The sequence below is a fragment of the Bacillus sp. 2B09 genome (assembly GCF_003946835.1).
In the GTDB taxonomy this organism is placed as follows: domain Bacteria; phylum Bacillota; class Bacilli; order Bacillales; family Bacillaceae; genus Bacillus; species Bacillus altitudinis.
Genome location: NZ_RPSG01000005.1, coordinates 115,344 through 230,686 on the forward strand (window position 1 = coordinate 115,344; position 115,343 = coordinate 230,686).

The following is a 115,343-nucleotide window of genomic DNA, read 5'->3' on the forward strand; positions in this document are numbered from 1 at the left end:
ACGCATTCAATTTATTGTAGAAGATTCTGGTGCTTCTATCGTTTTAACAGAAGAATCGTTTGTTCAGCGATATTCATCCATTGCGGAAAAAATGATTGTCCAGCAGCATATGGAATTAGAAGATCGTCCGCTGCCTGAGCTGATCGATCAGACGACATCACAGGATTTGGCTTATCTCATTTATACATCGGGTACGACTGGAAAGCCGAAGGGAGTGATGATCGAGCATCTTCAGCTGCATCATTTGGTTCATGCCCTGCATCACGAAGTGTATGAGGGGGCAAATCAGCTTCAAGTGGCGCTTCTTGCCCCATTCCATTTCGATGCATCTGTTAAACAAATCTTTGCTGCTCTTTTATTTGGACATACGCTTCATATTGTGCCAAGAGAAACGACACGAAACGGTGTACAGCTAGCGGCTTATTACAAAGAACATCAAATTAAGGCAACAGATGGAACGCCAGCACATGTGCAGCTTTTACTTGCAGCGGATTTGGATGGGCTTGCACTGACTCATATGCTGATTGGGGGAGAAGCACTCCCTGCGAAAGCAGCGCAGGCGCTGATTGAAGCTGTGCGTGTCAGCCAGCCGGATTTTGCCTTGTGGAATGTGTATGGTCCGACAGAAACGTGTGTGGATGCGGCGGTTCACCGTCTAGATATCGGTGAGCTGCAGAAGTCACCAGAACAGCGCTATGTGTCAATTGGAAAGCCACTGGGCCATCACCGAATTTATATTTTAAATGAACATGAACAACTACAGGTGCAGGGAGCTGTGGGAGAACTATGCATTGCGGGAATAGGAGTTGGACGGGGCTATGTGAATCAGCCTGAATTGACGGAGAAGGCATTCAGACCAGATCCATTTTTTCCTGAAGACCGGATGTATCGCACAGGTGATGTAGTGAGATGGCTTCCAGACGGCACAATTGATTACCTTGGAAGAATAGATGACCAAGTGAAAATAAGAGGTTACCGCATCGAAACAGGTGAAATTGAGGCAGTCATGGAGCAGGTAGACGGAGTCGAACAGGCTGTCGTCCTTGTCGTGGATGAACCGGACGGTGGAAAGGCTTTAAGTGCTTACTATCAAGCACGACAAGAATTTCTTTCCGTGGACACCCTGCAAGCCGCTATCAAACATCAGCTACCAGCTTATATGATGCCGCTTTATTTCAAGCAGCTTGAGGCATTTCCACTGACAGTTAGCGGAAAAGTCGACCGGCGTGCGCTTGCTGCATTAAAAGGAGATAAGGCTGTCAGTGCTGTTTATGTAGCGCCTAGAAACGATGTAGAAACGAAGCTTGTTCGTTTGTGGGAAGACGTTCTTCATCAAGAGAACATAGGTGTGTACGACTCATTCTTTGACATAGGCGGGCATTCACTCAAAGCGATGAAAGTTCTTACACTCGTTCAGCGGGCTTTTCAAGTGGAGGTCCCTTTATCTGTTTTATTTGAACAGCAAACGATTGCAGCACTTGCTGTTTATATTGATCAAGCGGAAAAGTCTTCACAAGTGGTCATACCGAAAGCACCGACTGCCGCCGATTATCCACTGTCACCAGCGCAGCAGCGTGTTTATATGGTGACTCAGCTGGAGCAGAGCATCGCCTATCATATGCCTGCCGTTGTGAAATTAAGAGGAACGCTGCAACGAGAGAAGTTGGAGGGAGCTTTTGAAAAACTGATCGCACGTCATGATATGCTGCGCACTTCTTTTCATACAGTCAAAGGAGTCCCTCGTCAGCGGATAGCTTCATCCGTTCCATTTCAAATAGAACAGGTGACAGGCAGCACGATGGAAGAGAACATGCGTCAATTTGTCCGACCTTTTCATCTTGAGCAGGCTCCGCTTTTGCGTGTTGGGCTACAGTCTTTACATGACCAGGAGCATCTTCTCTATTTCGATATGCATCATCTGATTTCAGATGGTCTTTCAATTGATTTGATGCTGCGTGAGTTGTCTGACGCATATGAGGGATTAGTGAAAGCGCCATTGAAGCTTCAATATCAAGATTATGCTGTTTGGCAAGAACAACAGGCAGAGCAAGGCGGTCAAATCGATGAAGCTTTCTGGCTGAAAGAATTTTCAGGAGATATCCCTGCTTTGCAGCTGCTAACTGATTATCAGCGTCCGGCTGTCCAGTCTTTCGCTGGAGACCGCATTCTCAGAAACATCGATGAGACGTTAACAGGCCGTTTGCAGGAGCTTGCAGCGAATCATCATACGACGCTGTATACCGTGTTGCTTTCTGCTTACTATACATTGCTTGCGAAATACACAGGTCAAAAGGAGTTTGTAGTGGGGACGCCAACAGCAGGCCGGGTGCATGCAGATTTGAATGACATGATCGGCATGTTTGTCCAAACACTTGCTTTACGTTCAGAGGTAGATCCGAACGGTTCAATGACGCAGTTGATTGAGCAAGTAAAGGAAAAGACGATGAGGGCGTTTGAGCATCAGCAATATCCATTCGAGCGGCTGCTTGAAAAGCTAAATGTGCAAAGAGATTTTAGCCGCCATCCATTATTTGATACGGTCTTTACTCTAACGCCAGATCATTCAACAGCCCAGCATATTGGAGAGATGAAAGTCGAAGTCGAGGAAACCAATTTCCATATTGCAAAGTTTGATCTCACACTTCAAGCGATGGAGTCAAGTCATGGTCTTTCCTTTGTTCTCGATTACAGTACGGCGTTATTTAAACGAAGTACTGCCGAGCAGATGCTCAAGCATTATGTTTATCTTCTGGAGCAGATGGTCGAAATGCCGGAGCAAGCGATTCAATCATACCGCTTACTGTCTGAACAAGAAGCAGCGGCTCAATTGAAGATGTGGAACCCGTTACCTACGCCATATCCTGTGGAAGAAACCATTGTGACGCAATTTGAATCGCAAGTACAGCAGCATGGTCATCAGCCTGCTTTGCAATATAAAGATGAGGTTCTTTCTTATCAAGAGCTGAATCGCAGAGTGAACCAGCTGGCTCATTATTTACGTGAACATGGTTTTGAAAAAGGGATGACAGCGGCTTTATTCTTTGAACGTTCCAATGAGATGGTGTTGTCGGTTTTAGCTGTGCTAAAGGCTGGCGGTGTCTATGTGCCAATCGATCCTGACTTCCCTGATGAGCGCATCAAGCACTTTTTGACAGATAGTGGTGCACAGTTTGTCCTGACCCATCAGGTGCTGCGTCATCGCTCTGTGCTTACTGCGTTTGAAGGGAAAATCATAGAAACAGAAGATCGAGCCGTTGATCAGCAGTCAGAGAGCAATCCAGTTGTATGTGTTTCGCCTTTGGACTTGGCGAATTTAACCTATACATCTGGTACGACAGGCAAACCTAAAGGGAACATGGTGACGCACCGGAACATTTTGAGAACAGTGAAGCAGTCGAATTATCTCACCATTCATCATGAAGACACGGTGATGAGCATTTCAAACTATGTATTTGACGCATTTATGTTTGATGTGTTTGGCGCTTTATTGAACGGAGCGAAACTCATTGTTTTGCCAAAGGATCACATTTTAAATATGAATGAGCTTTCTGGCGCGATTGAGAAGGAAAAAGTCAGTATTTTAATGATCACGACCGCTCTATTTCACTTACTGATTGATATGAAAAAAGGCAGCCTGAAAAACGTCAGAAAAGTGCTGTTTGGCGGGGAACGTGCTTCTGTGCCGCATGTTGTGGCAGCCCTTGAAACGGTTGGAGAAGACAAACTTATTCATATGTATGGACCTTCTGAAAGCACGATTTTCACAACGTATTATCCGGTGAATCACATTGAAGAACAAGCACTATCGATTCCGATCGGAAAGCCGGTGAGTCAAACGGCTGTTTATATTGTCGATGAGTTTGGACATGTGCAACCGCCGGGAGTAGCTGGAGAGCTTTGTGTCGCAGGTGACGGACTGGTCAAGGGGTATTATCGCCAGCCAGAGTTAACGAGCGAAAAGTTTGTTGAAAATCCTTTCCGACCTGGTGAAGTCATGTACAAAACGGGCGATCTCGCACGATGGCTGTCAAATGGAGATATTGAATTCATTGGGCGAATAGATCATCAAGTCAAGATTCGAGGTCAGCGTATCGAGCTTGGCGAAATTGAACACCAGCTATTGCAGCATCCGCAAGTGAAGGAAGCTGTTGTCATTGCGATATCAAATGATACATTGTGTGCATATTTCACAGCAGAAGGTGCTGTTTCACTGTCGGATTTACGTGAGCAAGCAGGACGAGAACTCCCTGTTTATATGATGCCAGCTTTCTTCATGCAATTAGACGAGCTGCCACTAACGGGGAATGGCAAGGTAGACAGACGGGCATTACCGGTACCTGATGTAAGTGAGCAGGCGGCAAATGAATACGTCCCACCTCAATCAGATACAGAGCGTATATTGGCACATATTTGGCAGGAAGTTCTTGAAGTGCCGAAAATCGGCAGACATGATCATTTCTTTGAATGCGGAGGTCATTCACTGCGCGGCATGAAAATGTTGAACAGGCTCTATGAAGAGATGCATGTGGAATGTACGTTGAAAACATTATTTGAATCACCCACTTTAGAGGCGTTTGCCCATGCGGTGGATCAAACAGATCGAACTGAAATCAGACGAGTGGAAAAAGCGGAAGAAGCGGCTGTTTATCCTGTGACATCTGCTCAGAAAAGATTATTTGTTCTGCAAAAAATGACAGATGCCGAGCAGAGCTATCATATGCCAGCTGCTTTAAAGCTTGAAGGTGTATTTGATGAAAAACGATTTAAAAAAGCCATTGACCAGCTTGTTCATCGCCATGAAGCATTCCGTACGAGTTTTGACTTCGTTCAGGGTGAACCTGTTCAACGAATTGAAACGAATGTTTCTGTGAACATTGAAAACATCGAAGGGGAAGGCCGAGACATTCAGCAATTAATGAATGATTTTATTCGTCCATTTGATGTAGAAAAAGCGCCGCTGCTCAGAGTGGGGCTTGTGTCTGAATCGGAGAGTGTTCATTATCTGTTGATTGATATGCACCACATCATTTCAGATGGTGCGTCTGTCGGTATTTTAATTGATGAGCTATCGATCTTGTATCGAGGAGACGAACTTGATGAATTGCCTATTCAATATAAGGATTATGCGGTCTGGTCAAACAGTGAAGAATCTCTTGTACAAAAAGAGGCTGAAGCGGCGTTTTGGTTGGAACAATTACAAGGAGAACTGCCTGTTTTGGCGTTGCCTGAGGATCTTCCGAGACCAAAGGTTCAGACGTTTGAAGGGGGCCGCGTCGAATTCTCTATAGACGGTGCGCTTAAAGCGCAATTGGATGAGCTGGTTAGATCACTCAACGGTACAACGTATACAGTGCTGCTTGCTTGCTACAGTACGCTTTTAAGCAAGCTTTCGAGACAAGAAGACATCATGATCGGTTCTCCAGTGGTGGGCAGAACCCATCCTGATATTCAATCAGTCATCGGCATGTTTGTGAATACGCTGGCACTCAGAACAAAACCAGAAGGACACCAGACATTTTCTCAATTTGCGTCAACAGTTCATGAGCTTGTGTTAGCGGCAAATGAACATCAACTTTACCCATTTGAAGAACTGGTGGACCAAGTACAAACGGTTCGCGACACAAGCCGCCATCCAATCTTTGATGTGGTGTTCTCGATGGAAAATGCAGATATTCGTGACTTGTCGATGGATGGACTTGATATCATTCCCCAGCCGTTCAATGAGAACATAGCAAAATTTGACTTAACCTTAACTGGAAACGAAACTGACGAGCAAATCGAGCTTGTGTTTGATTTTAATTCTTCTATCTTTGAACGGTCGTCGATTGAGAAGTGGAAGGAGTATTTCCTTTACTTGATCGAACAAATGGTGTCAGCACCAGATCAATTATTAGATCAGATGCAATTATTATCACCAGAGCAGCAGCAAAAACTGCTTGATGAATGGTCCGGACCTATCCTAGATGTCCCGACGGATCAAACGGTTCATGCATTGATTGAGGCGAAGTCACAGGAAGTACCTCATCAAAAAGCCGCATCCTTCTGCGGCACAAGCTGGACGTATGAAGAACTGAACAACCGGGCGAATACAGTCGCCGCAAGACTCATTTCCACCGGCACAAAACCGGGAGACCGCATCGGCATTCTCACGCGTCCATCGCTCGAGATGACAGCCGCTGTTCTCGGTGTGCTCAAGGCAGGTGCGGCATTCGTGCCAATTGATGCCGATTATCCAGCGCAGCGCATTGCCTACATGTTGGAAGATGGCAGGGCAGAGGTCCTTCTGATTCAGAAAGGGCTCACTGCACCACCTTCTTTCACAGGTCATACCCTCTCAATAGAAGAGGCGGTAGAAGGAGAAGCGCACGAGATTCAGGTTCCTATCAAACCAACGGATCTCGCCTATATGATTTACACATCTGGAACGACTGGACAGCCGAAGGGTGTCATGGTCGAGCACCAGTCCCTTGTCAATCTCGCCTACTGGCACAATGATGCCTTCCAGGTGACGAAACAAGACCGAACCGCCAAATATGCCGGCTTTGGCTTTGATGCCTCCATTTGGGAGATGTTCCCGACGTGGATCGCCGGCGCAGAGCTCCATATCATCGACGAAGCGATTCGCCTCGATATGATCAAGCTCAATTCGTATTTTAATCACGAAGGCATCACCATTGCGTTCCTGCCAACACAGCTATGTGAGCAGTTTATGTCGATGGACAATCATTCTCTCCGTTACTTACTGACAGGCGGGGACAAGCTGAAACAGGTGAAGCCCGTTCCATACAAACTCGTCAATAACTACGGCCCAACAGAAAATACGGTCGTGGCGACAAGCGGGATCATTGATCCAGATCAAGGCACGCTTCCTATCGGAACAGCGATTGCCAATACTCGTTTTTACATTATGGGTTCGTTATATGACCTCTCGCCGCAAGGCGTACCGGGTGAGCTCGTGATTGCGGGGAAAGGACTGGCAAGAGGCTACTGGAATCTCCCAGAGGAAACGGACAAACGGTTTGTCCCAGATCCATTTTATCCAGGAGAGCGCATGTACCGTACAGGTGACTTGGTGAAATGGACAGAGGATGGCGAGCTGATCTACCTCGGTAGAAAAGACCATCAAGTGAACATCCGCGGATTCCGTATTGAGCTGTCAGAAATTGAAGCGCAGCTCCTTGCGCTGGGTTCAGTCCAAGAAGCCGTCGTGACAACGGTTAAAGACGCAAGTGATCAAGACGCTCTTGTCGCTTACGTCATCACAGATGAAGAAACGGGCACTTTGAAAGAAAGCTTAAAGCGCACCTTGCCTGAATATATGGTGCCATCATGGATCATCAAGCTAGACCAACTGCCGATGACGGCAAATGGAAAAGTGGATCTCAAAGCACTGCCAGCACCTGATATGGAAGCGAATCAAACAGCATACGAAGCGCCAAGAGATGAAGTGGAAGCACTGCTTTGCGGCATTTGGGAAGATGTGCTTGGCGTCAGCCAAGTCGGTATTCACGACCATTTCTTCTTCCTTGGCGGAGATTCGATTAAAGGCATCCAAATGGCAAGCAGACTCACGCAAGAGGGCTGGAAGCTCGATATGAAACTGCTTTTCCAATATCCAACGATTGCGGAGCTTCGCCCATATATCGAAGAAGCGGACCTTCTCACAGCCGATCAATCACCTGTGGAAGGAGAGGTCATTTTAACACCAATTCAGCGCTGGTTCTTTGAACGGAACTTCAGCAGCCAGCATCATTGGAATCAGTCCGTTATGCTCCATGCGGCAAATGGTTTGGATGAAGCGCTTGTCAAGCAAGTGCTCGAGCAGATGATGACCCATCATGATGCTTTGCGATTGGTTTATCCGATAGAAGAAGGACGCATCATCCAGCGTCATCGTGGAGTAGACGAAAACGATGTAGCGGTGGACGTGATAGAAGTACAAGGAGAACGATCACAGCAAATCGAGCACGTAGAAAAGCTGGCAAATGAAGTGCAGGCGAGTATTTCTTTAACAGAGGGACCATTAGTCAAACCTGCGATTTTCCGTACGGATCATGGAGATCACTTATTGCTTGTTGTACATCATCTTGTCATTGATGGTGTGTCATGGCGTATTTTCCTTGAAGACTTCATGGCTCTTTATGAGCAGGCGAAGCGTGGGGAGAAGCTGACACTTCCTGAAAAAACACATTCATTCCAAGCATATGCCCAGAAGTTGACGGAATACGCGGTGTCAGATGAGCTGCTGGCAGAAAGGGACTATTGGAAAAAGGTACTTGGGCATTTAACTGCACCTCTGCAAAAGGATCATGTTACAGAGGATCAAAGAATGCTGCATACAAAAACCATTCGCTTTACGCTGTCTGAGGAAGAAACACGCAGCCTACTGACAGAAGTACATGAGGCGTACCATACGGAAATCAATGACATTTTGCTAACCGCTTTAGGATTGACCCTGAAAGAGTGGACAGGAGAAGACAGACACTTTATTCACCTTGAAGGACATGGAAGGGAAGACATCCTTCCGGCGGTCAATGTGTCGCGGACCATCGGCTGGTTTACGAGCATGTATCCTGTGCTGCTTGATTTGTCGCATGCGGAGGATCTTTCGTATCAAATCAAGCTTTTGAAAGAAGAGCTCAGACACATTCCGAACAAGGGAATCGGCTATGGCGTTTTAAAATACTTAACGCCTGACAAAATGAAGGACGGTATCGCATTTGATGTCACGCCAGATATCAGCTTTAACTATCTTGGTCAGTTTGATGAACAGATTGGCGGGGGTGAACTAAGTCGATCCACTTGGCAGGCAGGTCAATCATTAAGTCCAGAATCAGAGAAACCTCATGCATTAGATATTGTTGGTTTCGTAGAACAGGGCATGTTCCATATGACGATGTCATATCACCAGCTTGAATTCGAAGAGCAAACGATGGAACAGTTTAAGGACCTTTTAAAAAAGAACGTGAAGGCACTCATCTCACATTGTGTATCACAAGATGAAGCGCAAATTACACCTAGTGATGTAGGAGACGATGACCTGACCATGGATGAACTTGAAAAGCTAATGGATATATTTTAAGCAAACGAAGAGGTGGACTATGAGCAAACAGAAGATTCAAAAGGTATATCCTTTAACACCAATGCAAGAAGGCATGTTATATCATGCCATGCTAGACCCTAATTCGTCCTCTTATTTCACACAGCTAGAGCTTGGAATAAGAGGGGAGTTTGATCTCGATCTTTTTGAAAAAAGTCTCAATGAGCTCATCGGCACATATGACATTCTCCGTACAGCCTTTGTCTATCAGCAATTACAGAAGCCTCGTCAGGTTGTACTGGCAGAGCGCAATCTAGATGTGTATAGAAAGAATCTATCTCACCTGAATCATCAGGAACAGCAAAAGGTACTAGATCAATATAAAAAGCAAGTGAGAAAGCAAGGCTTCCATTTAACGAATGATTTGTTATTGAAGGTCGCTGTTTTTCAACTGAATGAAACAAACTGGCATCTCATTTGGAGCAACCATCACATCATCATGGATGGTTGGTCCATGGGAGTTTTGATGAAAAAATTGTTTCATTACTACGAATCTTATCGGAACGGCAAAACGCCGGATCGCTCACAAGGAAAACCTTATGCAGATTATATCCAGTGGCTTGGCAAGCAAAATCAACAAGCAGCGGAAGGCTATTGGAAGGATCGCTTAGACGGTGCGATTCAGCATCAAGGGCTTTTGCAGCAAAAAGAAGCGAACGGACAATATGACCATCAGGAATGGACGTTCACATGGGATGCTGAAATGGTCAGCAGCATTCAAGAGATCGCAAGGAATTGCCAAGTGACAGCACCAAATCTATTCCAGGCTGTTTGGTCGGTTCTTTTAGGCACTTACCATGCGGCACATGATGTCACTTTCGGAACAGTCGTGTCTGGCAGGCCGCCAAGTGTGGCTGGTATTGAACAGATGGCAGGGCTTTTTATCAATACAATACCGGTCAGGGTAGAAATGAATCACGAAGACACCTTCAAACAGCTGTTTCAAAAAGTTCAGCAGCATGCGCTGGAAGCGGAAAACTATGATTTTATGCCGCTTTATGACATTCAGCAACAGGCAGCTGCAGGAGGACAACTCTTCGATCACTTGGTCGGGTTTGAGAACTATCCTTTAGATCAAGAGCTATCTGGTGACACCATGTCGGAACGTCTAGGGTTTTCCATTGATGTAAAAGACGGATTTGAACAAACGAATTTCGATCTAAATGTCCTTGTATATCCAGGTGAAACATGGACATTGAAAATCAAATACAATGCGGTGGCTTTTGAAGAAGAGGTCATTGAAAAAATATCGAAACACCTGACCAACCTCATGAAGCAGATCATCGAAAATCCGGAAGTTCGCCTTCATGACGTGACGTGTATCACTGAAGAAGAAAAACAGCAGATTGAAGCATGGAACAAGACAGAACGAGATTATCCAAAGCATCTGTCTATTCCTGAGCTTCTGAAAGAACGCATTCAAACGCAGCCAGACCATCTGGCGTTAGTCGAAGGAGAGCGGGCATTCACCTATGAAGAACTCGGCCAAGAAATCCATCGTGTTGCGGGACATTTGATTGATAGCGGAGTGAAACAAGAAGATGCCGTCGCAGTGTATATGAATCGATCTGCTGAAGCAGTGATCGCCATTTTAGCGGTTCTTCAAGCAGGGGCTGCTTATGTACCAATTGATCCAGCCCAGCCAGAGGATAGAATCCGCTTTATGCTTGAAGACAGCGGCGCATCCGTTTTGCTCTATGCGGACAGCCAGCCGCCAGTTCATGAAAGCATCCAAGCCGTTCATGTGTCGGACATATCGAATCATTCCAACGGACCATTCGAAGTCGAGACCTCTCCTTCGCAATTGGCGTATATCATGTACACGTCGGGGTCAACCGGCCAGCCAAAAGGTGTTCAAATTGAGCATCAACATATTGTCAGATTGGCATGTTCACAGGAGACACTGGGCTTGAACAAGTCGGATCGTATGGCACATACAGGAGCAGTCAGCTTTGATGCCATTACTTTTGAAATTTTCACCACACTGCTGAACGGTGCAACGCTTTATCCTGTTGACCGTGACACGTTATTGGACATCAACCGGTTTGAACGCTTTATCCAAACGAATCAAATCTCGGCGCTCTTTTTAACGACAGGTTTGTTTAATCAACTCGCTCAGCAGCGACCGCATATGTTTAAAGGATTGTCCAAATTGATCACAGGCGGTGATGTGATCAATGTGAAAAGTGCAGAGCTTGTGAAGAAACATCATCCATCACTTGTTTTACTGAATGCGTATGGCCCCACAGAAAACACCACCATCTCGACCATTTATGAGGTGAGAGGGGATGAAACGGGCACGATTCCAATTGGTCAGCCGATCAATCATTCGTCCGCTTACATTTTAGATGACAATCAAAGACTTCAGCCAATTGGCGCGCCAGGAGAGCTGTATGTTGGCGGAGACGGTGTCTCAAGAGGATATCTCCATCGTCCAGAATTAACAAAGCAAGCATTTATCGCTGATCCTTTCAAGGCAGAAGGGCGTTTGTATCGAACAGGAGATTTGGCTAGGTACGGTTCAAATGGTCAAATCGAATTCCTCGGACGGACAGATGATCAAGTGAAAATCCGTGGTTTCCGTATTGAGCTCGGTGAAATTGAAACGATTCTTCAACAAGAGACGGGGATCGATGATGCGGTTGTGCTCGTCCATGAGTCTCCTTCAGATGAAAAAGAAATGACCGCTTACTATACGGGAACGATCACGGAAGAAGAAGTGCGGGCTCTATTTAATCAAGCACTGCCAGCATATATGGTACCTCATCACGTCATGAAGCTAGATGCTTTTCCGCTTACCGCAAACGGAAAGGTCGATCGAAAAGCTTTACCAACGCCTGACGAAGCTGATCGTGAAGAAATCAGGATCATTCCACCTGAAACCGAGACGGAAAAGGCGCTTGCTCAAATTTGGGAGGAACTGCTTGGAAAAGCGGTGGGAATAGATGAGCATTTCTTCATGACTGGCGGACATTCACTCAAAGCAATGATGATGTCAGCCAAAATCCAAGAAGTGTTCCAAAAGGAAGTTCCGATTCAAGTGATATTCGAAAAGCCAACGGTTCGATCGCTTGCGTCATACATTGACCAGGACGGTCAAGAAGAACAAGGACATCCGATCTTACCCGCAGCGAAGGCGGAGGACTACCCAGTGTCACCAGCTCAGCGGCGCTTATACATTTTACAAACACTTGAACCTAAGAGTACGAACTATCATATTCCGATCGTCTTAACGCTTGAGGGTACGCTCGATCATCAGCGGCTCACCTCAGCATTTGATGAGTTGATTCAAACGCATGAAATCTTAAGAACGAGTTTTCATATGAAAGGCGAGAACATCGTCCAAAGGGTACATGAACGAGCGGCATTTGACCTCCCTGTCCATAATGTAAAGGAAGAAGAGGCCGAGGCATTTCTTGCTGAACGTCAGGCGCCGTTTGATTTGACAGCCGCTCCCCTCCTACGGGCACAGCTGCTCAAAGTGAGTCATGATCGTCATCTATTAGTTCTGGAAGCACATCACCTGATTACAGATGGCAGCTCCATGAAGACGTTCATTCAGGATTTGGCGAAAGCCTATGATGGAGAGGCACTTGCAGAAAGAGCCATTCATTATAAAGACTACGCTGTCTGGCAGTTAAGTGAAGAAGAAACAGAGAAACAGCGTTTGCATGAAGCGTATTGGCTGAAGCAATTCGAAGGAGATGTACCGGTTTTAGATTTGCCGACAGACTACCCGCGTCCAGTGGAACGTGATTTTTCTGGAGAACGGGTGATGTTTGGCTGTGATCAAGCGACAACTCAGCGTATTCATGAGCTGCTCAAGAAAACAGATACGACGCTGTACATGTTCTTGTTATCTGCATTTCAAGTGCTGCTCGCATCCTACAGCGGACAGGAAGATATCATTGTCGGATCTCCTGTTGCGGGGCGAACACATCCAGATATTCAGGACATGCCAGGGATGTTCATCAATACCATTGCGATGCGCGGAAAACCGGAACAAACAAAGTCATTTTTACAGCTGCTTGAAGAAATAAAAGAAACGAGTGTAGATGCTTTTGCACATCAAAGCTATCCGCTCGAAGAGTTAATCGCGCGTCTACCGCTTGATCGTGATACAACCCGAAGCCCGCTCTTTAGTGTTTCGTTTAATATGCAGAACATGGATGTTCCTGCACTAAAGCTCGGCGATCTGAACATTTCGCCTTATGCAATGCAGCACCGATCCGTCAAATTTGATCTGTCTCTAGAAGCATTTGAACGTGAGGGAGAAATAAAACTAAGCCTAGACTATGCAACGGCATTATTTAAAGAGGAAACCATCCGCCGGTTCGGAACACATCTTCTTGCGATTATTCGTGAGGCGGTCCAGCATCCGAATGAACAAATTGGCTTGTTCAACCTCTTGGATCAGCATGAGCAAATGGAGCGGCTGGAGAAAAGGGATGGGGAACAAACAGGTCAACATGAGCCGTACCATGTGCAATTTTCACGTCAAGCCATGGAAACGCCTGATGCCATTGCGGTGATGGATGGTGAAAGGAAGCTGACCTACCGTGAACTAGATCACATGTCCAATGCTCTTTGCAGTGAGCTGAAGATGCAAGGCGTAGAGAAAGAAAGCACAGTCGCACTTATTCTTGATCGATCTGTCTATGTCGTTGTCTCGATGCTAGGTGTAATGAAAGCAGGCGGTGCATTTGTCCCAATTGATCCAGCTTTTCCTACGGAACGTATTCGTTACACATTAAAAGATTCAGGGGCAAAAGTCATCGTGGCAAATGAGTCTCTTGGCGATTCGTATCAGCATCTCAAGTCGATTCAGGTCGTACATGTGGAGAAAGCCGTCCAACGAAACGATTCTCTAGACCTGCCAGACGTATCGGTTGATCAACTGGCTTATGTGATTTACACATCTGGAACAACAGGGAAGCCTAAGGGTGTACAGCTCACGCATCGTAATCTATCACACTACGTCAATTGGTTGACACATGAAGTGACTTTACAAGAATGCGATCGAACGGCACTCCTGTCTTCTTATGCATACGACCTTGGTTACACAAGCATTTTCCCGGTTCTAAAAGCAGGCGGGACACTCTATATTCCTCGTGAAGACGTGTATACAGACCCTGTACGTCTCATGCGTTTTATTGATGAACAAGAGCTGACTTATATCAAAATGACACCATCCTTATTTCATATGATGGCAGATTCAAAGGGATATACATTTGACGCTTTACGGCTTGTGGTATTGGGAGGAGAACCGATTGTCTCTGAAGATGTTGAAACATTTATGAAGCAGCATCCATGCGTGGCAGTAATGAACCATTACGGTCCGACAGAAACAACGATTGGTACAGTGAGCAAGCTAATGACACCGCATGAGCTGGATGCTTTAAAGGAGCGTTCTATCATCGGAAAGCCTATTGCTCATACAAGAGCGCTCGTATGCAATCGTGAGCAGCGCCTTGTCCCTTATGGCGCACCGGGTGAGCTCTACATTTCAGGTGATGGTGTTTCAAAAGGTTATTTGAATCAGCCTGAATTAACAGCAGAGCGTTTTCTTGAAAATCCTTATTTCCCTCAAGAGCGGATGTATCGGACTGGAGATTTGGTCAGACAGCATGCAAATGGGGAGATTGAATTCCTTGGAAGAGTAGACGATCAAGTGAAAATTCGCGGTTATCGAATTGAGAAACAAGAAATTGAGCATGCCGCACGTGCCCTTTTAACCATTCAAAAAGTGTATGTCAAAGTGATCAACACATCTCGTTTACCGGAGCTGGCGTTATATTATACAGCACCTGATCACATTGGAACGTTGACATTTAGAGAAAAGCTTTCAGAGACACTGCCGGATTACATGATTCCTACTTATTTTGTCAAAGTGGATCATATGCCGCTGACGCAAAACGGAAAAGTAGATGCAAAATCTCTGCCGCTTCCTCATGAGGCACATATGAATCGCACGGCACATGCAGCACCAGAAACGGCGCTTGAGCAGACGCTTTGTGATATGTGGTCAGATGTTCTTGAGATTGAAAAAGTCGGCATTGATGACCATTTCTTTGAATTAGGCGGGCATTCTCTGAAAGGCATGGTGCTCATTTCGAAAATCCAAGCCAAACTGAATCAGCATGTACCACTCAAGGTTCTTTTTGAAAAGCCAACAATACGGGAGATAGCTGCCTATTTGGAAGAAGCTGATGCTTCGCTCGTCACATCGATTCAGCCAGCGAAAAAGCAAGATTTCTATCCAGTCTCTTCCGCACAAAAGCGAATGTACGTATTACAGCAGCTACATCCAGAATCCGTCACCTACCATATGCCAGCCGTTTTCATGATGGAAGGAAACCTTGATCTGAAGCAGCTAGAAGGAGCGATTCAAGCTTTAATTGATAGACATGAGTCATTGCGGACAGCCTTTGTTGAAATTGACGGCAGTCCCGTCCAGAAAATTTATCGCCGTGTGCCGTTTACGTTACAGATGGTTGAAGTAGAAAGCGATCAGGTACAATCCGTCGTAGACAACTTCATGACACCATTCTCATTACATCAAGCACCTCTAATGAGAGCGAAAGTGGCAAAGCTGTCTGATGACAAATATGTGTTCATGATGAATATGCACCATATCATCGCAGACGGGGTGACACGCAGTCTGCTCATTCAAGAATTAGCGAAGTTGTATGAGCATAAGACGTTACCGCCAGTTCAGTTGCACTACAAGGATTATGCGGTATGGCAGCAAGAGGAAGAGCAGCAAGTAGCACTTGAAAAACAGCGGCAGTATTGGCTGGAGCAATATGCACAGCCGCCAGAAGACTTAGCACTTCCGCTTGATTTCCCGCGGCCTAGCGTGCAGTCATTTGCAGGAGACCGGATTGATAGATGGCTGTCTGCTGAAAAGGCGCAGCATGTCAAAGCGCTCATGGCTGAAAAAAATGTGAGTTTGAACATGGTGATGCAAACGGCCTTTGCCATTCTCCTTCATAAATTGACTGGGCAGCATGACATCGTCATAGGGGCTGTAACGGCTGGACGTACACATGCGTCAATCGAACGGATTCCGGGCATGTTTGTGAATACACTGGCCCTTCGACATGACGTTCAGTTAGAAGAAACTGCAGAGCATCTGCTAGAAAAAATAAAAGATCACAATCTATCAGCTTATGAACATCAAGGATTCCCGTTTGAGGATTTGGTCGCGCAGTTAGACCTTCCGAAAGACACGAGCCGCAACCCGTTGTTTAGTGTCATGATGACAACGGATGAGCGTGATCTGACGTTACCGAATTTGAATGGACTTACGCTTTCACACAGACAGCAAGAAGCCGTTCAGGCAAAGTTTGATTTAACGCTCGGCATCTTTGAGGAACAAGATCAAATGGGCTTGCGCTTTGAATATGCAGCGGCACTATTTAAAAAGAGTACCATTCAGCGATGGAGTCAATATTTTGAGCGAATCATAGACGAAATGCTTGCGAAATTGAATCAGCCGATCTCGACCATCTCCATCTTAACAAAAGAAGAAGAGCGACATCTGCTTGATGATTGGTCCGGACCTGTCCTAAATGTCCCGACAGATCAAACGGTTCATGCATTGATTGAGGCGAAGTCACAGGAAGTACCTGATCAAAAAGCCGTAACTTTCTGCGGCACAAGCTGGACGTATGAAGAACTGAACAACCGGGCGAATACAGTCGCCGCAAGACTTATGTCCAGCGGCACAAAACCGGGAGACCGCATCGGCATTCTCACGCGTCCATCGCTCGAGATGACAGCCGCTGTTCTTGGGGTTCTCAAGGCAGGTGCGGCATTTGTGCCGATTGATGCCGATTATCCAGCGCAGCGCATTGCCTACATGTTGGAAGATTGCGGGGCAGAGGTCCTTCTGATTCAGAAAGAGCTCACTGCACCACGTTCTTTCACAGGTCATCCCCTCTTCATAGAAGAGGCAGTAGAAGGAGAAGCACACGAGATTCAGGTTCCTGTCAAACCAACGGATCTCGCCTATATGATTTACACATCTGGAACGACTGGACAGCCGAAGGGTGTCATGGTCGAGCACCAGTCTCTTGTCAATCTTGCTTTTTGGCACAATGATGCTTTCCAGGTGACGAAACAAGACCGAACCGCCAAATATGCCGGCTTTGGCTTTGATGCCTCCATTTGGGAGATGTTCCCGACGTGGATCGCCGGCGCAGAGCTCCATATCATCGACGAAGCGATTCGCCTCGATATGATCAAGCTCAATTCGTATTTTAATCACGAAGGCATCACCATTGCGTTCCTGCCAACACAGCTATGTGAGCAGTTTATGTCGATGGACAATCATTCTCTCCGTTACTTACTGACAGGCGGGGACAAGCTAAAACAGGTGAAGCCCGTTCCATACAAACTCGTCAATAACTACGGCCCAACAGAAAATACGGTTGTGGCGACAAGCGGGATCATTGATCCAGATCAAGGCACGCTTCCTATCGGAACAGCGATTGCCAATACTCGTTTTTACATTATGGGTTCGTTATATGACCTCTCGCCGCAAGGCGTACCGGGTGAGCTCGTGATTGCGGGGAAAGGACTGGCAAGAGGCTACTGGAATCTCCCAGAGGAAACGGACAAACGGTTTGTCCCAGATCCGTTTTATCCAGGAGAGCGTATGTACCGTACAGGTGACTTGGTGAAGTGGACAGAGGATGGCGAACTGATCTATCTCGGCAGAAAAGACCATCAAGTGAGTATCCGCGGATTCCGTATTGAGCTGTCAGAAATTGAAGCACAGCTCCTTGCGCTAAATGAAGTGAAAGAAGCCGTCGTGACAACGGTCACAGACGCAAGTGATCAAGACGCTCTTGTCGCTTACGTCATTACAAATGCAGAAACGGCTGCGCTGAAAGAAAGCTTAAAGCGCATCTTGCCTGAATATATGGTGCCATCATGGATCATCAAGCTAGACCAACTGCCAATGACGGCAAATGGCAAAGTGGATCTCAAAGCACTGCCAGCACCTGATGTGGAAGCGAATCAAACAGCATACGAAGCCCCAAGAGATGAAGTGGAAGCACTGCTTTGCGGCATTTGGGAAGATGTACTTGGCGTCAGCCAAGTTGGTATTCACGACCACTTCTTCTTCCTTGGCGGAGATTCGATTAAAGGCATCCAGATGGCAAGCAGACTCACGCAAGAAGGCTGGAAGCTCGATATGAAACTGCTTTTCCAATACCCAACGATTGCGGAGCTTCGCCCATATATCGAAGAAGCGGACCTTCTCACAGCTGATCAGTCAGCTGTGGAAGGAGAGGTCATTTTAACACCGATTCAGCGCTGGTTCTTTGAACGGAACTTTGATCACCAGCACCACTGGAATCTCTCAATGATGCTTCATGCACCAAAAGGGTTTGACTTGGCTGTCACAGAACAAGTTCTGCAAAAACTGCTCTCACATCATGATGCACTGCGCATGGTGTTCAGACAGGAGCATGATGACATGCTGCAATACAATCAGCGGGAGTTGACAGAACCATTTTCAATTATTTCTTGTGATGTTTCAAAAGCGCAAGATGTGAAACAGGCGATTTCCACATACGCCAATGAGTATCAGCGTCAACTGAATCTTGAAAAGGGTCCATTGATGAAAGTGATTTGTTTCCATACAGAAGACGGTGATCACTTACTCATCATCACACATCATCTTGTGATTGACGGCGTTTCTTGCCGGATTTTACTAGAAGACTTTATGTCTCTTTATCATCAGGCAGAAAAAGGAGAAGCAATGGTTCTGCCGCCAAAAACGCACTCTTTCAAAGAATGGGCAGAAGCGATTGAACGATATGCGCAGTCACAGCTGCTAAAAAACCAGAAGGAGTATTGGGCAGCGATTGAAAATAGACCGTTTACGACTTTACCTGTTGACCATGAAGTAAAAGAAAGAAAAGTCGCGGATACGAAAGCGGTCAAAATGCAGCTGACAGAAGCGGAAACCGAGCATCTGTTAACGAATATCCATCTTCCGTACACAACAGAAATGAATGATATTCTTCTATGTGCGCTCGGGCTGGCCGTTCAGGAATGGACAGGACAATCTCATGTACATGTACAGCTTGAAGGTCATGGCAGAGAGGACATTTTATCAGGATTAGATATATCCCGCACAGTTGGCTGGTTTACGAGCATGTATCCAGTCGTTCTTGAAGCGAAACCGAATCAGACCATTGCAGACGCTATCAAAGGAACGAAAGAGATGCTGCGGCGTGTACCAAATAAAGGGATTGGTTACGGTATTTTAAGATACATGACACCATCCGAACCGTCAGTCAAACACGTGCAGCCTGAAATCAGCTTGAACTATCTTGGGCAGATTGATCAGGAAGTGACGACAGAACTCTTTGGGCCCTCAACCTATGATATGGGCCGTCAAGCAAGCCTTGAATCCGAAGCTGTTTATAAGCTGAACCTCAGCGGTCTTGTTCAGCACAATCAATTCATTCTGTCGTGCTCATATTGTGCAAGTGAATATGAAGAACAAACGATACAGCAGTTCATCGCATTGTTGAAGGAGAAAATCAGATCTATCATCACCCATTGCTTAGCGCATCAAGAGCGAGAATTTACGCCAAGTGACTTCTCGGCGGCAGACCTTGAAATGGATGAAATGGACGATATCTTTGACATGCTCGAGGAGAAATTGACCTAACACCACTAGATCAGTCATGAAAAAGGGAAAGGAGGAATGAAATAGATGAGTCAATTTAAAAGGGATCAAGTTCAAGATATGTACTATCTGTCACCGATGCAAGAAGGAATGCTGTTTCATACCCTCCATCATCAAGAAAAAGGTTTTTATGTAGAACAAATGGATATGAACGTGAAAGGCACACTTCGGTCTGATCTGCTTGAGAAAAGCATGAATATCATTGTGGAACGGTACGATATTTTTCGTACCGTGTTCCTCCACGAAAAAGTGAAGCGTCCTGTCCAAGTTGTATTAAAGAATCGACCTTTCCAGCTTGATGTTGTGGACATACAGGATCTTTCTGAAAGTGAACAGCTTGAACGTATTGATCGTTTTAAACAAAAGGATCAGCTGAGAGGATTTGATCTCTCAAAGGATCTGCTCATGCGGGCCTCCGTTTTTCAAACGGGTCCTTCAAGCTATCGCTGGATATGGAGCTATCACCATATCCTTCTAGATGGCTGGTGTTTTGGTCTAGTTGTGCAGGAATTGTTTGCGATTTATCATGCACTTTTGCATGACATCCCTTATAGGCTGGAACCAGTCAAGCCATATAAAGAATATATTCAATGGCTGGAAAAACAAGATAAACAAGTCTCACTTGAATATTGGACGCAATCTTTGGCTGGCTTTGAGGGGCAGTCGACTTTTAAAGAACAGCGAAAGCAAACAAATAAGCATGAATTAGGCGAAATCGAATGGGCCATGAGTAAAGAAGAAACTGCTGCTTTATCAGAGTTAGCCTTGCAGCAGAATGCCACGTTAAGCAGTGCGCTTCAATCGGCTTGGTCCATTTTACTAAGCAGGTATCAGCGCTCAAACGATGTGTTGTTTGGAACGGTTGTGTCAGGACGTCCGGCAGATTTAGCTGGTGTGGACCGGATGGTGGGGTTGTTCATCAATGTCATTCCAAGACGAATTCAGCTGACAGACCAAATGACGTTCCGTTCTCTATTATCAGAAACGCAGCAGCAGTCTTTAGCGGCTGAACCGCACCAATATATCCCGATTTATGATATTCAGGCTAAGGCAGGTCAGCAGCAGCTCATTGATCATATTGTGGTGTTTGAGAATGTCCCTGCTGCAAAGAAAGACGAGCAGGAGTCACTGCTTGGCTTTACAGTAGAAGACATGAATGTCTATGAAAAATCGAACTATGATCTCAATTTACTGGCGTCGCCCGGGGAACAATTGCAGCTGAAGCTGGCCTTTAATCAGCGTGCATTTGATCCTGCATTTGTCCGTAAATTAAAGGATCAGCTGACCCTTTTGATCAAAGAGGCCATCAAACATCCAGATCAGTCAGTTCATACACTGACACTTGTGACAAAGCAGGAAAAGCAGCGAATGTTAGAGGAATGGAATGCACCTGAGCTGGAGCATGATCAGCTTTATTTGACAAAGTGGTTTGAGCATAATGTCCGAAAACAGCCGAATGCAGTGGCATTATCAGCAGGTGATCACACGATGACATATGCGGAGCTGAACGAACAAGCCAATCGACTGGCAAGGCATTTACAAAAAAATGGGGTGGGTCATCAAACGGTGACCGCCATTTTAGCAGAGCGGACACCTGAACTCATTGTCAGCTTACTCTCTGTCTTAAAAGCAGGTGCCACCTATGTGCCGATTGATCCAGATTATCCAGAAAGCCGTATCCAATATATGCTGAAAGACAGCGGAGCGACGCATCTTCTGACTCATTCATCCTTTATCAGTCAGACGAGGTCACTCGCATTTGATGGCACGTATCTTTTTGCAGATGATCAAGAAATTTTACTGATGAGCTCAGAGAATCTGCCACTTGAAGCTGGTTTAAATGATACGGCATACATCATGTATACATCTGGAACAACCGGACAGCCAAAAGGCATCATGACGACCCATTCCAATATTGCCCGGGTGGTCAAAAATACGAATTACTTAACCATTTTAGAAACAGATACATTGCTGTCGTTATCAAATAGCGTATTTGATGGCTTTACATTTGATGTATATGGTGCGCTTTTAAACGGAGCAAAGCTTGTCTTGCCGCAAAAAGAAACCATTTTAGATATGGGGAAGCTCACTGAGCTGATAAAAGGAGAGCATATTTCTGTCATGTTTGTCCCAACCGCTTTATTCCATCTTCTCGTTGATGAAGGAACAGACTGGATGCGCGGTGTGCGTAAGGTGCTGTTTGGGGGAGAGAGGGCATCGGTTCAGCATGTGAGAAAAGCCTTTGATGTGATGGGAAAAGGCAGATTGTTGAATGTATACGGACCAACCGAATCAACGGTTTTTGCCACATATTATCCGATAGATGAAGCGATCCCTTTAGAGGCACGTTCTATTCCAATTGGGAAGCCGCTCAACCAGACGGGCGCTTATATATTGAGTGAGCACAGACAGCTTCAGCCGATTGGAATGGTTGGAGAGCTTTGTCTGAGCGGCAAAGGACTGGCAAAAGGGTATTTGAATCGTCCTGATCTGACAAAACAAGTCTTTATCGCCCATCCATTCGCTGCGGGTGAGCGCCTGTATCGCACGGGGGATTTAGCTTACTTTCGAGAAGACGGTCTGATTGAGTATGCAGGCAGAGTTGATGATCAGGTAAAAATTCGAGGACACCGAATTGAACTGACAGAAATTGAAGCCAACCTTCTCATGCATCAAGGTGTAAAACAAGCTGTACTCCTAGCGGATCATGATGAAACCAATCATACAAGGCTGCTTGCCTATATCACGTGTGATGATGCATGGAAAGGGAAACTCGATGACATCAAATCAAGGCTGAAAGAGCGTCTTCCAGCTTATATGCTGCCTCATGAGCTGATTGAACTGGAGAACCTCCCACTTACGCCAAACGGGAAGGTTGATAAACGCCAGCTACCAAAACCAGAGGCACCGCAAGGAAACCGCCGTGTGAAACTGCCCGCAAATGAAGTGGAACAAAAGCTGCTGGTAATGTGGCGGGAAGTACTTGAACGAGAGGATATTAGCACAGATGACCATTTCTTTGAGCTTGGCGGACATTCTTTAAAAGCAATGTCTCTTTTGTCCAAAGTATCAAAAGAGTTTGAGGTTCAGGTGCCAATCCATTTGTTGTTTGAGACCCCGACGATTGAAGCGCTTAGTCATTATATTCAGCATCAGGACGGGGAAACCGCTGGCTATCTTGTATTCAATGAATCTCAAACATCAACAGTCTTTGCTCTTCCGCCATTACCAGGCTACGGCTTTATCTATCAGGAAGCAGCAAAAACGCTTGATGATGTTCGGCTAGTCGCTTTTGATTTTATTGAAACGAATAACCGAATGGCGCAGTACGTTCAGCATATTCAGCACCTTCAGCCAAAAGGGCCGCTGACGTTGATGGGGTACTCAGGCGGATGTTACCTCGCCTTTGAGCTTGTTCAAGCGCTTGAACAAGTAGGACGGACAGTCGAGAAGGTCATCATGATCGATTCCTATAAGAAAATTGGAGAAAGTGATTTAGAAGGACGATCCATTGATGATGATATTGAAGCGATTGTTCATCAAACGAAACAAAGCGAGCTTGCTCAAGGGGAGATCGTTCAAGAAGCGCTTGCCCAAAAGACGCGCGCCTACTATGAAACGTTTGTTAAGGGGGTGAATCAAGGCAAAATACAGGCAGATATTACGTTCATCCAATCTGAAGAACAAATAGCGATCCCGGACTGGATGGAAGAGTGGACACAGGCAACGGCCGGATCTTTTACCCAATACCAAGGCTATGGCCGGCATGCTGATATGTTCAAACAGAAAGAATGTGCAGCTCAAAATGCAAAGCTGATCAAACATATTGTCAATCAAACAAATAGAGAACGAGTCTTGTAAACTTTAGATTAGGCAGGATGTTTGCAGTCCTGCCTAACAAAAAAGGAAAGGAACTCATATGAAACCATCAACCATTAACCAAACGAGTATACATGAATCAATGGATGCGATTTTACAAGATGTAAAGACAACCATTTTACAAACCAACGAAATCGAACGCTTCGCTGTTTTTTCACGTGAAAAAACCATTCGACCGCGGCCGTATCACCTCTCTCATTTATTTCTCGACAAGCACATTGAGCAGGAGGCCGCAGCGGAAGCGATACAGACGCAAACGGCTGTACCTGCTTTGGCCGACATGCCACCCGCTCTTTCCTATGGAGGGGATCTCGACGTCACACAAGGCGCACAGACCTTACAGGAAGTCTTAACAGAGGCTGCAAAAACGACAAATGGGCTTACGTATATCGTGAATAGCAAGAACGAACTCACACAATCTTATGCACAGTTACAAGGAGACGCCGAGAGGGTTCTGACTGGTTTAAGGGCACTGGGGCTTAAGGCAGGCGATCCTGTTTTCTTTCAATTCTCATCGAATCATGCCATGGTCACTGCCTTTTGGGCATGTGTATTAGGCGGATTTGTTCCAACGCTTGTGTCGGCTGCCCCAACCTATCGGGAGATGAATGCTGCAGTGAAGAAGCTTCATCACGCTTGGAAGCTGCTCGAGCATCCGCTCATCCTAACAGATGACTCACTGATCGAGGAGGTGCAAGGGTTAGCCTTACTGTGGCATACAGACCAAATACGTGTCGCAGCAGTTGAGCCGATGCTGACATTAGAAAGAGATACAGCCGCTCACCCTGTCGCGCCGGATGATTCCGTCTTCTTTATCTTAACGTCTGGAAGTACAGGGATGCCAAAGTGTGTAGAGCATTCCCATAGAAGTGTGCTGGCGAACGTCAAAGGAACAGTGGCAGCAAATCAATTTACACAAGAGGATGTCTCGTTAGACTGGATGCCTTTAGATCATATTGGTGGCATCGTGATGTTCCACCTTGTCAATGTGTACACAGGCTGCGAGCAGATTCGGGCAAGAACAGATGACTTTATCGCTCAGCCGCTGCGGTGGCTTGACTGGATGGACCGCTACCGTGCAACGAAGACGTGGGCACCTAACTTTGCATTTGCGATGATCAATGATTATGAGAAAGAGATTTCATCAGGATCTTGGGATCTGTCGGCGATGACCTGCATGATCAATGGGGCAGAGGCGGTCGTGCCAAAAACCATCCACCGATTTCTACACCTGCTTGCTCCGCACGGCTTAAAGGGAGATGTGATCAGACCGGCTTTCGGCATGTCTGAAATCTCATCAGCGGTTGTGTTTTCCTTTGCGATTGAGCGTGGAGATGAAAACAGCGGGGTTCTGACCTTTGAGGAAACGTCGCTGACAGAGCAGCTAAGACCAGCAGAAGCACGTGAGACAGGAACCGTCAGCTTTACAGAGTTGGGCAAACCGATTCCAGGTATCACGATACGCATCGTCAATCATCAGCATGAGCTTCTTCCAGAAGATCATATTGGCCGTGTGCAAATAAAAGGTCCAACCACCATGAAGGGCTATTACCGGAATGACGAAGCGAATCAAGAAGTATTTCAAGCGGATGGCTGGTTTCACACGGGTGATTTAGGTTTCCTGCACGAAGGAAGGCTGACACTAACCGGTAGAGAAAAAGACATGATTATCATCAACGGGAAAAACTATCACAACTATGAAATTGAAGCCATAGCAGAGGAAGTACCGGGAGTAGAAACGAGCTTTGTGGCTGCTTGTTCTGTCCGAATGGAGGCTTCTGCATCCGATGAACTGATTCTCTTTTTTACACCGAAGCTGTATGAGCCGGCTTATATTATGAGGGCAAGTCAGCACATTAAATCCCATATTGCAACAAAAATGGGCTTGTCTGCATCTCGCATCATTCCTGTCCAGAAGCATGCATTTCCCAAAACAAGCTCTGGAAAAATAGAAAGGGCACAGCTCAAGACAAGATGGCAAGAAGGCGAATTTGATGAAATGATCATGGAAATGGACATGAGACTTGAAAATGAACATACCTTGCCTGATTGGAGTTATCAAAAGAAATGGATACCTGCTCCACTTGATGCAGCTGACAAGCAGATCATAGGGGACGTTGTGATCTTTGCAGATCCATTAGGACTGGCAGATCAATTGAAATCTTTTGCAAACAGTGAACAAACATACATTACGGTTGAACCGGGTCAAGCGTTCAAACAACTCACACACACTCACTTCATCATCCACCCGAATCGGCCGTCTGACTACGAACAACTCTTTGAGACGCTCCGTTCGTATGGCGTTTCGGTGAAACACATCATTCACCTTTGGAACTATACAAACCAAGAAGACAAACTTTATGTGGCGAAGGCGAAACAAGCGCAGAAAACGGGCAGCATGAGTGCATTATTTTTAACAAAAGCCATTTCCGTCTATGAGGAGCAGGTGGCCATCACTTTTGTCTCAGCCCATGCGATGAATGTGCCGGAGGATCACATCCACGATGTAGAAAAAGCAACGACAGCCGGACTGATGACAGCAGTTCAGCATGAATGGCCGTTTATCAAGGTGCAATGTCTTGATTTTTCTCTAGTAGAATCGGTATCTAGTCATTCCCATGCAATGGCGATGATGGCAGAACTCACACATGACCAAGACTGTCATGTTGTTGCTTATCGTCAAGGTGTTCGTTATATTCCCTTTTTAGCACCTCTTCATTTGGAAAAGGAACAGAAAAGGGAAGAGCCGCCATTTGAATCATCTGGGCTTTATGTCATAACAGGCGGGCTAGGCGGAATTGGCCGTTTAGTCAGTGAACACCTACTGACATCTTATCAAGCACATCTCGTGTTGCTTGGAAGGAAAGAGAGAGAGGCACTTTCTAGTGACCAGCAAGAGACATTGGCTTTGCTAGAAAAGCAGGCAAAAGTGCATGGCGGCAAGGTTCTTTATGAGAAAGCAGACATCACGGCTGAAAAAGAGGTAGAAGCGATCATCTCTAGACATGAGGTCGCCGGAAATCGAAGGCTGGATGGCATCATTCATTTCGCAGGTATTATTCAAGAAGAACTGCTTGCTGATATGACATCTGTGTCTCTGAATGACATGTACGAAGCGAAGGTATATGGAACGATTGCGCTTCATGAAGCTGCCTCCAAACGCAGGAATGTTTTATTTCTTTCAAGCTCGTCAGCCCGAACGCTAAAGGGCGGTATGACTGTCGGCGCCTATTGCGCTGCCAATGAGTTCGTGGAACAGTTTGCTCATTATCAGAAGCTGACATCTACAGTGAAGCCATATTGCTTTAGTTTCAGCATGTGGGACGAGATTGGCATGAGTGAAGGCTCCATGATAAAAGGCATGTTAAAAGAAAGAGGTTATCTCCCAATTTCAAAGCAGGCAGGCTTCCAAACGATGCTCGCATGTCTGATGACAGATGCTCCGCTCATTTATGCGGGATTGGATCGATCGAAAAAAGAGATTCACGAGATGGTCCATGCGGATGCGGAGATGCAAACAGAGCAGACCTTTTACGTCTTTTTCAAAACTGATCAAACAAAGGCGGTTGAAGAGCGGCTGTATCAATCGATTCATACGTGTTTACAGTCCCGTCTATCTGGTGAATATGCCGTGCATTTGTTTCCTGAGGAATATTGGAAAGAAACAGAAGATGGATCGCCAGACGAGGCATATTTTCATGAATTAATAGAGGAAAGCGGAATGGATTCAGACAACAGAGCACCTCACACAGAAACGGAGAAACTGCTCGCACACATTTGGTCAGAGTTGCTCGATGTCTCGGATGTCAGCTGCGGCGATCATTTCTTTTTACTAGGAGGTCATTCGCTGAAGGCGACGCAAATGCTGTCTGCGGTTAGACAAAAAACAGGGTTTGCCGTGCCACTTGCTGTGTTGTTTGAACATACGAGACTCGGAGAATTAGCGGATTGGATCGATTCAAATGCCAAAGCAGATGAAGTGATTCCGATGAGAAAAATGGAGAAGGGTCAGGACATTCCGATGTCTTATGCCCAGCAAAGACAGTGGTTCCTCTATCAATTAGAGCCGGATTTGCCATTATACAATAATACGATTTCGTTTCGGATGAATGGGCCTTTAGATATCAAGGTGCTTCAGGAAAGTCTGCATCATATGGTGGAAAGACATGAATCGCTCAGAACGTCCTTTACGATGAGCGGGGATGAACCGGTACAGGTCATTCATGAACAGATGGCCCTTCCAGAGCTTGAGGTGATGGACCTTTCAGGCATAGCGTCACAGGAAGAGAAAGAACAAAAAGCGGCTGAATGGGCGAAAGAAGAGGCATCCACACCTTTTCAATTAGAACACGAAGCGCTCTTTCGAGTGAAGCTGATTCGACTTTCACCCGCAGAGCATATCTTGCTGATGTCCATTCACCACATCGTGTCAGATGGCTGGTCGATCGGCATTGTTGCAAGAGAATTATCCGAGTGGTATACAGCGGAGATCGAAGGGCGGGAGCCTCACTTGCCGGCACTGCCTATTCAATATGCGGATTACGCACTGTGGCAGAAGGAGTATTTGACAGGAGAGCCACTAGATAAGCAGCTTGCCTATTGGAAGGAGCAATTTGCGGCACCTGTTGAAGATTTGGTATTGCCGTATGATCATCCGCGGCCGGCCGTTCAATCCTACAAAGGGAAGACGAAAACATATCAGCTGTCGAAGTCACTGTCTGAAAAGATTGATGAGCTATCTAAGAAAACAGACAGCACACTGTATATGACCTTGCTGTCGGCTTTCTCTACGCTATTACATCGATTGTCTTCACAGGACGAGTTTGTCATTGGCTCGGTCATTGCTGGGAGAAATCGAACGGAAATGGAGCATTTAATCGGATTTTTCGTGAATACATTGGCGCTTCGGATCGACCATAGCGGGAATCCAGCCTTTACGGAATTATTAGAGCGAGTGAAGGAGACAACCGTCGGTGCTTATGCACATCAGGATGTGCCGTTTGAGATGGTGGTCGATGAATTGAATATTGTGCGTGATGCCAGTAAGCAGCCGCTGTTTCAGGTCATGTTTGTTCTGCAAAACCTACCGCTGGAAGCTTCTCCAATGGGAGAGGCGACGTCGGTTTTAGCCATTGAGGATAATGATACAGCGAAATTTGATCTCTCTCTGTTTGTGTTTGAAGGAGCTGAAGGGCTTCAGTTAAAGCTTGAGTATCATGCGGATTTATTTTCTGATGACACGATGGAGCGATTCCTTGCATACTACGAGCACCTGCTTGAAGGAATTTGTGAAAATCCAGCGCAGCCGATCAGACAAGTGAATTTCCTGCCAGAGAAAGAAAAGCATCAATTGCTCTATGAATGGAGCGGAAAGACTGATCAACCAAAAGGTCCGCTACTCATGACGGAACGATTTGAAGCGCAAGTGAAAAAGACACCTCATGCAGTGGCGCTTGAGTTTCAAGGAGATGAGTGGACGTACCGGGAGTTACACGAGAAAGTCGATCGTCTAGCAGCCTATTTGCAGCAGCGAGGCGTGACGCCGCATGAACCAGTTGGACTGCTCATCGACAGATCGCCTGAAATGATTCTTGGGGTGCTGGCCATTGTGAAAGCAGGCGGGGCTTATGTGCCAATTGATCCTGAATATCCAGATGCCCGCATTGATTATATGCTGAGAGATACAGGTATTCAGCTTTTACTGACAAAAAATGAATGGCTGAAAAAAGTATCCATCAATCAAACGGAACTCATTTGTCTTGATCAAGGGTATGAAGAATTTTTACCAGAAGCAGAAGTCATGCCCGCTGCACTAAGACCTGATGGACTTGCTTATATCAATTACACATCGGGGTCAACTGGACAGCCAAAAGGAGTACTGATCCCGCATCAAGCGGTCGTCCGGCTTGTGTGTGAAACAGACTATGTCACCCTTAATGAACAAACGCGCATTTTACAAATCGCCAGCTTCTCTTTTGATGCTTTTACGTATGAAATATGGGGAGCCCTTTTAAACGGGGGAAGGCTCATACTGACGGATCGAAATACCATTTTATCAATGGATACATTAGCGGAAGCACTAAAAACTTATCAGATTACAACAGGGTTCCTGACTGTGCCGCTGTTCAACCGTTTAACAGAAGAGCATCCAGAAGCTTTATCTGGACTTCATGCATTATTGATCGGCGGAGATGCCTTATCAGCCGCTCATATCCGAAAAGCACTACCATATTTGCCTGAAGGGCTTTTAAATGGTTATGGACCAACAGAGAATACAACATTCTCCTGTGTGCATCACATTCGGGCACTGGAAGAAGATCAGGCGACGGTCCCGATTGGACAGCCTATTGCTTATTCACAAGCTTATGTATTAGATGACCAAATGCAGCCAGTTCCGCAAGGCGTCATCGGCGAAATTTATGTTGGCGGCACAGGGCTAGCACTTGGTTACCTTGGAGATGAAGAAAAAACAGCATCATCATTTATCCCGCATCCTTTCCAAGAAGGAGCGCGTTTATATAAAACAGGCGATATGGGCCGCTGGCTGTCAAATGGCATCATTGACTGTCTTGGAAGAATCGATCATCAAGTGAAAATTCGTGGACACCGCGTGGAATGCGGAGAAATTGAAGCCGCTATGCTGACATTTGATGACATCACAGAATGTGCCGTTATCCCGCATCAGCACGAGAGTGGTCATAAGCGATTGATCGGTTATTTTGTCCAAAAAGGCGGCATGACCACGCAAGACATTCGCCATAACTTAAAAGACATTCTGCCAGATTATATGGTGCCAAGCCTATTAATAGAGCTGGATGAATTACCGCTCACGCCAAATGGCAAGGTAGACCAAAAGCGTCTTCCACCGCCAGAGTGGAGACAAGAAGAAGTAGAAACAGCCATTGATAGAGCAGCTACTGAGGAAGAACGTGTGTTAGAAAAAGTGTGGTCTCAGCTGCTAGGCGTTCCTTCTATTGGCGTCCATGATAACTACTTTGAGCTTGGCGGTGATTCTATTATTGTCATACAAATGGTGGCACGTTTAGCACAGGAAGGCTACGTCATCCAGCCGAGAGATGTATTTGAAAAACAGACCATCTCACAACTCGCACAAGTGATGAGAAAGGCAGAGGTCTCTACGGTCTATGATCAATCACCTGTGACAGGAGAGGTTCGTCTTCTCCCGATTCAATCTTGGTTCTTTGAGCAATCGATGACCAATCAAGATTATTGGAATCTATCGGCGCATATTGAAATGAAGCGATCTGTTCCACATGAACAGTTAACACAGGTTCTTTCAAAACTGGTCGATCATCACGATATGCTGAGAGCTATATATACAAAAGAGGCAGATGGCACATGGATTCAAACCATTCGTGAGCCTGGCATCACACCTTGTGTCACATTCTTTGATGTGACGAATGTATCTCAGGAGGAAGCACGGGAACAAATCCGCTTGGAGACAAGTGCCTGTCAAGGAACATTGTCATTAGAGCGCGGAGAAGTGATCAAAGCGATTCTTTTTCATACAGGTGAAGACACGTCTGAGCTCTTTATTGCTGCACACCATCTCGTCATGGATGGCATATCATGGCGCATGATACAAGAAGATGTACTAAATGGATTGAAACAGCTTGCTACGGGGCAGGACATCCTATTTGCGAAAAAAACCGCCTCCTATAAGCAGTGGGCAGATGCATTATATGAATATGCACAAACAGATCAATTACAAGCGCAGGCCTCTTTTTGGCAAAAAATCAAGGATCAAGAGGAAGAAGGTTCTCCTTTCCAACTGCCTGCGCTTTCTAATATAGAAGAACATGCAGAGATCCTGTCGGTTCAGCTCACAAAGGAACAAACAGATAGGTTACTTAGACAGGCCTCACAAGCATACCGAACAGAGATTAACGATTTACTGTTATCAGGACTCACGCAAGCCATTGGAAAGCCAATGCTCATCACGTTAGAAGGGCATGGACGCGAGGATTTATTTGAACAGATGGATTTGTCACGGACAGTCGGCTGGTTTACAAGCTCTTATCCTATTTTTATTCCTTTTATACAAACCGATGTTGCAAGACAAATCAAAGACGTCAAAGAAACCTTACGAGCTGTGCCGCAAAAGGGAATCGGCTATGGTTTGCTTCAATACATGACAGAATCTCGTTTACTCAAAACGGTAACGCCGCAGATGAGTTTTAATTACCTCGGTCAGTTAGATCAGGCAGATGGCGAAGCCAAGCTTTATATAGCAGACGAACGAAATGGACATGTTCACGATCCGAAAGCAGAAAGACAGCATTTGATCGATGTGTATGGATATGTGACAGATGGTCAGTTGCAGATGAACTTTATGATCAATCGTGAACTGCTGCAAGATCAAGAGGTGCGGTTGTTACCTGAACGTTTTAAAGAAAAAATGGAGATCATCTTGGCGCATTGTGTTGAAACGAGCGGCGGCTTTACACCATCTGATTTTCCGATGGTTCAGCTCACGCAAAAGCAAATAGATGAACTTCCAGACAATGTAGTCGATGTGTATCCGCTGTCTCCAATGCAGCAAGGAATGCTGTTTCATGCACTGCTAGATCAAGCCTCACAAGCTTATTTTGGTCAGGTGCATATGACGCTCCAAGGCTTAACAAACGGTGATGCCTATGAACAAGCTTGGAATCTGCTTGTAGAACGTCATTCGATTTTGAGAACAAAATTCGCTTGGGAAGGGCTGAAGGAGCCTGTTCAGTTCATTCAATCAGAAAGAAGCATCCACCTCACTCAGCACGATGTGCGCCACCTGAGTGATGCGGAGCAAGAAGAGACAATCGAACACTTTTTAGTATCTGATCGTTCAAAGGATTTCCATTTAGACCATATAGATGAACCGCTTATTCGGATTGCTTTATTCCATTGTGATGAGGAAAGATGCACGTTTGTCTTTAGTTTTCATCACATTTTAATCGATGGCTGGAGTTTGTTCAGTTTTATTCAGGAATCCTTTGCGCTGTATCGCTCTCTTGTGGACGAACGAGAGATCAGTCTTTCTACAGTCCGTCCATATAAAGATTTTATCGAATGGCTGCAAAAGCAGGATCAAGAGAAGGCGCAAAAATTCTGGCAGCGTTATATGTCAGGCGTAGAGGAAGCGACACCGCTTCCAGGAGACGGCGAAGAACATGCTTCAGACCAAGAAGCAAGCATGGCGCAGTCCAGCGTCAAACTGACGCCAGAGATGCAGCAGAGGCTGGAGAAGATGACTGGCAAGCAGAAGGTCACGATGAGCACACTGATTCAATCAGCGTGGGGACTGCTCTTGCACCTTCATTCGGGCGCAGAGGATGTCATATTTGGGGTGACCGTATCTGGCCGGCCAGCCGACTTACCAGAAGTGGAAAGCATGACAGGGCTCTTTATTAACACATTGCCGCTTCGTCTACCGATCCATTCGGACTGGACGATTGCACGATTGCTCGCCCATACACAGGAAACCGTTTTTCAGATGAGAGAATACGAGTATACCGTACTGCCAGATATTCAGCAGATGACGGAAATTCCAAATGGAGAGGCATTGTTCCACAGCATTGTCGTGTTTGAAAACTATCCGATTGAGTCCATTGAGCCGTATGGCGTACGCATTTTAGACATCGCCAGTCATGAAGAAACAAATTATGACTTAACCCTTGTCGCAGTGCCGGGAGATACGCTGGAGCTTCGGATCACATACAACTTACATCAATATACAGAAAAGCAAATACAAACGCTGATGCAGCAGCTGATTCACACACTTGAAGCCATGACAGAACAAGTGGATACGCCGCTATCTTCCTTCACACTTGTGACAAGTGAGGAAAAAGAGCGGATGATCAGTGATTGGGCGAAAAACGCACATGTCAGCGTGCTATACCCAGACCAAGAAGAAGTTTATGCAGGCGTACATGATCCTGCCTATGAAACGGAAATATATGTCCTGAATGAAGAACATCAGCTCATGCCGATTGGATTTCCTGGAGATATTTTTATCGGCGCCAAAGAGATCAAAGCACTTTTTGGAGAGCTAGCCGATTGGATGGAGGCGCATAAAATTCCGCATCCATTCAAACATCAAACAGGCGAATACCTTTATCCGACAGGGGATGTCGGCGTTTGGACGGAAGAAAGCAAGATTCAGATTTTGGATTGGATGTAGGAGGAGAAGAAGAATGCTAGTTAGTAGACGAAAAGGAAATGCAGCAAATCATATTGTCAGGATCAATGGAAAACGAATCGATCTCAAAGCATTAGAGAAAGTCTTCATGCTTCACTTTCCACTAAAGGAATGTGCGCTCATCCCGAAGAAAAATCAAGAAGGAGGCCTATCGCTTGTGCTGTTTGCACAGGCGAAGGACCCTTCGTTGACAAGAGAGGATTTGATGAAAGGACCGCTTCATCCTGATGAAATGCCAGCCGCACTCGTCCTCGTCCCTTCCTTGCCGCGAAAAGAAAGTGGAGCGGTCGATACCGAGGCGCTACTTGCCATTGACGTACTAGATGACGAGGAACGAAGAAAGATAGAAGAGCGCACGAAAGCCATAGATGGAGTAGAGGAAGCAGCCGTTTTGATAGAGAGTCAGACAGAAAAACAAATACCCTATCATTTAGATGACCTCTTCCCAGATAGACAGCGTACAAATATAAACGAATCGTTTTCAAAAGATGAAGTCAGTCAAAATATACAATCCTCCGTACAAGAAAAACCACCAGCTCTTGTTTATGGAGGTGATGTGATCAGAAAACCAGGTACACCAGTCACATTGACAGAGGTACTGATCCGAGCCGCCTTTATGTCACCAAATCGCGGAGTCACGTATCTCAAAGAAGGCGGTCATGAGGTGGTCCAGACTTACCCGGAATTACTCACAGGAGCGGAACGTGTCCTATCTGGATTAAGGGCAGCCGGACTTTCAAACGGCGATCAAGTGCTGCTTCAATTGAAAGATCATCAAGATTTTATCACGGTATTCTGGGGCTGTATTCTCGGTGGAATCATTCCAACCCCAGTCTCTGTACCGCCTGTGTATGATGAAATGAATCAAGGCGTGAACAAGCTCAAGGGCGTGTTTCAGCTGCAAAATGAACCATTCATTATTACAAACGAAGCGAGTGCTGAGGACATTGCAGGGCTACGTAAAACGTTTGAATCAAAAGCGATTCCGATTTTAACAATCGAAACATTACTTGCCTGTGACCCAGATGAACAGCATTATGAGCCAGAGCCGGATGAGCCTGTGCTTCAGCTGCTGTCCTCAGGAAGTACAGGTGTGCCAAAGTGTATCCGGCACAACCATCAAAGCATTTTATCTAGAATCATTTCCTTTGAGCAGGCAAATGGTTTCACGCATGAGGATGTATCAATGAACTGGATGCCGCTTGATCATGTAGGGGGCATTGTCATGTTTCATGTCCATGATGTCTACCTCGGCTGCCAACAAATTAGTCCATCCATTGATCAATTTATCGAACGGCCGATGGTGTGGCTGGATTGGGTAGAAAGATACGGTGTCACAAGGACGTGGGCGCCAAACTTTGCCTTTGCGATGATGAATGAATATGAAGACGACATTCGCAAAGGGAGCTGGGATCTCTCCACCTTGACCTATATCATGAACGCCGCCGAAGCAGTTGTTCCAAAAGTGACGCAGCGTTTCATGCACATCATGGGTGAGCACGGATTAAGCCGCCATGCGATGGTGCCGGCTTATGGCATGTCAGAAACATCATCAGCCATTGTCCAGTCAAAAGAATTCATGCGTCATGATGATCAGGGTGGACAACTGACCATTGATCAGACCTCATTAACAAGTGAGATTCAATATGTGGCGCACGATCATCCGCACAAGATGACCTTTACAGAAGTTGGTGCACCCATCCCTTCTGTATGGATTCGGATTGTAGACGAGCATCACCATGTGCTGCCAGAAGATCAAGTCGGCCGCTTGCAGGTGAAGAGTCCAACGATTATGATGGGCTACTATCAAAATGAGGAAGCGAATGAAGAAGTATTTGCGGAAAACGGCTGGTTTCATACAGGAGATTTAGGATTTATTCATGAAGGGCGCCTAGTCCTCACAGGACGGGAAAAGGATATCATCGTCATCAACGGAGCGAACTATTTGAATTACGAAATTGAAGCCGTTGTGGAAGAGGTTGAGGGGGTTGAAGTCACCTTTGCCGCTGCGTACGGCATTTACAATCCCGAATCAAGTAATGACACACTCGCCGTCTTTTTTGTCACGCAGAAGGATTCGATAGAGGATCAAATCACAATGATTCAGCAGATTAGAGAGAGCATCATTCGCAAAATGGGAATCGAACCTGACCATATCATTCCGGTGAAAAAAGACCAATTTCCGAAAACAGAAAGCGGAAAAATCCAACGTGCTCAACTAGGTGCGGCACTGAAAGCTGGGGTGTTTCATGACATTGAACGTGCACTTGATCTTGCTTCGGAAAATGAACAAACCCTCCCAGATTGGTTCTTTAAACGTATTTGGGTAAAAGAGAATATCGGTCCATCTCAGCCAGTCTCCACTGATCATGTACTCGTATTTGAGGATGAAAAAGGGCTTTATCAATCGCTTTATACACAATTTGAACAAATGAACCTGCCTTATGTTTCTGTGAAAAAGGGTTATGAATTTTTACGCCTGTCAAAAGGGATGTATCAGATGAACCCTCGAATTAAGGGGGATTACGTCAGGCTTGTGGCGGCGCTTGAAGCCGATGAATTAAAAATTGACCGTATGCTCCACTTGTGGAATGTATCAGACAAGGAGATGATTGCGAGCCCTACGCAGTTCAAAGAACTGAATGCAAGCACTAGCCAATCCATTTTGTATTTGTATCAAGCATTGAGACAAGAAAATAAAGAGCCGATGCGTCTCGTTGTTGTCACAAAAGGTGGTCAATTGGTAAAACCGCAAGATGAGCTTCATGTGGAGAAAACGTCTCTTGCCGGATTATTAAAAACCATCCCGCAAGAATGGGAAGGGGCAGAAGTGTCTCACCTTGATATTGAAGCGGAGAATGTGGAACAGGATGCCAAGCATATTGCGGACGAACTAGGTGCGATTCATTTGAAAGCAGAAGTGTCTTACCGGCATGGCCAGCGCCTCGTACCAAAGCTGGAAAAAGTGAATATGATGACGGCACCTCAGACAGAAGGGTTTTTAGAATATGAAGGCTTGTACTTGCTGACTGGAGGGCTTGGCGGTATTGGATTTGAACTGTCTAAGCAAATGCTCCAATTTGGCTTGAAGCTCGTGTTAATTGGACGGACATCCCTTGAAGAAGACAGAGAAAAAGAGGCGTCATTCTCACAACTGAAAGATCTGGGAGACGTCCTTTATGTACAAGCCGATGTGACGAATTTATGTGACGTCGAGCGGGCGATTTATAAAGCAGAAAAGCATTTCGGACAGTCGATCCGAGGAGCGCTTCATTTAGCCGGTGCTGGCAATGTATCTGAGCACTTTCAGCATGTGGATACGTATACATTGGCTCATACAACAGAAGAAGATTTCGTCAAAGAACTTTCAGGGAAGGCAGATGGCGCTTGGGTGCTGCAAGAAGCCTTCAAGCATGACCCGTCAGTTCCACTCGTCTTTTTTGGATCAGTGAATGGCTTTTTTGGCGGCACCACATTTGGCGCATATTCTGCGGCGAACAGCTTTTTAGATGGACTCGCACATGCCCTTACCTATCATGAGGGAAGAAGAGCGATTTCGTTGAATTTCAGCATGTGGGATAATCTTGGTTTGTCTAAGGGACATACTGGGGCTGCGCTAACCGTTCGCAAGGGCTTTCAATTGATTGGAAAAAAACAAGGACTCCATTCATTATGTCTAGGTGTTCGGCTGAATGAAGCGCATCTATTTATTGGCCTAGATGGGGCGAATCAAGAAATCGCTGAACATCTTCAACCAGCACCAATACCATTTTTTGAAAAGAAACTGTACTATACGGTGCAATCAGGCAAAGAAGTGGATGCTGACAAGATCACAGACATCATAGAGGGGAACTGGGACATCAGGCAAGTGGAAGATATACCGAAAAAACAAGATGGCTCTATTGATCACGAAGCCCTCAAACAGTTCCATCACAAACACGCACAGCCGTTTGAAAAGCAATTGCCAGAAACGAAGACAGAGCAGGTGCTTGCGGCCATATGGGAGGATATTTTAGAAGTCGATCGTGTGTACAAAGAGGATCAATTCTTTGACCTTGGTGGACATTCATTAAAGGCCACTCAAACGATTTCTCGTATTAATCATGAGTTTTCAATAAAGGCACCGCTAAAAATATTATTTGAAAGCAAGAATCTGGCACACTTGGCACAAATGGTCGATGACATCAATGGAGCACCAGCCATTCAGGAAGCCAGCATTCCAAAGCTGGAAAAACGAACAAGCTATGAGCTGTCACACGCTCAAAAGCGAATTTGGTTCTTATCTACATTAGAAAAGAGTCATCATTACAATATATTAGGTGCTTGGAAGCTGATGGGCCAATTACACATCCAAACGTTAACAAAGGCGATCGGTCTCTTAACAAAACGTCATGAAGCACTGCGCGCAACATTTCAAACCATTGGCGGCAAGCCGGTTCAAGTCATCCGTGAAGATCTTCCGCCATCAGTAACCGTTGCGAACTTCTCATTATTTAATGAAAAAACAAGAGCGAGAAGATTGGAACAGCTGATTCAGCAAGAGGCGAACCGCATCTATGACTTAGAACGGGGACCGCTTGCACAGTGGACAATTGTTGATATGGGGAAAGAGGAATATTACTTGCTTTGTGCGCAGCATCATATCATTTCCGATGCATGGTCGCTCAGCCTGCTTATTCAAGAATTAGAAGTCGTGTATGGTGCGCTATTATCAGAGAAAACGCCTGAGCTACCTGCACTTGAGATTGAATGGACCGATTATGTTCATTGGGAGAATGAGCAATTAAAGAACCACCATGAGGCTCAGAGCTATTGGCTAGAAACGTTACAAGGAGAGTTGCCGGTATTAGAGCTCCCGTTTGACCGTCCTCGTCCGCCGGTTCAAACATTTAATGGAGCTACAGAGCAAATCGTGATAGATGAACCGCTTGTTCGGCGTTTACATGCCTTGTCGAGGCAGCAGGGGACAACACTATTTATGACGATGTTGTCAGCCTATTATGTCCTGCTTCACAAGTTGTCTGGACAAACAGATGTCATTGTTGGATCGCCAATCGCTGGGCGTGATGTCGAACAATCAGAGAAGCTCGTCGGCATGTTTGTCAATACATTGGCGCTGAGACAGGACGTTTCAACAGCCAATACCTTTGCCGATTTACTGGCAAAGGTGAAAGAAATGACGTTAAAAGCCTTTGAGCATCAGCATTATCCATTCGACAAGCTTGTGGATGACCTTTCAATGGATAGAGACCTAAGTCGTTCACCGATCTTCCAAGTCGCCATGGGGTATGTCACTGATTCGCTGGATATCAACCTAAAAGGACTGACATCGGAACAAGTGATGGTCCATCATACCGTCTCTAAATTTGATCTCACCTTGCATGTATTTGAGCAGGAGGACAAGCTGTCTATCCATGTGGAATATAATACGGATTTATTTGAGCAAGAAACGATCCACCGTATGATGAATTATTATCTCAATTTGTTAGATGGCATGACGGCTCAGCCTGAACGGACATTCGCTGACTTTTGCGTCATGGACAAAACAGAACAGAATGCCATGATCATAGGGAAAAATCAAACTGACACGCCTTATCCAAAGCGTACGCTGCAAGAATTATTTGAAGAACAAGTGCAGCGTGACCCGCACCGGATTGCTGTATCTTATATGGAAGAGCATATGACGTATCAAGATTTAGACGAGAAGGCGACAAAACTGGCTGCCTATTTACAGTCAAAGGGCGTTGGACCAGGTTCACTTGTCCCGATGCTGTTTGATCGTTCGTTTGACATGATGGTCTCAGTTCTAGGGATCGTCAAGTCGGGTGCTGCTTATGTACCGATGTCACCTGAGTATCCAGATGCCCGCATCGGTCTGATCGTTCGCGATACACAAAGCGATATCATCTTAACCCAGTCGCATCTGATCAATCGTTTAGACGATCTGAGCGGCACAAAGATTGAAATGGACAAGCCGTTACCAGAAACAGACGCAGTGTATCAAAGGGAAAAATCGATTGTAGGAGAAGACCAGCTTGCCTATGTGAACTACACTTCAGGCTCAACAGGCACACCAAAAGGCGTGATGCTTCCTCATGCAGGTGTGGTCCGCTTAGTGAAAGAAACAAACTATATTGAGCTTGGTTCAGAAGATAAAATGCTTCAGCTGTCTAACTATGCATTTGATGCCTTTACCTTTGAATTATGGGGAATGCTGCTCAATGGCGGCCAGCTGGTTCTGATCCCGAAATATGCTGCTCTAAATATGGACGAATTAACTCGGTTAATCAAAACGCATCAAGTCACAGCCAACTGTTTGCCAACTGCATTATTCAACCGGCTGATTGAGCATGATCCAAAAAGTGTGGCTGGATACCGTACATTACTCGTTGGCGGAGAAGCCATGTCTAGTGAGCATGCACGAAAGGCATTGCCACATATGAAGGGTGTGCTAATCAATGCTTACGGTCCTACAGAAAACACAACATTAGCGACCACTTATCAAGTCACACACGTACCGGAGGATGCAAGATCAGTGCCAATCGGTGTGCCAGTCGCCAACTCAACGGTTGTCATACTTGATGATGACCTCAATCCAGTACCAACAGGTGTCAAAGGAGAAATCTATATCGGCGGAACAGGGCTGGCGAAAGGGTATCTGCATGACCCAGAGCGCACGCAGGAGCGGTTTATTGACAATCCATTCCCGGCATTAAAAGGGGACAAACTGTATCGTTCCGGTGACCTAGGGAAATGGCGGTCTGATGGCAGTATTGAATACCTTGGCCGAAAAGACAACTTGGTGAAAATTAGAGGCTACCGAATTGAATGTGGAGAAATTGAGACAGCCCTGCTCAAACACCCACAAGTAAAAGAATGTACCGTCATTGCCAAAACGTACGGCAGCTCAAAACGGCTGGCAGCCTACCTTGTCACAGATGGAGGAGAGCCTGTTCCCGGATGGAAAGCATTTTTACAGGAAAGCCTGCCAGGCTATATGATTCCAAGTTACTTTATCGTACTTGACGCAATTCCTGTCACAACAAATGGGAAGGTCGATCAAAAAGCATTGCCTGAGCCGACAGACGCAGTCTCATCCTCACATGAAGACGATCAACCGGTAACAGAAACACAGCAGCTGATTGTGACAGCTTTCAGTGAAGTGCTTGGTGTCAAACGAGTAGGAATTCATGATTCATTCTTTGATTTAGGCGGAGATTCGATTATGAGTATTCAAGCCGTTGCCAAATTAAAAGAAAAGGGTGTCCGTGTTGATCCAAAATGGATTTTCATGCACCCAGCGCCAGCGCAGTTAGCGGCATATTTGGACACAGTGCCAGAAACAGGCGAGCCTGTCGAAAGATCGCCGAAAGACTATGTGATCGAGTTGAAAAAAGGGGATCCGGCTGAACCGAGAATATTCTTTGCACCGCCTGCTGGTGGAACGGTGATGGGGTATATCGATGTGGCCAAGCTCATGACACATGAAGGAGCTGTTTACGCCTTGCAGTCTCCAGGCTTGTATGAGGATGAAGAACCACAATTCCTTCATTATACAGAGCTTGTCACCATTTTTATTGAAGCCATTGAGACATTCTATCGACCAGGCATTGATTATTTGGCAGGGCATTCCATGGGTGGACATCTTGCTTACGGAATGAATCAGAGACTCTGTCATGCAGGAAAAGCGCCAAAAGGATTGATCATTTTAGATACGGTTCCGGTATTAAGAGATGAGGCAGATCAAGCGCTTCATGCCGATATGAACGAAGAAGAAGTGAAAATGCTTGCCCTCGTTCTGGGTATGGGGAACCTCGTCGGCATCAAACCAGAAGCATTACAAGGGCTCAGCTTCCAAGAAGTGAAGCAGAAAATCCTCAAAGAAGCAGAAAAGGATGAAGTCGTTCATCAATTTATGAATGATCACTATTTAGATAAATACTTGCAAATGCAGACACATAATACCATCATGTCTCAAGCCATTGAATTAGAAAAAGACCCATTCTCTGTGCCGTTTTATATTATACAAAGCAGCGATCACGCCACAGATTTCCAGAAGAAATTTGCCGATTGGGAAGCTTACACGAGAGAAACGTGCTCGTATTTTCAGATAAAAGGCGACCATGTGACCATGATGAAAAGACCGCAGGCAGATCAACTTGCGCAGATTCTTGAAACGATCGTAAAGGGGTAAGGACGTATGAACCAATTATTTAAAACCTTTGAAAAAAAATCAGATCTGATTCAGCTTATTTGTTTTCCTTTTGCAGGCGGATATTCCGCCTCTTACCGTCCGCTCTTTGAAAAGCTGAAGGACACGGCCGAAGTGACAGCAGCAGAGCCTCCGGGTCATGGAACGAACCTCATGCCGCTTGAGTCAAGCATTGACCGGTTGGCTGAATTGTATAAAGAAGGACTGACAGGCAAATTAAACCGTCCATTTATTTTGTTCGGACATTCCATGGGCGGACTTGTGGTGTACAGGCTGACTCAGCTGCTAGAAAAGGAAGGCATCGATCCGGCAGCAGTTGTCATTTCTGCCATTCAGCCGCCACAAACAAAAAGACAAATATTGACCCATTTATCGAATGAAGCATTTGTTCAGCATATCGCTGAAATGGGCGGGATTCCAAAGGAATTGTTAGAGAACAAGCCAATGATGGATTACTTTACACCATCCTTACGTGCCGACTATCAAGCATTAGAATCCTTCCAGCATACAGACAAAACAATCATTGAATCACCCGTTTATTTATTGAACGGAAAGCAAGATAAAAAATGTATGGAAGACGCAGCCGGCTGGCTAACATGGGCAAACGCCATCGAACGCACTGATTTCGAAGGAGGTCACATGTATATCAACACACACCTCGAGCAGTTCGCAGAACATATGAGGCATGTCATTGAGCAGACAACAAAAAGGCAATTCATCAGCCAATAAAAGAAAACAACGGCCCCGTCAAACGAGGGCCGTTTTCTTTATGAATTCCCCTTCCTCACCACATTTCCGCCAATCACTCCGCCAATGACGAGCACAGCTCCGATGAGGTGAACCATATCAATCGTTTCATGTAAAATAAGCACGCCAGCGGCAATGGTAATGAAAGCAGAAAGATTGTTAAAGATACTCACCTTTGCTGCTTCAAGGTGGGAAAGAGCATAGTTTGATAAATACGCTGTGAGCAGTGATGAGAGAATGCCTAAAAAGAGCATAGACCATACAAAGGATGGCTGCGTAAACGGACTGAAAAACTGCGGTAGTGTAGCATTTACCGAGTGCCGAATGAGAGCAGCAGCATTAAAGAAAACAAATCCAAAGAATGTCATCACGAAAGTCAGTTCAATGACATGGAATCGCCGTGTCATCACTCTGGCAAATACGCTGTAGGCACTGGATGATAAGGCTGAAAGTAAGATCAGCACATAGCCGATGAGATGAGAATGTTTCACATCAATTCCCTTCACCACAAAGAGGAGCATCACCCCGGACACAGAAAGAATGGTAAACAGCACCTGAATCGAGGTAGGGCGTTCCTTTAAACACCATGCTGCAAGCACCATTGTCAAAATAGGGATGGTCGCCTGTATAATACCGGCCTCTGATGAAGAGGTGAACATCAGCCCCCACACTTGAAATGCAAAAAACAACACAGGATAAAGCAAGGAAAATGGCACAATGTAAATGAGATCACGCCATTGAATGGAAAAACGGTACTTTTTTCGTAAAAATGGAAATAACAAAAGAGCGGCTGCGAAAGAAACGGTAAATCGGTGTGCCAATACATCAATCGGATTCGCTGATGCTAAGGCTACTTTGACAAACAAGAATGAAAAACCAATCATACAGGCGTATGCGATCGAAGCAGCATACGCTTTTTGTTTTGACATATCCATCAGAATTCTCCTTACACGAGCATGCATGCTTCAGTTGAATTGACCGGTTCTGTCTTTTTATCGTAAACGGATCAAGTAAAGTGTACAATAAGAGTTATTGATATCTGTACCGGTACAAGGAGGGTAGTACTGTGAGGAAATATGATCAGCTTGTGTTGAATATAAAAAACAAAATCGAGAGCGGTGAATACAATGCTGGAATGAAAATTCCATCCATTCGTCACTTAGCGGCTCAATATGCTGTGAGCAAAAGCACTGTCATAAAAGCACTAGACACATTAGAGCGTGAACACTTGCTGTACTCTGTAGAAAGAAGTGGCTATTTTGTCGTGAAAACCAATCAGTCAGCCGTTAAGAAGGGCAGCACATGGATTGATTTTGCTTCCTCTGCGCCTGATCCCATTGTGTTTCCATATGTCGATTTTCAGCACTGCATCAATCAAGCGATTGATCTGTATCAAAATGATTTATTTATCTATGGCACCACCAATGGATTACCATCTTTACTGCCAATCATTTCAAAGCGTTTAACGGATTATCAAGTGTTTGCCTCTCCAGAACAGATCGTCATGACTTCTGGTATTCAGCTGGCTTTATCGATTTTAAGCACCATCCCGTTTCGGAATGGAAAACAGACCATATTGGTCGAACAGCCAGGCTATCACCTATACCTCCAATACTTAGAGAAAAACCAGCTACCTGTCCGGGGGATCCAGCGGACGGAAAAAGGACTCGATCTTCAGGAATTGGAGCGTATCTTCCGGGAGGAGGATATTCGCTTTTTCTATACGATGCCAAGGTTTCACAACCCGCTTGGAACGAGTCTGTCGAAACAAGAAAAAATAGCGATTGCAGCCCTTGCCGAAGCATATGATGTCTACATCGTTGAAGACGATTATTTGGCTGATTTAGAATTCGATACAAAAAGAGACCCGATCTATTCATATGATCGGGCGGGGAAGGTCATTTATTTAAAAAGCTTCTCAAAAATCATTTTTCCGGGGCTTAGAACAGGTGCTGTCGTCTTACCAAACGAGCTGATTGGCCCCTTTAGTGAACATAAACGGCTGATTGATATCGACAGCTCGATGCTCTCACAGGCTGCTTTAGAAATTTATTTGAAAAGCGGGATGTTTGAGCGTCATAGAGAAAGGATGCAGGCGACCTATAGAGCTCGATCCAAACAACTTGTGGCCTGTTTGAAAAATGATCAAGGCGCTTATGAGCTGGGAGAAGAGGAGCCAGCTACCCATACCCACGTTCGTGTCGACCGGTCCATTCCGATGAATCAGCTCATTCAGCAGCTAAAAATGGCTTCTGTGATGGTTCAGCCGATCGACCGCCATTTCATTTCTACTTATCATAAGGAGCCTATACTTCAGCTGAACATTTGGCATGTAAAAGAAGAGGAAATCGCACGAGGCGTCGATTTGCTAAAGTCATCACTTCAACAAATCACACGTTATTAAGGCGTGACAGCATGTTCTCACAAGTGAGTATCTCGACGTGCTCAGCCGCAGCGGGTTTTCTTGTACAAACCGCCATTTGGTAGGCAGGATCAAGTGAATATGTTTGGACAACGCAAGGGGCTTCGTGATCAGGTAATCTCAAAGTAGCCTGTCCATCCTCTGACAAGCGAGCGGTAAAGGATGAAAGACCATAGGATATTCCCTTCCCTGTCAGCTTGATAAAAGCCTCCTTCATGGACCATAAATGAAAGAAATAGGCTTCCTGCTGGTCTGCCGGTTGTGAGAGTAAATCTTGATATTCGTCAGCTGAAAAAAATCGTTTGGCAATGGCTAAATCAATCGGTTTAATCTCTTCAATATCAATGCCAACAGGCGCATCATCTACTGCGCCCACGACCCAATCACCAGAGTGAGAAAGATTAAAATGAAAAGAAGGAATTTGCCGGACAACAGGCTTTCCATTCCCTTCTGTTTCAAAAATGATCTGTTCCATAGGCAGTGCGTACATCTCATGAATGATGTGACGAATTAGTACCTCACCTAAAAGCGTTCTTCTTGCATCGATCAAAAAACGAAAGCGCTCAGCGGCGGCGCGTTTTTCAAGTGACACAAAAGGCTTCAGCTGTTCTATTTGTTTTCGTGCATTTTTATCATCTAAAGGTTGTAATTGAATAGCGAAAATCTTCATAACGGACCTCAATTTTTTACATTTATTGTACCATTGGATGAACCCCGTGCGAAGCATCCTTTTCAATAGAAGCATAAAGTTGGTCTGAAATATTCGTGAATGTTGCACAAGAAAAGCCATTCTTTTCATAGAATGGCTTGTTCTTATCGGGTAAGGGTCTGAACAGGTTTCTCCGCTGTTTTTGTAATGAGCAGTTGCAAGAGCCGTGTCGATTGTGGCAATGAAAAGCGAAGGACGAGTCCGGTAAAGATGGCCGTCAGAATCGTTCCAATGCCAATCGGGCCGCCGAGCATCCATGCAAATAGGAGCACGGTTAACTCAATACCATTTCGAACCCACTGCACGTTCAGCCCCGTTTTTGCTGAGATGAGCAACATTAATGAATCCCTTGGCCCAGCGCCAAGGTTGGCTGAGACATAAATGCCAACGCCATACCCAGACACAATCACGCCCGTAATAAACACATATAAAGCAGGTAAATACCCATGTGGTGCAGGTAATACTGCATTAAAGAAATCAATAAACACGCCGATCAGCACCATATTGAGCAGGGCGCCGATCTTTGGAAAAGATTTCGTGAAAACAGATGTCAGTGTCACAATCAGTGCACCAATAATGATCGACCATTGTCCAATGGTTAAACCAAAATGCTGAAACAGTCCATAATGAAAAGCGTCCCACGGACCAATGCCAAGGATCTTTCCCTTCACTGTCAGCGATAGTCCAAAAGCAAGTACAATTAATCCAACAAAATAAAAAAACCAACGTAAAAGATGTTCCCGCTTCAAAAGCTTTCCCTTCTTTCTTAAACACTCGATTTCAATCGTAACATACTCGCACGCCCCTTTAAATGGCTTTGCTCAATTGTAATCGCTTACTCGATAAAAAGAATTTTTTCCATAAAAAGAGCAGAAAACATCAAATTTTGGAGCAAGACTTTTGAATTGTTTTTTTTAACAAAGCGAACCAATAATTACCAATTTTTATGAAAATAAGAAAAAAATTCAATATAAAATGACAAAAAAACAACCTTTATCCAATTAAAGAATATTCAAGATAAAATAGAATAGATTGTATGTAAATTGCGTCGTTAGGCCTGTTTTTATTGATAGATAAAATATTTGATACACGATAAAAAAACTTGTTTTATTGGAAAAAACATAGATGGATCAGATGTCGAAAGCTGTATATGACCAAAGGGCTATTTTTGTCGAAAATAGTCTTTTGGTCATGTTGAGGGTTCTGAAATGTTACTGATATTCTTTACCAAAGTGTGGGAGGTGAACTGGTACATACCATTATGATTTAGAGCAGGGAAAAGGGGATGTTAAAAAAAATGAACATAATAAAAAGAACGAGTCAATTATTTCTTATATTGGTGCTGATTGCTGGGAATTTATTAACAGTTTCGCCATCTGTTACGAAAGCCGCTGGGACGGTGGTTGTCAATAACACAGATTCCTACATGATTGGAAATGGGAAGTTAGTTCTTTATCAGCTTGATGGGCAAAATCCAACAAACGTAAAGGCTAGTGTACAGGTGAAGGGAATTAATTCGACTGTAGTGAACGGTGTTGCTGTGAATGACCAAGAAAACACTGTGTATGCAACTACGACAGCAAGTGGAGAGCCAGTTCTTTATAAAATAAATGCGACCACTGGACAAGCAGAGCGTGTAGGTGTTTTAGGCGGAAGAGCGCCTAATGCCGTTGTTTATAACGGTAAATATATTCATTCGTATGAGGTTGGTGGAGAACCCTACCTTGCAACGTACGACTTAGCAACTGGTCAAAAAACGGCCAAGAAAATTGTTGGTTATGACGTTGGCCCTGGCATTGGCGGAGACATTGGCGGAGACCTTGTAGTCGATAAGGATGGCTATCTTTGGTTCGCATCTAATACCAGTGGGTCCATTGCGCAAATGAATCCTGAAACAGCTGAAGTCATTCGAGTGATTCCAATCACAAATGCAGATGGTAAACCTATTGAGGGAGGAGTACGAGGAATTAGCTTTTTGCCAAATGGACAAATGCTATTACAATCAGGAAAAGATGACTCTATTGGTCATTCCACTCTTTTTACACTTGATGCGAAAACATTAAGTACAACATATATGGGCACTGCAGGTGATTCATTATCTTACGACTTAGCTTCAAGGGTGAAGCCTGAATTCGATCCATATCCACCTAACCTTGAATCAGAAAAATCGGTTGCTTTACAGAAAAAAGCAGAAGGCAACACAGATGAAAAGAATCCAGAAGTAGGCGACACTTTGCTTTATACAATTAGAGCAAAAAATACGGTGCAATACGGCGTTCTTAAGAATCTGACCATATCAGATAATCTTCCGAGTAGTTTAACCTATGTTTCTGGATCTCTTAAGGTAGACGGTACAAGCGTAACTGATGCCAAAGATCAAGACAAAGGTGATTATACAAACGGCACTGTGACAGGTCAAATAGGTGATGTGAAAGACACTGATTGGCACACCGTGACATTTGAAGCGAAAGTAGCAAAAGGTCAAGCTGGCAAGGATATTCAAAATACAGCGAATGTCGAAGGGGATAATACACCACCAGACAAACCAACAACAAATATAGAAATTTATCCTCGTGATCCAAAGCTTGAATCGGAAAAATCAGCGGTCTTACAGAAAAAAGCAGATGGTAATACAGATGAGAAGCATCCAGAAGTAGGCGACACATTGCTGTATACCATTCAAGCCCGTAACGCTGTTGAAGATAGCGTGATTGAAGATCTTGTGATTTCTGATAAGTTACCTCAAGGGTTATCATATGTACCAAACTCACTTCAGGTAGATGGAAATCCAGTCACAGATACAAAAGATGACGACAACGGTGATATGACAGATGGAACTGTCACTGGAACGTTCGGTGAAGTGAAAGATGTGAAATGGCATACCGTGACGTTTGAAGTCACAGTTGAAAAAGGTCAGGCAGGCAAAGATATTCAAAATACAGCGAGTGTCACAACCGGCAACACACCGCCAGACGAGCCGACAACGAATGTAGAGATCTATCCTCGTGACCCGAAGCTGACTTCTGAAAAATCAGCCGTCTTGCAGAAAAAAGCAGATGGGAATACAGATGAGAAGCATCCAGAGGTCGGTGATACACTTCTTTATACGATTAAAACAAAGAATACGATAGAAGACAGTCTCGTTGAAAATTTAGTGATCTCAGACGAACTGCCGGAAGGATTAGCGTATGTGCCGAATTCCCTTGAGGTAGACGGACAAGCGGTCACAGATGAGAAAGATCAAGATAATGGTGATGTCACAAACAGAACCGTCTCAGGACAATTCGGTGACATTAAAGATACAGACTGGCATACAGTGACCTTTGAGGTCACGGTTGAAAAAGGACAATCTGGTAAAGATATTCAAAATACAGCCAGTGTCACAGGTGACAACACACCTCCAGATGATCCGACAACAAAAACAGAAATCTATCCTCGTGACCCGAAGCTGACTTCTGAAAAATCAGCCGTCTTGCAGAAAAAATCAGAAGGTAACAAAGATGAGAAGCATCCAGAAGTGGGAGATACCCTGCTTTATACAATTAAAACAAAGAACACGATAGAAGACAGCCTTGTGGAAAATCTAGTGATCTCAGATCAATTACCAAAAGGGCTGAAGTATGTCGCTGGCTCTCTTGAAATTGATGGAGAATCCGTTACAGATGTGAAAGACGACGATAGCGGTGACTACACAGATGGAAAGGTCACAGGTTATTTTGGTAATGTGAAGGACACAGACTGGCATACCGTGACGTTTGAAGTGACAGTTGAAAAGGGACAGGCTGGTCAAGACATTCAAAACACTGCCGAAGTAACTGGTGAAAACACGCCGCCAGATGATCCAACAACAAAGACAGAAATTTATCCTCGTGATCCAAAACTAGCATCAGAAAAGACAGCGAGCATTCAGAAAAAAGCAGAAGGGAACACAGATGAAAAAACACCACAGGTAGGCGATACCCTTCTTTATACGATCAAAACAAAGAATCTTGAAGAGGACAGCATCGTCGAAAATCTCGTGATTTCAGATAAATTGCCAGAAGGTCTTGAATACGTCGAAGGGTCATTAAAAGTAGATGACCAAGCTGTCACAGATGCAAAAGATGCCGATAACGGAGATTACACAAAAGGCACAGTCACCGGACAATTTGGTGATATCAAAGACACGGACTGGCATACTGTGACGTTTGAGGCGAAAGTAGCCAAAGGACAAGCAGGTAAAACCATTCAAAACACAGCGAAAGTAACAGGCGAAAACACGCCGCCAGATGAGCCGACAACCGAAACAAATATTGATCCAAGAGATCCAAAGCTTGAATCAGAAAAAACATCTGAGATCTCTCAAAAAGCAGAAGGCAATACAAATGAAAAACAAGTTCAGGTAGGCGACACCCTTCTTTACACCATCAAAACAAAAAATAGTGTAGAAGACAGTATCATCAAAGATTTAGTCATCGCAGATAAACTGCCAGAAGGTCTTGAATACGTCGAAGGGTCACTAAAAGTAGATGGACAAGCTGTCACAGATGCAAAAGATGATGACAACGGAGACTACACAAAAGGCACAGTCACCGGTCAATTTGGTGATATTAAAGACACAGACTGGCATACGGTTACTTTTGAAGCGAAGGTTGCGAAAGGATCTGAAGGTAAAACCATTCAAAATATCGCAGTTGTGAAGGGTGATAATGTTGACGAACCAGACAAACCTGAAAACTCAACAGCGGTAGTACCGCCGCCGCATGTGCCAGGGGTGCCAGCAAATCCAGAGCAGCCTTCTCATTCAGAACCGGATACACCTGGTCATCATCTTCCGAACACTGCAACAGAGATGTACAACCTTTTACTAGCAGGATTTGCACTTGTACTAATAGGTGCATCCCTTATTGTATGGAAAAGAAGAAAAAGAAACGGATAATCGTCCATGTTTCAAAAAATCATCTCAGCTCTATTGATTACAGCAGGTATTTGTCTTGTGATTGTAGGATATATGAAAATCGTTGATGGACAAAGACAAGTAGATCAGTCATTCCAGTCTGCACAAGCAGCCATCCAGCAAAAGGGGAAAGCGGATTCCCCTTTTGTGCCGAAGGCTGGTGAAACTATTGGGCTATTGCACATTCCAAAGTTAAAAGCTGAGTTACCAATTGTAGAAGGAACAGCGGCGGAGGATTTGGCAAAGGGAGTTGGTCATTATCACGAGAGCTATTTTCCTAATGAACAGGGACAAATCGTTTTATCTGGGCATCGTGATACTGTGTTTAGACGAACAGGAGAACTTGTGAAAGGGGATCAACTCGTTATTGAGCTTTCATACGGTCGATTTACCTATGAAATTGAGAAAACAAAGATTGTGAAAAAAGATGATCAAAGTATTATTACACTACAACAGGAAAAGGAAGAACTTATCCTCACCACATGTTATCCTTTTTCTTTCATTGGTCCTGCACCAAACAGATATATCATATATGGGAAGCGTGTTTAGCCATTGGATCAGCCTGCAGCTCCTTCTTTCATTAACCGATTAGAGCGCTTAATCCCTGGATAAACAGGGAATCGTCTATATCATATCTAGAGATGCAGGGGGGGTCAATTTGTTAAGTAAAGACTATGTAAAGTATATAGATAACGTCGGAAGAATTGTCCTGCCAACAGATATAAGAAAAAGGTTGAAAATTCATCCCCGAGATATGGTGGAGATCTATCAAGAAGAAGGTCACATTGTGATGAAGCCGTATTGGCAGGACAAGCCCTGTATCGTCACAGGAGAAGTGACAAACTCCAACAAAGTGCTATCGGGTGGAGTGGTCATCAGTCCAGAGGGAGCGAGACTGCTCCTTCAAGACTTATTGGCACTTCGCCTGAAAAAAGAGATATAAAAAAAGGCTGTTCTCATCAAGTGAGAACAGCCTTTTTGATCATACTGGATTCAAAATCCGATTTAAGAATTGTTTTGTTCGTTCTTCCTTTGGTCGTTTGAAGATTTCTTCAGGAGGACCTTGTTCGACGATGACGCCGCCATCAATAAAAATCACTTCGTCTGCTACTTCTTGGGCAAACTTGATTTCATGTGTAACAACCGCCATCGTCCAGCCTTCTTTCGCTAAATCTTTCATGACCTTTAAGACTTCTCCGACAAGCTCAGGATCTAGCGCAGAGGTTGGTTCATCAAAAAGCATAAGCTCTGGCTGAATGGCAAGTGCACGGGCAATGCCGACACGCTGCTTTTGACCGCCTGACAGCTGGAAGGGATACAAATCTTTTTTATCCTCAAGTCCTACCTTTTGCAGAAGCTGAATCGCTTCTTTTCGCACCGCTTCTTTCGGACGGCGCTGGACTTGGACTGGACCTTCCATCACATTCTCAAGAACAGTGCGATGTGGGAACAGATGATAATCTTGAAACACCATGCCTGACTTCCGGCGAAGCTTGAGCAAATCAGCTTGTTTATTTTTTTTAGAAAAATCAATCGAGAAATCATCGAAGGTAAAGGAGCCGGCATTTGGAATTTCAAGTGCATTTAAACAGCGAAGCATCGTTGTTTTTCCTGAACCTGATGGACCAAGAATCGCCACAACCTGCCCTTTGTTGATCGTAAAATCAATCGACTTTAAAATCTCATTTTCACCAAAGGATTTGTTTAAGCCTTTGACTGTTAGCATGTCGTTCCCTCCTTACCTTGCGACATATCGATCAAGTCGTTTTTCAATTTGGTGTTGAACGAGCGATAGAATGAAGCAGAATACCCAATAGATCAGGGCTGCTTCCATATAAATAAATAAAATTTGATCCAAGTTCGCCGCAGCAATTTCCTGTGATTTACGGAACATCTCTGCCACGAGGATTTGGGAGGCAAGCGATGTATCTTTCACCAAACTAATGAATGAATTAGACAGCGGCGGAATCGATACACGCACTGCCTGCGGTAAAATCACGCGGATGAGCGTTTTGCGATGGGTCATCCCAATTGAATACCCTGCTTCCCATTGTCCTTTTGGAACAGATAGGACGGATGCACGAATAATTTCCGAAGCATACGCACCTACGTTTAAAGAAAAAGCGATGATAGCACTTGGATATGGATCAAGTGTGATATTAAATGTCGGAAAGAAATAGAAAATAATAAACAATTGCACAAAAAGCGGCGTTCCGCGAACGGCCGACACATAGATGGAGAAAATCCATCTGAGGGCTTTGATTTTAGACATTCTAGCAAGAGCTGTCACAAGCGCGATAAAAAGACCAATAATGAAGGCAATGATGGCAAGGGGGATTGTATAATAAATCCCCTGCATCACCATTGGCCAAAAAGATTGCTGAAGAAGATCCCAAGGAATGACGACTCCTAGGGTATTACTTTGTAACATCTTCACCAAACCATTTCTTAGAAATCTTAGCGAGTGTACCGTCTTTTTTCATTTCTTTTAATGCGCCATTTACTTTGTCAACGACTTCGCCGCTGCCTTTTCTGAAGGCAAAATACGTTTCTTGTGGATCTCCTGTTTCAAATGCAACTTTTAGGTTTTTGTTACCGCTTGTTTTCAAGTAATTCAAGACAGCTAATTTATCATTGAACGTCAAATCAGCACGCCCTTGCTGAATCAATTGAATGGATTGTGCAAGACCTTCAACCCCTTCAATTTTAGCGCCAGCATCTGTAGCTAATTTGTTATAGTTACTTGTTAATGATTGCGCTGCTTTTTTGCCTTTCACATCAGAAAGTTTCTTGATGTCATTGTTATCTGATTTTGTCACAACAATGGCTTGAGACGTTGTGTATTTATCAGAGAAATCATATTGATTTTCACGTCCAGTTTTACCAACTTGGTTCGCTACCACATCAAAACGTTTAGAATTCAGACCAGCAAACATGCTGTCCCATTGTGTTTCTTTGAATTCTGGTTTTAAGTCAAGACGTTTTGCGACTTCTGTGATGACCTCGACATCATAGCCAGTTAATTTATCTGTTTTTTTGTCATGGAAGGTGAAAGGAGCATATGTACCTTCTGTACCGATGGTTAATACGCCTTTATCCTGAATGGACTTCCAAAGGTCACCTGATTCCTTAGACCCAGATTGTTTATTTGCGCTGTCGTTTGCAGCTGATCCACATGCTGTGATCAATGCAACACAAGCGCCTAAAATAATGGCAAAGAACATTTTTTTCATTTTATTCCCCACTTTTCTTGTTGGTATTTACAACATATGATCTTACAGAGAAGCAACCTAAAAGTAAAGCATTTGAAACTAGCTTGAGCGAATCTCACCAACTTTATGCCCGCAAATGGTTGAACGGACAAACGTAGATCTATACCCAAATCAAAAAATGAATAAAACAAAACGCATGATCAAGAATGTTAGATAACCTATTTAATGGTAAAATTTGTTGTGATGAGCTCTCTAAGAAAATGAAGTGGTCCTACAGTGAACGAAAGGGAAGTGTGATCATTTGCATACATCGAAACAAAAACCTGTCATGATCTTAATACACGAAATATACGGAATAAATGATCATATGAAGAGTATGATCGATCATTTTGACAAAGCTGGTTTTGAGGTTTATTGTCCTCATTTATTAGGACAGGCTAAACAATTCTCCTATGTCGAAGAGAAAGAGGCATACGGCTATTTTATGAATAAAGTTGGTTTTGATGAGCCGATAATGAGCGTACTGAATGTGGCAAAAGAGTTAAAAACGAAGAATGCCGCGATAGACATATTTCTGTTAGGTTTTAGTGTGGGGGCAACCATTGCTTGGCGATGCAGTCAATATGAGCAGTTGTTTACCGGAGTCATTGGGTTTTATGGTTCAAGGATCAGAGATGACATTGATCTTGTGCCTGCCTGCAAAACGCTGTTATTTTTCCCGGAAGTCGAAGCATCCTTTAACCCCCAGGAGCTTGCGAGTGTTTTGGGGAAAAAGGAAAAACTTCGCGTGACAATAGTAGAGGGAGAGCATGGATTCGCGAATCCATATTCCACGGCTTTTCACGCTGAATCGAAAAATCACTGTTTTCAGGAAATAGATGATTTTATCAAAGGGTGTTTGTTAAAAGAATGAGGTGAAACCAGTGTGTGAAGATGAGGTGCCATGCTGGTTTTTTGTGCAAATATTTTGGGTTCGATTAAATGATCAAATCTACCTCATATTTGTGCGAACATTACTAAAATAAAGACTTTGAGACAGTGACCATAGAAGGAAGCATATTTATTATAAAAGATGTATAATTAGTAGGTTGTTTTGAAAATGGAATGAATCACATGGAGACATGTTTTGATAACAGAGCATCTTAGAAGAAGGAGGGCATCATTGTGGATGTTGGACAAAATCAGCCTGATCAATTGAAAAGGGCGATGACCTCCCGCCATTTATTTATGATTTCACTTGGCGGTGTCATTGGGACAGGCTTTTTCTTAGGAACGGGCTATACGATTGGACAAGCAGGGCCAGTCGGAGCTGTTCTTTCATATATTGTGGGCGGATTGATCATGTATTTAACCATGCTGTGTCTTGGGGAGCTGTCGGTTGCACTTCCTGTGTCGGGGTCGTTTCATACGTATGCGACGAAATTTGTCAGCCCGGCAGCGGGTTTTGCTGTCGGCTGGATTTATTGGCTCGGCTGGGCGGCAACGGTCGCCCTTGAGTTCTTATCAGCAGGACAGCTGATGAGGCGCTGGCTACCGCAAGTAGATGTGTGGATTTGGTGTCTCATATTCGGACTCTGTCTTTTCTTATTAAATGCCCGGTCAGCGAAAGCGTTCGGGGAGTCGGAGTTTTTCTTTTCTACCATTAAGATTATTGCAATTTTACTCTTTATTGGCGTAGGCGGAGCGGCGATGTTTGGGTTTATTGATACAACGAGCGGTGAACCCGCCCCTTACTTCAGCCATTTTGTGAATGATGGGCTGTTTCCAAATGGTCTGCTTGCTGTTGTGGTTACGATGATCACGGTGAATTTTTCGTTTCAGGGAACAGAGCTGATCGGGATTGCGGCAGGAGAAAGTGAAAACCCTGAGAAAACCGTTCCCCGTTCGATTCATCAAACCGTATGGCGTACACTTGTCTTTTTCGTCTTATCTATTTTCGTCTTAGCCGGTATGGTGCCTTGGAAGGAAGCCAGTGTGCTGCAAAGTCCATTTGTTACTGTGTTTGAGAGAACGGGCATTCCTTTTGCGGCAGACATCATGAACTTTGTCATTATTATTGCTTTATTATCTGTTGCGAACTCTGGCTTGTATGCATCGACGAGAATGCTGTATTCCTTATCGAAGGAAGGAATGGCAGGAAAAGCATTTAGACGCGTCAATCAGCGCGGTATTCCGATGAATGCCTTACTGCTCACTTTCCTGTTTACAGGGATTTCGCTGTTATCCGGTTTTTTTGCAGAGAAAACGGTATTTGCCTGGATCGTGTCCATTGCCGGAATGAGTGCCCAGACAGGCTGGATCACGATTACATTATCACAGCTTCTTTTCCGTAGAAAATATTTGAAAGCAGGCGGAAAACTGGAAAACTTAAAATTTAAAACGCCTCTTTATCCGGTGCTGCCAATCATTGCGATTACACTGAATACCATCGTGTTGGTCAGCCTTGCCTTTGATCAAGAGCAGCGCATCGGGCTATATGTCGGCGTACCGCTCATGATCATTGGATATGTTGTCTACCATCGCTATGTGAAAAAGCATCAGGCACAAAGTGAGCCGCTGAAGCTGCAAATCCGCGGAGATGATGAGATCCGGTTTTAAGATCAAAAAAACACTAAATATGTGAGTATGAGATATTTTAAAACACCTCTGATATAAATCTGAAGGTGTTTTTTTCTTGTGATCAATTAGGAAAATGTCATATTCAAACAATCTATTGGACTTAATAATTATTGAAATAATGGATCGGGGAAATGGTGATCTTTAAGAATAATAGATTAAAATAACCTTAAAATTGTAAAATATTCTTGATTTTACCAAATAAAAAAATTAATATTATATTGTATTTTGAAGAACAGCAGTTAGGAGAGAATAAAGTGTTTGTCATTAGTAAAATTGAGAATAAATTAATGTCTGGCCTATATAAAATGGGATCTTATTTAAATGAAAAACATAAGAACGTTATTCAAAATAAATGGATAGTATGGGTTATTATTTTAATAGCATTACTTTCTGGTATTGCTTATGCATTTTATTGTACAAGTAAAGGCTACAGTTTCTCAGGTAAAGTTAAGTGGAACTGGCCAAAAGTTTGGGATATCGGGATAGGTTGTAACGCAAAATAAATTAGTCTTAGGCTGTTCTTCAAAATCTCTATTATTTAAATATAGGAATGATAAATATGATCACTATAAATAACTTAGAAAAAAACTATAATGGTAGCCCCGTTCTGAATAACTTAAGTATAACGTTTGATTCTAAAGGAATCGATATCATTGTTGGAGTAAATGGATCAGGGAAAACTACACTTCTAAATTGCATATGCGATATAACTTCCTTTCAAAAAGGAGATATAAAAATTAATTCTGTTAGCAGAAAGGAAAAAGAAGCAAAACTTAAAATGTTCTATATACCATCTGACTTTTATTTGCCTGAATATTTGTCAGGCAATGAATATGCTGATTTTATTTTTAGGAGATATAGGGATATAAATAAGAAATTATTTGAGTTTATTACTGAAATGTATCATCTGACACCATTTTTAGATGAAAAAATTAGTAATTATTCTTATGGTATGAAAAAGAAATTACAAATAGGGATTGCTTTGGCTTTAGAAGTTGAATATGTATTGGCGGATGAAGTATTTAATGGACTCGATTATGAAAGCTATTTATTGACAGAGTATTTAATAAAAAAATACTCTGCACTTAGAAAATTCATCTTAATTTCACATAACATGGATTTTATTATGCGTAACGAACAGGCCAATGTTTATTTACTGAGCAAAGGCACCTTGAGCACTATTAAGAATGTTGGAGAAATTGAAGGGATCGTAATAAATAATGGAGAATTACAAAAATACTATGAAAAAATTGATGGATTCGTTTCTCGTAACAAAAGTCTTACTTAATGAGATTTGTCATAATTTATTATCAAATAATATTTTCAAAAAAAGGCATAATAGATATCTGTTATTAGGTATTATCTTAGCTGTTTATATTATGTATTTCTATTTAAATATGTCTGAATTAAATAAAATTTTTATAAATAGGAATGAAGTTTCTAATGAATTGAGAAACTCGCTGTTCTCTAGTCTAACTAATATGATCATTATTATCACTGGTGTTATTTATTTAATTGTAACCCTATCCTTCTCCCTTACAAAAAAAATGCAATTTCTGCTAAAGATCCTTCCTTTTGAAAAAGGGAGTATATGGTTTGGTAGCGTTATTTTCAAACTATTATTAAGTTATTGGTCTTTTTTAATTGTTTTCGCAATAATGATCCCTATGTTGAGGTTATTCCACTATAGTATAGGATTAAATTTTTTAATCTTGATATATTGCCAGATTTTATTCGTTGCAAGTATCTGTTTTTATTATTTAATTTTTTATTCTTTAAGTAGCCTTGTTAGATTAAATTTTTTTAATATAAATAATGGGTTATTAGTGTTGTTTCTTTTCCTTTATTATTTCTCTTTTCGTTTTAGAATTGACATGAAATTTCAGACATTTAATATGATTGTTGACCATGCCTTAGTGGTTAAGTTCATGCTTATTTTGTGTATTTTAATTGCTTTATTTGTGCTATGTATCCATTATCTACACACAAAGATTGATAATGATATATATACTTCTAATGATTTTTATATTTTAAAACTGCCTTTTAATATGAAAATGAATAAATTAAATTTAATTATACTCGGAACTATTAGGAGTAAATTAACCATAAGGCTTTTAGGTGTAGTATTTCTGGTCTTTGTATTATCCATTTTTGATACTAAAAATATTCTCATTTCATTGACTACACTTGCATACATATATCCTATTATTTCATTTTCATCTATTAGATATTTTAATACAACTGTATCATATCGCAAAATGAATTCATTTTTTGGGATAACTTCTTTAAAAGAATCTTTTATTACAACATTTATGAATTTCATAATCAATTTACCACTTGTAATCACATCATTGATATTATCAGGTGATTTCGTAAAAAGTCTCTATTACGGTGTCATTTTATTTGAAGCAGGGCTGATAATGAGTATTATATTTCCGAAAAATAAGAGTTCTTTAAATGAGTTCTCTGCTTCTGTACTATGTATTGTAATGGCTGTAGGACTTTACCTAATTTCAAATAGTGTGCTTATTTTTGTCTCTGTATACTTGTTGCTATTCTCAGTTAAATATTATTTGTTGGAAAGGAGTTATTTAGATGAGGCTGCCTAGGTGGATTTTTTTAGGTACAATTTTGTATTTAGTTGCTTTTTTAATTGATTATATAACGACTCTTTTTTCTATTGATGAGACTGGCGTATATATGTCAAAATTAGGACTGAAAATTGATATGACAATGAATGAAGAAGAATTGTATACGAATTTTTCATTTACATCTCAAATTTTAATTATATATGTTATATATATTCTCTTTATTGTTGCGCTATTTGCTATTATCAAGTCTAAAAAAACAACGAAATAAAGTATGGAAAACCTGATTTTATTTATAAAAGGGTTTATTCTTTTTTATCTTATATTGATGAGTGTGCTTATTATCCATGAAGCTATTCATTTGTTGTTGATAAAAAAATTTCGAAAGAAGATATTAGGGATGAAGCTTAATTTTTTTGGAGCTAGCGTTACATACCTAAATGATAAAGAATATCTTCATATTTTTATCATTTCAGTAGCACCTAATATTATTTTGCCGATTAGTGGAGGGATCTTATTATACTATGATATCAGCATATACTGGAATGCATTTGCATTTATTTGTATATTAAACCTTGTGAATTTGTTCCCTTTTACTGCCGATGGATCCATCATATTATATTCCATAATGAAGATGCTGAAAAAATGAAGGATTATTATAAAAAAAGCAAAAACTGGACATGATGTACTCATGTCCAGTTTTTTATTAATGAACGCCTTTCATCGCTTTCTTAATCACTGGTGTCAGTAATAGCATTACAACGCATAAAACGATGGCCAGCAATCCGATGATACCGAAATAGACGGTTTCTGGCACTTTATCAAACAGTTTGACTACTTGCGCATTGATCGCCTGTGCCATCGCATTTGAAAGGAACCAAAGGCTCATCGTTTGTGCTGAGAAGGCAGCAGGTGCCAGCTTTGTTGTCGCTGACAGTCCAACTGGTGATAAGCAGAGCTCTCCGATCACGACGAGGAAGAAGCTCAGAACGAGCCATAATGGGCTCACAAGTGTGTTCGGACCAGACATGTATGCAGGAATGATCATGATGATGAAGGATAATCCTGCAAACAGAAGGCCAAGTGAGAATTTAATCGGGGTAGACGGCTGTTTCTTACCGAGTCTGACCCATAACCAAGCAAATACTGGTGACAGGAGCACAATAAAGATTGGGTTCAATGATTGGAACCAAGAAGAGGCTAATGTCATGCCAAGGAAATTCAAGTTTGTTCGCTGATCTGCATATGTGGCTAAAATATTTGAGCCTTGTTCTTGAATGGCCCAGAACATCACCGCAGCTAGGAACAATGGAATATAAGCGAGTACCCTCGACTGCTCCACTGCACTCGTTTTTTGACTAAAATACATCACAATAAAATAAACAATTGGAATCAGCACACCAAGGACACTGACAAACCAAGTGAATAGATTAATCGTGAGCGCTCCTGTTTGAATACCGATGACAGCAAAAACAGCAAGTACAATCACGATCAATGTACCGAAAATTTTGAAGTTCTTGCGTTCAGCAGCTGATAGTGGATTTGTGACATAAGTGCCGGCAAGTCCAAGATTCGGCTTTTTCGTGATGACAAACGTAATAAGTCCAACAAGCATACCAACGGCAGCGAGTGAGAAACCAAGGTGGAAATTCACTTTTTGACCGAGTGTTCCGACAATTAATGGGGCGATAAAACCACCCATGTTGATCCCCATATAGAAAATACTGAATCCAGAATCCCTGCGGGGGTCTGTTTTTGTATACAGGTCACCGACTATGTTTGATACGTTCGGCTTTAGGAGGCCTGTTCCAATAATAATCAGCCCCATACTAATAAAGAGCGCTGTTGCTCCGCTAGGCAGTGCCAAAATGACATGACCAAGCATAATGAATACCCCGCCATAAAAGACCGTACTGGACGAACCAAATACCCGGTCGGCAAGCCATCCGCCAATAATGCCTGACATGTAGACAAGCGCACCATAGACAGACATGATCGAATTAGCGGTTGTCTGGTCGAAGCCAAGACCGCCTTTTGTCACCTCTGTGTACATATAATAAATAAGCAGTGCACGCATGCCATAATAAGAAAAACGCTCCCAAAATTCAGTGAAAAACAGTGTGTAAAGTCCTTTAGGATGTCCAAAAAACCCTTTTTGAGGAACACTTTTAACAATTTTATCGTGGTCAATTGTAGACATGGCATAGATCCTTTCTTAAAAAAAAGAGATATGAGAAAAATGATATTCTTGTATAGTTCTTGTGTCAATATAAAACTATTCTAAAACAGGAAAATGTTAGTTCAATAGGCGTAAAGACTCAAAAAGATGAAAAATTCGCTCAAGTGAAAATCATCGGAAAGTTATTCCAGAAGAATTTATATAAAATTTGAAATATCGTACAAGCAAACCTTTCCCACATGCATAGGATGACAAGAGGACATGTGTAAAAAGGAGGGGTTTTCATTGGGGGATGTAAATGAATCTGATCTGAAGAAACCCATTGTCAATGTATTAGACTTTGGCGTGATTGCTGACGGGAAAACAGATTGTACAGCGAAACTGAACGAATGCCTGGAATGGACAAAAGCACAGGGTTACTCCCACGTCTGGCTGCCGAGTGGAACGTATCTAATAGATGCGGTGTACAGGGGGGATCAATTTTTTCCTTTTCGTCATGCCGGCATACGAGTGCCAAGTCATATTTGTATTGAGATGGCATCAGATGCCGTTATCAAAGTGAAACCAAATGATTCGTGGGGATATGCAGCCTTTTATATAGGAGAGGTAGAGCATGTGACCATTCGGGGCGGGCGGATCGAAGGCGACCGTGATGAGCATGTGTACAAGGCACTCCCGCCAGAAAGAAAAACACATGAATGGGGCTTCGGGGTGTGTATTGAAGGTGCTTCCCATGTGAATATCGATCGTGTTCAAATCAACAATTGTACGGGAGACGGCATCATTGTCAGTCCGCACGGTTTATTGACCCATATCGAATCGTACTCGCCTGCTTCGTCAATTCATATTTCTGGCTGCACCATCACTGACTCAAGGCGAAACAATATGTCTATTACAGGCTGTGATGGTGTCATTGTGGAAGACTGTTTGCTTGAAAGGGCAGGGGTAAACGGGGTCGAGCCAAAAATGGGCATTGATATTGAAGGATACGGAGAAAATGCGACCAACTTGGAGGAACCGCTGAATATTCAAATTCGAAACAACATAGTCAGAGGCGGCGCAGCCAGCTCTATCTATAATTTCAACGGCTATGGTGTGATCATTGAAGGCAATCAAACGGACAGCAGTATCTCCTATGGCTTCGCCACTGAAATGATCATTGCGAATAATTTGATTCGTGCAGTGAGAGGGGGCGTGACAAAAGCAGGGATTACGAGCTTAGGTGTGCCGCTTGATCAATCGGAAAACAATGTGATCATTATTGGCAATATGATTGAAGGGTTTGAAAAGGGTATTGATGTGAGGGGAGACAGCGTGCACATCACAGGTAATAAAATCAGTCTTTTTGAAGATGCGGCTGTGTCTGTCTATATGGCCAATCGTATTTTAATAGAAGGAAACCATATTGAGTCAGGGACAAACACACGGCTTAGAAGTACATCGCTGCGTATTTATCAATCAGACAGCATTGTCTTTTCAAACAATACCGTCTACTCTGTCATCGATGCGGCGATGGTCAGAGGAACGAATATCTTAATTCAGCATAATCAATTCAAGGAATTCAGCCGAGGGATATGGGTGCAGGAGGGAGAAGCGGGGATCAACGGCAATCACTTTATTCAAGAAGGACATTCACAGCTCGCATCTTCGTATACAATCAGCGTGACAGGAAATGCAAAGGCTTTCATATGGCAGAATCGTTTTAAGCACTATCAAAACTATGCCGTCTACAGCAATACGAACGCTCCTTTAGAGATTAAAGATAATTCCTTTGAAGAAACGTCCTTATATGTGGTGATGTACATTAAAAATGGCTCACCTCAAATTGGAGATAACCGCTTTTATTTAAATCGTTCGATCGGACAGCCGACAGCCGTTTTTCTTGATGAGGTTGTCTCAGCACGTGTGCTGCGGAATAACATCATTAATCTCTCTCCTCAAAAAGCGATTGCCGTCCGCACCACATCTTCCACTCATTCGGTGATTGCCCATAACGTACTAGAGCGCAGTCAATTGATGACGCACTCCACGGACCGGCTCATCGGAAATATTGAAATTGATCCACCGTAAACGCCTGTAAATCCCTTTTTTTGGAGGTTTAGAAGGCGGTTGACAATCATGTAAAAAGGGCATATAGTAATAATTATTTTTCATTTTTCACAACATTTGCCCTTTTTTTATGGATAAAACCGATTAATTCAATCAGAAAAATGTATCTTGTAAAATAATAACTTGATACAAGGAAGATATAGAAAGGATGAAGAACAAGTGTCACAGCCGAAACGGAAGCTCAAGCTAGGCGTATTCATCGCGGGAACTGGACATCATGTCGCCTCTTGGAGACATCCGAAAGCAGTACCAGACGCAGCCATGAATCTTGATTACTTTAAACAATTAGCGAAAAAGGCCGAGGAAGGGAAGCTGGATTTGCTCTTTTTAGCCGACAGCTTATCAATTAATCATACATCTCATCCAAATGTATTAACGAGATTTGAACCGCTCACCCTGCTTTCTTCGATTGCAGAGTCTACCTCAACAATTGGTTTAGCAGCAACAGCATCAACTACATACAGTGAGCCATTCCATATTGCGAGACAGTTTGCCTCACTCGATCATTTATCAGGCGGACGAGCAGCATGGAATGTGGTCACATCTTCTATTGAAGAAACAGCGAAAAATTTTAGCGGAGAAGAGCATTTAGCGCACCACAAACGATACGAACGAGCTGAAGAATTCGTCGATGTTGTCAAAGGTTTGTGGGATTCTTGGGAAGAGGACGCACTTGTCAGAAACCAAGAAACGGGAGAATTCTTTGAGCCTAGTAAGCTTCATGAGCTGCAGCACAAAGGTGAATTCTTCTCCGTACGGGGTCCGCTTAACGTATCACGCACCCCTCAAGGACAGCCAGTGATCATTCAAGCAGGATCTTCTGAAGATGGTCAAAAGCTTGCGGCTAAAACGGCTGAGCTCATTTTCACGGCACAAAACGATCTCGACAAAGCGAAGGAATTTTACCAAAGCTTGAAGGGAAAAGTAGAGGCTGTTGGGCGAGCTAGAGAGGATGTCAGCATCATGCCGGGCATCTTCCCAATCATTGCCGATACTGTCGAAGAAGCAAAAGCGAAGTATGAAGAATTACAAGAGCTGATTGTTCCAGAAATCGGCCTTAGCATTTTACAAAACTACTTAGGGGGTATTGATCTTTCGCAGTATCCACTAGACGGACCGCTTCCAGAGATTGATCCAAGCGCGTCAAATGCCGTGAAAAGCCGCTTTGACCTTGTGATGAATATGGCGAGAAAGGACAACCTGACCATTCGCCAGCTCTACCAATCTGTTGCAGGTTCCCGTGGGCACCATATCTTCATTGGAACACCAGAGCAGCTAGCAGATGTGATGGAGACATGGCTCGTTGAGGAAGCAGCCGACGGTTTTAACGTGATGCCGCCATTATTGCCAGAAGGACTTGATGCCTTCGTAGACCGCGTCGTTCCGATCCTTCAGGAAAGAGGCCTGTTCAAAACAGAATACACAGGAAAAACTTTACGAGAAAATCTCGGCTTAAAACAGCCAAAAAATCGCTACACGACATAAAGGTGAGGTGACTAACGTTGGGATATACGTTTCGTCTGGCAACTGAGGATGATATAGAAGCGCTGCTTGAACTGACAACAAGAGCCTACGAGCCGATTCGTGAGCTCGGCATCCAGTTCCAAGCAGCACATGCAGATGTCGCCCTCGTTCAGAAAAATGTACAAAAGAACCTTTGCTATGTAATGGAAGAAAACGGAGAGCTTCTCTCCACCTTATCACTCCGTATGCCTTGGGGAGAACAGCCAGGACCATTCGGCGTTCCGCATATTTGGTGGTTTGCTTCAGAACCAGCGGCAAAAAAAGGCACAGGCTCAGCCTTGCTTGAGTGGGTTGAAACGGAAGTGCTAAGGGACACACTAAAGGTACCGTTTGTCTCTCTTGGGACAGCTGATAAGCATCCGTGGCTCATGGACATGTATGAGCGTAAAGGCTATGTCAGAGCAGGTGAAAAGGATTTAGGCAAAGGCCATATCACCATTTATTTTAAAAAACAATTACGATCAGATATTACACAACCATAAGAGGAAAGAAGGGTGTACGAACATGAAAAACAAAAAGTGGCTAGTTGTTTTATTTGCGGCAATGCTTGCGGTGTTAGCAGCATGCGGCGGGGGTAATCAGAGTGAAGGCAAAGACGAGAAAGTGCTTAAAGTGGGCGCTACAGGCCAAAGCTATCCATTTGCTTATAAAGAAAACGGCAAACTAGTAGGATTTGATGTCGAGGTCACAGAAGCCATTGCGAAAAAGCTAGGCTACAAACTAGACTGGCAGCTGAGTGAATTCAGCGGACTGATGGGCCAGCTGACATCTGGTAAGCTGGATACCGTATCAAACCAAGTTGCGATTACAGATGAGCGTAAACAAACGTTCAACTTTACAGATACGTATGCATACGCAGGAACACAAATCATTGTCAAGAAGGACAACAAGGACATTAAAGGACTTGACGACTTAAAAGGAAAAACGGTGGCGGCTGTTCTTGGCTCAAACCATGCCAAAAACCTAGAGAGCAAAGACCCAGACAAGAAAATCAACATCAAAACATATGAAACACAAGACGGTGTATTAAATGAAGTCGCAAATGGCCGTGTAGATGCTTACGTCAACGGACGCAGTGTCTTGTTAGCTCAAATTGAAAAAACAGGACTTCCACTCAAAATCGTCGGCAACCCAATCGTATATGAAGAAGTCGGCTACCCATTTGCCAAAGATGAAAAGCACGACAAGCTAAGAGAAGAATTCAATCAAGCGATCAAAGAATTAAGAGAAGACGGAACACTGAAGAAATTGTCTGAGAAATATTTCAAAGACGATGTCACAGTTCCAATTAAAAAATAACAACAGCGGCGGTGAAAAGCAGACATGAATCACATTGATTGGCAGTATATGGTGACGGTTTTTCCAACCTTGATTCAATACTTGCCGATAACGATCTTCATGGCGATTGTCTCCATGGTATTTGCCATTATCATTGGTGTGGTATTCGCGCTTATAACGAAAAACCGGATACCTGTCTTATACCAATTTGCCAAGCTGTATATTTCTTTTTTCAGAGCGGTTCCAACTTTGGTTCAGCTCTTTCTCATTTATTTTGGTCTTCCGCAGCTATTCCCTGCGATGACCTCAATGGATGCCTTAACAGCGGTCATTATCGGTTTAAGTATTAAAAACTCAGCGTACTTAGCAGAAATTTTTAGAGCGGCTCTTAATTCAGTGGATGAAGGGCAGCTTGAGGCCTGTTTATCTGTCGGCATGACAAGATGGCAGTCTTACGTCAGAATTATTTTCCCGCAGGCCGTCAGAAATGCCATTCCAGCGACGGGGAATACCTTTATTGGACTTTTAAAAGAAACATCGCTTGCCTTTACCATTGGGGTGGCAGAAATGTTTGCGCAAGGGAAAATGATTGCATCGGCCAACTATAAGTACTTTGAAACGTATTTAGCGGTTGGCATTGTGTATTGGGTACTCACCATCATTTATAGTTTCCTACAAGACCTATTTGAACGAAAAATCAGCAAACCTTACCGGAATTAAGGAGGTGTGGACATGATCAAGCTCACCAATTTGAAAAAATCATTCGGCGACCTTGTCGTCTTAGACGGAATTAATCTTGACGTGCAAAAAGGGCAGGTTGTGGCCATTATCGGACCTTCTGGCTCCGGTAAATCAACATTGCTGCGCTGTCTAAATCTATTAGAAACGCCAGACGAAGGTACGATTGAAATTGGCGATGCGAAGCTGAATGCGTCTAAATATACACGTAAAGAAGCCCATCACCTGCGTCAGCAAACGGCCATGGTGTTTCAAAACTATAATTTATTCAAAAACAAAACAGCCCTGCAAAACATTACAGAGTCACTGCTTGTGACGAAAAAAATGACAAAACAGCAGGCAAATGAAATCGGTATGAAGCTATTGAAACAAGTAGGGCTAGAACAAAAAGCTGACAGCTACCCGGTCACACTATCCGGCGGCCAGCAGCAGCGAATCGGGATTGCCCGTGCGTTAGCGGTCGATCCACATGCGATTTTGCTGGATGAACCAACGTCAGCACTAGATCCAGAGCTTGTCTCAGGTGTGCTTCAAGTGATTAAATCCATTGCCATCCAAGAAACAACGATGATCATCGTGACACATGAAATGGCGTTTGCAAGAGAAGTAGCAGATCATGTGATTTTTATGGCAGATGGTCATATCATTGAGCAGGGAACGCCAACCGAACTATTTGACGAAACGAAGAATGAACGAACAAAACGATTTATCCAAAAAGAAGCAGCGGCTGAAGAAGCATAAGCTGCTTTTTACTCTTTAGAGGGGTGAGTATCAGTGAAATCATTAGGAAATGAAGCTTTAAACAAACGTTTAATTAACATGCGCCGAGCGCTTCATGAGCATCCAGAGCTAGCATTTGAAGAGTATGAAACGACAAAAAAACTACGAGGCTGGTTAGAAGAGGAAGGGATCACAGTGCTCGATTTCCCAGATCTTCAAACCGGGGTCGTTTGTGAAATCAAAGGAGAACAAGAGGGACCAACGATTGCTCTGAGAGCCGATATTGACGCACTTCCGATTGAAGAAGCATCTGGCGAACCATTTTCTTCAAAGATACAAGGGAAAATGCATGCATGCGGCCATGATTTCCATACCGCTTCGATTTTTGGTGCGGCCGTCCTATTAAACGAACGGAAACATGAGCTCAAGGGAACAGTCCGCATTTTGTTCCAGCCGGCTGAGGAAGTCGCGCAAGGAGCGAAACACGTCATAGAGGCAGGCGTCTTAAATGGAGTGGATGCGATATTTGGTATGCACAATAAACCTAACCTGCCAGTTGGCACCATCGGGATAAGAGAAAAAGCGTTAATGGCGAGTGTCGATCGGTTTGAAATCGACATTCAAGGAACGGGTGGTCATGCTGGAATTCCAAATCACACAATTGATCCGATTGCCATCAGCGGTCAGATCACAAGCGCCCTACAGCAAATTGTCAGCCGCCGCATTAGTTCTTTGCATCATGCGGTTGTCAGCATCACACGTATTCAAGGCGGCACATCATGGAATGTAATACCTGATCGCGTCGAGATGGAAGGGACCGTTCGGACGTTTGAACCTGAAGTGAGAGCGATGGTTCCAGATCTCATGAAACAAATCGTGAGCGGTATCGCAGAAGGATTTGGCGCAAAGGCAGAAGTGAAATGGCATCCGTATTTGCCTTCTGTGATGAATGACGAGCGTTTGACAAAGGTTGTGGAAGAAACGGCAGAAGCACTTGATCTCGCAGTAGTACAGGCAGAGCAGTCACCAGGCGGAGAAGACTTTGCCCTTTACCAAGAGCACATTCCAGGCTTTTTCGTCTGGATGGGGACAAGCGGTACCGAGGAATGGCATCACCCTGCCTTTACGTTAAATGAAGACGCACTCCCTGTTGCCGCTGCTTTCTTCTCCGAGCTTGCGGTTCGGGCGTTGGAGTCAAGATCATGGAACTAACGAAACAGCTCGCAGAGGCAGTGCTCTCTGCTGATCCGCTGCAAGATCAACAGGCCGTTCAAATGGCTCGAAACGGTTTGTTAGACGCTGCGGCAGCAGCGCTTGCTGCAAAAGAGGATGAAGGGATTCAGAAGCTCATGGCGCTGGTGGAACAAGAAGGCGGCGCGGCTCAAATTCCTGTCATTGGACAAGGGAAGAAGGTCAGCCGTCAATCCGCAGCCATGCTAAATGGCTACCTGATTCACGCCCTTGATTATGATGATGTGCATTCTGATGTGAGAGGACACCCAAGTGCGGTCATCATCCCTGCCTTGCTTTCCCAGCTGACCAACGGGGAGGCGTACGGTGATCAATTTCTAGCAGCCTACATTACTGGCGTCGAAGTGATGGCAAGGCTAGGTGAATCCATCGGCAAATCGCATTATGAGCGGGGCTGGCATAATACCGGAACTCTCGGAGCCATTGCAGCGGTCTGTGCGATTGGTTATTTGAAACAAGTTTCACAGAAAGAGCTGGCGAAAGCGATCGGCTTTGCAGGTGCGCAATCAGCTGGAATGCGAAAGCAGTTTGGGACTGATATGAAACCATTACAAGCTGGCCTCGCCGCTAAAACCGCCGTATGGTCCATGGATTTAGCTTGTTCAGGTTTTGGCGGGAGTGAATCGCTTCTGGATGGAGAGCTGGGCTTCTTTTCTCTCTATGGGGATCAGAAACTAGCGGAAAGACGTCTGCTAGAGGACTATGGCACTGCGTGGCGTATTGTGTCACCAGGTCTATGGTTCAAAGTCTATCCGTTCTGTTCAGCGGCGCATCATGCAGCCGATGCGATCGAGTCATTAGTACAAGAACACTCTTCCTTACAGGGGAAGATCGAACAGGTCGACGTCATGTTTCCGCCTGGCGGAGATGCAGCACTCACGGAGCGGACACCTTTGACGGGAGAAGAGGGACGATTTAGTGTCGAGTATGTCATCGCACTAGCGGTATTTGGACAACCTTTATCACTGGATGCTTTTACGAAAAAAACCATTTCACCAGAGCTGCGGACATGGATGAAGCGGGTGAAGAGAGTATATGATCAAACGACAGAACCCCATCCAGACGCAGTGCCAAAAGGACGATTTACGATTGTAAAGCTCACCTTATCTGACGGAACCACCATCAGCAAACGGGTCGATATCCCTCGGGGAGCACCAGGCTGTGCGTTATCGACAGAAGACATCCTACAAAAGTTAAGCAGCGTCACCAGCACATCACAGGCAAAGCAGGTTTTACAGGCGGTTGAGGAGAATAATGAAATCTTCTATTTGCATCTTTTGTCGTTGTAAGAAAGAAAAAGGCCTATCAGTTTGATATTATCCCTTCTAAGTTTGGACCAGATTTCAGGGACAAACATATACAAAAAAGGACTCTAAGCAGAGTTGCTTAAAATCCTTAATATTTTTGCTGTATTTACTATCGCTTCTTTAGATGGTTCATTTAAAACACGTACATTTATTTTAACTGGTCTCCTGTTCTTAAGTGTATCTTTCTCCATTTTTATAAGCACCTCACTGAAATTTTCTTGTCAGTTAGGTACTTACAAATACGAACTGAATTAGGACATTGGAATTAAAAATAAATACTCAACCGTGTTTAAAACATCTATTACATTTCTAGTCGTCAAAGTTAAGTATACTTTTAAATAAGCATTTTAATTACTGTGTTTAATAAGTATGAAGCCCGAAGGGAATACCTTCCTAAGAGACTGGGTTGAGATAGCTAACACCCTTTGTTATATTTATTCCTTCTCAGCTATCGAATCACCTATCTCTTTTGCTGTTCTTTATATATCTGTTCAATTAATTTATTCCCCTTGTCTTTCCTGACAGCAAGCCACCAAAAATATTTTTAAAACTACAGCAAAAATTTTTTTAAGAAAAGGATATTCAATTATTGTAAATTTCATAACCATCCCCTGTCCCTAGAATGCTGTAAAGCAAAGAAAGCAAAGAAAGCAAAGTAATTAGTTCGTTAAGCTAAGATTATCAGCCTTGTAGATAACCACTTAGAAAACTTGTTAGTCCCAAAAATTCTTGAAAAATATATGTATATTTATTGGAGACCAGACACGCCATATATACATCCCCTCCCCATAGGGTATTGATGAAGCTGTACCTAGGCCAATGGAGCTGTGGTGATGATAATAATAAATAAGGTGGATGTGTTTTAGCCCTTCCCTTTTAATTAACACTTTAAAATATACAACCCTTTTTTCGTGTGTATGGATAGTATCATTCACATATTTCCCAATCCAACTGCACAACTATCCATAAATCGGTATATATAGTATAATATAGAAGGCAGTGATTTGGAGGATGTATCCAAAGTAATTATCATTTAAAAAGTGCTTAACAGCTTACTCCCAATAGCTGAGAAAAAAGTCTATTGGAGGAATGTTTAATGATGACGCAAAAAAGTTTTTTTAGAATTATGTTAATTGTAGTAGTCCTACTTATCGCTAACTGTACTGGCTTTATAATATTTGACTGGATAAAGCTTAGCGATTTCGCATTACCAATTCTGTGCCTCTTAGGCAGTTGGGTCTTAGCGAAGTTTGATAACAGTAGTGGTAGCACACCTTAATAGTGGACTACCTATCATCACTGTCTATATCCAAAGAGAAGGGGGGGATGCATATGATAATTTTTTGTAAGTTAGACGCTAACTATATGAAATAACTTAATAGGTAAGTTTTATAAAAATAGTAATAGTATAAGTGGGAAAACTAAAAAAAATAGTATGATTATGTACGGTTTGAACAACATTTTGATTTGTTAAAAATGAATAGAATTACAATAAGGTAAACAGACATTAAACATTCCTCCAACAATAGATGGGTTGTCGTTATGCGGCGGCCCTTTTCTCTATTAAACAAGTGTCATAACTTAACAGTATTGACACCCAAAAGACATTGCAGTATTATCAAGGTATCGGATGGTGTCATAACTTAGTCTCATTATTAAACCATCAAAAAGGGGCTATTACATATATGAAGTATGGATACGCACGAGTAAGTACGCTGTCACAGGAATTAGAGGTGCAAATAATAGCACTAGAAAAAGAAGGCTGTGACAATATTTATTCTGAGAGGATTACAGGAACTAAATCAGAAAGACTACAATTACAAAAAGTTCTTTCAATCATAAAAGAAGGTGATACATTAGTTGTCACTAAACTAGATAGATTAGCAAGAAACACTGTTGAGGGAATTCAGATCGTAAAAGGTTTATTTTCTAAAGGCGTAAGAGTCCATGTTTTAAATGTGGGGTTATTAGAAGATACGACAATGGGTAGCTTCTTCTTAACTACATTATTAGCAGTAGCAGAAATGGAGAGAAACTTAATTGTAGAACGTACTCAGGAAGGTAAAGCCATTGCTAAACAACGTGACGACTTTAGAGAAGGTCGTCCAAATAAATACAATAAAAAACAGATAGAACATGCGTTAAAGCTATTACAAACCGAGTCTTACAAAGAAGTAGAAAATAAGACGGGCATTAGTAAAAGTACCCTAATACGTGCAAAACGAAAGGCTAACAGCTAATGCTGTTGGTTCTTTTACTTTAGATGTTCCATTGTGCAGGAAAAACATTTCTGAGTCATCTGTTTAAAGAGGACATGGAAGCGGAAAAAAGTGAGAATTTACACAAAAATGAACAATATAAATATGTCACAAACGTTGCTATCATAAGGATTCCCTGCAAAGACTAATTGTGCACAGTTCAAATAATGAACGTTAATACTTTCTTTACTTTATACTTTTAACAGATCTCTGTTATTCTTTTCGTAGTATTCTTTAGAGAACAAATTTAAGTTTGGTTAAAGTAAGTATGTATAACGTTCATAATAAGAACTTTCTTAAGTACAATCATTGAACTATTTAGGTTCATTATTTGAACTGCTTAATCCCTATTCTTGTGACTTTAAGGTGCTTAATTTGTGCTAACTCCTTCCCAACAATTCTACTTTTCTGAGTAGTTCAATATCCTCAGGTGAAAAGTCTTTAGATTCATTATTCACTAATTGGTCCACAGTAGAAATAACTTGCCTTGTTTGAATTTGCTGTTCTTGTTGTTTCCGTTTCCTTAATTGTTTATCCTGTAGATGCTGTTGAAAACGTTCCTTATTATGTTTGGCTGTTTTCACTAGCTTAGATTCAAATTCTTTAAATTGGTCGACTTTATGAGGAACACATTTATACAATTCTGTCTTGTTTAATGGCTTGTAGACCACGTAAACATTATTCCCTCGATTCCCCTTATATTTCTGTATAAGCCCTGCCATAAATTACACTATCTTCATCTTGATATTTTTCAAAGTAATTTAGAATCATATCTTCAACCAACATTGTGTTTCCTCTTTCTATAATTTATTTAGAATCTCTTGGGCTCTAGATTTCCAATAATTCTTTTTAAAATTATTGTATTGTTTTTCTAAAATGGGGTTATTTTGAAAACTTTCGCCAGTCTTAATGATGCCATGGAGTTCCTTACAAGTATCCGATAAACATCATTTTGAATAAAATAAGCGAATCAAGAGAAGGAAGATCTTTATACTCACTATAATACGGTCTTATTTTATCGGCGATAAATGAAAAAATCAATGTACTGGTCAATTTTACGAAGCAAGTGATCCTCTTCAACCAGTTGATCTAGCAATACAAATTCGGCTTGAACATGAGAAAAACACCTTCCTTTAGTATGCTCTATTATAAAATGGGACGGTGGAAAATTTAAGGGGAAAATAAAGCTGTCGAGATTTTCTCGACAGCCTAGGCTCATCAATCAGATGAGCTTTTTTTCATAACAAAAATCAATGTGGCTTACCTCGACACCCAACTCCATCAAAAAGTATGAATAAAAGATGACCAAAGCATGATAAGTTCATGAAATCGTATCAATCCAATTGAGATTTGAGAAGGAACATGTAAAATAAAGCTACATAAAGAAAAACAAAGGCAACAGCGGAGGCTGATATGAAAATATTAATGATTGAAGATAACCAGAGTGTTTGTACAATGACGGATATGTTTTTTCAACGAGAAGGATTTCAAGCGGAATTTGTCCATGATGGATTAGAAGGATTGAATCGATTTAAGCAAGAGGAGGATTGGGATCTGCTCATCTTAGATGTCATGCTTCCTTCAATGGATGGTCTGACCATTTGTCAAAAAGTACGCCAGATTAGTGATGTTCCGATTATTATGCTGACAGCAAAGGAAACGGAATCTGATCAGGTGCTGGGCTTCGATCTTGGGGCAGATGATTATGTGACAAAACCCTTTAGTCCGCTCACCTTAATGGCAAGAATCAAAGCAGTGAAACGACGTTTTGCTCAAACAACATCTACTCAAGAAGGAGCGAAAGAGGACGAACGGCTGGAGACCGAACATTTTCAGTTAGATAAAAAAACGAGAGAAGTGTTTCTAGAGGGGAAACGGATCGAAAATTTAACGCCAAAGGAATACGATCTGCTGTGCTTTTTTATACAGCATCCTCGGCAAGTATTTTCACGAGAACAATTGCTTGAGCAAATTTGGGGATACCAATTTTATGGTGATGAACGAACAGTTGATGTTCATATTAAACGATTGCGCCAAAAAATCGGAGACGGACCTAAGCCCTTTCTGTATACGGTATGGGGCGTAGGGTATAAGTTCGATGAAGATTAAATATTTTTACCAGTTGCTGATTAGTCACCTTGGGTTATTGCTCATTGCCATCATTATTATCAGCACCCTCATGTCTCATTTTGTAAAAGATATCGCCTATCAAAATAGGGTAGACGAAATGAGTTCGTATGGGAATGAAATTTTGGAGAATTTTAAACAACTGTCGAAAGCCGAGATGAACTTCCGTTTGCGTCCATTTGAAGACATTCTTTCGACAAGACAAATCCGTTTTTTCGTCTTTGATGAAAAAGGGACTGTGCTGTCTCAGCAGCAAGAGATGCCACCGCATGAAGCGTTACTCACAAAAGATTTGTGGGCCAAGCTTGCAAAAGGAGAAGAAATCATTGTCAAGCGAAGTGATTCGCGCCGGCTTGATCAAGAAGCATCACTTGTGGCACTTCCTGTCATGGAAGACGGAAAGCTGAAGGGCGGGGTGGTGCTCATAGCTCCTATTCAAGGAGCAGAAGAGCTGATTGCTCAAATGAACCGGTATTTATATATCATCGTGTTTGTGGCATTGACGATTACCTTTATTCTCAGCCTGTTTCTGTCGAAGTTCCATGTGAATCGTATCAAAAAACTGAGAGAGGCAACTGAGAAAATTGCGCATGGTGATTACAACATTCATCTTGAAAACAAACACCTTGATGAAATTGGCACACTAGGTGAGGATTTTAATATGATGGCCAATCGTCTTCAACGGTCAAGAGAGGAAATTGACCGGCTCGAAAAACGAAGACGCCAATTCATTGCGGATGTGTCTCACGAATTGAAAACACCGCTGACGACCATTCGAGGATTGGTCGAATGGCTGAATACTGCGGATGTGCCGGCAGAAGAGAAAGAGAAATGCTATGCGCTCATCACTGATGAAACAAAAAGAATGTTGCGTCTCGTCAATGAAAATATGGATTATGAGAAAATCAGGTCGAATCAAATCACCCTTCAAAAATTTCACTATCCACTCATTGATACGTTTGAAGTGATTAAGGAGCAGCTGAGCCGAATGGCTGAAGAGAAAAACAATCAGCTCATGGTAGAGGTTCACCCTGAACAAAAGGTATACGCAGATTATGACCGGCTCATTCAAATCCTCGTCAACATCACAAAGAACGCCATTCAATTTACAGAAGGCGGCCGTATTTCTTTGAGAGGGAAAGAAGAGAATGGGGAAACGATCATTGAAGTAGAAGACACGGGAATCGGCATTGCACCTGAAGAAGTCAAACACATTTGGGAACGTTTTTATAAAGCGGATATTTCGAGAACGAATACACCATATGGAGAATACGGACTTGGCTTGTCGATTGTCAAGCAGCTTGTGGACTTGCACGACGGACAGATTGATTTAAAAAGTGAAAAACATAAGGGAACAACATTTATCATTCGATTGCCGCTACCACAAGAAAAGGGCTAAACTCTGTTTAGCCTCAGCGTGTAGACAAACCCTCGCATTCGGTGTCAGTCCTGCGTGCCGGTGCTCACGAATGTGAAATTCGCTCCGCGCCGGTACTCGTCTTTCCTAGACTGCAAAGGTTTTCTATCACGCTGAAAAGAAGAAAAAGGGCTAAACTCAGTTTAGCCCTTTTTGGTGTATCATCACTTATTCTGTTTTGGAGAACGTTAAGCCGATATGGGCAAGTGCCTGCGGTAAATCCTTACGAATGGTGATGTCTTTAAATGAAATATTCGATTGAATCGCACTCAGCGCAAGGTCTTGCTTAATTCCTGTTAAAACAGCTGAGATGCCTAACAGTCTTAACGTTTGCGCATAGCTGACCAAGTATTGAATGCTTTGTTCATTGAGTCGTTTTGTCCCTGAAACATCAATGACCAAATGAGAGAGCGACAGCCTGTAGCTTTCCTGTAAAATGGTTTCTAAAATATGCTGCGCACGTGTCTCTTCGATATCACCAAGAAGAGGGAGCACGGCGACACCGTCAACAACAGGTACGATCGGTACAGATAATTGCTGAATCTGCCGATTGGCCTGGTCGAGTTCTAAGACGTAACTCAACAAAGATGCCATCGTTTCAAACATATGAACATGCTCTTCTGTAAATTGCTGCGGCCTTAGGTCAAGTCCGCAAATTGTTCCATAGTTCGTACCATCAGTAAAATCGATGGGAACCCCAATAAATGAGCCGCCTTGCAGCTGTTTCGTGACGTCTAAGTTTTTTGAACGCTCGTCCAAGCGGATATCAGGGATCAACAGCGTATCGCGATGATCGACCGCCAGCTTGCAAAATGTCTTCTCGTAAGGATTTTCTTCCCCTTCTTCAAGAAGCTGCTCGTCATGATTTAGCACCTTCACAATCTGATTGGTGTTTTGATCATTTTTAGCAATAAACAGTGTATTCATATGAATGAATTGACTCATCATGTTTAAAATACTTGTAGAAGCATCATGAAAATTGCGAAACTGTTTTAATAGTTGTTGACGAGGCATGGATTAGGACTCCTTGTAGCTCCGATCAATGGCCGGAACAATAGTTGATTTGTCTCTATCATACAAAATCAAACGAGAAATAGATATACTTTAATGCGCAAATCGTGTGAGATCAAAAAGACTGCCGATCCGGAGATCTGACAGTCTGCTGATTAAATGGAGACAGGCACCGTGGACATAGAGAAAAATTCCTCATATAAGGCTTGAACGGCTTCTTTTTCTTGAGCCGCTTTGACGCCAAACATCATGCTCACCTCTGAAGAGCCTTGGTTGATCATTTCAATATTCACTTTGGCTTTTGACAGTGCTTTTGCCGCTCTTGCTGTTGTACCAACATTATGACGCATCGCTTCTCCTACGACCATAATAAGCGAGAGGTTCCGCTCTAAAACCACTTCATCTGCATCAAGCACAAGCTTTAATCGGTCTAAAAGCTCTTGTTCAATCTGTTGCTCCTCCAGCTGATCCTGCCTTAAAATAATGGTCATATCATCAATGCCAGAAGGCACGTGTTCATACGTAAGTCCATATTCCTCTAACGTTTGCAACACCTTACGTCCAAAGCCCACTTCTCGGTTCATCAAATACTTAGAGATATAAATACTGCAAAATCCATTGTCTGACGCGATTCCCACAACAGGGCCATTCGTATGATCCCGTTGATTTACAATTTTCGTGCCTTTGGCCGCTGGATTATTGGTGTTCTTAATCTGAACAGGAATGCCTGCCCGAAAGGCTGGAATAAGTGCCTCATCATGAAATACAGAAAAACCCGCATAGGACAATTCACGCATTTCACGATACGTCAGCTCTGTGATTTCTTTTGGTTCATGAACGATCGTTGGATTGACGGCGTAGACTGCATCCACATCCGTAAAGTTTTCATACACATCTGCCTTCAGTCCATTTGCCAAAATGGAACCGGTAATGTCTGATCCACTACGGGAAAAAGTGACGATATCACCCGCTAGACTAAAACCGAAAAAGCCAGGGAACACAATAATGCCAGAGCGTTCTCTTAATTTGTACAAATGATCATACGATTCTGGAAGGACTTGCGCTTGACCAGGCTCGTCGCTGACAAATAGACCGGCTTCTTTTGGATTCACATAGTGCGCTTCGACGCCTTGATGCTGAAAGTAGGCTGCAATCAGCTTTGCGTTATTATCTTCACCGCTTGCTTTAATCGCATCAAGATAACGCTCAGGATGAGAAGAATCAGCCTGTAATAACGTGTTTACATCTTGCCGGATGGTGTCAATAATGTCTTGACCTAATCCCAGCTCATCCGCAATCGAGGCATATCGCTCGATGACAGCTTCTTGTAAATCGTGTGCTTCACCTAAACGTAAATATTGTTCACCGCAGCTAATTAATAGATCGGTGACCTTCGTATCCGTTGAATGCCGTTTTCCTGGTGCGGAAACAACGACTGCTTTTCGAGCTGGATCTGCTGTGACAATGTCAAATACCTTTTGCAGCTGCTTGCCAGAAGCAAGAGAACTGCCACCAAATTTAACGACCTTCAATGCATACATCTCCTATAGTAAAAATTTTCTCACAAATTGAATAGTTTCTATTATCAACTCTTTTCTTCAAATTATCAAGGTTTTTCTTCTCTGAATGAACAAATGTATTTTTGGGGAGGACGTTATGTATGAATAGATGAAAAAAGAGCCGGCGATATGCCGAGCTCTTTGTCTTTATGAAGAAGAGGACGAAGAAGATAGCTCCTGCTTCATCACTTTGTTTTTACGTTTTTCTTTTAAGAAGAACGAGAGAACGAGTCCAATGACCGCAATAGCACCAGACACGATAAATGACGTATTCATGCCATGAACGGCTGACTTCATTGGATCGGATAATGCTGCATTGGCAGCAGAGCTGCTCATAATGGAGACAAGCACAGCCGTCCCGATAGAGCCGCCCATTTGTCTCATCGTATTATTCATTGCTGTCCCGTGCGGAATCAAATGCGGTGGTAACGAGTTAATACCGGCTGTTGTCAGCGGCATCATGATCATCCCAACCCCGATTAAGCGAAGCGTGTAGGCCACTGTAATGAGGGTAATCGATGAATCAAGGCTCAGCATCATAAATGGCAGGGAAGTGACAGCTAATATCGTAAACCCGCCTAGAGCCAGCCCTTTACCGCCTACTTTGTCAAAAATTCGTCCGATAATCGGTGATAGGAATCCCATAAAGAGAGCCCCTGGCAATAAGATCAGCCCTGTATCAAGGGCAGATAACCCTCTGACATTCTGCGTATAGAGCGGCAGAATCGTCTCTGTTCCAATCAGTAAGGCAAAGACGAGCATACCGAGGAAGGTCGTTAAGCTAAAGATCGCAAACTTAAAGACGCCAAACTCAAGCATCGGTCTTTTCAAATTCGACTGACGCAGGATAAAGAAGAACAAGCTCACAGCGCCGACAATGAGTGAAATCAGAACGGTCGCACTCGTCCAGCCATACGTTCCGACACTTGAAAATCCGTACAGCAGTCCGCCAAATCCGAAGGAAGACAGGATCACCGATAAGACATCGATACGAGTGTCTCTTTGCTGTGTGACATTTTTCATTAAGAAGAAAGCAAGAATGAGATCAATAATACCGATAGGAAGAACAATATAGAATAAGAACTTCCAGCTAAAGGAATCGACAATCCAGCCGCCAAGTGTTGGTCCAAGCGCCGGTGCGAATGAAATCACAAGTCCGACCATACCCATGGCTTGCCCGCGTTTTTCTTTTGGGAAAATGGTTAAAAAGATCGTTTGCATGAGCGGCATCAAAATTCCTGCGCCTGCTGCCTGCACGATACGTGCTGCAAGTAGCACCGGGAAATTCGTGGCGAACGAAGCAAGAATGGTACCTGCTGTAAAAATGCTAAGAGCCGTTAAGACTAAGGAACGGCTTGAAAATTTCTCAATTAAAAAGGCCGTAATTGGGATGAGAATCCCGTTTGTCAGCATAAAGGCTGTGGTCAGCCATTGGCCTTTACTGACATCAATATTGAACTCTTCCATGATATGCGGGATCGCTGGAATGAGAAGCGTTTGGTTTAAGATCGCAACGAACGCCCCAACGAGGAAAATCCCAACAATCACAGACCGGTTATACGATGTTGTTGATTGGTTCATATTATCCCTTCTTTATCTATAAAATAATGCTTTTCAGCTGTGACACGTTTTGAGATAAAACGCTGTGTTTGCCTAAATAATCAAGCAATGAGCTGATTAAAAAGGTTCTCGGTTGGTCCTTTGACAGTTCTTGACTCAGCAGTTCAAACGCAGAGAGGAGATCGTCCTTTTCTTCTCCGTTTGATAGTGTGTGAAGCTCTTGTTTTATTTTTGTTAAGTACGAGATGACAAGCTTTTCTTCATCATATTCTTCCTGTGTGGAAAGCAAATAAGAGTCCATCAGCTGATCTGTTAGCACAGGCTCAATGGAGCAAGGCTTTATTGATACACGGTCCATCACACCGATGATCATTTCGGCGGCATTTTCTAATTGGATGTTCTTGTGCTCAATCGCCAACATCAAGATGAATTCTCTCATTAATCCGTTGAGGACAATCACAAGATCCCACACATAAGGCGCAACAGATTCACCATATGTGCTTAAAATGATGTCTCTGTGTCGCTGCATGATAATGGAGCGTGTCTCACGTAAATGCTTAATGACGATGGGCGAATGCTGTGAAAAAGCTTCAAAGGACAGCATATTCAAAAATTTATGATTCTCTTTAAACTCTTCAAGCTCAAGCTTAATCTTTTTTGTGAATTTTTCCTTTTTGGACAGCGTCGTTTCGGAATGAATGATCTGAGAAATCTCTCTCATTTTGCGCTGATTGTATTTAATCAGTTCCAATAGAAGAGCTTCCTTTGAATCAAACAGTTTATAAATAGACGCTTTTGATATTTTACAGGCATCAGCAATTGACTGCATGGAGACACTCATATAGCCTTTTTGAGAAAATAATTTCTTCGACACCCGCAAAATCTCTTCTTGCTTTTCGTTCATCTTCATAAGTCCTTTCCGAATCGGCAAAACCATATGGTCACAATGGAAACCGAGTGGTCACTTTTGCTATGATAACAAAACCAATGGCACATGACAAGAAAATGAACTTAAAAAAATACATGTCAGAATGACATGTATCCGATTGTTGACAAAGGGCTAAAATGAACTTGATTTTAGCCCTTTGTCTTTTTTGTCATAGGCGAGTAACGAGATTGTATGTTAGAACAAAATACGATACATTTATCGTATGAATAATCCAAATCATCCAACCCAAGAAAACATGAGACTCATTTCTGTGCTGCAAGCATTGGCTGACCCTGTTCGGCTGGAGATTGTCCGCTGCTTAGCAGAAGCGGGTGAGAGAACATGCGGTACGTATCATATGAACATTGCCAAGTCCACGCTGTCGCATCACTTTAAAGTACTAAGAGAGGCAGGCATCGTGAAAGTGAGAATTGACGGGAAGCACCGTTACTACTCTCTCAGAAAGGCTGACATTGATTCCGCTTTTCCAGGCCTCTTGTCATCCGTTTTAGCTGTAGACAAGGAGCGGTGGTAAGAGAATCTTGCATCAACAAAACAAATCCCCAAGGCATTGTAACCTTGGGGATTTGTGATGCGTCTCGTGTAAAATGAATTAGGCCAATGAATGATCCATAGACAGATGGACAATGTCATAAATGTGAATCTGCTGCTCTATATTCTCTGGTAATGAGTCCAGAAAAGAATATTTGACGCACTTCCATTTATCGGGGTTATATACGATGACTTCACCCTTATTGTCGTTAAAATGGGAAAAGAGATGGGCGATATCTAGGTTTTCCAGGCAATCAGTAGGATGAATCGTTACATACTCTTCAAGAACGAATGTGCTACGATGAAAATCATGTGTTAAATGAACGGAATACGTGACGCCAATATTGATTTGTTTCCAGCCAAAAGAACGTAAAATATGATCAAATGACCCCTTAAACACAAAATCCGTCATGCCCTCAGATTGTTTCCAAATATACAATGGGCAATAGCCATTGTGTAAACTCCTATGTTTGTCTTTTTCAGTGATCAAATAAGCTTTAAATAATAAATCCTGATATCCATCTGTTTTCCATCCATTGTTTCGTACTCTTTTTCTAATGAGATTCATATCATAATCCGCAGGCAGATCCACATGATACTGCATGGCATGCATTGAAACACTCCCTTTCAATAGCCATCATAATCGACTTCAAACCAGTTGAATAATACATATTTGTGTTATTGTTATCACAAAAAGTGATAGGTGATCATGATGAATATAAATGATTTGATTATTTTTATAGAGGTGTATCAAAAAGAATCAATTAATCAAGCGGCTAAAGCTTTAGGGTATGCGCAATCCAATATTTCTCAAAGAATCAAAGCGCTTGAAACTTTATATGATGCAACATTTTTTATCCGGCATCATCATGGAATCAGTTCAACAGGACAGGGGGATTTATTTTATCAATACGCTCAAAAAATCGTAAAAGAAACGAAGTCCATTCAACAAAAATTGACTTCAAAGAAAAAGAACGTTTTATGCTCTGAACTTCTATTTAACGTTTTATACGAGCAACATGTTTTAGAGGATATTCAAGCCACTGATTTTATCATTGCTTCATCAAGTACGATCAACAAAAAGTTAACAGAGGATGTGTATGATCAAATTATTTCTTTTAATCAAATGGAAAAAGCGGAATATCAATTAAAAGAGGTAAAGAGCTTGGCATTGAACGTATATGGAAAATCTAAAGAAATATACGATGATGATATTTCATTGGTCGTGAATCGTGATCAGCTTTGCCCATTAAGACATGAGGCCACGCGTATGCTGGGTGATCGAACCCTATTTGAGTTAGATTCGTTTGAAGGAATGATCAAAATCGTTGAACAGGGAGATGGTATTGCGTTACTGCCAACCAACTTAAAAAGCCTTCAAACACTCGTGAAATTGCTAGAAAAAAATATTCACATCAACTATTACGTTTATGAAAGAATGTGATCGTAACACTCCTCTATGGGTTTAGTCCCGTCAAAGGAGCGCCACGATTCATCTACATGAGCTGTTTCATTTCCCATAAATCGAGTCATACAGGCGTTTCACCGCTGGCTTAATATCCTCTGGCCGCATATGAGAGAAACCGAGGACGAGTGGGACAAAGCCTTCTTTGTGACCAGGCACATGCTCATCAAGGGTAAAACGGTCCATCCCGTACATTTTCAGCTTTCGGTCTTTGGCGCGTTGTAAAATCTCATGCTGCGTCCGATCTGAGCGGAATTCTGCGATAAAATGCAGCCCTGCATTTTCCCCGATAATCCGTACATTGTCACGAAAGACAGTGTCGAGTTCTCCAATGAGCTGTTTTCGTTTTTCCTCATATAGCCCATTCATTCTTTTAATATGCCGCTGATAGGCGCCATCTTTTATAAAATAAAGAAGGGTGTATTGTGTAAAAAGATTGGCTGTTTGGATGAAAAAGTGCTGTTCTTCCTTATAGCGTCTTAATAAATGCTGCGGCAGCACCATGTAGCTGATCCTCAAGCCGGGCAGCAATGATTTCGAAAAGGTCCCCATATAAATGACTTTGTCATAGCGGTCAAGGCTCTGCAGCGCCGGTATGCTGTCTGTACCGTACTTAAATTCACTGTCATAATCATCTTCAATGATATAACGATCTGGCTGATCAGCTGCCCAGTTTAATAGCTGTATCCGCCTAGAAATCGGCATGATCACCCCTGTTGGGAACTGATGAGAAGGCGTAATGATCAACACATTTGGCTCTTTCTTCTGGATATCGCTCATCCGCACCCCTTTTTGATCAATGCCAATCGTTTCAATCCGGTGATGATTGTTTTTCAGCATTTGATACAGTCTGCGATAGCCGGGGTTTTCTAATCCGTATATTTGATCAGCTGGAAGGATGCTAGATAACGAATGAATGAGCGACTGTGTACCTGCACTTAAAATAAGCTGTTCAGGGTAGCATTTGACCCCTCGTGCAAGTCCAATCAGCCGGGCAATCGTTTCCCGCAGCTCATAGACGCCTTGTGGGTGCGGCAGCTCACCAAAGGCTTCTTGGTGGAGGTGAATCGCTTTTTGCTCACTTTTCAGCCAGCTTTTAAAAGGAAAATTGGCTGTATCAACAGAAATATGAGAAAAGGAATACCAGTCATCTCGCTCAATCGGATTCTCTTTTAAATCTGCTGGAAGGGAAGAGGGTTTCAGTTGACCTGATTCATGAAATGTTTCCAGTGATTCCACGAAAAAACCTTTCCGTTCAACTGAATATAAATATCCCTCGGCAAGCAGCTGCTGATAGGCGCCATTCACTGAGTTGACGCTGACGTGTAAAGTATCTGCTAACTCTCGTTTAGACGGTAATTGATCGTGCGGCTGCAGGTTGCGGTTTAAAATTTCCTCTTTAATTTTTGTATAAATTTGATGATAAATAAATCCGTTTTCCCCTGATTGATCTAGTTGAATTGTCAGCATCTCGCCATGTCATCCTCTCTGGTACCATGAAAAAAATGATATTGGTACTTTCTATCATACCAAAAAATATTCAGAATAATAAAAAAGACATAAAGGGGATGGATGACAATGAGTCAAACGACAACAAACCGTTTTTCAACAGAGGAATGGCAGGGGAAAAGAGATCAATACGTCGCAAGAGGCGTAAGTAATGGCAACCGTCATCTTGCAGCAAAAGGGAAGGGAGCCGAGCTTTTCGATATTGATGGCAATCGTTTTATCGATTTTGCAGGCGCCATCGGTACATTAAATGTAGGACACTCCCATCCAAAGGTTGTGGAAGCAGTCAAAGCACAGGCAGATAGCCTGATTCATCCAGGATTTAATGTCATGATGTACGAATCCTATATCGAATTGGCAGAAAAACTATGCCACCTCACACCAGGCGACCACGACAAAAAAGCCATTTTCTTAAATTCAGGTGCAGAAGCAGTTGAAAACGCAGTGAAAATTGCCCGTAAATATACGAAAAGACAAGCGGTTGTCTCATTTACAAGAGGCTTCCACGGAAGAACGAATATGACGATGAGCATGACAAGTAAGGTCAAGCCTTATAAATTTGGATTCGGACCCTTTGCATCAGAGGTGTATCAAGCGCCGTATCCTTATTACTATCAAAAACCTGAAGGATTAAGCGATGCAGCTTACGACGAATACATCATTGATCAGTTCAATCAATTCTTTGTCGCAACCGTTGCACCAGAAACAGTCGCTTGTGTGGTGATGGAGCCAGTCCAAGGGGAGGGCGGATTCATTGTACCATCGAAGCGTTTTGTCCAGCATGTCGCTTCATTCTGTCAGCAACATGGAATCGTATTCGTGGCAGATGAAATCCAAACAGGATTCGCTAGAACAGGGAAATACTTTGCGATTGAGCACTTCGATGTGGTGCCAGACTTAATCACTGTGTCAAAATCACTTGCAGCTGGCCTGCCGCTGAGCGGTGTTGTTGGCAGAAAAGAATTACTTGATGCAGCGGACCCAGGGGAGCTAGGAGGAACGTATGCTGGCAGTCCATTAGGCTGTGTGGCAGCTTTGGCTGTACTTGATATTATTGAAACAGAACAACTGAATGAACGATCTGAACACATTGGACAAGTCATTGAGGACAAAGCGAATGAGTGGAGAAGTAAGTACTCATTCATCGGGGAAGTCCGGCGATTAGGGGCAATGGCGGCCATTGAAATTGTGGAAGATCAAACAACGCGTACACCAGATAAGAAGACAGCCGCAGCGATTGCAGCCTATGCAAACAAGCACGGACTACTCTTATTAACGGCAGGGATCAATGGGAATATTATTCGCTTTTTAACACCACTTGTCATCACAGATGAGCTGCTGCAAGAAGGACTAGGGATTATCGAAGACGCCTTCACAGCACGCTAAACAACAAAGGGGGATGGTTGTATGCAAAAACAACAAATGGCTAAAACCATGTCGCAGTCAGACGTACTGTTTTTATCCATTGGTGCAATGCTTGGCTGGGGCTGGGTTGTACTTTCGGGAGATTGGATTTTAACAGCTGGATTTTTAGGAAGTGTGATTGCCTTTGTCATAGGGGGCATTCTCGTGATCTTTATTGGACTAACGTATGCAGAGCTTTCCTCTGCGATTCCAGAAACAGGCGGAGGACTCGTCTTTGTCCAGCGGGCATTTGGGATCAAATCAGCGTTTGTCTCCGCATGGGGCGTATTGTTCGGTTATGTGTCCGTAATTACGTTTGAAGCTGTCGCACTTCCGACAGTCATTGACTATGTCATTCCAACACAGCATGTTGGTTTCCTATGGAATATAGGAGGATGGGATGTTTACTTTACATGGGTGTTGATTGGATCTGGCGGTGCGCTGTTTTTAACAGCTCTGAACTACATTGGCGCAAAGCCTGCTGCCATTTTTCAATCGGTGTTCACAGTGGCCATTATCCTGACAGGTTTTCTTCTATTAGGCGGAGCTACATTTAATGGAGATTTTGCAAACCTTGAGCCGATGTTTCAAGGCGGGGTTGGCGGTCTGATGGCTGTGTTAGTGATGATTCCCTTTTTATTCGTTGGGTTTGATGTCATCCCGCAGGTAGCGGCGGAGATTAACGCACCGAAGAAGATCATCGGGAGAATTTTGATTATCTCCATTGTGAGTGCGGTTGTATTTTATCTGCTCATTGTCTTTGGAGTAGCGGCAGGATTGTCAAAAGGTCAGCTTGAGGCTTCATCACTGGCAACAGCAGATGCCATGGTACAGCTTCTTGGTCATCAGGCGTTTGGGACTGTGCTTGTCATTGGTGGTGTAGCAGGCATTGTGACGAGCTGGAATGCATTTATCATTGGTGCAAGCCGTATCCTCTATGCAATGGCGGAAAGAGGCATGATTTCCAAATGGTTTGCGTATATTCATCCGAAGTATAAAACACCGACAAATGCCATTTTGTTCTTAGGTGCATTGGCCTTTTTTGCACCATTACTAGGCCGACCTGCCCTCGTGTGGATTGTCAATGCAGGGGGTGTGGGCATCATCGTTGGGTATTTGATTGTGTCCATTGCCTTTATGAAACTTCGCAAGACAGAACCTGAGCTTGAGCGACCATACCGCATTAAATATTGGCGGACGACCGGCGTTTTAGCCATTGGACTTAGTTTCCTTTTTCTTTCATTTTATTTTCCAGGGATGCCGGCTTCCTTATCATGGCCAGCTGAATGGATTTTGCTTTTAGGTTGGGCACTCATTGGGTATATACTATATGTAATGAATCCAAGAACGAAGGAGAAGGTAGAGCATGACAAACGAACTCAAAGTGTATAATCCTGCAACCGGAGAAGAAATTGCCTCAGTTGCTCAGCATACAAAAGAACAGATTGAAGATGCGATCACTCGCTCACACAAAGCATTCAAAACATGGGCAAAAACGTCAGCCCATGAACGTGCAAATATCATTCGCAAATGGTTTGATCTCATGATCGAGCATAAAGAAAGACTTGCAAAAATCATCACAGAAGAAAACGGGAAGCCGTATCAAGAAGCATTAGGGGAAATCGTCTATGCCGCTGGATATATTGAATGGTACGCAGAGGAAGCAAAGCGGATTTACGGCAGAACGATCCCGTCTCATACGACAAACAAACGCCTATTTGTCACAAAACAGCCAGTCGGTCCTGTTGCGGCGATTACACCATGGAATTTCCCTGCGGCGATGATTACAAGGAAGGCTGCACCAGCGCTTGCGGCGGGCTGTACGTTTATCGTGAAACCCGCTGAAGACACGCCGCTTACGGCCATTGAGCTTGTCAAATTAGGCCATGAAGCCGGAATTCCAGAGGATGCCTTGCAATGGGTGATTGGAGATGGAAAAGAAGTGGGGGAAATCTTCACAGATAGTCCATTGATCCGCAAGATCACATTTACTGGCTCTACACCAGTTGGAAAACATCTCATCAAAAACAGTGCGAGCACAGTGAAACACGTTTCTATGGAACTTGGCGGTCATGCCCCGCTGATCGTAGATAAGGACGCCAACCTTGAATTGGCTGTGAAACAAGCAGTGGCATCTAAATTCCGTAATGCAGGCCAGACGTGTGTTTGTGCCAATCGCTTAATCGTCCATGAAGAAATTCATGAAGCATTTGCGCAAAGCTTCAGCAAAGAAGTGGAAAAGCTGAAAGTAGGAAATGGGTTTGAGGAAGGCACGTCCATCGGACCGATTATCAATAAGCGAGGCTTCGATAAAATTGTCGACCAAATTCAAGATGCCATGGATAAAGGGGCGAAAGTTCTTGTCGGCGGCGATACACATTTTGACGATGAGAAGTCGTATTATTTTGTTCAGCCGACGGTGCTAACTCATGTCGACCCTTCAATGAACATTATGCATGAAGAGACGTTTGGTCCAGTTGCACCCATTACGACATTTAGCACATTAGATGAAGCCATTGAATTAGCAAATGATACACCTTTTGGACTTGCGGCTTATTTCTTTACAGAGAATTACCGCAATGGTCTCTATATATCTGAGAATCTAGATTACGGGATTATTGGCTGGAATGACGGGGGACCATCCGCTGTGCAGGCACCTTTCGGCGGTATGAAAGAGAGTGGTATTGGTCGTGAAGGCGGCATCGAAGGCATCGAGCCTTATTTAGAAACGAAGTATGTGTCAATTGGTTTAGACGAATAACATGTGAAAAAGACTGTCCGAGAAGCCTCGGCAGTCTCAGCGTGTAGACAAACCCTCGCATTCGCCCGCAGTCCTGCGTGCTGGTGCTCACGAATGTAAAATTCGCTCCGCGCCAGTACTCGTCCTTCCTAGGGCTGCAAAGGTTTTCTATCACGTTGAAAAGGAAGACAAAGGGCTAAAATCAAGTTCATTTTAGCCCTTTGTCAACAATCTGTGACTGTCCGAGAAGGCTCGGCAGTTTTTTTTATGTTAAACAGCCGGTGGGAAAAGTTGATCCACCGTTTCTTTTGTTTCTTTGAGAATCTCGTGGATGTCGTCTGCAGATGCTTGTTCCATGCTGCTGAATAAGAGCCGTTCGACTGGCTGAACGCCGATCAGATCGAAGGCGGCTGTATCTGTCGTCATGTGATGGCTGGGGGTGATGATCATATTTGAATCAAGAAAGGTCCTCGGTGCATCATGCGTATTAATAATGACCCCTTTTTTGTCTCGAAGCAGATTTTTCACCACTCCGTTTTCATTGATCTCATACGCAAACCCCTCTGAAAAAACGCGCTCCACATAACCCTTTAGCATCGCCGGCAAGCCTGTCCACCATATTGGAAAGATAAACGTGAGGACATCAGCTTGTTGAATCAGCTTCTGCTCTCTTTGAACCGGTACCGGCACATGTCCGTTTCTCATGGCAACCTTTTCTGCTGTTGTCAGCTCTGGCGGAAAGCCAATGCTATACACATCACGAACCGTCACATCATGACCATTGTTCAAAAGAGTGCTTACAACAAGATCTAATAGGGTTTGATTTAAGCTTTGCTGGGGATGAGCAAATATGATTAGATGGTTCATCTCATAGCCTCCTAGGTGGTCATGTGTCTCATTATGGCATGCACGAGTATCCTATTCAATCCTATATTGGAAATGATAGGTTGGGAAAATAAAAAGCGACCGCTTGAAAAAACGATCGCTCATGTAAGGCTTATTTCTTTCTAAAAGCAAGTCCAAGTGCAATTAATGCCACAACTAAGGCTGCAATGGACAGACCAAGAACAAGTGGTGAAGAAGAAGAAGAGGCTGTTTCAGATGCCTTTTCTTCTTTTGGTTTTTCTTGACCATGTGAATCCGTTACGGTATTAGACGCAACAATGTTTGTGATCGAATGAGGCTTATCAGCGTCCTTGTCGCCAGTCCATTCAACTACTGTTCCATCCTTGTAATATTGATAGGCATCCCATGCCGCTTCGCCGGCTTTTTCAGGGTTTTTTGCGACAAACACGAATTGCTGGAACTGGCCAGCAAGGACACCATCGCCAGTTGCTTCCCAAGTGACTCTTGTGACTTTTCCGTTTTTCTCTTCAGTTGTTGTTTTCCAGCCAGGCACTGGCTCGTATTGCTGGAATTCTACGCCTTTAGGCATCGTGATGACAACCTTTGTTGTCGGACTGTCGCTTTCAGAAGGTACTTTTAACGTATAGGTTTCCCAAGCATTCGTTGCAGATGTATCAGGTTTGACTGTCACGTGTGCACTCACAGGAATCGCCAGTAAAAATGAAGCGAGAAGCATTGGTAATAAAGCTTTAAAGTATTTTTTCATATGATATGAACTCCTTTTAGTTTCTTCTAATGAATGTCGTATCGATGTTGTCAAAAGAACCAGTTAATGCATGAATCTCAATTTTCCAAGTGCCTTTTTCATTTAGTAAGAGGTTTTCAGCCGAGAAGTGTCCATTCTTTAATCGTTTCAGCTGAAATTCGTTTGGTGTTTCATCACCGAACAAGGAGACTTTGTGGATCTTAGCTGTCACTGATTGAATGTCTGTGATCGTTTGTCCATCCTTCTTCGTAAATGCCACCTCGAACGTGTTTTTACCTGGAGCATTCGGGGTAATGCTCAAAGACACAAGGTCACGATGCTCCACCTGATTGGCTCCAAAGAATGGCTCTGGTGCAGGCGGCGGAGGGCTTGGGATATTGGTGAATACGGCTGTTAATAGTAAAATAGCGATCCCAATGATCCACTCTGCTCGTAAAGATACGTTTCGTTTCTGCTTCTTTTCCCATCTCAGCATCAAATAATGGACGAGCCCAAGAAGACCCATGATGATAAATAAACCAAGTTTGATTAAGAAGGTGCGTCCATAAGCTGATTGGAAAAGGGCATCAAATGATTGCAGAATAAAAATCGCATTCACAAACCCAGAAAACACAATCAGTCCAACTGAGAGCAGTGCCCACGGATGAAAAGCTGTCAGGGTGCTGCGTATGAGCGGCTGATCTTCATTTGGCAGTTTCTTCATCAAAAGAAGGACAATGGCTGTTAAACCGCCGACCCAAATAGATGCAGAAACGAGATGAATGAAGTCAAGTGACGTTGTCAGTATTTTATTATCTGTAGCGGCTGGATGACCGATTTGTGCTTTCAGCCAAAGGAGCACAGTGAAAATGAGCAGCGGGAACAGCCATACCCGGAAGGAAGTGAAGTTTCCTTTTTTCATCGCCACAATCGTCCAGATCGTCAGTAGAACAAATGACGCCATTAGCATCATCCACAGACTCCCGCCCGAAGTCGACGCAATGGTTTCTTGTAAAAGCGATGGTTGAAATGCTCCTAAAAAGGACACGTCTGCCGCTGATTTAGTTTGAATCGGCAGCTGGAACAAGAGTGCTCCGCCCATCATGATCAGTGAAACAGTTAAGAGTCGCTTCATTCGCCGAGCTAAAACGTCGGTTATGACCGCTTTAAACCATAGAAGCCCAAATAAAATGGTTCCAAGAAATAAGCTGAATGACGTATACAGAAAGGCTTTGTCAATGGTTGAAGCCATGTCGATGGATTCACTTGATTGTCCTTGATCTAATTGATCAAATCCTCCATCCGCTTTTCCGATACTAAACGGAATCATGCCAGACACAGAGTGCCCATCGGCTGATACCGCATTCCACTGAATGGTGTAAATGCCTTTAGGTAAATTCTTTTTTAAAGCTGCTTCCATGATCTTTTGCTCTTTGATGACCGTATCTCCTTGATCTACACGATCCCCTTTTGCATTGAACACCTTAATGGCATGAAATCCACTTTCGATTCCTTCACTAAAGGTGATCGAGACTGCAGGAGGCTGCTGATCCAGCTCTTCATTTGCTACTGGATTTGAGCTCACCACATATGCATGAGCAAATGCTTCTTTTGGAATGAAAAATGAGAACATGAAGAGAAGCAGCAGAAGCCACTTACTATATTTGAACAATGTGAATAACCGCCTTTCTACCTATGAAAATGTCTCATGTATCAGAAAGAAAGCGGCAGTAAACTGTGAGTCACAGAAAAAACCGCTCTTTCTATTGTACCGCCCACTCTAAAAGGTAAACGAAACAAATAGCAAGATGGTTCACTTTTTCTGTGTCATGTCTGCGCAGACATTTCTTGTTTAAATAGGTTTGATCAATATAAGCCTATTCGATTTAAGAAGAGGAAACAAGAAGTGACGATTTGAAAGTTGTGAAATTCCAATGAATTTTGCGCCAAAACAACAGTAAATTCAACCTTTTACCCCGCTATCATCTATGGTATGCCGAGAAGTGTCACATCATTTTTCAATTTTGTCACACACTAAGTGACAAAGTGACATTTAGTTTCAATTGAAGGGAAAGTGAAAGCGTTTTACGATAGGTATAAGGGCTTCACTGACTCTTGTTCTTATATCTTTTGACCTATAAAGCCCGAAATAAAGGGAGAGAAGAAAGGGGTTTTCATAGATGCAGAAAAAAAGCGGATTCCGCGTGAAAGTACAGCGCTTTGGAAGCTTTTTAAGTGGTATGATCATGCCGAATATTGGAGCGTTTATTGCTTGGGGAATTATTACGGCTTTGTTTATGCCAAAGGGTTACGTTCCAAATGAACAGTTAAATACACTCGTAGGACCGATGATTAATTACTTGCTTCCGCTATTAATTGGTTACACAGGCGGTAAGCTCGTTTATGATCACCGAGGTGGGGTGCTTGGTGCAACCGCTACAATTGGGATGATTGTCGGTCCTGATATCCCTACTCCAATGTTTCTAGGCGCAATGATCATGGGACCACTTGGCGGTTATCTCATTAAGAAAATCGACCAGCTGTTTAAAGACCGAATCAGATCAGGCTTTGAAATGCTGATTAATAACTTTAGTGCAGGTATTCTAGGTGCCATTTTAGTCGTCATTGCTTTCTACGCCATTGGACCAGTTGTACTTGGTCTAAATAAAGCCCTTGCGGCAGGTGTAGATATCATTGTGAATGCACATTTGCTTCCGCTGGCAAGTATTTTCATTGAACCAGCAAAAGTCTTGTTCTTAAACAATGCGATTAACCAAGGGATCTTAGGTCCGTTAGGGGTCGAGCAAGCAGCGAAGACAGGGCAATCTGTTCTGTTCTTGCTTGAAACAAACCCAGGGCCAGGCTTAGGTGTGCTTCTTGCGTATATGTTCTTTGGAAGAGGAAATGCGAAACAGTCTGCACCAGGTGCCATTGTCATTCAGTTCTTAGGAGGAATCCATGAAATTTACTTCCCGTACATCTTAATGAAACCAAAACTCATTTTGGCTGTCATTGCAGGGGGAGCAAGTGGTGTCCTGACGTTCACATTATTAAATGCAGGATTAAAAGCTGTGCCGTCACCAGGAAGTATTATTGCGCTTATGCTGATGTCTCCAAAAGGCGGTCACCTTGTCGTTTTAGCAGGTGTTGTCGTAGCAGCTATCGTATCGTTCCTTGTCGCATCGGTCATTTTGAAAGCATCTAAAGAAGTTGACGAAGATTTAACAGCAGCAACAGAAAAGATGCAGGACATGAAAGGCAAGAAAAGTGCAGCAGCCGCTGCTCTTACGGCACAAAAAGAAGACGCTCAAGCAAACGAGCAAGCAGCATCTCCAAGTGACGTCAATCCAGATGATGTGAACAAAATCATCTTTGCCTGCGATGCAGGGATGGGTTCAAGTGCAATGGGTGCGTCCATTCTGAAAAACAAAGTGAAAAAGGCAGAGCTTGATATCGATGTGACAAACACATCTATCAGCAACATCCCAGATGATGCGGATGTGGTCTTTACTCATAAAGATTTAACAGACAGAGCCAAGGCAAAGCTGCCAGGCGCTGTGCATATCTCAGTGGATAATTTCTTAAACAGCCCGAAATATGATGAGCTAATTGAGAAATTGAAAAAATAACATGACGAAACGGGTTGAGTCCAATTTTTCCTAATTGAACTCCCCGTTTTGGTTGTTTTCCTGATTTTTATTCTAAAAAAGGTGTGTGATCATGTATGAAACAAGTACTTTCTAAAGACAATATTTTTCTAAACGAACAAGCAGGTTCTAAAGAAGAAGCCATCAAAAAAGCAGGCGAAGTCCTCGTAGCAAACGGCTACGTCACAAGTGATTATGTCGACAAAATGTTTGAAAGAGAAGAGATCTCTTCTACATTTATGGGGAACGGCATTGCAATCCCTCATGGAACAGAGGATGCGAAAGCGGCTGTCCTTCATTCAGGGATTTCGATTATCCAAATTCCAGATGGTGTTGAATATGGTGAAGGAAATGTGGCGAAAGTCGTCTTTGGGATCGCTGGAAAAAACAACGAGCATCTTGACATTCTGTCTCAAATTGCGATTGTCTGTTCAGAAGAAGAAAATGTAGAACGTATCATTCATGCAAAGGATCAGGATGAACTGATTGCCATCTTTAACGAGGTGAACTAACATGAAGGCACTTCATTTTGGAGCAGGGAATATTGGCAGAGGGTTTATCGGATCTTTGTTAAAGGCATCAGGCTTTGAACTTGTCTTTACCGATGTGAATGAAGCGGTCATCAATGAGCTGAATGAAAGAGGAGAATACACGGTTGAACTCGCAGCACCAGGGCAGAAGCAAGAAATCGTCGGGCCCGTATCAGCGATCAATTCTTCGCAAAATCCAGCAGCATTAACAGAGGCGGTTGCCACAGCCAATTTGATTACAACAGCTGTTGGGCCAGCCGTATTGAAGATCATTGCCTCATCGATTGCTGAAGGATTAAAACAAAAAGAGCCTGACCATATCATCAACATCGTGGCATGTGAAAATATGATTGGGGGAAGTGCTCATTTAAAAGAAGCGGTGTTCTCTCATTTAACAGCAGATGAGCAAGCAGCGATATCACAAACCGTTGGCTTTCCAAACGCTGCGGTTGACCGCATTGTTCCGATTCAGCACCATGAGGACATTCTCAAAGTGTCGGTTGAACCATTTTTCGAGTGGGTCATTGATGAGACGGGCTTTATTGGAGATGTTCCTCAAATTGACGGAGCGACCTTTGTCCAAGATTTGACGCCGTATATTGAACGGAAGCTTTTCACCGTCAATACAGGACATGCACTAGCGGCTTATGTCGGGTATCAGAAAGGCGTAAAAACCATTAAAGAAGCTGTTGATACACCAGACATTCGTCAAGTTGTCGAAGGTGCCCTTCATGAAACGGGCAGTTATTTAATTGACGCATATGGCTTCCGAAAAGAAGAACATGATGCGTATATTCAAAAAATCATCAAGCGATTTGAAAATGCGTTTATTTCCGATGAAGTGACTCGTGTCGCACGCTCTCCTCTTAGAAAGCTGGGAGCAGATGACCGTTTAATCGGTCCAGCGAAAAAGATCAAGCAGCCAGTGTACTTAATCAAAGGGATCGCTGCTGCTTTGGCTTACGACTTTGCAGAAGACGAAGAAGCGGTCCGCTTGCAGGCATTAAGGAAAGAAAAAGGCATTGAAGGTGTGCTTCAAGAGGTATGTGGACTCAAACCTGAAGACGATCTCTATCAAGCCATCCTCAAAGAAATCGAGCGATAATCAAAAAATCCCTTTCTAACGTGAAAGGGATTTTCAGCGTATAGACAAACCCCCGCATTCGGTGTCAGTCCTGTGTGTCGGTGCTCACGAATCTCTCATTCGCTCCGCTCCGATACTCGTCCTTCCTAGACTGCAAAGGTTTTCTATCACGCTGAAATGAAGACAAAGGGCTAAAATCAATTTTAGCCCTTTGTCAACAATCTGAGATCCCTTTCTCTAACGTGAAAGGGATTTTTTCTATGACTTTTTTAATACTTTCCCCTGCATGACGATATATGTAGTAAGGGGGAATTAGAACATGAAAAAGAAAGCGTTTGCTTCAAGGAGTGTCTTTTTTCAATTGATGTCAGCCATTATCGTTATTACAATTCTAACAGGCGGACTTGTAGGAACAACGGGGTATTTTTTAGCGAAAAATGTCTTAATTGATGCAGGGAAAGCAGATTTAAAACACATCGTAAATGGAGCGATGGCCACTCTTGAACAATTGAACGACCGTGTGGAGAAAAAAGAACTGACGCTTGAACAGGCGCAGGAACAAGCCCGTATATACTTGAGCGGGCCGAAGAATGACAACGGCAAAGGGTATCAATTTCAAAAATCAGATTTCATCTATAAAAATAAAGGCTACCTTGTCGCATATGGAGCCGATTATTCATCACAGGTTCATCCGGTTAACGACATCGGCGTCATCCCAGATAACACGACAAATCGTCAAAAAATGGTCGCTGGCGCCACAGCAAAAGGCGAGGATGCACACTATATCACCTATATGGATAAAGACGATGCCACGGGGGAAGAAAAGCAAAAACTCGCTTATATGAACCAGTTTACACCGTGGAATTGGAGTATAGGAATCGCCGTATTTCAGGATGAATTTTATAAAGAACTAGAGCAGATGAAGCTCTATATTATTCTCATTACAGCAGGTGTCGCTCTTTTAAGTATGGGTGTCTTTTATTTGGCAGCCCGAGGAAAAGTGAGACTGCTTAAGCAAGTCACGGCTGCTTCAAAAGAAATTGCGGCGGGCAATCTTGAACGCACCAGCTTAAAAGAAACCTCGGATGAAATTGGGCAGTTGGCAAAAGGCTTTAATCATATGTCAGGAGAGCTTAGAGCACTTGTGAGCGGTTTGCAGGAAACGAGCAGCCAGCTCGTCGAATCTGCGACAGATCTATCCGCCATCTCTGAAGAAACATCCGCCAGCAGTGAAGAAATTGGCCGAGCGATTGGAGATATCTCAACTGGGACTCTTCATCAGGCATCAGACCTTGAGGTAGCCAATCAACAAATGACTCAGTTCAATCAATCCATTGAAAACGTCAAAGAACAAAGCGACCAGATCAAACGAATTTCAGACCAGTCGAACCAATCTTCCGAGCAGGGTCAGCAAATTGTCCAGCAATTAAAACAATCAAATGAGCAATCTATTCAGGCATCTCAAGGCATTCGATCAGGGATTGAGCAGTTAAGTACAAAAGTACAAGATATTTCTCAAATCACAGATACCATTGAAAGCATTTCAAATGAAACGAACTTACTGGCCCTGAATGCGAGCATTGAAGCAGCTCGTGCAGGAGAGCATGGCAAAGGATTCTCGGTTGTGGCGAGTGAAGTGCGGAATTTAGCTGAGCAGACAAAGCAATCAGCTGTTCAAATCCAGCAGATGATTCAAGGCATTAAAGAAGAAACGACGTCTACAGCTGGCATGATGTCAAAAACAATGGATCGTTTTGCCGAGCTTGATGAAGCGGTTCACGCAACAGAACAAGAATTCAATTCCATCTCTACATCGATTTCACAAACCATCGTTGAAACGAATGCGATGGCAAAAGAGCTGAACACCTTACTAGAACAAAACGACCTCATCACAAAAGCGATGCATGGTGCAGCGCATATTTCTCAAGAAAATGCCGCAGCGATTGAAGAAATCACTGCATCTACAGACGAACAAGTCACCGCCATCTCCAATGTGGCGAAGGCAGCAGAAAGGCTCAATGAGCTAAGCATGCGATTGAATCAAGATATTGCACGTTATCGTTTATAAGGTATGGTCAAACGGACGTCGAAAAGTCGATGTCCGTTTTTTATTTAGACGACTTTCGTCCGTATTGCCCGTCGCTTTTGATTTGTTTGGTACGTTCGATAGGCTTTCCAAGCATTGGCACATAAAAGCCCTGTGAGTAAGTAAGATAAGCTGTTAAATAAATAGAAGTCCACACATGAAACGACAGCACAGAGGATACCAAAGATGATTTGATCACGATTCTTTGCGGGTGAAGTAGGTGGATCAGTCAACATAAAGAACGCAAGAAACAAGACGGCATTTAAGTAGGGCGTCATAAAAGCAGATGAAGCATCCGTTAGGCCGATGAATCCCAATATGAGGTGAATGAGTCCGTATGCGGCTAGAAAGGCGAAAACTTGCGGGAACTTTTGTACGCGGCTTGTCACCAAATAACCGCCGGCCACCACAAGGAATAGGGTCCACCAAGGTAGAAGAGACATACCGCCCCACCAGCTTTGATTGGAAGAAAATAAAATGACTGAGAGCCATAAACCAAACGCAGCTGGATTCAATATTGGTTTCTTTTGATAAGTGATGACATGCTTAGATAAAATGGCTACTGCGGCTGTGAAAGCAGATACAGCAAAAGAAGTGGCTGGACTGAGAACAATGCCAATGATCAGCCCTGTGAGCAGAGCTCCATCAGGGAATGTGTGTTTATTGTTTTTCCAAATCACTCTTGAGATGAAAGAGTCAATAATTAGTGCTGTCCCGATGCTGGTAGCAACTGTAGCGAGACCACTAAGAAAACCAGCGTGCAGACTCCCGGCGGCTAAAAGGACCAAAAGAATGGCGATGACATACCGTTTCGGCGTCCGAATGTAGGTTTTTAGTGAAGGCGATGATTTCAAAAATGTTTGGTCTCTTGTTGGTGCTGGCTGTAATTCCATGATGGAACCTCCTTCATCTCCGGTGTTAGGGTCATATCAGCATCTTGATCCACCATCACGGCAGGTATTTCATGTTCGGCTAAAAAAGAATAACCTCCTTCTCTACCTAATAAAAAAGCAGCTGTAGAGAGACTATCTGCGAGCATACCGAGTGGTGCAATGACGGTACAGCTTAACAAACTTTGTTCAGACTGTTTTGTTTGAGGGAGAATCAAATGGTGCGTATGAGGATCATTACGGCTGATCCGTTCATAGCTTCCAGATGTACAAATCGCACAATTAGTCGTTTGAATGACCGAGATGTTGGTCTGTTTGTGAATGGGATGCCGAATCCCAATTGTCCACTCTTCTTGTTGTTCGTTAAATCCAGATACCAACACATCCCCACCAGCATTCATCATAAAGCCTTCCCATGCTTCAAGCTCTTTTGCGGCAAGATCGCACGCAAATCCCTTTGCAATAGAACCGAAATCCAAAATCAGCGGTTTATTCAAATAAATCGTCCGATTCGTCTCGTTTAACTGGACGTCACGGTAATGAACGGCTGTGTGTGGAACGTCATCTGATGAAAAAGTCTGTCCTGTCGTGTATAACCGATTGAATCCTTTTTGTTCCATGATTTTTCCGATGGTTGGATCATACTTGCCATTTGTTAACTCGGCTAACTCTAGCGCATAGGCTGTTAAATCGAAAAGCATTTCACTGACTAATACCTCTTGCTTTGAACGATGGGCTAACTTCATGACTTCAGAATCAGAACGGAAACGGCTAAAACGATGCTCGATATCGTAAAAAATGGAAAAGGCACGGTCGATGTCTTCTAAAACAGCTCGTCGATCTTCTTCATAGGCAACCACTTGAATATTGATAACAGTTCCCATAGCCAGCATGGATTTTTGATAAGTCATCAGTTTTTGTTGTCCTAACCATTTCATCATAGTGTCTCCTCTCTATGCCTTTGCCTGCTCTAAAGCCTGAGCAACGGCTGTTTCAAAATCCTGAGTACTTAATGTTGCACCACTCACCGTATCTACATCAGCACTTTGTCTGATAACCACTTCATTAGGTAATGATGAAATGGAGCTTTGCCCGTATCTAGTGTTATCACTCGTAATCTCGACAGAAGTGATATTTCCTTGTTTGATGGTAACAGATACACTGATAGAGCCAATCTCATTTGATCCAGTACCAGAGAAAGTACCATCCTTGAGTTCAGTTTCTGAAGTGGTATCTTCTGTTTGAGTGGCGGTAGTATCTGATGTGAGAGATGTATTGTTTGAAGAAGCGTCTGCTTGTGTATTTGATTGTGCTGTTTGAACGGCTTGAGCGTGATGGGTAGTTGCATAACCAGTGATGTATAAGCTGCTGATGGCTGCGGTGCAAAGACTAATCATTTTCTTATTTATTTTTGCCATGATGTATCCTACCTCCTATTACGATCTACTATATAGAAGAAATTTGAACAAACCATGAACAAGAAAAGAACGATTTTAGATAATGGGTATGAAGAATCAAAATATTGCACGATATCATTTATCATTTATTTTTGACTGTGGTTCATTTATCAGGTAGGATGAAATAAATCTAAACCTTGCTCACGCAATCAAAAAGGAGTGTTTCGTCCATGAAAAAGAAAATATTGATGTTCTTACCTTGTGGCTACGGATACTCCACTGCTGTTTTCTTTTAGGATAGACAAAAATTGGTGAAGTCTGTCTACAGGAGGAAAAACACGCAGAAAAATCATAGTGAGTGAGGGATTTACATGGAAAAAATCACGAGAAAAAACCCAGAAAGTATGCCGAAACCCGTTGGCAACTACAGTCATATCACAAGGGTGCCAAAGGGTGCGGGGTTATTTGTGACATCAGGTCAAGTAGGGACAGGAGCGGATGGACAGATCCCATCAAGCTTAAACGACCAAGTCACCAATACGTTTGAAAATATAAAGAGAATCCTTGCATCAGAAGGATTGAATGAAGAACACGTCATTAAAGTCAATATTTGGGCAACAGAAGAAATTGATTGGGATCATCTATATCCACAGTGGGATGCAATCTTCAAAACGGCATATCCATCAATGACCGTTGCCTATGTGACTGCATTAGGGTGGCCAGAGCTGAAAATCGAAATAAAGCTATGGTGTGCCGATATTTAATCAAAAAAAGAACAGTGCAAACTGTTCTTTCAGCGAGTAGCCAAACCCTCGCATTCTTTGTCAGTCCTGCGTGCTGGTGCTCACGAATGTCAAATTCGCTCCGCTCCAGTACTCGTCCTTCCTAGGGCTGCAAAGGTTTTCTATCACGCTGAAAAGAAGACAAAGGGCTAAAATAAAGAATCATTTTAGCCCTTTGTCAACAATCTGAAAGAACAGTGCAAACTGTTCTTTTTTGATGAGTATTTATGAAACAACTTGGAATCGCTTTGTAATGAACGCACCGAGAAATGCACAGACTGTGTAGACGATGACCCAAATGAGAAAAGATTCATTTCCACCAATAAAGGTGAACATCAGAATCACACTCGCTACCAGCACAATCAAGGTGGGAAACCAAATGTTCTTTAAAAACAATGTGCCGAAAATACCAATCAGCACAGAGATCATAGGTAAACCAACTACAACGAATAAGACAAAAACAGCCATGCTAATTACTCCTTTGAACCAAATCAACTATTTACATAAAAACATATAACAGTGCTGCACCCATATGCGGAAGAGCAAAGATGATGAAAAGAAACGCCGTATCAAGACGAAACATCCGGTGTTCTTTTGTTTCAGAGTGATAGGCCGCTCGTGCCTCTTCCCCGTTGGTCCATGCACCCATAAGAAATCCAGATGCAACGAACGCAATAATAGAGATTCCACCACTGACCAATCCAATCCATTCATGGTGCTGTAATATGAGCGCCGTACTGCAAATCACCAGCATGGAGCAAACACCAACAAAAAAAGCATGTTTCTTTCTCATTACGCTTCACTCCTTCGGACAGCTATTAGGAGACCGCATCACATATTTCAATGAAATGTCCATCAGGATCAGACACGTAACTAACCGTTTGTCCCCACGGCTTCTTGGCAGGTTCCTTGAGGACAGGTACTCCTTTTTCCTTCAAGGACGCAATGGTTTCATTCACATCATCCACAACAAAGCCAATCTCAAACGTTTGTGACGAGCTAACTGCCTCTGGAACAGGCAGACCAAGTGCCTCTTTCACATCTTGGCGTGAATTAATCGATAAGGTCACTTCTCCTGTATCAAACTCAACATAGGATTCAACTCTCAATTTAATCGGGAAACCGAGGATATGATGGTAGAACTGAATACTTGCTTCAACATCGTTTACATATAGAATGGTATATTTCATTTTCATATGGAAAGCTCCTCTCTTCATATACGTGTCAAAACCGGAAAGGTTTCCCACTCATTTTACCACATAGGTCATAAGAATTATTAAATTCCAAAAAAACCAATATTTTCACCTCAATCGTCTTGAAAAACAAAATGTGGTGACATATGATAAAAATGTAAAATGAGAAAAAATAGGGGGGACTTACATGTTGAAAAAAATCATGGTGGCTGTCATATCATTCGGTCTTTTAATTAGTTTTACACAAGTTGACACTCACACAGTGTATGCAAAGACAGTCAAGTACAAAAACTGCAAAGCACTCAACAAAGTGTATAAAGGCGGCGTGGCAAAAAGCAAAAATACGAAAAACAAAGGTGGAAAAACGAAGTACAAGCCTTATGTATCAAAAGCACTTTACTTAAAAAATAAACACCTTGACCGTGATAAAGACGGCATCGCATGTGAACGTTAAGAAGAAGTAAAAAGACCTGTCACAAGGTCTTTTTTCTATGGGATCAAACTCGTCCCTTTGTGCCATCTTCATCTTTATATTAAAATAAAGATAGATTCAAAAAATGATACAAAGTGGGGTACTCAATTTGTCAACACAAGCTGATAAGAAAGACATCCGATTGATTGCCATTGATATGGATGGCACGCTGTTAAACAGTGAGCACGTCATTCCTGAGGAAAATAAACAAGCCATTAAAGAAGCAGAAGCCAAAGGGGTCCATGTGGTGATTAGCACAGGACGTACGCTGATGACATGCCGAGAGCTGGTCGAGCCGCTGGAACTCTCTTCCTATCTTGTCACAGCGAACGGAAGTGAAATTTGGGATTCAAACTTCCAGTTGATCGAACGGGAACTGCTGCATCCCGATCACGTTCAGATGATGTGGGATCTAAAAAACAGATACGAAACCGATTACTGGGCATCTACTGTGGATAAGGTGTGGAGGGGAGAATTCCCAGAACGCATTCATGACCACGAATGGTTGAAATTTGGTTTTGATATTCATGACGATGCTGTTCGTGAGGAAGTCCTCCATACATTGAAAACAAATGGACAGCTAGAAATCACGAATTCCAGTCCAACCAATATTGAAGTCAATGCAGCAGGCATTAACAAAGCGGCAGCTCTTGCAAAAGTAGCAGAACGCATTGGCTGCACAATGGACAACGTCATGTCACTTGGCGACAGTCTGAATGATATGGCGATGATTCAAGAAGCCGGATTAGGCATTGCAATGGGCAATGCACAAGAAGTTGTGAAAGAAGCCGCTGATTGGATTACGGCTCCTAATACAGAGCACGGGGTAGCAAAAGCCATCCAGCATTGGGTGCTGTCTAAATAAACGAGTAGAAAAAGTGAGAGGATATGACCTCTCACTTTTTTTGTTTTCTCCTAGTTCTATTGTTATATTTTCTGACAATTTCATGTGCAGTCTATCCAAAGTTGGTATAATCAATATAAATTCGAATATTCGGACTTTATATTCCGTAATTCGGAACGACAAGGAGGGGTCCTATGTATCAAGTGGATATTAACTGTGATTTGGGAGAAAGTTTTGGTCAATACACGATCGGTTCAGATGAACAAATTCTTGAATATGTCACCTCAGCCAATATTGCATGCGGTTTTCATGCGGGAGATCCAACTGTGATGAGAAAGACGGTTAAAATGGCACTGGATAAAGGGGTTCAAATTGGTGCACATCCAGGTCTGCAAGATTTAGTCGGTTTTGGCAGACGTCCAATCGCGATCTCAGCAGAGGAAGCCTATGATCTTGTGATCTATCAAATTGGTGCACTATCAGCCTTTCTGAAAGCAGAAGGCGGCATGATGCAGCACGTTAAACCACACGGCGCCCTTTACAACATGGCGGCTAAAAATACTGAATTATCTGAATCGATTGCGAAGGCTGTGTATGATATTGATCCTAACCTTGTGTTATTTGCGCTGTCAGGTAGTGAACTTGCGTCAGCAGGGGAAAGAATCGGTCTTCAAGTGGCACATGAAGTTTTTTCTGATCGCACGTATCAACCAGACGGGACACTGACATCCCGCCGTGAACCTCATGCACTTATTGAAGAGGATGAAAGGGCAGTTCAGCAGGTCATCCGTATGGTAAGAGAGGGGAAAGTGCGGACAGTGCAAGGGGAAGATGTTCAGCTCAAAGCAGATACGGTGTGTATCCACGGGGATGGCAGTCACGCGCTTCAATTTGCAAAAACCATTACAGCGAAGCTAAAAGAAGCCACTATTCAACTCAAGGCCTTTCGATAAATCGTCATCAAAGGGGGAAACAGCATGAAAAGAGAGAAAGCCAAACAGATGAAAGCTCCAAAAGGGAACCGTTCTATGCTGATGGGCGCAGCCTTTTTAATGGCAACGTCCGCCATTGGACCGGGATTTTTAACACAAACAACGGTGTTCACACAGCAGCTCGCAGCTAGCTTTGGGTTTGTCATTTTGATTTCCATTTTGCTAGACATTTTTGCGCAAACAAATGTATGGCGTATCATTGCCGTCTCGGAAAAAAGAGGACAGGACATTGCCAATATGGTTCTGCCGGGGCTCGGATATGTGTTAGCCTGTTTGATTGTTATTGGGGGTCTTGCCTTTAATATTGGAAATATCGCCGGTGCGGGTCTCGGTTTTCAGGTCATATTCGGCGTCGATCCCCGCATAGGGGCTGGGGTCAGTGCAGTCATTGCCATTCTCATTTTTGTCATCAAAGAGGCAGGAAAAGCGATGGACCGATTCACACAAATCGCTGGTTTTGTCATGATTGGTCTGATGCTGTATGTGGCTATTTCCACAGCACCGCCAGTTGGAGAAGCGGTCATGAGAACTTTCGTGCCAGAGAAAATTGACATGTTATCAATTGTCACACTGGTCGGCGGGACAGTTGGTGGCTATATCGTTTTTGCTGGTGGTCATCGTCTGCTGGATGCTGGCATTAAGGGGAAGGAAGCATTGCCGCAAGTGACGAAAAGTTCCATTTTCGGTATTTTGATCACATCCGTGATGCGTGTGGCTTTATTTTTAGCCGTTCTAGGAGTTGTCTCAAAAGGCTTACAGATTGATCCGTCGAACCCGCCTGCGTCTGTTTTTCAATTAGCATCTGGAAATGTTGGATATAAAATGTTCGGGATTATTATGTGGGCTGCTGCCATTACCTCAGTCATTGGAGCGGCATACACCTCCGTTTCCTTCTTTAAAACCTTCTCACCAAAAATCGAGAAAAATCAACGAGGCATTATCGTTGGATTCATTGCGCTCTCGACCATTTGTTTTATCACGATTGGAAGACCTGTGAACATATTGATTTTGGTTGGGGCCATCAATGCATTGATCTTGCCGCTTGCACTCGGAACATTGCTGATTGCTGCCTATAAAAAAGAAATTGTCGGTGATTATCGCCATCCATTCTTTTTGACAGCAACAGGTGCGTTTGTTGTTGTCATCATGGCAATCATGGGAGGATATACCATCATGAATGAAATTCCAAAACTGTGGAGCTGATCACATGAAAGCATATCAAACCTATAAGCCGTCACGAATAAGGGAATTGATTCGTAAGCAGAAGATCACAGGACCAACGGCTGGCTTTGCTGAGGGATTTGCGCAAGCCAACTTAATGATCGTCAAAAAAGAGCTAGCCTTCGATTTTCTTTTATTTTGTCAGCGGAATCCGGCTTCGTGCCCTTTGCTTGATGTGCTCGACCCAGGTGATCCAGTGCCAAGGCGTTCAGCACCCGATGCGGATATTCGAACGGATTTCCCTAAATATCGTGTTTACAAAAAAGGGGTTCTTCAAGAAGAGGTAACAGATATTTCTTCCTATTGGGAGGATGATATGGTGGGCTTTCTCATCGGATGCAGCTTTACGTTTGAGCATGCACTGATGCTGAATGACATTCCTGTCCGCCATATTGAAGACGGTCATAATGTACCAATGTATCAAACGAACATTCCATGTGAAAGGGCAGGTGTATTCCATGGTCCGATGGTTGTCAGTATGAGGCCGATCCCAGCGCATCAAGTCACAAGAAGTGTTCAGGTGACATCTAGATTCCCATCGGTACATGGCGGTCCTATCCATATAGGTGATCCAGCTGTGATTGGCATTGAACATGTAGATCAACCAGACTTTGGAGAACCATCTGTGATCAAAGAAGGGGAAGTTCCGGTGTTTTGGGCATGTGGTGTGACGCCGCAAGCCATCGTCATGCACACTAAGCCAGACATTGCGATCACCCATGCACCCGGTCATATGTTTATCACAGATGTAAGAGATCAAAAGCTCGGTGTCCTGTAGAAAGAGAGGTGTCATAAAAGTGGCATTTTCAACGATAAAAGATACGATCACGTTCCACCCGCTAGGAGACGCAGCCATTGTCATCCAAGCCGGGACTGACATAAGTGAAGACATTCATGAGCGTGTGAAGCAGCTGTTTTCATGTGTTGAACAGCATCCATTTGAAGGATATGTGGAAGCTGTTCAAGCTTTTACAAACGTGACCGTCTTTTATGAGCCCTATACGGTCTATCAATCTGCTCAGCTTAAGCAACGTGCGATCTCTCCGTATGAATGGGTCAAAGACTATATTGAAAACCTCCTTGAAGACAACTGGCAGGAGGGGAATCAAGCAAAGCGCCGGATCATCGACATTCCTGTATGTTATGGAGGAGAGCTCGGTCCTGACTTAGAAGAAGTCGCCCGTATCAATGATTTGACGCCTGAAGAAGTTGTACGCATTCACACATCCGGGACGTATCTTGTCTATATGATTGGGTTTGCTCCTGGGTTCCCGTTTTTAGGCGGACTTTCTGAAAAAATTGCAGCTCCGCGTAGAGAAACACCAAGAATGTCGATTCCGAAAGGGTCTGTGGGTATTGCGGGGAAGCAGACAGGGGTTTATCCGATATCTACACCCGGAGGCTGGCAGCTCATTGGACAAACCCCTTTGTCCTTATTTCGGCCGAATGCTGAGAGACCTAGTCTACTAAAGGCAGGGGACGAGGTTCGATTTGTTCAACTGTCTGAAAAGGAATTTTTCAGCATGAAGGAGGAAGAACGTTGAGTATGCATGTCATCAAGCCAGGAATGTTCACCACCATTCAAGATAAAGGGAGAATAGGCTATCAGAAGTACGGTGTGTTAACGAGCGGCGGCATGGACCCGCTCTCGCTCCGAATCGCCAACATCCTCACCGGGAATCAAGAAAACGAAGCGGTGCTGGAAATCACATTAATGGGGCCCGGTCCAGTGTTGACATGTCAGAAGGATCAGCTGATCGCCGTGACCGGTGCTGATGTGGAGATTGAGATTGACGGGGAACAAGTGCCTCTATGGAAACCGCTCTTCATTCGAGCAGGAAGCACGATCACCTTTGGCCCTTGTAAGAGGGGATGCCGCTCCTACCTCGCTGTAGCCGGTGGATTTGATGTTGAGCCGGTGATGAAAAGTAAAAGTACGTATGTCAGAGCGAAGATAGGCGGGATAGAAGGGCGTCCGCTAGAAAAAGGAGACGTCCTGCCAATTGGAGAACCGTCATCACTGGCGGTGAGCCTAGTTCACATGTTAAAAAGCAAAGGGGAACGTGCGCCAGAATGGACAGTCAATCATGCGCATTTTTTGCCTCTCGGGAAATCACCAGTCATTCGAGTGCTGGCAGGCAGACATCTATCTCATTTTCAGGAAGAATCGCAGCAGGCTTTTTTCGAACGGTCTTATCAGGTCACTCCCCAATCTGATCGTATGGGATGCAGATTGAAAGGGGAATCGATACGTTTAAAGCAAAAGCTTGAATTGATTTCAGAAGCGGTTGCTTTTGGCTCTATTCAAATTCCTCCTGACGGCCAGCCGATTATTTTGCTCGCTGATCGCCAAACGACAGGTGGATATCCCCGAATTGGTGAGGTGGCAACAGTCGATTTGCCGCTCATTGCGCAGGCGATGCCTGGTGCGAATCTCACGTTTCAACAAATTGACCGCAAAGAAGCAGAGCAAGCCTTATTCACACAAGAAGCAGAGATGAAGGACCTGACGGCAAGATTAAAACTCGAAGCATTTTCGTTTTAGAAAAGGTGAGAAACATGCAGAACACAAATAAAACCGTTGTGAAATCAATGGAGATATTACGGCTTTTTATCACACACGAACAATTAACGTTAAATGACATGATTGAGCTCTCGAGCATGCCCAAAACATCTGTACACCGAATGGCCAACTCGTTAGCAGATATGGGGTTATTAGAAAAGCATCCTTCAGGTGTTTACCGATTAGGATTGATGTTCCTTGAATATGGTCAGCTTGTCGCCGATCGCCTCGATATCCGTAGAATTGCAAGGCCCTTTATGGAAAACTTGCGTGATGAGGTAGGTGAAGCTGTTCAGCTCATTATTCGTGAAGGAGATGAAGCGATTTATGTGGAGAAAATGGAAGGAACGCAGCCTGTCCGGCTCTATACCGCTGTCGGAAGAAGATCCCCATTATATGCGGGAGCTTGTGCGAGAAGTATTCTTTCCTTTTTGCCAGAGGAAGAGAGACTTGCCTATATTGATTCGGTAGAGCTCGGGAAAATCGGGATCGGAACCATTACCGATAAAGATGTCCTGCGAAACATGATCGAAGAATCAAACAGACGTGGATATACGTTAAGCTATTCAGAGCTTGAAAACTATACTGCGGCTATTGGAGCGCCCATTTTCAATCATCACGGAGAAGTGGCAGCAGGCATTAGTATTGCGGGGTTTGAGGCCGGCTATCAAAAGGAACGGCTTCCTTATTTAATTGAGCAGGTCAAAAAAGCGGCCAGCGGCATTTCAAAAGAATTAGGTTTTGCATCTGAACAAATAAAAAGCCAATGACCGTTAAGATCATTGGCTTTTTGCGTGTTAATAATTAGAAAGTTTTACCTAAAGCTTTTGCACGTTCGATCGCATCTGCTTTAATTTGTTCTGCTTTTGCAGGCTCAGCATTGTGACCTTCAACAATAAGACCTTCGAAAGAAGGAATACCGAAGAAGTTTGCAATTGTTCCAAGGTAACGGTGACCTGCTTCTAGTTCAGCAGCAGGACCTTCAGTGTAGTATCCGCCACGTGCTTGGATGTGTAGCGCTTTTTTGTCTGTTAGTAATCCAACAGGACCTTGCTCAGTGTATTTGAATGTTTTACCAGCTACAGCAACAGAGTCGATGTATGCTTTAAGAACTGGTGGGAATGAGAAGTTCCAAAGTGGTGAAACAAATACGTATTTGTCAGCAGAAACGAATTGATCGCTTAATTCGTTTAGGCGAGCAACTTTCGCTTGCTCTTCAGCTGAAAGTGTATCGAAGCCAGCACCAGATTGAAGCTTGCCCCATCCAGCGAATACATCTGCATCAATGTGAGGAATGTTTTCTTTGTACAAATCGATATGTACAACCTCGTCACTTGGATTTGCTTCCTTATAAGATTCGATAAATGCTTTAGCAGTAGCCATACTGTAAGAAACTGTTTCATCATGCGGATGTGCAGTGATGTATAAAACTTTTGCCATGTTTATTCAATCCTTCCTGTTTCAATGATTTTTTTAGCGTACCCCAAAGATACACTGAATATGTGGCATCTTTAATCATATTGGAATGCTATGAAAAAGATGTAACAAGCACAGTTACATAAAAACTGATATTTTCATTGTAATCACTATATAGTTTGAAGTCAAGGTATAAAGTCTTGAAATCAAGATAAAAAGTTTGTAAATTTTTCTGAAACGCTTCAAAGCTGCGATTTAAGCAAAAAAACCCTACTCCCATTGAACAAAAAATGGATCGATATCGCAAGTAAAGTGTTTGTAAATGCGCCCATCCTGCGTTTTTGAAAAAAAGGTGGATGCCTTTAAGCCATCTGCTACAAGCATTTGTTCTTCTTTTTCGTATATATAAGAGAAGGCAGGAGAGAGTGAGGGATAAGAGTGGGACGATCCTATGTTGCGATTGGAGATTCCTTAACGGTTGGGGTGGGGGCACGTTTATTTGGCGGCGGTTTTACAGAGCGATATGCGGCGAAGCTTGAAAAGAAGCTGCATATACCGGTGAAACTGTCCGTATTTGCGAAATCAGGGTTAACAACGGAAGAGATCTTGCAGCTTTTTCAGCGGTCTGATGTAAGACGGGCGATTGCTCATGCTGACATCATCACCATCACAGGCTGCGGGAATGATCTTGTTCAAGCTGTTCTGCAGTATGAAAAAGGTGAAGATGAAAAGACACTGCTGCAAGCGTCTATGCATTGTCAGGCGAATTTTAGCAAAATGGTTCAAGAAATCGCTCTGATAAAAAGAGGGCAGCATCAACCATACTGCGTATATTTATTGAATTTATATAATCCTTTTCCTGAGATTCCGATCGCCGAGAGATGGCTGAAGCAATACAACCATCACCTTCGCCAGCTTGCTGCGAATCCACATGTAGAAGTGGTGGATATTTACGGTGTATTTGAAGGACATCAAAGCGCATACTTATCGATTGATCAATTTCATCCGAACCACAGAGGATATGAAGCAATGGCAGAAGCGCTGTTTCAACAATCCGTTAAGCAACTGTGATCCTTCGGGATTGCAGTTTTTTCATTCTTTTAAATGAAGGGCTGTTTCGATATGATAAAAGAAACAAAGACAAAAGAGGTGGATGCATGCAGGAGATGAGCGCGTATTTTCATGAATTGAAAGGAACAGCTTATGAGGTAGGAAAGCAGCAGGCTATTTGGCTGAAGGAACGCCCTTTGCTTAAGAAACAATACATTCAATCAGAACCGTTATCAAAAGAGGCTGTGAAGGAAACAAAGCAGCTGATTCGACCGTTTCTTCCTCAGTTAGAAGAAGAGCTCTCGGGATTTTGTGATGAAATGCAAATAGATGAAAGCGATTTGACCTTTTTCTATTCTTCGCATCTTCAGCCAGGCTGTTCCCATTGTGTGATGCAGGGAAATGAGGCTGCCAATCAACAAACGGTGATGCTTCGCAACTATGATTTTTCTCCGCTGTTTGATGATATGCGTCTTGTATCTACACATGTGAAGGGCACAGCAGTCCATACAGGCTCATCATTAATCTTATTTGGTCGATCTGATGGGATGAATGAGCATGGTCTATCGGTCACATTTTCTGCATGCGGTCCGCCTATTGGCAACGAACCAGGCTTAAAGCCGCCGGCTGTTGCTGGCTTGCAAGTATATCATGTCATTCGTGCTGTGCTAGAGTCCTGTAAAATGGTGGAGGATGCCGTCCGTTTGGTACAGGAAATGCCCGTCGCGTCAAATGTTCACCTAATGCTTGCCGACCGGCAGGGAGAGGCGGCTGTGATTGAAATGATTGATGGGCAAAAAAAGGTGAGAAGGCCGGAGCGTGGATTTATTGCGGCTACGAACCATCCGCTTGCTGATCACACGGCAAAAGGGCTGACGAAACATCATTCTGTTGTCAGGTACGACATGTTAATTCAAGCTTTAGAAGAACAGCCGTCAAGCGAGTCTCTTACGGAACTATTTCAGGCAGAATACCCTGCTGGTCTGACTGTGCACAATTATGAAGAGCTGTTTGGGACGATGCGAACCGTCATGTTTCGGCCGGAGGAAAGGACGATGGAGTATTGCTTTGGCTCTCCCGTCTATCATCCTACCTATTCATTAAAGGTCGGGGGCACACTGCCATTTCATGAACAAACGATTCAATTTCATCAAAAGGATTATGGACCTTCCTTTTGGAGAAACGTGTGAGTCTTTCATTTTGTCACAGCCTGTGTGCCAAATTTAGATCAACTTCAGGTTGCATCGATCAGTGAAAGCGTTTTATATTAAAGTGTGACAATAGACCTATTTAAGCAGAAGGAGGCATTTCATGTACATAACGGCACGAGAACAGAAAGTAATCAAATATATGATTCAGCAAAATCGTTATGTCACCATTCGTGAGATCGCCGATTCTGTTCAAGTAAGTACAAGAACCATTCATAGAGAACTTAAATCCATTAAACCTATTTTAAAGAATTACAACCTATCACTTGATAAACAGCCGGGGAAGGGCTTGAAGGCGGTCGGTGAACAGGAAGACAAACAGCGGCTTCTGTCTCATATTTCAAATGAAGATCAAATTGAATATAGTTCTGATGAACGGAAGCTCTTAATCCTGTGTGCCCTGCTTGAAGCAAAAGAACCGGTGAAATTATATACACTTGCAGCCGACTTGCAGGTTACAAATGCGACCATCAGCTACGACTTAGATGAACTGACGGACTGGATCGCTCCCTACGGTTTACTGCTTATCCGCAAGCGTGGGTACGGCATTGAATTAAAAGGGCCTGAGGAAGCCAAACGAAAAATTGTCGGGAACCTGATCGTTGACCGTCTCGACATTCAATTATTTCTCGAAACGATTGAGATGAATATTAAACATCGAACGAAAGCGACTGAAAAGGTGTTTGGGGTAGTCAGTCGAGGACAGCTGCTCAAGGTAGAAAGGCTGCTCTTTCATTTGAAAAGCAGACTCTCTCTCTCGTTGTCAGATAGTGCCTATATTGCACTTGTCGTTCACTTAACCTATGCCATTGAACGCATTCAAATCGGTGAAACCATTCGGATGGAAGAGGAAGAATTGCTTGAATTAAAGCGGACGAAGGAATTTGAATCTTCACTCAGAATCGCACGAGCATTAGAGCGCATGTTTAATGTAGAGATTCCTGAAGCTGAAGTTGGATACATGACCATCCATTTGCGCAGTGCAAATCGAAGCTTTACGGCAGAATATCGCATTGATGAGATTGAGTTAGATATCGCGCTGAGAACGAAGAAACTCATTGACTTTATTTCTCATAAAACAGGCTATCATTTAAATGAAAACGATTCATTGTATGAGGGACTCGTGTCTCATCTTGAACCAGCTATGAACCGATTAAAAGAAAAGATGCGGATTTACAATCCGCTCACACAACAAATAAAAAAAGACTACTTCTTGCTGTTCATGGCGATTGAAGAAGGTGTGGAGCGCTTCTTTCCTGAGATCGAATTTCCAGAGGATGAAATTGCCTTTATCGTACTTCATTTTGGTTCGGTGCTTGAAATTAAAAAAGAAGAAACCAAGATTCATGCATTGGTCGTTTGCTCAAGCGGTATCGGGTCGTCCAAAATGCTCGCATCACGATTAAAAAAAGAATTGCCTGAGATCGCCAAATTCGATCTATCTTCCTTAATGGAGCTAAAGGAAATCGACGCTGCAAGCTACGACATGATTGTATCAACCGTGCCGATCCCCTATGAGCATATTGATTACATTATGGTCAGCCCGCTCTTAAACGAGGATGACGCGGTGCGGGTCAAGTCTCATATTAAACGAAAAATTCCTTATCTGATTGAGAAAAAAAGAGCGCAGGAATCTGCAAAAGAATCGGTGGAGGAAACGGTTGATATGATAGGGATGGCAGAGCAAATCACGAATTATATGTCAGTGATTCGCAGCATCTTGTCCCATTTTACAATAGAAAAAAAGAAGACGACGGAGCAGCATGAGACAACAATGAGAGAGCTGATGCGTCAGGTTGAAAGTCAAGGCTATTTAGAACGTGCAGACGAAGTGACAGCCGGTTTACTTGAGCGTGAGCAGCAAGGTGGTTTAGGCATTCCGGGAACTGAGTTTGCTCTTTTTCACTTAAAGCATGATCTCATTAAGAAACCGGTCTTTCATATCTATGATCTTGATGAGGCATACGAGATTAAAAGCATGGATGGTGGGCAGCAGCTCATGTCCAGAATGCTCCTCATGCTGGCGCCGCTAGAGCTTGGCAAAGAAGGGTCTGAAATGTTTAGCCTGATCAGTTCATCCATCATTGAAAGCGAGGAAAGCATGACGCTTTATGGTCATGGATCAAAGGAAGATATAGAACAGAAATTGCATCAGCTGTTCTATCAATTTGTAAAAGAAGCAAAATGGTAAGAAAAAGGCCTGAATTCATCAGGTCGTAATGACAGTGTTTGAAAACAACTGATTTTTTCTTAAATTTAACTAATCTCTTAAAAAATTAATACATATATGATGGTAGTAAAAAGAAGCGGGGTTTAGTTACAATAGTAATCTATCACACCCAAAAAAATTGAATAAAGACGTTCATAGAGATTTGATTCTGTATATATAGTAGGTATAAGGGATTTATTTAAATTTTTTGGATAATTTTAATAAATAAAGGTTTTTTTCTCCTCTTAAATAAGTTAATATAAAATTATTCAAATTATAATAAAAAGAGAGGATGTTAAGAGAATGATAAAAAAGAATGTTAACTTTTTAGTAAAAATTATGTTGGTAAGTATATTAGTCACTCCACCGTTGTTAGGATCAGCAAATTTTTTCGGGATTAATAAGTCCAGTAATGTTGCACAGGCAGCAGAAGAAAGAGTTGTAATTGGGTCTTATACTTTAACAAAAGCTCAAACTAAGGATTTGGCTAATAACATGAAAAATATAAAAGGTAATGGTAATCTTAAAATTGCACTATTAGCTATTATTACTAAGTGGGGTGGAGTTGCTGGGTGGGCTGTTGCACTAGCTACTCAATTAAGTTCTAATGCAGTTTACAAACAAAAAGTTGTAGATGCTGCAAAAAAAGGTAAAAGAATAAAAATAACTATCACAGATAATAAACATTATCATACGTCCTATTCCACACAGATAAAGTACACAGTAGTAAACTGATTTTCTAAGTTATGAGACTATGAATAAACATTTAATGATAAATTTCCTTATAAAGTTATTTTGGGCTCGTGGCTATCATGTTAATGATTTATCTCATCTTAGGGTCATCCAAAAATGTATCTTTAATTTTTGTTATGATCTTAGGGTTACCAATAACTGCATTTATGGTTTTTACAAGATGGGATAAAAAAGTGAAAAAATATTTACCTTAAAAAGGCGCCTATAAGGGGGCCTTTTTTACTTACTTAATCCTAACAGCTTTATGATGTTTGAGTGAAAAAATGAAGTGGTAATGAAAGGATACATCAACAAATCAAGGAGGAGCTTACACATGGATTTACGTGAATACTTAACAAATGGCATTCCGCGCCAAACGCAGGATCAGCAGCCAGGCAGTGAAAGAGAAATGAATCCTGCGCCGATCTATGAGGATGAATCGTATAAAGGGTCTGGTAAGC

74 protein-coding genes and 1 pseudogene (2 of these 75 cut by a window edge) are annotated in these 115,343 nt (G+C 43.2%); 49 read left to right on the plus strand and 26 right to left on the minus strand.

Annotation, left to right across the window (positions count from 1 at the left end; all coding sequences use genetic code 11):
- The 6 genes in view from EBQ12_RS11775 to EBQ12_RS11800 are tightly spaced (at most 58 nt apart) and all read left to right on the plus strand, a layout consistent with a single transcriptional unit that may run on beyond the window.
- A protein-coding gene (locus tag EBQ12_RS11775) for a non-ribosomal peptide synthetase (protein ID WP_164511649.1) crosses the window boundary here: on the plus strand, nucleotides 1–9,082 show its 3' portion. The gene continues 1,634 nt to the left of window position 1, outside the view; the window shows 9,082 of its 10,716 coding nt (coding positions 1,635–10,716); its start codon lies off the left edge, out of view; the stop codon is at nucleotides 9,080–9,082.
- 19 nt (nucleotides 9,083–9,101) lie between these two features.
- Nucleotides 9,102–19,796: a non-ribosomal peptide synthetase gene (locus EBQ12_RS11780; RefSeq protein ID WP_125590111.1), complete on the plus strand. Its 10,695-nt coding sequence runs from the start codon at nucleotides 9,102–9,104 to the stop codon at nucleotides 19,794–19,796.
- A gap of 45 nt (nucleotides 19,797–19,841) precedes the next feature.
- Nucleotides 19,842–23,675 (plus strand): non-ribosomal peptide synthetase, encoded by a 3,834-nt coding sequence (locus EBQ12_RS11785; protein ID WP_125590113.1) that lies wholly within the window; start codon nucleotides 19,842–19,844, stop codon nucleotides 23,673–23,675.
- Between the two features lie 58 nt (nucleotides 23,676–23,733).
- Nucleotides 23,734–33,876, plus strand: a complete 10,143-nt coding sequence (locus tag EBQ12_RS11790) for a non-ribosomal peptide synthetase (protein WP_125590115.1) — start codon at nucleotides 23,734–23,736, stop codon at nucleotides 33,874–33,876.
- A 13-nt stretch (nucleotides 33,877–33,889) separates the two neighbouring features.
- On the plus strand, nucleotides 33,890–42,088 hold the full coding sequence (locus EBQ12_RS11795) for a non-ribosomal peptide synthetase (RefSeq protein WP_125590117.1): 8,199 nt from the start codon (nucleotides 33,890–33,892) through the stop codon (nucleotides 42,086–42,088).
- A gap of 6 nt (nucleotides 42,089–42,094) precedes the next feature.
- Nucleotides 42,095–42,835, plus strand: a complete 741-nt coding sequence (locus EBQ12_RS11800) for a thioesterase II family protein (protein WP_057078547.1) — start codon at nucleotides 42,095–42,097, stop codon at nucleotides 42,833–42,835.
- A gap of 38 nt (nucleotides 42,836–42,873) precedes the next feature.
- Here EBQ12_RS11800 and EBQ12_RS11805 read toward each other — a convergent pair whose 3' ends face one another.
- Entirely contained in the window at nucleotides 42,874–43,788 is a 915-nt protein-coding gene (locus EBQ12_RS11805; protein WP_098680845.1) for a DMT family transporter, read from the minus strand.
- A gap of 131 nt (nucleotides 43,789–43,919) precedes the next feature.
- Between EBQ12_RS11805 and EBQ12_RS11810 the strand changes: the two genes are divergently transcribed.
- Nucleotides 43,920–45,257 (plus strand): aminotransferase-like domain-containing protein, encoded by a 1,338-nt coding sequence (locus EBQ12_RS11810; RefSeq protein WP_125590119.1) that lies wholly within the window; start codon nucleotides 43,920–43,922, stop codon nucleotides 45,255–45,257.
- On the opposite strand, the gene EBQ12_RS11815 is transcribed toward EBQ12_RS11810, so the two are convergent.
- The gene (locus EBQ12_RS11815; protein ID WP_125590121.1) at nucleotides 45,244–45,945 is read right to left on the minus strand and encodes a 4'-phosphopantetheinyl transferase family protein; all 702 of its coding nucleotides are present in this window, start codon (nucleotides 45,943–45,945) and stop codon (nucleotides 45,244–45,246) included. The genes EBQ12_RS11810 and EBQ12_RS11815 overlap by 14 nt on opposite strands.
- Before the next feature lie 143 nt (nucleotides 45,946–46,088).
- Nucleotides 46,089–46,733 (minus strand): YczE/YyaS/YitT family protein, encoded by a 645-nt coding sequence (locus tag EBQ12_RS11820; RefSeq protein ID WP_007498187.1) that lies wholly within the window; start codon nucleotides 46,731–46,733, stop codon nucleotides 46,089–46,091.
- 548 nt (nucleotides 46,734–47,281) lie between these two features.
- Here EBQ12_RS11820 and EBQ12_RS11825 point away from each other — a divergent pair.
- From EBQ12_RS11825 to EBQ12_RS11835, 3 genes are all read left to right on the plus strand, one after another.
- Complete coding sequence (locus EBQ12_RS11825) at nucleotides 47,282–50,902, plus strand: isopeptide-forming domain-containing fimbrial protein (protein ID WP_125590123.1); 3,621 nt, start codon at nucleotides 47,282–47,284, stop codon at nucleotides 50,900–50,902.
- A 6-nt stretch (nucleotides 50,903–50,908) separates the two neighbouring features.
- Complete coding sequence (locus EBQ12_RS11830) at nucleotides 50,909–51,469, plus strand: class D sortase (RefSeq protein WP_008347291.1); 561 nt, start codon at nucleotides 50,909–50,911, stop codon at nucleotides 51,467–51,469.
- A 109-nt stretch (nucleotides 51,470–51,578) separates the two neighbouring features.
- Nucleotides 51,579–51,863: an AbrB/MazE/SpoVT family DNA-binding domain-containing protein gene (locus tag EBQ12_RS11835; protein WP_008347289.1), complete on the plus strand. Its 285-nt coding sequence runs from the start codon at nucleotides 51,579–51,581 to the stop codon at nucleotides 51,861–51,863.
- Between the two features lie 39 nt (nucleotides 51,864–51,902).
- Here the strand turns inward: EBQ12_RS11835 and EBQ12_RS11840 are convergent, their stop codons facing one another.
- The 3 genes from EBQ12_RS11840 to tcyA are packed head-to-tail and all read right to left on the minus strand — an operon-like array spanning nucleotide 51,903 to nucleotide 54,153.
- Nucleotides 51,903–52,646 (minus strand): amino acid ABC transporter ATP-binding protein, encoded by a 744-nt coding sequence (locus tag EBQ12_RS11840; protein WP_007498183.1) that lies wholly within the window; start codon nucleotides 52,644–52,646, stop codon nucleotides 51,903–51,905.
- Nucleotides 52,647–52,658: 12 nt separating this feature from the next.
- Nucleotides 52,659–53,351, minus strand: coding sequence for an amino acid ABC transporter permease (locus tag EBQ12_RS11845; RefSeq protein ID WP_035390475.1), 693 nt, complete (start codon nucleotides 53,349–53,351; stop codon nucleotides 52,659–52,661).
- On the minus strand, nucleotides 53,338–54,153 hold the full coding sequence (tcyA, locus tag EBQ12_RS11850) for a cystine ABC transporter substrate-binding lipoprotein TcyA (protein WP_007498178.1): 816 nt from the start codon (nucleotides 54,151–54,153) through the stop codon (nucleotides 53,338–53,340). Before tcyA ends, EBQ12_RS11845 begins: the two co-directional genes overlap by 14 nt.
- Before the next feature lie 280 nt (nucleotides 54,154–54,433).
- Here tcyA and EBQ12_RS11855 point away from each other — a divergent pair, with 280 nt between their 5' ends.
- The 5 genes from EBQ12_RS11855 (at nucleotide 54,434) to EBQ12_RS19740 (ending at nucleotide 59,988) form a co-directional block, all read left to right on the plus strand.
- On the plus strand, nucleotides 54,434–55,045 hold the full coding sequence (locus EBQ12_RS11855) for a dienelactone hydrolase family protein (RefSeq protein WP_125590125.1): 612 nt from the start codon (nucleotides 54,434–54,436) through the stop codon (nucleotides 55,043–55,045).
- Nucleotides 55,046–55,296: 251 nt separating this feature from the next.
- Complete coding sequence (locus EBQ12_RS11860; protein WP_125590127.1) at nucleotides 55,297–56,730, plus strand: amino acid permease; 1,434 nt, start codon at nucleotides 55,297–55,299, stop codon at nucleotides 56,728–56,730.
- Nucleotides 56,731–57,005: 275 nt separating this feature from the next.
- Nucleotides 57,006–57,254 (plus strand): hypothetical protein, encoded by a 249-nt coding sequence (locus tag EBQ12_RS11865; protein ID WP_125590129.1) that lies wholly within the window; start codon nucleotides 57,006–57,008, stop codon nucleotides 57,252–57,254.
- A 56-nt stretch (nucleotides 57,255–57,310) separates the two neighbouring features.
- Entirely contained in the window at nucleotides 57,311–58,039 is a 729-nt protein-coding gene (locus tag EBQ12_RS11870) for an ATP-binding cassette domain-containing protein (RefSeq protein ID WP_164511650.1), read from the plus strand.
- Nucleotides 58,040–59,667: 1,628 nt separating this feature from the next.
- Nucleotides 59,668–59,988 (plus strand): metalloprotease family protein, encoded by a 321-nt coding sequence (locus tag EBQ12_RS19740; RefSeq protein ID WP_224930385.1) that lies wholly within the window; start codon nucleotides 59,668–59,670, stop codon nucleotides 59,986–59,988.
- A 57-nt stretch (nucleotides 59,989–60,045) separates the two neighbouring features.
- On the opposite strand, the gene EBQ12_RS11890 is transcribed toward EBQ12_RS19740, so the two are convergent.
- Complete coding sequence (locus EBQ12_RS11890; protein ID WP_052320311.1) at nucleotides 60,046–61,539, minus strand: peptide MFS transporter; 1,494 nt, start codon at nucleotides 61,537–61,539, stop codon at nucleotides 60,046–60,048.
- 264 nt (nucleotides 61,540–61,803) lie between these two features.
- On the opposite strand from EBQ12_RS11890, the gene EBQ12_RS11895 reads away from it, so the two are divergent.
- The 9 genes from EBQ12_RS11895 to EBQ12_RS11935 all read left to right on the plus strand — a co-directional run bounded on the left by EBQ12_RS11895 (nucleotide 61,804) and on the right by EBQ12_RS11935 (nucleotide 72,685).
- Nucleotides 61,804–63,588 carry a right-handed parallel beta-helix repeat-containing protein gene (locus EBQ12_RS11895; protein WP_125590139.1) on the plus strand — a complete coding sequence of 595 codons (1,785 nt, stop codon included), beginning with the start codon at nucleotides 61,804–61,806 and terminating at the stop codon, nucleotides 63,586–63,588.
- Nucleotides 63,589–63,786: 198 nt separating this feature from the next.
- Nucleotides 63,787–65,112, plus strand: coding sequence for an LLM class flavin-dependent oxidoreductase (locus tag EBQ12_RS11900; RefSeq protein ID WP_125590141.1), 1,326 nt, complete (start codon nucleotides 63,787–63,789; stop codon nucleotides 65,110–65,112).
- A 17-nt stretch (nucleotides 65,113–65,129) separates the two neighbouring features.
- On the plus strand, nucleotides 65,130–65,633 hold the full coding sequence (locus EBQ12_RS11905) for a GNAT family N-acetyltransferase (protein WP_024720188.1): 504 nt from the start codon (nucleotides 65,130–65,132) through the stop codon (nucleotides 65,631–65,633).
- A gap of 22 nt (nucleotides 65,634–65,655) precedes the next feature.
- Complete coding sequence (locus tag EBQ12_RS11910) at nucleotides 65,656–66,450, plus strand: amino acid ABC transporter substrate-binding protein (protein ID WP_007498164.1); 795 nt, start codon at nucleotides 65,656–65,658, stop codon at nucleotides 66,448–66,450.
- Nucleotides 66,451–66,474: 24 nt separating this feature from the next.
- The gene (locus EBQ12_RS11915) at nucleotides 66,475–67,149 is read left to right on the plus strand and encodes an amino acid ABC transporter permease (RefSeq protein ID WP_007498163.1); all 675 of its coding nucleotides are present in this window, start codon (nucleotides 66,475–66,477) and stop codon (nucleotides 67,147–67,149) included.
- A gap of 12 nt (nucleotides 67,150–67,161) precedes the next feature.
- Entirely contained in the window at nucleotides 67,162–67,908 is a 747-nt protein-coding gene (locus tag EBQ12_RS11920; protein WP_007498162.1) for an amino acid ABC transporter ATP-binding protein, read from the plus strand.
- A 33-nt stretch (nucleotides 67,909–67,941) separates the two neighbouring features.
- On the plus strand, nucleotides 67,942–69,099 hold the full coding sequence (locus EBQ12_RS11925; protein WP_125590143.1) for an amidohydrolase: 1,158 nt from the start codon (nucleotides 67,942–67,944) through the stop codon (nucleotides 69,097–69,099).
- A complete protein-coding gene (locus EBQ12_RS11930) occupies nucleotides 69,090–70,427 on the plus strand; it encodes an MmgE/PrpD family protein (RefSeq protein WP_125590145.1) in 1,338 nt (445 codons plus the stop codon). Before EBQ12_RS11925 ends, EBQ12_RS11930 begins: the two co-directional genes overlap by 10 nt.
- 1,703 nt (nucleotides 70,428–72,130) lie before the next feature.
- Complete coding sequence (locus tag EBQ12_RS11935; protein ID WP_125590147.1) at nucleotides 72,131–72,685, plus strand: recombinase family protein; 555 nt, start codon at nucleotides 72,131–72,133, stop codon at nucleotides 72,683–72,685.
- A gap of 398 nt (nucleotides 72,686–73,083) precedes the next feature.
- Here the strand turns inward: EBQ12_RS11935 and EBQ12_RS11940 are convergent, their stop codons facing one another.
- From EBQ12_RS11940 to EBQ12_RS19530, 3 genes and pseudogenes are all read right to left on the minus strand, one after another.
- Nucleotides 73,084–73,374, minus strand: a complete 291-nt coding sequence (locus EBQ12_RS11940) for a hypothetical protein (protein WP_241215640.1) — start codon at nucleotides 73,372–73,374, stop codon at nucleotides 73,084–73,086.
- A 129-nt stretch (nucleotides 73,375–73,503) separates the two neighbouring features.
- Complete coding sequence (locus EBQ12_RS11945) at nucleotides 73,504–73,617, minus strand: HNH/ENDO VII family nuclease (protein WP_346772049.1); 114 nt, start codon at nucleotides 73,615–73,617, stop codon at nucleotides 73,504–73,506.
- A 19-nt stretch (nucleotides 73,618–73,636) separates the two neighbouring features.
- Nucleotides 73,637–73,850 (minus strand): annotated as a pseudogene (locus EBQ12_RS19530) (transposase); the annotation flags it as partial.
- Nucleotides 73,851–74,116: 266 nt separating this feature from the next.
- On the opposite strand from EBQ12_RS19530, the gene EBQ12_RS11950 reads away from it, so the two are divergent.
- Together EBQ12_RS11950 and EBQ12_RS11955 are read left to right on the plus strand one after the other, a co-directional pair.
- A complete protein-coding gene (locus tag EBQ12_RS11950; protein ID WP_024720193.1) occupies nucleotides 74,117–74,812 on the plus strand; it encodes a response regulator transcription factor in 696 nt (231 codons plus the stop codon).
- Complete coding sequence (locus EBQ12_RS11955) at nucleotides 74,802–76,229, plus strand: sensor histidine kinase (RefSeq protein WP_007498154.1); 1,428 nt, start codon at nucleotides 74,802–74,804, stop codon at nucleotides 76,227–76,229. The genes EBQ12_RS11950 and EBQ12_RS11955 overlap by 11 nt, the downstream gene beginning before the upstream one ends.
- 186 nt (nucleotides 76,230–76,415) lie before the next feature.
- Here EBQ12_RS11955 and EBQ12_RS11965 read toward each other — a convergent pair whose 3' ends face one another.
- The 4 genes from EBQ12_RS11965 to EBQ12_RS11980 all read right to left on the minus strand — a co-directional run bounded on the left by EBQ12_RS11965 (nucleotide 76,416) and on the right by EBQ12_RS11980 (nucleotide 81,281).
- Nucleotides 76,416–77,261 (minus strand): GAF domain-containing protein, encoded by an 846-nt coding sequence (locus tag EBQ12_RS11965; RefSeq protein WP_024720194.1) that lies wholly within the window; start codon nucleotides 77,259–77,261, stop codon nucleotides 76,416–76,418.
- Between the two features lie 152 nt (nucleotides 77,262–77,413).
- Nucleotides 77,414–78,790, minus strand: coding sequence for an aspartate kinase (locus tag EBQ12_RS11970; protein WP_045035011.1), 1,377 nt, complete (start codon nucleotides 78,788–78,790; stop codon nucleotides 77,414–77,416).
- Between the two features lie 174 nt (nucleotides 78,791–78,964).
- Nucleotides 78,965–80,398 (minus strand): MDR family MFS transporter, encoded by a 1,434-nt coding sequence (locus tag EBQ12_RS11975; protein ID WP_007498149.1) that lies wholly within the window; start codon nucleotides 80,396–80,398, stop codon nucleotides 78,965–78,967.
- Nucleotides 80,399–80,414: 16 nt separating this feature from the next.
- A complete protein-coding gene (locus EBQ12_RS11980) occupies nucleotides 80,415–81,281 on the minus strand; it encodes a TetR/AcrR family transcriptional regulator (RefSeq protein ID WP_008347242.1) in 867 nt (288 codons plus the stop codon).
- A 247-nt stretch (nucleotides 81,282–81,528) separates the two neighbouring features.
- On the opposite strand from EBQ12_RS11980, the gene EBQ12_RS11985 reads away from it, so the two are divergent.
- Nucleotides 81,529–81,840: an ArsR/SmtB family transcription factor gene (locus tag EBQ12_RS11985; RefSeq protein WP_125590151.1), complete on the plus strand. Its 312-nt coding sequence runs from the start codon at nucleotides 81,529–81,531 to the stop codon at nucleotides 81,838–81,840.
- 78 nt (nucleotides 81,841–81,918) lie between these two features.
- On the opposite strand, the gene EBQ12_RS11990 is transcribed toward EBQ12_RS11985, so the two are convergent.
- Nucleotides 81,919–82,470 (minus strand): DUF4865 family protein, encoded by a 552-nt coding sequence (locus EBQ12_RS11990; protein ID WP_125590153.1) that lies wholly within the window; start codon nucleotides 82,468–82,470, stop codon nucleotides 81,919–81,921.
- A gap of 99 nt (nucleotides 82,471–82,569) precedes the next feature.
- Here EBQ12_RS11990 and EBQ12_RS11995 point away from each other — a divergent pair, with 99 nt between their 5' ends.
- The gene (locus EBQ12_RS11995; RefSeq protein ID WP_125590155.1) at nucleotides 82,570–83,301 is read left to right on the plus strand and encodes a LysR family transcriptional regulator; all 732 of its coding nucleotides are present in this window, start codon (nucleotides 82,570–82,572) and stop codon (nucleotides 83,299–83,301) included.
- A 66-nt stretch (nucleotides 83,302–83,367) separates the two neighbouring features.
- Here EBQ12_RS11995 and gabR read toward each other — a convergent pair whose 3' ends face one another.
- The gene (gabR, locus tag EBQ12_RS12000) at nucleotides 83,368–84,792 is read right to left on the minus strand and encodes a MocR-like transcriptional regulator GabR (RefSeq protein ID WP_125590157.1); all 1,425 of its coding nucleotides are present in this window, start codon (nucleotides 84,790–84,792) and stop codon (nucleotides 83,368–83,370) included.
- Between the two features lie 108 nt (nucleotides 84,793–84,900).
- On the opposite strand from gabR, the gene gabT reads away from it, so the two are divergent.
- The 3 genes from gabT to EBQ12_RS12015 are packed head-to-tail and all read left to right on the plus strand — an operon-like array spanning nucleotide 84,901 to nucleotide 88,996.
- Nucleotides 84,901–86,217 carry a 4-aminobutyrate--2-oxoglutarate transaminase gene (gene gabT / locus EBQ12_RS12005; protein WP_017358513.1) on the plus strand — a complete coding sequence of 439 codons (1,317 nt, stop codon included), beginning with the start codon at nucleotides 84,901–84,903 and terminating at the stop codon, nucleotides 86,215–86,217.
- Between the two features lie 21 nt (nucleotides 86,218–86,238).
- Entirely contained in the window at nucleotides 86,239–87,627 is a 1,389-nt protein-coding gene (locus EBQ12_RS12010) for an APC family permease (RefSeq protein ID WP_008347228.1), read from the plus strand.
- Nucleotides 87,602–88,996, plus strand: a complete 1,395-nt coding sequence (locus EBQ12_RS12015; RefSeq protein ID WP_076822678.1) for an NAD-dependent succinate-semialdehyde dehydrogenase — start codon at nucleotides 87,602–87,604, stop codon at nucleotides 88,994–88,996. The genes EBQ12_RS12010 and EBQ12_RS12015 overlap by 26 nt, the downstream gene beginning before the upstream one ends.
- Before the next feature lie 249 nt (nucleotides 88,997–89,245).
- Here the strand turns inward: EBQ12_RS12015 and EBQ12_RS12025 are convergent, their stop codons facing one another.
- The 3 genes from EBQ12_RS12025 to EBQ12_RS12035 all read right to left on the minus strand — a co-directional run bounded on the left by EBQ12_RS12025 (nucleotide 89,246) and on the right by EBQ12_RS12035 (nucleotide 92,238).
- Nucleotides 89,246–89,842: an NAD(P)H-dependent oxidoreductase gene (locus EBQ12_RS12025; protein ID WP_007498130.1), complete on the minus strand. Its 597-nt coding sequence runs from the start codon at nucleotides 89,840–89,842 to the stop codon at nucleotides 89,246–89,248.
- Between the two features lie 130 nt (nucleotides 89,843–89,972).
- Entirely contained in the window at nucleotides 89,973–90,587 is a 615-nt protein-coding gene (locus EBQ12_RS12030) for a YcnI family copper-binding membrane protein (RefSeq protein WP_035703851.1), read from the minus strand.
- Between the two features lie 16 nt (nucleotides 90,588–90,603).
- Entirely contained in the window at nucleotides 90,604–92,238 is a 1,635-nt protein-coding gene (locus EBQ12_RS12035) for a copper resistance CopC/CopD family protein (RefSeq protein ID WP_125590159.1), read from the minus strand.
- A gap of 508 nt (nucleotides 92,239–92,746) precedes the next feature.
- On the opposite strand from EBQ12_RS12035, the gene EBQ12_RS12040 reads away from it, so the two are divergent.
- The 4 genes from EBQ12_RS12040 (at nucleotide 92,747) to EBQ12_RS12055 (ending at nucleotide 97,895) form a co-directional block, all read left to right on the plus strand.
- Nucleotides 92,747–94,195 (plus strand): PTS mannitol transporter subunit IIBC, encoded by a 1,449-nt coding sequence (locus tag EBQ12_RS12040; RefSeq protein ID WP_125590161.1) that lies wholly within the window; start codon nucleotides 92,747–92,749, stop codon nucleotides 94,193–94,195.
- 95 nt (nucleotides 94,196–94,290) lie between these two features.
- Nucleotides 94,291–94,725: a PTS mannitol transporter subunit IIA gene (locus tag EBQ12_RS12045; protein ID WP_019743148.1), complete on the plus strand. Its 435-nt coding sequence runs from the start codon at nucleotides 94,291–94,293 to the stop codon at nucleotides 94,723–94,725.
- A 1-nt stretch (nucleotide 94,726) separates the two neighbouring features.
- Complete coding sequence (locus EBQ12_RS12050) at nucleotides 94,727–95,848, plus strand: mannitol-1-phosphate 5-dehydrogenase (protein WP_125590163.1); 1,122 nt, start codon at nucleotides 94,727–94,729, stop codon at nucleotides 95,846–95,848.
- 298 nt (nucleotides 95,849–96,146) lie between these two features.
- Nucleotides 96,147–97,895: a methyl-accepting chemotaxis protein gene (locus EBQ12_RS12055; protein ID WP_125590165.1), complete on the plus strand. Its 1,749-nt coding sequence runs from the start codon at nucleotides 96,147–96,149 to the stop codon at nucleotides 97,893–97,895.
- Nucleotides 97,896–97,939: 44 nt separating this feature from the next.
- On the opposite strand, the gene EBQ12_RS12060 is transcribed toward EBQ12_RS12055, so the two are convergent.
- The 3 genes from EBQ12_RS12060 to EBQ12_RS12070 are packed head-to-tail and all read right to left on the minus strand — an operon-like array spanning nucleotide 97,940 to nucleotide 100,221.
- Nucleotides 97,940–98,806: an RnfABCDGE type electron transport complex subunit D gene (locus EBQ12_RS12060; protein WP_125590167.1), complete on the minus strand. Its 867-nt coding sequence runs from the start codon at nucleotides 98,804–98,806 to the stop codon at nucleotides 97,940–97,942.
- Nucleotides 98,764–99,741 carry an FAD:protein FMN transferase gene (locus EBQ12_RS12065; RefSeq protein WP_125590169.1) on the minus strand — a complete coding sequence of 326 codons (978 nt, stop codon included), beginning with the start codon at nucleotides 99,739–99,741 and terminating at the stop codon, nucleotides 98,764–98,766. Before EBQ12_RS12065 ends, EBQ12_RS12060 begins: the two co-directional genes overlap by 43 nt.
- 15 nt (nucleotides 99,742–99,756) lie before the next feature.
- A complete protein-coding gene (locus tag EBQ12_RS12070; RefSeq protein WP_025206760.1) occupies nucleotides 99,757–100,221 on the minus strand; it encodes an FMN-binding protein in 465 nt (154 codons plus the stop codon).
- Between the two features lie 350 nt (nucleotides 100,222–100,571).
- Between EBQ12_RS12070 and EBQ12_RS12075 the strand changes: the two genes are divergently transcribed.
- Nucleotides 100,572–100,964 carry a RidA family protein gene (locus EBQ12_RS12075; protein WP_125590171.1) on the plus strand — a complete coding sequence of 131 codons (393 nt, stop codon included), beginning with the start codon at nucleotides 100,572–100,574 and terminating at the stop codon, nucleotides 100,962–100,964.
- A gap of 243 nt (nucleotides 100,965–101,207) precedes the next feature.
- Here EBQ12_RS12075 and EBQ12_RS12080 read toward each other — a convergent pair whose 3' ends face one another.
- Genes EBQ12_RS12080 through EBQ12_RS12090 form a run of 3 tightly spaced genes read right to left on the minus strand, consistent with a single transcriptional unit; the run spans nucleotide 101,208 to nucleotide 102,178 of the window.
- Nucleotides 101,208–101,450, minus strand: a complete 243-nt coding sequence (locus tag EBQ12_RS12080; RefSeq protein WP_125590173.1) for a DUF2651 family protein — start codon at nucleotides 101,448–101,450, stop codon at nucleotides 101,208–101,210.
- Between the two features lie 31 nt (nucleotides 101,451–101,481).
- Nucleotides 101,482–101,775 (minus strand): DUF5316 family protein, encoded by a 294-nt coding sequence (locus EBQ12_RS12085; RefSeq protein WP_125590175.1) that lies wholly within the window; start codon nucleotides 101,773–101,775, stop codon nucleotides 101,482–101,484.
- Nucleotides 101,776–101,800: 25 nt separating this feature from the next.
- A complete protein-coding gene (locus tag EBQ12_RS12090) occupies nucleotides 101,801–102,178 on the minus strand; it encodes a VOC family protein (RefSeq protein WP_125590177.1) in 378 nt (125 codons plus the stop codon).
- A 199-nt stretch (nucleotides 102,179–102,377) separates the two neighbouring features.
- Here EBQ12_RS12090 and EBQ12_RS12095 point away from each other — a divergent pair, with 199 nt between their 5' ends.
- The 8 genes from EBQ12_RS12095 to EBQ12_RS12130 all read left to right on the plus strand — a co-directional run bounded on the left by EBQ12_RS12095 (nucleotide 102,378) and on the right by EBQ12_RS12130 (nucleotide 109,037).
- Nucleotides 102,378–102,629 (plus strand): excalibur calcium-binding domain-containing protein, encoded by a 252-nt coding sequence (locus EBQ12_RS12095; RefSeq protein ID WP_419763442.1) that lies wholly within the window; start codon nucleotides 102,378–102,380, stop codon nucleotides 102,627–102,629.
- Nucleotides 102,630–102,732: 103 nt separating this feature from the next.
- Complete coding sequence (locus EBQ12_RS12100; RefSeq protein WP_206428030.1) at nucleotides 102,733–103,512, plus strand: Cof-type HAD-IIB family hydrolase; 780 nt, start codon at nucleotides 102,733–102,735, stop codon at nucleotides 103,510–103,512.
- Between the two features lie 173 nt (nucleotides 103,513–103,685).
- Nucleotides 103,686–104,444, plus strand: coding sequence for a LamB/YcsF family protein (locus EBQ12_RS12105; protein ID WP_007498099.1), 759 nt, complete (start codon nucleotides 103,686–103,688; stop codon nucleotides 104,442–104,444).
- 24 nt (nucleotides 104,445–104,468) lie between these two features.
- On the plus strand, nucleotides 104,469–105,686 hold the full coding sequence (locus EBQ12_RS12110; protein ID WP_007498097.1) for an NRAMP family divalent metal transporter: 1,218 nt from the start codon (nucleotides 104,469–104,471) through the stop codon (nucleotides 105,684–105,686).
- 4 nt (nucleotides 105,687–105,690) lie between these two features.
- Complete coding sequence (locus EBQ12_RS12115; protein WP_125590183.1) at nucleotides 105,691–106,482, plus strand: putative hydro-lyase; 792 nt, start codon at nucleotides 105,691–105,693, stop codon at nucleotides 106,480–106,482.
- Nucleotides 106,483–106,501: 19 nt separating this feature from the next.
- Nucleotides 106,502–107,248, plus strand: a complete 747-nt coding sequence (pxpB, locus tag EBQ12_RS12120; RefSeq protein ID WP_125590184.1) for a 5-oxoprolinase subunit PxpB — start codon at nucleotides 106,502–106,504, stop codon at nucleotides 107,246–107,248.
- Nucleotides 107,245–108,249 carry a 5-oxoprolinase subunit C family protein gene (locus EBQ12_RS12125; protein ID WP_125590186.1) on the plus strand — a complete coding sequence of 335 codons (1,005 nt, stop codon included), beginning with the start codon at nucleotides 107,245–107,247 and terminating at the stop codon, nucleotides 108,247–108,249. The genes pxpB and EBQ12_RS12125 overlap by 4 nt, the downstream gene beginning before the upstream one ends.
- Nucleotides 108,250–108,263: 14 nt before the next feature.
- The gene (locus EBQ12_RS12130; protein ID WP_007498093.1) at nucleotides 108,264–109,037 is read left to right on the plus strand and encodes an IclR family transcriptional regulator; all 774 of its coding nucleotides are present in this window, start codon (nucleotides 108,264–108,266) and stop codon (nucleotides 109,035–109,037) included.
- 34 nt (nucleotides 109,038–109,071) lie between these two features.
- On the opposite strand, the gene EBQ12_RS12135 is transcribed toward EBQ12_RS12130, so the two are convergent.
- Nucleotides 109,072–109,707 (minus strand): FMN-dependent NADH-azoreductase, encoded by a 636-nt coding sequence (locus EBQ12_RS12135; RefSeq protein WP_024720223.1) that lies wholly within the window; start codon nucleotides 109,705–109,707, stop codon nucleotides 109,072–109,074.
- A 414-nt stretch (nucleotides 109,708–110,121) separates the two neighbouring features.
- Here EBQ12_RS12135 and EBQ12_RS12140 point away from each other — a divergent pair, with 414 nt between their 5' ends.
- The 5 genes from EBQ12_RS12140 to EBQ12_RS12160 all read left to right on the plus strand — a co-directional run.
- Complete coding sequence (locus EBQ12_RS12140; RefSeq protein WP_125590188.1) at nucleotides 110,122–110,754, plus strand: GDSL-type esterase/lipase family protein; 633 nt, start codon at nucleotides 110,122–110,124, stop codon at nucleotides 110,752–110,754.
- An 86-nt stretch (nucleotides 110,755–110,840) separates the two neighbouring features.
- A complete protein-coding gene (locus EBQ12_RS12145; RefSeq protein WP_125590190.1) occupies nucleotides 110,841–111,923 on the plus strand; it encodes a C45 family autoproteolytic acyltransferase/hydrolase in 1,083 nt (360 codons plus the stop codon).
- Between the two features lie 121 nt (nucleotides 111,924–112,044).
- On the plus strand, nucleotides 112,045–114,132 hold the full coding sequence (locus EBQ12_RS12150) for a BglG family transcription antiterminator (protein WP_125590192.1): 2,088 nt from the start codon (nucleotides 112,045–112,047) through the stop codon (nucleotides 114,130–114,132).
- 321 nt (nucleotides 114,133–114,453) lie between these two features.
- Nucleotides 114,454–114,885 (plus strand): hypothetical protein, encoded by a 432-nt coding sequence (locus tag EBQ12_RS12155; protein ID WP_125590194.1) that lies wholly within the window; start codon nucleotides 114,454–114,456, stop codon nucleotides 114,883–114,885.
- Between the two features lie 331 nt (nucleotides 114,886–115,216).
- On the plus strand, nucleotides 115,217–115,343 hold the 5' portion of the coding sequence (locus EBQ12_RS12160) for an SDR family oxidoreductase (RefSeq protein WP_125590196.1). The gene runs 743 nt beyond the window's last position; the window shows 127 of its 870 coding nt (coding positions 1–127); the start codon lies at nucleotides 115,217–115,219; its stop codon lies off the right edge, out of view.

What these genes read in the sequence shown, in the direction of transcription:
- EBQ12_RS11780 (WP_125590111.1), top strand. Translation starts at nt 9,102, where the DNA reads ATGAGCAAACAGAAGATTCAAAAGGTATATCCTTTAACACCAATGCAA.
- EBQ12_RS11785 (WP_125590113.1), top strand. Translation starts at nt 19,842, where the DNA reads ATGAGTCAATTTAAAAGGGATCAAGTTCAAGATATGTACTATCTGTCA.
- EBQ12_RS11790 (WP_125590115.1), top strand. Translation starts at nt 23,734, where the DNA reads ATGAAACCATCAACCATTAACCAAACGAGTATACATGAATCAATGGAT.
- EBQ12_RS11795 (WP_125590117.1), top strand. Translation starts at nt 33,890, where the DNA reads ATGCTAGTTAGTAGACGAAAAGGAAATGCAGCAAATCATATTGTCAGG.
- EBQ12_RS11800 (WP_057078547.1), top strand. Translation starts at nt 42,095, where the DNA reads ATGAACCAATTATTTAAAACCTTTGAAAAAAAATCAGATCTGATTCAG.
- EBQ12_RS11805 (WP_098680845.1), bottom strand. Translation starts at nt 43,788, where the DNA reads ATGGATATGTCAAAACAAAAAGCGTATGCTGCTTCGATCGCATACGCC.
- EBQ12_RS11815 (WP_125590121.1), bottom strand. Translation starts at nt 45,945, where the DNA reads ATGAAGATTTTCGCTATTCAATTACAACCTTTAGATGATAAAAATGCA.
- EBQ12_RS11825 (WP_125590123.1), top strand. Translation starts at nt 47,282, where the DNA reads ATGAACATAATAAAAAGAACGAGTCAATTATTTCTTATATTGGTGCTG.
- EBQ12_RS11830 (WP_008347291.1), top strand. Translation starts at nt 50,909, where the DNA reads ATGTTTCAAAAAATCATCTCAGCTCTATTGATTACAGCAGGTATTTGT.
- EBQ12_RS11840 (WP_007498183.1), bottom strand. Translation starts at nt 52,646, where the DNA reads ATGCTAACAGTCAAAGGCTTAAACAAATCCTTTGGTGAAAATGAGATT.
- EBQ12_RS11845 (WP_035390475.1), bottom strand. Translation starts at nt 53,351, where the DNA reads ATGTTACAAAGTAATACCCTAGGAGTCGTCATTCCTTGGGATCTTCTT.
- tcyA (WP_007498178.1), bottom strand. Translation starts at nt 54,153, where the DNA reads ATGAAAAAAATGTTCTTTGCCATTATTTTAGGCGCTTGTGTTGCATTG.
- EBQ12_RS11870 (WP_164511650.1), top strand. Translation starts at nt 57,311, where the DNA reads ATGATCACTATAAATAACTTAGAAAAAAACTATAATGGTAGCCCCGTT.
- EBQ12_RS19740 (WP_224930385.1), top strand. Translation starts at nt 59,668, where the DNA reads ATGAGTGTGCTTATTATCCATGAAGCTATTCATTTGTTGTTGATAAAA.
- EBQ12_RS11890 (WP_052320311.1), bottom strand. Translation starts at nt 61,539, where the DNA reads ATGTCTACAATTGACCACGATAAAATTGTTAAAAGTGTTCCTCAAAAA.
- EBQ12_RS11910 (WP_007498164.1), top strand. Translation starts at nt 65,656, where the DNA reads ATGAAAAACAAAAAGTGGCTAGTTGTTTTATTTGCGGCAATGCTTGCG.
- EBQ12_RS11915 (WP_007498163.1), top strand. Translation starts at nt 66,475, where the DNA reads ATGAATCACATTGATTGGCAGTATATGGTGACGGTTTTTCCAACCTTG.
- EBQ12_RS11920 (WP_007498162.1), top strand. Translation starts at nt 67,162, where the DNA reads ATGATCAAGCTCACCAATTTGAAAAAATCATTCGGCGACCTTGTCGTC.
- EBQ12_RS11930 (WP_125590145.1), top strand. Translation starts at nt 69,090, where the DNA reads ATGGAACTAACGAAACAGCTCGCAGAGGCAGTGCTCTCTGCTGATCCG.
- EBQ12_RS11935 (WP_125590147.1), top strand. Translation starts at nt 72,131, where the DNA reads ATGAAGTATGGATACGCACGAGTAAGTACGCTGTCACAGGAATTAGAG.
- EBQ12_RS11950 (WP_024720193.1), top strand. Translation starts at nt 74,117, where the DNA reads ATGAAAATATTAATGATTGAAGATAACCAGAGTGTTTGTACAATGACG.
- EBQ12_RS11955 (WP_007498154.1), top strand. Translation starts at nt 74,802, where the DNA reads ATGAAGATTAAATATTTTTACCAGTTGCTGATTAGTCACCTTGGGTTA.
- EBQ12_RS11965 (WP_024720194.1), bottom strand. Translation starts at nt 77,261, where the DNA reads ATGCCTCGTCAACAACTATTAAAACAGTTTCGCAATTTTCATGATGCT.
- EBQ12_RS11975 (WP_007498149.1), bottom strand. Translation starts at nt 80,398, where the DNA reads ATGAACCAATCAACAACATCGTATAACCGGTCTGTGATTGTTGGGATT.
- EBQ12_RS11980 (WP_008347242.1), bottom strand. Translation starts at nt 81,281, where the DNA reads ATGAACGAAAAGCAAGAAGAGATTTTGCGGGTGTCGAAGAAATTATTT.
- EBQ12_RS11985 (WP_125590151.1), top strand. Translation starts at nt 81,529, where the DNA reads ATGAATAATCCAAATCATCCAACCCAAGAAAACATGAGACTCATTTCT.
- EBQ12_RS11990 (WP_125590153.1), bottom strand. Translation starts at nt 82,470, where the DNA reads ATGCATGCCATGCAGTATCATGTGGATCTGCCTGCGGATTATGATATG.
- EBQ12_RS11995 (WP_125590155.1), top strand. Translation starts at nt 82,570, where the DNA reads ATGAATATAAATGATTTGATTATTTTTATAGAGGTGTATCAAAAAGAA.
- gabR (WP_125590157.1), bottom strand. Translation starts at nt 84,792, where the DNA reads ATGCTGACAATTCAACTAGATCAATCAGGGGAAAACGGATTTATTTAT.
- gabT (WP_017358513.1), top strand. Translation starts at nt 84,901, where the DNA reads ATGAGTCAAACGACAACAAACCGTTTTTCAACAGAGGAATGGCAGGGG.
- EBQ12_RS12010 (WP_008347228.1), top strand. Translation starts at nt 86,239, where the DNA reads ATGCAAAAACAACAAATGGCTAAAACCATGTCGCAGTCAGACGTACTG.
- EBQ12_RS12015 (WP_076822678.1), top strand. Translation starts at nt 87,602, where the DNA reads ATGACAAACGAACTCAAAGTGTATAATCCTGCAACCGGAGAAGAAATT.
- EBQ12_RS12025 (WP_007498130.1), bottom strand. Translation starts at nt 89,842, where the DNA reads ATGAACCATCTAATCATATTTGCTCATCCCCAGCAAAGCTTAAATCAA.
- EBQ12_RS12030 (WP_035703851.1), bottom strand. Translation starts at nt 90,587, where the DNA reads ATGAAAAAATACTTTAAAGCTTTATTACCAATGCTTCTCGCTTCATTT.
- EBQ12_RS12040 (WP_125590161.1), top strand. Translation starts at nt 92,747, where the DNA reads ATGCAGAAAAAAAGCGGATTCCGCGTGAAAGTACAGCGCTTTGGAAGC.
- EBQ12_RS12045 (WP_019743148.1), top strand. Translation starts at nt 94,291, where the DNA reads ATGAAACAAGTACTTTCTAAAGACAATATTTTTCTAAACGAACAAGCA.
- EBQ12_RS12050 (WP_125590163.1), top strand. Translation starts at nt 94,727, where the DNA reads ATGAAGGCACTTCATTTTGGAGCAGGGAATATTGGCAGAGGGTTTATC.
- EBQ12_RS12055 (WP_125590165.1), top strand. Translation starts at nt 96,147, where the DNA reads ATGAAAAAGAAAGCGTTTGCTTCAAGGAGTGTCTTTTTTCAATTGATG.
- EBQ12_RS12060 (WP_125590167.1), bottom strand. Translation starts at nt 98,806, where the DNA reads ATGGAATTACAGCCAGCACCAACAAGAGACCAAACATTTTTGAAATCA.
- EBQ12_RS12065 (WP_125590169.1), bottom strand. Translation starts at nt 99,741, where the DNA reads ATGAAATGGTTAGGACAACAAAAACTGATGACTTATCAAAAATCCATG.
- EBQ12_RS12070 (WP_025206760.1), bottom strand. Translation starts at nt 100,221, where the DNA reads ATGGCAAAAATAAATAAGAAAATGATTAGTCTTTGCACCGCAGCCATC.
- EBQ12_RS12075 (WP_125590171.1), top strand. Translation starts at nt 100,572, where the DNA reads ATGGAAAAAATCACGAGAAAAAACCCAGAAAGTATGCCGAAACCCGTT.
- EBQ12_RS12080 (WP_125590173.1), bottom strand. Translation starts at nt 101,450, where the DNA reads ATGGCTGTTTTTGTCTTATTCGTTGTAGTTGGTTTACCTATGATCTCT.
- EBQ12_RS12085 (WP_125590175.1), bottom strand. Translation starts at nt 101,775, where the DNA reads ATGAGAAAGAAACATGCTTTTTTTGTTGGTGTTTGCTCCATGCTGGTG.
- EBQ12_RS12090 (WP_125590177.1), bottom strand. Translation starts at nt 102,178, where the DNA reads ATGAAAATGAAATATACCATTCTATATGTAAACGATGTTGAAGCAAGT.
- EBQ12_RS12095 (WP_419763442.1), top strand. Translation starts at nt 102,378, where the DNA reads ATGGTGGCTGTCATATCATTCGGTCTTTTAATTAGTTTTACACAAGTT.
- EBQ12_RS12100 (WP_206428030.1), top strand. Translation starts at nt 102,733, where the DNA reads ATGATACAAAGTGGGGTACTCAATTTGTCAACACAAGCTGATAAGAAA.
- EBQ12_RS12105 (WP_007498099.1), top strand. Translation starts at nt 103,686, where the DNA reads ATGTATCAAGTGGATATTAACTGTGATTTGGGAGAAAGTTTTGGTCAA.
- EBQ12_RS12110 (WP_007498097.1), top strand. Translation starts at nt 104,469, where the DNA reads ATGAAAAGAGAGAAAGCCAAACAGATGAAAGCTCCAAAAGGGAACCGT.
- EBQ12_RS12115 (WP_125590183.1), top strand. Translation starts at nt 105,691, where the DNA reads ATGAAAGCATATCAAACCTATAAGCCGTCACGAATAAGGGAATTGATT.
- EBQ12_RS12130 (WP_007498093.1), top strand. Translation starts at nt 108,264, where the DNA reads ATGCAGAACACAAATAAAACCGTTGTGAAATCAATGGAGATATTACGG.
- EBQ12_RS12135 (WP_024720223.1), bottom strand. Translation starts at nt 109,707, where the DNA reads ATGGCAAAAGTTTTATACATCACTGCACATCCGCATGATGAAACAGTT.
- EBQ12_RS12145 (WP_125590190.1), top strand. Translation starts at nt 110,841, where the DNA reads ATGCAGGAGATGAGCGCGTATTTTCATGAATTGAAAGGAACAGCTTAT.
- EBQ12_RS12150 (WP_125590192.1), top strand. Translation starts at nt 112,045, where the DNA reads ATGTACATAACGGCACGAGAACAGAAAGTAATCAAATATATGATTCAG.
- EBQ12_RS12155 (WP_125590194.1), top strand. Translation starts at nt 114,454, where the DNA reads ATGATAAAAAAGAATGTTAACTTTTTAGTAAAAATTATGTTGGTAAGT.